The following is a 113,457-nucleotide window of genomic DNA, read 5'->3' on the forward strand; positions in this document are numbered from 1 at the left end:
GTTTGATGGTGCGCGGGCCTTCGTCGTCGGCGGCGTACAGTGAATTGCGCGGCTGGCGGAACAGGCAGACAACACCCCGGCCCTCCTCGGCGATCTTTTCCATCGCGCGCGGCAGTTCGCGCGAGGATTTCGGGCCAAGCCCCAGAATATCCGGTGCTTCGTGCAGGGCGTGGGTGCGGGTTAGAACGGGCTCGGGCGTGGTGATGTCGCCCTTGACCATGACAACGTGTTCGATGCCATGGGTCTGGTCGGTGAAAATCCGCATTTCCCACTCACCGCCATACTCGGAAGTGACGGTTTCACGCGAGGTCTCAACCACCAGATTATCGTTGCGCGAGCGGTAGCTGATCAGATCACTGATCGTGCCAATCTTCATGTCGTGCTCTTTGGCGAATTCCACCAGATCAGGCAGACGCGCCATGGTCCCGTCGGCTTTCATGATCTCGCAGATCACGCCCGACGGGTTCAGCCCCGCCAGACGCGAGATATCAACGGCGGCCTCAGTATGTCCCGCGCGCACCAACACCCCGCCCCGCTTTGCGCGCAACGGGAAGATATGGCCCGGGGTAGCGATATGCGCCATCGTGTTCTGTTCATTGATTGCAGTCGCCACGGTCAGCGCACGGTCAGCGGCAGAGATGCCGGTGCTGACACCTTCACGCGCCTCAATCGACACAGTGAACGCGGTCTCATGCCGGGACGAGTTGTTGACGGCCATCATCGGTAGACCCAAGGCATCCACCCGTTCCGCCGTCATCGGCAAACAGATCAGTCCGCGCCCATGGGTGGCCATGAAGTTGATCGCCTCGGCATCGGCAAACTCGGCGGCAATGACCAGATCGCCTTCATTCTCACGATCTTCGTGGTCGACCAGAATATACATCCGGCCTTTGCGGGCCTCTTCGATGATGTCTTCGATCGGGCTGATCGCGTCGCGCAACTCGGCCTCGACCGGGCCTGGGGTTTCAAAGCTCATGGGGCAGCCTTTCACATGGCATGTTTGCACGGCGGAATAGACCACTGAGGGCCCAAAGACCAGTCCACAAACGGCGATGGTGTTGTCCGACGCGACGTATCAGGACATCTCGGCCAGGCGGGCCACGTATCGGGCCAGCGTATCGATCTCAAGATTGACGCGATCACCAACGCCTATATCGCCCCAGGTTGTGACCTCTTTGGTGTGGGGAATGAAGTTGATGCCAAAATCGCAATCATTCACGTCATTCACCGTCAGCGATGTGCCGTTCAATGCAACCGAGCCCTTGGGGGCAATGAACCGCGCCAGTTCCTTTGGAGCGCGCAAGGTAACACGGGTGCTGTCACCTTCATCCTCAACCGCAACCACTTCGGCCACGCCATCCACGTGCCCCGAAACAATGTGGCCGCCGAGTTCGTCACCGACTTTCAGCGCACGCTCCAGATTAACGCGCTTGCCGACCGTCCAAGTATCGAGGTTGGTTTTCGAAACCGTCTCGGCGCTGATCTGAACGTCATACCAATCGTCGCCCAGCGCGATCACAGTCAGACACACGCCGTCACTGGCGATCGAGGCGCCGATATCGATACCTGCCGTGTCATAGGCTGTCTTGATCCGGGCCCGCAGATCCCCCTGCTGCTCCAGTTCGGTGACAGTGCCCATGTCGGTGACGATCCCTGTGAACATTCCGTTAACCCTCAGTTCCTAACCTGTGCCTGACTTGCACCGCCGAGGTAAGCGTAACCGGCCCTTCGGGCAAGCCCCACCTTGCCGTAGATCGCCCAAACGGGCATAGTTTAGGCAACAAAAGCAAAAAAGAGCAGTCGGGATGCCTTACACAACCTCAGGCTCTCATAACCGGGTCTTTCTGTTCCTACAGGGACCTCACGGACCGTTTTTCTCGGCCCTGGGGCGTATGTTGCGTGGCACGGGGGCGCAGGTCTGGCGGGTTGGCTTCAATGCCGGTGATCAGGCTTTTTGGTTCGACAAGGCAAGTTTTATTCCCTTTCAGGACCAGCCAGAGGACTGGCCGCTGGCGCTGAACAGGTTGATCACCGAAAAGAACGTGACAGATATCGTTCTCTATGGGGATACAAGACCGATTCACGCGCGCGCGATTGAGATCGCAAAGTCGCGCGGGGTGACTATCCACGTGTTCGAAGAAGGCTATCTGCGTCCCTGGTGGGTGACGTATGAGAGGGACGGATCGAATGGCAACTCTCGCCTCATGTCACTGGATGTCGACCAAATGCAATTGGCTTTGGCGCAGTCAGACAGCAAAACACCCCCGCCCCCATCGCATTGGGGGGATATGCGGCAACATATCTTCTACGGTGCCCTTTATCATTGGTTCGTGATGTTCCTGAACAAGCGATACCTTAATTTCCGACCCCATCGGGAATTGTCAGTATCGCAGGAATTCCGATTGTACTTCAAACGCCTGATGTTGATGCCGGTTCATCGCCTGCAGCGAAGCATCGCGACGGCACGCGTCAGGTGGGGTGGTTTCCCATATCACCTCGTTCTGCTGCAGCTTGGGCATGACAGCTCGGTTCAGGCCCATTCCGATTACTCCGGCATGTGCGACTTTCTGGAACAGGTTATCGCGGGTTTTGCACAGGGCGCCCCGGCTCATCACAGGCTGGTGGTGAAAGAGCACCCGTTGGAAAACCATCGTGAACCCTTGCATCGCCGCGCCATGGAGTTTGCTGAAAAACACGGTATCCAAGACCGGGTTCACTATGTCCCCGGTGGCAAACTTGCGCGATTGCTGGATGAGGCGAACTCAGCTGTCACCGTAAACTCCACAGCGGGGCAGCAGGTTTTGTGGCGCGGCATTCCGCTGCGCATTTTCGGACGCTCGGTTTATGACAAGCCCGAGTTTGTCTCGCGGCAGCCGATCGCGGATTTTTTCGCTGAACCCGATGCACCCGACAACAAAGCCTATCGCTGTTACAGGCGGTTTCTTTTGGAAACCAGCCAGGTGCCGGGCGGTTTTTACTCTCGCCGCGGCCGCAGGCAATTGTTGCGCCGCGCCGTCGACATGATGCTGAACACCAGCGATCCCTACCAGTCCATTCTGAACAAGAACGAGGCGCAGACGCCACAGTTGAAAATCGTCGAATAGTTCAAACGCTCTGTGACTGGAAGTTGAACGACTTACCGGGTAGTCTGCCTGCAACTATAAAAGACTGAGGATATCCGGCAGTGCAGTTCTCTCCTAAGCGATGGATGCGGGGGGTTTCCCTTGTGGCCGCAATCGGCTTGCTGGCAGCATGCCAATTGCCGAAATCCGGACCAAACAAATCCGAAATTCTGGCCGGTGCCGTCCAGAACGGAGGCAATGCATTTGTCGTGGAAGTCGATGACCGGGTGACACGCGCCACCTCTGCCGTACCTCAGTTTGGATTCTCCTCCTCTTTCAGCAGTGCCCAGACTTTGACGGCAGATACTGTCCGCCCCGGCGATGTTCTTGGCCTGACCATATGGGAAAATGTCGACGACGGTTTGCTCTCTGGCGAAACCGGCGCGGCGACTGCACTGGATGAAGTTCAGGTCGACAGCGAAGGGTTCATCTTTGTCCCCTATGCAGGCCGGATGCGGGCCGCTGGGAACACACCGGAACAGCTGCGCGTGCTGATCACTAACAAACTGCAGGAACAAACACCCGATCCACAGATCGAGGTTCGGCGGGTTGCCGGTGACGGGTCCACGGTCTCACTGACAGGAACGGTCGCAACACCGGGCATCTACCCGATCGAACGGCCAACCCGTTCATTGCTTGGCATGTTATCTCAGGCAGGCGGGGTTTCTGTGGCGTCTGATATCGCTCTGGTAACCCTGATCCGGGGGGACCAGAGGGGAACCGTCTGGTATGAAGACCTGTTCCGCAATCCCAAACTGGATGTGGCGCTGCGCGGTGGCGACCGTATTCTGGTGGAAGAAGACAGCAGATCGTATATCGCGCTTGGTGCCACGGGTGGCCAGTCGCGCGTGGCATTTGAAAGCCAGGACCTTTCCGCGCTGGAAGCCTTGGCGCAAGTCGGCGGATTGCTGACGCTGTCCTCGGATCCGACCGGCATTTTCATTCTGCGCAAGGAAAGCCAGGACGTCGCCCGCAACATCACCGGCCGCGCCGACCTGACGGGCGACCAGCGCATGATCTACCTGCTGAACCTGACGGCCCCAAACGGTCTGTTCATCGCGCGTGATTTCGTGATCCGGGATGACGACACGATTTACGTGACCGAAGCACCCTATGCCCAGTGGAGCAAATCAATCTCTCTTATCGCGGGCGGCCTGACGCCTATTGCAAACGTCGCCACGCTGACCGGCAACTGATGCATGACTCATGATCCGGACAACACAGCCGGGGCCAATCGCACCCGGCTGTTTGTCTATAATGGTGGTTTTCTGACGCAGAAACGCATCCGGCGCATTCTATCGCTGGCTGGGTATGACATTCGTCTAGGGCTGCCCAAAGATGGCGATTGTGTAGGCATCTGGGGCAACAGTCCAACGGCGCATCGGGGCCTTGGGGTCGCCGAAAAGCATGGCGCGCCGGTTCTGCGCGTCGAAGATGCCTTTCTCAGATCATTGCACCCGGGACGCGATGGCGAGCCGCCTTTGGGTCTGTTACTGGACCGCTCAGGCCTGCATTTCGACGCGTCCCAACCTTCGGATCTTGAGAAGCTGTTAAACTCTGAACCGCTGGATGACACCGCATTGCTGAACCGTGCGCGGGCGGCAATGGAGCGGATTAAGGAACTGCACCTCAGCAAGTATTCCGCCTTTGATTTAGATCTTGCCCCACCTGACCCGGGCTATGTTCTGATCATCGACCAAACGGTCGGCGATGCAGCGGTCACGGCAGGCGGCGCGGATCGTGCCCGGTTTCTGGAAATGCTTGTGATAGCGCAGGAAGAAAACCCCGGCGCGCGTATTCTGATCAAGACACATCCAGAAACGCAGGCAGGTCATCGTCAGGGGCATTTCACCGATCAGGACCTGTCGGACCGGATTATACGGTATAGTGATCCGATCAGCCCCTGGCCCCTGCTCGAAGGGGCCATAGCGGTATACACAGTGTCCTCGCAACTGGGGTATGAGGCGATCCTGGCTGGCCACAAGCCACGCGTCTTCGGCCAGCCCTTCTACGCCGGTTGGGGGCTTACACAAGACGAATTCCCTGTCTTGCGTCGTCAGCGCAATCTGACCCGTGCGCAACTTTTTGCGGCGGCGATGCTGCTCTATCCGACATGGTACGACCCCTATCGGGATCAACAGTGCGAACTGGAAACGGTGCTGGACACGTTGGAGGCGCAGACCCGCGCGTGGCGGCAAGACCGAAACGGGTGGACAGCTTCGGGAATGCGCTTGTGGAAACGCAAGCATCTGCAGCAAATTTTTGGGCAATACGGCAAAGTACGCTTTACCCCCACGCAACCCGACCCAGCAGATTGCCCCCATATGGTCTGGGCCAGCCAGGCGCGCGACAGCGAAGGGGCGGTTCGGGTCGAAGACGGTTTCTTGCGGTCGCGCGGATTGGGTGCAGCACTTGTACCCCCCTTATCTCTGGTGACCGACGAGATCGGCATCTACTACGATCCGACAAAACCCAGCCAGTTAGAGGATCTGATCGGCCAGCGCGAAACTCTGCGTCCGGATCAGGAATTGCGCGCTGAGCGGTTGGTCGAGCGGGTGTTGGCCGAGAGTTTAAGCAAATACAACACAGGCAGACCTGCTGCCCCCCTGCCCGAAGGGCATCGCATTCTGGTGCCGGGACAAGTTGAAGATGACGCCTCGATCCTGTTGGGCACCAGCGCGGTTCGCAGCAATCTGGAACTGCTGAAAGCCGCCCGCAATGCCAACCCAAATGCGATTCTGATCTACAAACCGCATCCCGATGTCGAAGCCGGATTGCGTGAAGGCCAGATAGACGCCGAGACAATCGCGGACATCGTCGTGACCGAAACAGACCCCGCCTCGCTGCTGCCGCAGGTGCAAGAGGTGTGGACGATGACCTCGCTTCTGGGGTTCGAAGCTTTGCTGCGCGGGGTGAAGGTTACCACTCTGGGCGCGCCTTTCTACGCCGGTTGGGGCCTGACCACCGATCTTGGGGCGGTACCCGTTCGGCGCGGCGCGCGGCCGTCGCTGATGGGATTGGTGCACGCCACCCTGATTGATTATCCCCGGTATTACGATCCGACTACTGGGCAACCCTGCCCCGTCGAAGTGGCCATGGAACGTCTGGCGCAAGGGTATGCTGTCTCTTCTGGCCCGATCAATCGTATCCTGTCAAAACTTCAGGGCGCGTTTGCGACGCACGCGCATTTGTGGCGCTGACGTTATTCCGAAGCTCTGCGCCAGCGGTGCAGGACATCGCCGCCTACCACTTGCGTTTCGATCAATTCGAACCTCGGCGCCGCCTCCAGCGTCTCCAGCCCTAATGTTCCAACTGCCGCCAGCCCTTCGGCCCCGATGGTCAACCCAGCTGTAAATCCAATCAATTCGTCCACCAGATCGTCGGCCAACAGCGAAGCTGCAAGGGCGGCGCCGCCTTCGCAGAAAACACTGGTCAAACCGGCCTGACCCAATTGCTGAAGCAGATCGGCTGCATCGATATGGTGGTCCTTCAGCGCGCAGGGGATCAGCTTGGCCCCCAGCCCCTCCCAGGCCTGCGCACGTTCGGCGTCCGGGTGATGCGCATGGCAAAGCCAGACAGGAATCTTTGACGCCGTGCGGGCCAATTGCCCCATCAGGGATATGTCCATATGACGCGATACCACAACGCGTACAGGCTGATGCTCCACACCAAGATCCCGCACCGTCAACGAAGGGTCGTCAGCACGAGCCGTCCCGGCGCCCACCATCACCGCGTCATGACGTGCGCGCATCGCATGAACCACGCGGCGCGCCTGCGGCCCGGTGATCCATTGGCTATGCCCGGTCGAGGTTGCGATCCGACCGTCAAAACTGCTGGCCATCTTGAGGGTTACAAACGGTCGGCCCTGTTCGGTCTTGAGGAAAAACCCTTCCAGATCCCGTTCCGCCTGATCGGCAAGAACGCCGGTTACGACCTCAATTCCAGCCTCACGCAACATGGCAAAGCCCTGCCCTGCCACGCGCGGATCGCTGTCTTCCACGGCGGCCACGACGCGGGTCACGCCGGCCGCAATCAAAGCCCCGGCACAAGGCGGCGTCTTTCCGTGATGAGAGCAGGGTTCCAACGTCACGTAGGCAGTCGCGCCACGCGCGGCCTGTCCGGCCTGCGCCAGTGCCTCGGTCTCGGCATGGGGGCGACCGCCGGGTTGGGTCCAGCCACGCCCGATGATCCGGTTGTTGCGCACGATAACACAGCCCACAGCGGGGTTCGGCCAGCACGTCCCTTGGCCGCGCCGTCCCAATGACAGGGCCAGCGCCATGAATCGCTTATCTGTTTCGCTCACTCGTCCGTCGAAGGCTGCGGCGGGCGCAGTTCGTGGACAAACTCCTCGAAGTCATCGGCCGCCTGGAAATTCTTGTACACACTCGCAAAGCGAACATAGGCGACGGTGTCGATCCGCGCCAGAGCTTCCATGACGATCTCACCGATCTTGTTGGACGGGATATCCGTATCCCCCATGCTTTCCAGCCGACGCACGATGCCCGAGATCATCTGATCGATCCGTTCGGGGTCAACAGGCCGTTTCTGCATCGAGATGCGGATCGAACGCTCCAACTTATCGCGGTCGAAATCCTCGCGTTTGCCGTTGGTTTTGATAACAACCAGATCGCGCAGTTGAACACGCTCGTAGGTCGTGAACCGTCCGCCACAGGCCGGACAGAACCGGCGTCGGCGGATTGCCACATGGTCCTCTGCCGGGCGTGAATCTTTCACCTGAGTGTCGATATTTCCGCAAAACGGGCAGCGCATCCGCCGTCTCCTCGTCCCATGTTCGGCTTCTTTTTGTAAGCGCTGCGGCTTACTTATCCACAACTATAGGCTAGCCGCTAGGGTTTGGGTAGTCGGAAATTTAAACCGCTAAATAAAGGGTCAAGCCAGATGCGCTGTCACCTGTCTTTGATGCGGCGCAGCGCGGTGTTCGAACAGATAAATCCCTTGCCATGTTCCCAGCAAAGGTTGCCCCCGAGACACGGGGATCGACAGCGATACCGGCATGAGAGCGGCCTTGATATGTGCGGGCATATCATCCGGCCCTTCATAGGTGTGCCGCAGGTACGACATGGCCGGGTGGTCAGATGGCGGCACTAGCCTTTCGAAAAACGCCCGCAGATCGGTTTGAACTTCAGGATCAGCGTTTTCCTGAATCAGCAGTGAACAGGATGTGTGGCGAACGAACAGGGTCAAAACCCCATCCTTCGCCACCTGACCAAGCCATTGTCGCACTTGGGGCGTGAATTCGTATAGCCCCGGCCCTTGGGTGCGTATAACGAATTCAGTCTGCATCTGGACTATCCTGTACGTTTTTCAGTCATTGAAGAACGGCCGATAATTACACCGAGCGTTCGCGCCTTGTACAGATTCACTGTTGCCGGGCTGAAAGCCGAACGAGACAAAACTGCTGGGTTGCACATCGACGGACTGAGGTGGTTTTATCGAAAACTGAACTGCTGTTCTGCGCCCGGTGGTGACACTGGGCCCATATCCTCGCAAAACATAGATACGATCTGTCCAGCCCAACCCCAATGTCCGGCGCGCATAATCCGCAGCCGCACACCAATAGCCTTCCGTGCGTTGATCGCCGCGCGGGATGACTTCAAAATCGGTGGCGTTGATGGGTTCGGTTCTGTACCCGTTCCGTGCAGCTTCAGCTATCATGGGAAAGCTGAACGCCACGGCAGTCAGCGCTGCAAATGTCCATATCTGTTTCATCGAAATTCTTCCCTGATTGTGTGTCTCCAATAGGTTAGTTTGCCTGTGTCGTTCGCAAAGGGAGGCTCACGATGAATTCAGGAGTTCCCGCATATCGCGTGAACCGGTGTGAGCCAGCCCTGATATCGGATCAACATTCCCAAACCCGGAGCGGTCGCTGACACGTCAAACCTGAAGCGCCCGTGCTCGTCCTGCCATTCCCGAGTTGTTGAACGCGGCAGAACAAAGGATGGCAACGGCAGTCCCAATACAGTCAGCCGAAGGATTTTGATGTGCAGCCCGCTGCCTTGCCAAACGGGCTGCAACCAGATCGAAATCGCCCCAAACGCTTCGCGAACACATTTCCTTTTCTCATCAAAATTCAAAGTTGATTTGGTTTTATGGCCACCAAAATCGCGGTCCCAACTCCAGATTTGGCCCTTTGTGCCAATCCGAACCGACACCGTGACATCTTTTCCATCGACAGGAAACCCGGCCAAACGCGTTGCGAGTGCAGCCAGAACGCCTTTTCCACGTTCAATATCGCAGCGACCCACATATTGGCCTTCGGCGCTGTGCAGGTTGCGGATCGACTCTGGCAAATCTTCAGGCCGCCCCAGCGTTTGCAAAAACGGGTCTGCCATCCTCAATACCCGTTAAGGGCAAAACGTGCCTTCACATCGGGCCCGGGAACCAGACATGTCCCGGATCTGCCAAACACCGCGTATCTGTTTCGCGCGATCAGGCGATACAGCGGGTACTTGAGAATATGAGGCAAGAACCGACATATCGAAAGCAGCGGCCACAAACCCGGCAATTGACGCATCGCGGCGGCAAATGCGTCCAGATGTTGATAGACTGCACCATCGACGATCACCAGATTTGTCTGATAGTCCCGCGTGGGCATACCAAGGTCGCGATACAGTTTCTGCCCCAGCGGGGACTGCGCCGTCGCAAACTGAAAGGTTTGGGACAAATCACGTTTGAGCATGAACCGAAAAAAGCCCGAACACAGCACGCACTCGCCATCGAAAACGATCAGGTTTCGGTAGGAAGAAATTTTATTTAAATCATTATCTTGCATGAACCCGACACGAATGATGCCCGCTGGATGCAGGGTCGCATATCCCGCATCGTGGTGCAATGCGACACGTTTGAAGGGAAAATGCGTGCCGGGGAGCCCTGACCAGAGACTGGTGTCTTCTCGGCGGCTCTGACCTCATCCCCTTTAAGGTCCCGACCCGGCAACACGTTAGATTTGGGTAGCTGCTTTCGCCAGCACATGTTCGTTCCGGTCAAAACCTTTTGAGAAATCGCCAACAAAGACAAACCCCGGCGCAAAACCTGTCTTGCCCTGACGTCCGGCCATGACACATGATTTCTGTGATAAGCTACGAATGCATTTGAGAAGTTAGGGTGTTGCTCTGCGATGGACGTAGATATTGGCCGACTGCAGTTTTTAATCCGGGCGTTAGACCGCCACACAGGCAGCAGCAACGCATCTGACCGGGTCCTGAAAATGTCCGGGCTGCGCCCTGAGGACATCGCGCCACCGGCCACGGTCTTCAGCGCCCATAAGGAGGCGCTGTTCATCCGTCACGCCTGCGACGCGATCAGCGACATTACGTTTGCGGCGCGTACAGGGCTCGAGGTCACCTCGGCCTCGACCGTGACCGGGTATATCAGCAAGTATTCTCGCGACTTGAAACAGGTGATGGAAAACCTCGCTCGCTTTCACGGGATCATCGATCCGGCCATCGCGCTGAGCTATCGTGTTGCTGGCAATTTCGTTGCGTTTGAGGCCGATTGGAAGGATGCCAGCTTTGCCCGGTATCACCGGCGTACCGAATTTCTGGTGTTTGCCGCCCTGGCCAGGATGAGGAACCTGACTCAGGTAAACCTCTACCCGATGGAGATGCGCTTTCAGCACAAGGTTGGTGATCACGCCAGAACCTTCGAAAAGCTGGCCGGGTTTCCGGTGGTTTTTGGAGCCGAACGAATTGAAATCATCCTGCCTCTTTCCGTGTTGGAGCTGCCGGTGCCGACCTATGATCCCAAGCTGCGGGAACATTTACTGGAATATGGTGAACGCCTGCTTGCCGAAAAACCATCGCCCAAACATATAACACGCGCGCGGGTCGAAGGGCTGATTACCCGGTCCCTGCCTGGTGCCATCATGCAGGCAGAAGATGTTGCAGCTGATCTGGGAATGAGCCTCAGAACCTTCAGTCGACGTCTGAAAGAAGAAGGCACCACCTATCGCGATATTGTGGACGATCTAAGGTGCGATCTGGCCCAGACCTTCATAACAAATGGCATGGCTTTGTCTGAAATCTCATACTCGCTGGGTTACGCAGATCAGGCCGCTTTCTCGACTGCTTTCAAACGATGGACAGGCCAGCCGCCCAGCGCCTTCAAAACCCGAGTGGCGCATCCCATCCGGACAGGAGACCGGGGGTCATCGGCCTAATAAACCTCGCCCCGGCCCCGTCCCATGAGTGGACATGGTCGATATAGATAGGGGTGCGGCCCAAGCCGTGTGATTTCCCGCCAATGTGATGAGAGAACAGGCCATCGTGAAGGCCAAAGAAAAAAGGCGCCTCGGGTGAGGCGCCTTGATACTTACTGGTCCAGGAAAGACCGGAGTTTTCGGGACCGGCTGGGGTGCTTGAGCTTCCGCAACGCCTTCGCTTCGATCTGACGGATACGTTCGCGAGTCACGCTGAACTGCTGTCCGACCTCTTCCAGTGTATGGTCGGTGTTCATGCCGATGCCAAAACGCATCCGCAGAACCCGCTCCTCACGCGGGGTAAGCGAGGCCAGAACCCGCGTGGTCGTTTCCTTGAGGTTTTCCTGAATGGCGCTGTCCAGCGGCAGTACAGCATTCTTGTCCTCGATGAAATCGCCCAGCTGGCTGTCTTCCTCGTCGCCAATCGGCGTCTCAAGGCTGATCGGCTCCTTGGCGATCTTCATCACCTTGCGAACCTTCTCAAGCGGCATCTGCAGCTTTTCGGCCAGTTCTTCCGGCGTCGGCTCGCGGCCGATTTCGTGCAGCATCTGGCGACCGGTCCGGACCAGCTTGTTGATCGTCTCGATCATGTGGACCGGAATACGGATGGTCCGCGCCTGATCCGCGATCGAACGTGTGATCGCCTGACGGATCCACCAGGTCGCATAGGTTGAGAACTTGTAGCCGCGGCGGTATTCGAACTTGTCCACCGCCTTCATCAAGCCGATGTTCCCTTCCTGAATAAGATCAAGGAATTGCAGGCCACGGTTCGTGTACTTTTTGGCGATCGAGATCACCAGACGCAGGTTGGCTTCGACCATTTCCTTCTTGGCCTGACGCGCCTCTTTCTCACCCTTCTGAACCTGCTGCACGATGCGACGGAATTCAGGGATGTCCAGACCGACGTATTGGCCGACCTGAGCCATATCGTTGCGCAGTTCCTCGACCTTGGCGGTCGAGCGTTCAATGAACATCTGCCAGCCCCGGCCCGGCTTTTCGGCCATCTCGGACAGCCAGTTCGGGTCCAGTTCGCGACCACGGTAAGCGTCGATGAATTCACGACGGTTGATCCGCGCCTGATCCGCCAGTTTCACCATCGAGCTGTCCAGAGACATAACGCGGCGGTTGATGCCATAAAGCTGGTCAATCAGCGCTTCGATCCGGTTGTTGTGCAGGTGAAGGCCATTCACCAGCTCGACAATCTCGGCCCGCAGCTTCTGATAGGTTTCTTCGTCTTTTTCGCTAAAGGTGCCGTCTTCATTCAGGGTGGCCGAAATCCGACTGTCCTGCATTTCCGACAGCATCGAGAAATCGGTCGAGATCCGCTCCAGCGTGGTCAGAACCTGATCTTTCAGCGCGGCTTCCATCGCGGCCAGCGACATGTTGGCCTGATCGTCGTCGTCATCATCATCGTCGCTGGCAATCGGGTTGCCGTCGGCATCCAGTTCCGGGCCTTCATCCTTGGCGGGCTTGGCCGACTGTACGTTCGACGTGTCGACCACCGGTTCCTCGACATCGCCATCTTCGTCCATCTGGTTGCCGAACGTGGCTTCCAGATCGATGACGTCACGCAGAAGAATGTCTTCGGACAAAAGTTCGTCATGCCAGATGGTGATCGCCTGAAAGGTCAGCGGGCTTTCGCACAGCCCCGCAATCATCGTGTTGCGGCCAGCTTCGATCCGCTTGGCGATGGCAATCTCGCCCTCACGGCTCAGCAGTTCGACCGAGCCCATCTCACGCAGATACATGCGGACAGGGTCATCGGTACGGTCCAGTTTTTCGGTGGCGGCCCCGGCCAATGCAACCTCGCGGTTGCTTTCGGTGGTGGTCAGTTCGGTCGAGCCTTTGTTCTCTTCCTCTTCGGCCTCTTCATCTTCGATGATGTTGATGCCCATCTCGGACAGCATCGACATAACGTCTTCGATCTGTTCCGAGCTGACCTGATCCGGCGGCAGAACCTGATTGAGCTGGTCGTAGGTGATGTAGCCTTTCTCGCGGGCCTCGGCGATCATCTTCTTGACCTGGGCCTGGCTCATGTCCAGCGAGATTTCCTGTTCCTGCTCGTCGGATTTGCGATCTTCGGTCGTGTCTTTGGCGGCCATTCAATGCTCCTGCAGGGATGGGTGATTCGTTTGAACCGAATCATTAGCGCGTAGAAGTGATTCGGCCACCCGTTTACCTGTTTTTCTTTTCCAGTGCCTTACGAAAACACCACTTTATCGGCGTTTTCGCTCGAAATTGATACCTGACATGATTGCCTCAAAAGCGTCTTTCTCGTCGCGGTTGATTCGCGCACCGTTGTCGGCGATGTCGAAAACGGCCCTGTCTTCGTTCTGGCTTCGGTTCGTTCGGTTGCGCTCTTCGGCGGCCTGAGCCAGCCGGTATGTCAGCGCCTCATCGGCCAGATCCGACAGTTCCTCTTCCGCTTCGGCAATCTCAGCATCCAACCCCCGGAGCGCTTTGATCTTTGCGAATTCCTCGGCCAGTGTCATCTCGGCCTTTTCGACGTCGCCCGGTTTGAACACACAGGGGATTACAGCGACATGGCGAAGGGCCAGCAGGTTTTCAAGGGGCTCAGGCCCCAAAGAATCTATGATATGATCTTTCAGGTTATCCGGATCATCTATCGCGTGGCGCAACACAGCGTCGCGCAGCGCCGCATGATCAGGATCGTGACAGTCCATCTCTTCCAACTGATGTTCGAACTGAACGACAACTTTGGGGTTGAGAACGGCAATTGCCAGAATTGCAGCTTCGCGCAGTTGGATATCAGCAGTCTCAGACGACGCAAGAAACGAAGCCCGCGCACCCGGCGTTGCCGTTTGCTGAGGCTGCCATTTGCCGCGTGGTTGCCATGGGCGGTTTTGTGACTGGCGTTGCGGGCGGAACAGTTGCCAGCGCAGGTCTTTGATTTCTTGCCCGTAATGCGAGCGGATAGAAGGGTCTCGGATAAGCTTGATCTTGTCCCGCAGCGACTTGTCTAAAGCTGCCTTGCGTTCCGGGCTGTCGAACACCTTGCCTTCGGTTTCGCGCTGCCACAGCAACTTGACCATCGGAATCGCGCTTTCCAGCACAGCCTGTACAGCCCCCGGGCCTTCGGCGCGCAAAAGGTCGTCCGGGTCTTTGCCCTCAGGCATCAACGCAAAGCGCAGAGATTTTCCAGCCTCCAGCAGCGGCAATGCCAGATCGACCGCCCGCATAGCTGCACGCAGGCCCGCCGTGTCGCCATCCAATGCGATGATCGGTTCGTCTGAAATGCGCCAAAGCAACTGAAGCTGGTTTTCCGTGATCGCTGTTCCCAGAGGCGCAACCGACGCACCAAAGCCCGCCTCCGCCAGCGCGATCACGTCCATATATCCTTCGGCCACGATCAGCGGTTGCCCCTTCCCCGCTGCCTGACGCGCAGGGCCATGATTGTAGAGGCTGCGTCCTTTGTCGAACAATTCCGTCTCGGGCGAGTTCAGGTATTTCGCGTTGTCATTGGGGTCCATCGCCCGCCCGCCAAACGCAATGCAGCGCCCGCGCGGATCGCGGATCGGGTACATGATCCGGTTGCGGAACGTGTCATAGGGCTTTTTGCCCTTGTTCGACGGCTTGGCCAGTCCCGCGCCAAGGATCAGATCCTCAGCCACGTTCTTGCCGCGCAGATGATCCCACAGCGCTTGCCACCCATCCGGCACAAAACCGATTTCCCACCGGTCCAGCGCCTGCGCGTCCAGCCCTCGGCGGGTCAGATAATCGCGGGCCGCCGCCCCTGCTCCGGTCTTGAGTTGCAGGCGGAAGAATTGTGTGGCCTGCTCCATCACGTCGGCCAGTTGCGAGCGGCGATCCTGCTTTTCCTGCGCTTTCGGATCGCGCGCGGGCATCGGCATTCCCGCCTCGCGGGCCAGAATTTCGACAGCTTCGATGAACGAGACATTCTCGGTCTCTTTCACAAAGCTGATGGCGTCGCCTTTCGCTTGGCAGCCGAAGCAATAATAAAACCCCTTCTGGTCATCAACGTGGAACGAGGCCGTTTTCTCATGATGGAACGGGCACGGGGCCCACATGTCGCCCTTGCCTTGATTGGACTTGCGCTGATCCCACATGACTTTGCGCCCGACAACCTGAGACAGGCTGAGGCGTGCGCGAAGTTCATCCAGAAATCCGGGGGGCAAAGACATGGGTCAAACCTGCCAGAAATGAAAACGCGCGCCAAGGGGATGGCACGCGATTGTCCACAAGGAAATTGTCAGGTTGTGGATTATTGCTGCAAGCACAGCTCCAGCCAAGCAGCACCCAGATCCTTTTTGCGCACGTCACGCATCTTTTGCTCATAAACCCAAGGTGTGATCAACGGAACCGCAGCGTTGTAGTTCTCGGGCCAGGTCGGGCCGCTCTCGGCCACGGCTTGTGCCACATCACGTTCTTTCACGCGATCCAGCCGCGCCTTTTGAATCGCTGCCACGACATCAGCCTGAAACTTGCAGCTTTCTTCCTTGGTTTCCTGAGCGGCCAAAGGGGTGGCCATCAAAGCCGCGACAATGGCGATACGCAACATAAAGTTCTCCGGGATTCGTTTCTTTGGAATTGTCTTAACCGTCAAACTAACGGGCTGCCATCGACATTCAAGCCGCAGCGCTTGCGGGCGAGGCAAAATACTCACCCCGCCCAACTGATTTAGAGACCTTTGGCGCGATAGCTTTTGGCAACGCGATCAATAGCCACGATGTAAGCGGCTGTGCGCAAGTCTTCGACATCATCGCGGCTGTGCCAGACCTCACGCATCGACTGGTACGCAATGCGCATTGTGTCGTCGAGGCCCGAGCGCACCAGCTCAAGCTCACCAGCCCCCCGAAGATACTTCGCCTTGAAGTCCGGAGACATCGACCAGGCGTCGCCAAGGTAACGGTCCAACCGCTCCAACTCGCTGACAATCAACTCGTGCCGCGCCTCTTCCTGTCGGCGTTGCATCCGGCCAAAGCGGATATGGCTGAGGTTTTTGACCCATTCGAAATACGAAACCGTGACACCGCCCGCGTTGGCATACATATCGGGGATGATCACGGTTCCTTTCTTGCGCAGTATTTCATCGGCGCCAGCTGTTACAGGGCCGTTCGCGGCTTCGATGATCAGTGGCGCCTTGATCCGATCAGCATTCGACAGGTTGATGACACCTTCCAGGGCCGCAGGGATCAGAATATCGCATTCGGCCTCCAACACGCTTGCGCCTTCGGCAGAATGCGTGGCGTCCGGATAATCCTTTACACCACCATGTTTGACGATCCATTGGCGCACGGCTTCGACGTCGATGCCATCGGGGTTATATAGCGCCCCGTCCCATTCGATGATCCCGACAATGCGCGAGCCATCTTCCTCGCTCAGGAACTTCGCGGCGTGGTAGCCCACGTTGCCCAGCCCCTGCACGACAACGCGCTTGCCGTCCAGTTTGCCGGACAAACCCGCTTTTTGGATGTCTTCGGGGTGACGGAAAAACTCGCGCAGAGCGTATTGGATGCCGCGCCCGGTCGCCTCGACCCGCCCTGCGATGCCGCCTGCGTTCAGCGGCTTGCCGGTCACACAGGCACGCGAGTTGATGTCGGTGGTGTTCATCCGCGCGTATTGGTCGGCAATCCACGCCATTTCGCGTTCGCCCGTCCCCATGTCCGGCGCCGGTACGTTTTGCGACGGGTTGATCAGGTCACGCTTGGCCAGCTCATAGGCAAAGCGACGCGTGATCTGTTCCAACTCATGCTCTTCGTATTGGCGCGGGTCGATGCAAAGTCCGCCCTTGGATCCGCCGAAGGGCGTTTCGACAAGAGCACACTTATACGTCATCAGCGCAGCGAGGGCCTCGACTTCGTCCTGGTTCACTGCGGTGGCGTAGCGAATACCGCCTTTAACCGGCTCCATATGTTCGGAATGCACGGATCTGTATCCGGTGAAAGTATGGATTTCGCCCCGCAGCCGCACACCAAATCGAACAGTGTAGGTCGCGTTGCAAACTCGGATTTTCTGTTCCAGCCCCGGTGGTAGTTCCATCAGAGCTGCTGCCCTGTTGAACATCAGATCTACACTTTCACGAAAACTTGGTTCTTGGATGCCGGTCATAAAGTCCTCCGTACCGCTGAATGACGAAACGTCATGACGTTTTGTCGCACCACTGATGGCTTGCTGCAATCAAACAATGCATTTTTTTTCATCATCCTCTTCACAACCGCTTGTCCGCTTGATGGTGAGTCGTCCAAACCGGTCAAACACTTAAGAGATTGTCTTCAATCCATCTACAGACTAGGGGAAAACGCGGGAATTATGCCCCTCAAGTGCGCAAAAAGGCCAAAACCAAGCCTTTTTCGCCCAATTCACGCCACGTTTGAAAATTAAATTTAACCCAAATTTCTTTTCTATGTCGCACGCATACTATGTGCGAAGCGGAGTGATCAAAATGATAAAATTCTCGCTTCACGAAGACGGCTCGATGCCGAAGCGCAAGGTTTCCGAGTTGCGGCGGTTTGCCAAAGAAGAAGACGGCACTTTTACTATTTTCGTGCTGTTTATGGTGGTCCTGATGCTCGCGATCACCGGCATGGCAATGGATGTCATGAGATATGAACGCGACCGTGCAAGCCTCCAGTCCACTCTGGACCGCGCGGTACTTGCGGCGGCAGACCTTGACCAGAAGCTTCCGCCCCTGCAGGTGGTCGAAGCGTACATGGATAAAGCCGGACTGGGTCATCTTGAGAAAAAGGTAACCGTCGTTGAGGGGTTCGGCTCTCGGAAAGTGTCCGCAACTGCCGACGCGGTTGTCCCGACGCGCTATCTGCGGTTCGGCAAGGTCACAGAACTGGGTATCGTGGCTGGCAGTGCAGCCGAAGAATCCATCGGGTCGGTCGAAATTTCGCTTGTTCTGGACATGTCAGGCTCGATGACCAGATCTTCGGCAACGCCCGGCAAAACAAAAATCGAGGTGCTCAGGGAAGCTGCCAAAGAATTTGTCACACTGATGCTTGAGAAGACCGGCGAAACAAAAATCTCGATGTCGATTATTCCCTACGCGACGCAGGTCAACGCGGGTCAGGACATCCTGGGCAAATTTACGAATGTCACGTCCGAGCATAACTATTCGCACTGCGTAGACTTCACCTCCGGACATTTTGGGAATGTGACGCTTGACCCGCAAGCGTTCTATCAGCGCACCGGTCATTTTGATCCGTGGCGGTACAACAGTGCGTATGTAAACGGCGTATACACCGATGGAGAACCGAACCCGGCATATTTCGTATGCCCAGTGCGCGCTGGCAGTGAAATCACACCAGTAACCGACAACGTAACTTACCTGCACCAACGCATTGATGCCCTGACCGCCAGCGGTAACACTTCTATTGACGTGGGCATGAAATGGGGTGTCGGCGTTCTGGACCCGACATTCCAGCCGGTTGTCGACAAGCTGGCTGAAGAAGGTAAAGTTCCTGCCAAATTCGCGGCACGCCCGGAATCCTTTAACTCGGACGTTCTGAAGGTCGTAATCGTTATGACCGACGGGCAAAACACGACCCAATACATGTTGGACCCGTCGGTTCGAAGTGGGCTAACAGAAGTCTGGTTCAACCCTGAATATGATCGGGGTAATGGGGAAAAAGGTGAATACAGCATTCGCTATTCCCGCAATCCGGATCGCTGGGTCTGGATGCAGCACACTGAAAATAATGGTGGAAGCTACGTCACAGCCGATCATCCGTTCGGCAACCCGGAAAACGAAAACCCGTCGAACGAAGAGGTCGGAACCGCTGTTCGCATGACCTATCCTGATTTGTTCAATCGGGCATCGCTGTGGTGGAACGCCAAAAACAACTTCTACTGGCAGAATAACCATGAAAATAACTGGTACTGGAATCTGCGGGATTCAGTGGGCTCGTCCACAAAGAACACGCGTACTGCCAACATCTGCGGCGCGGCCAAAATCAAAGGTGTGATCATCTACGGTATCGCCTTCGAAGCTCCGACCAGCGGCCTGAACACTATCAAGTCCTGCGCGAGCTCGGATAGCCATGTTTACAACGTAAGCGGCCTGCATTTGGAAACAGCGTTCGAGTCCATTGCATCGTCAATCCGCAAGCTGAGGTTGACCCAATGATCCGGAAATCCCTGTCAAAACTCCGCCGTTTAAAGCGCTCCGAGTCCGGAAACGCGACGATCGAATTTGTCATGCTGATACCGTGGTTTCTGGCGCTTCTTGTCGCTGGCGGCGAATTGTCCGTCATCACGATGCAGCACGCCGCGCTGGAACGTGGTGTTGACCTGGTTGTTCGGGACATTCGACTGGGTACAGGCACCAACTGGGACCATGACGATATCAAGAACCGGATCTGCAATGTTTCCGGCATTCAGAACTGTGAAAGCAACTTGCGCCTGCAAATGCTTAAACAGGATGCGTTTAAGGGCATCGTCCTCTCTCCCAAGCCCCCCTGCACTGACGCCTCTGAAGATCCCAAACCTGTGCTGGACTTCAAAAGTGGCCAGTCCAATGAACTGATGATCTTGCGGGCCTGCCTGCGTATCAAACCAATTCTCGAAACGTCGGTCATTGCAAAAGCTGTCCCAGACGAATCCGGCCATTATTCAGTGTCCGCAACAACAGCATTCGTACAGGAGCCGATTTAAGATCATGACTGTACTCAGGAATTTGAAAAACCGCATCAAGGCCTTCAGGAAAGACGAAAGCGGGATTCTGACCGTCGAAGCCATTATGATCTTCCCGCTGATGCTTTGGACCATCACGTTCACGTTTACCGCTTTTGAAGGTTTTCGGCAAAGTGCGTCAAATCTGAAGGCTGCCTATACGATCAGCGATCTGATCTCGCGCGAAACGCAAGCTGTGACCGATGTGTATTTCGACTCGCTGCACGACTTGGCCGGCAAGATGATCAACAACCGGTCTGAAGTGAAAATGCGGATATCGCTGCTCGAATACGATGAAGACGCGGATAAACACAAAGTGCGTTGGTCGACTGTACGTGGCTATAAAACTGCGTGGGACAACAACACCATTCACGAAATAAAAAATCGCTTGCCGCCGATGCCGAATACGGACACGGTTATTCTGGTCGAAACCTCGAATGAGTATATCCCGACGTTCAAACCGGGTTGGGATTTCGCGACGGGTATCAACTTTGACAACTTCGTTTTCACCCGCCCTCGCTTTACCAACAGAATATCCTGCAACCTAGCGAAGGCCCCGTTCGTCTGCGATAATACCGGATAAGATTTCGGACATGAATTTGGCCTCGGCGGCAGATGTCATGCCGCCCACGCCTACCCGGTGACCAATCCGCCACCACAGCCCCGGTGCCCATGTGTTCGCTGCTTTATGCCTTGTGCGAACCAGAAAGCCATTTGAAGGTTTGAAGGCGAACACGCCGCGATCTACCGCTTCAATATCGGCCACTTGGGAAATGATCTGACCCGACCCTGTGCGCAGTTCCGTGCGTGTCAGCTCAATATAGTCTTCTGTGGCGCGCCAGACGCTAAGCGCCAGCCAGAGAGAAGCACCGCCAACGACGAACAGAAACACTTGCCATACCGGCTCGGGCGGTGATGCCAGAGCGACGTAGGTAACCAGCGCACCGACCATTGTCAGCATCCCTACCCCGGCCCACCGTCTGGGGGATGATGCCTTAATCGTTGCCAGCACTTCGTCCTGCATGAATATCTCCTGTTTCGTCCCGTTCGATGTAGCCACTTTGAATCGGAAACAACAGAGGCTTGGTAGTATCGCAAATTTGCACAGGTTCGGTTACTTTGCGCAAATTGACTGCATTCACGCAGGGGTTACATGCTGGTCATACGAACCGGAGGCTCTCATGTCCCTTAGACCAACACTGGAAACACGCAAAGCCGTCCCGACAATGGAAGGGGCTGGCGTGAAACTTCACCGCGCGTTCGGGTTTCAGGACCCGTCCGAACTGGATCCCTTCCTGCTGTTCGATGATTTCAGAAACGAGCGACCGCAGGACTATCAGGCTGGGTTTCCCTGGCATCCGCATCGGGGGATTGAGACGATCACCTATGTGCTGGCCGGATCGGTCGAGCATTCGGATTCGCTGGGCAACACAGGCACTTTGGGGGCTGGCGACGTGCAATGGATGACTGCGGGGTCTGGTATCCTGCATCAGGAGATGCCGCACGGAAACACATCGGGTCAGATGCACGGGTTCCAGCTGTGGGGCAACCTGCCCTCGGACCAGAAGATGACTGCTCCGCGATATCAGGATGTTCAAAGCAAGGACATCCCCGAAGTCACCGACGACGACGGCACGACCGTGCGGGTGATTGTTGGAGAGTTCTGGGGCAAAACCGGACCTGTGGACGGCATCGCAGCAGACCCGCAATATCTGGACATCTCTGTCCCGGCGGGTGTGAAAAAGATTTTCCGTATAGACACTTACCGCCGCGCCTTTGCCTATGTGTTTCAAGGTCAGGCAGCTTTTGCGGACGCATCTCAACCGACCGGTGTGTTGCTTGAAAAAGAAGTCGCCGGGCAAGAGGTCAACATCCGGGATATGTCGGGCGACCGCACTCTTGTTCGTTTTGGCACAGGTGACGAGATCACTGTTCAGGCTGGCCCCGAAGGCGTGCGGTTTCTGCTGATCTCGGGTGCTCCGATCGATGAGCCCGTCGCGTGGCATGGTCCGATTGTGATGAACACGCGGGCGGAACTGGAACAAGCGTTTCGAGAGCTGCGCAACGGGACCTTCATTCGCCCTGCGCACTAACATTGTGACGGTCTGACCCTGTCAGGCCGTCACTGCCTTGTGCACCATGCTCCAATATATCTGTTCAACTTCGTCCAGAGACAATCGGCCACCAGACCGGTACCAGGTCATCACACCATTCAACATGGCAATCACCGCAAGTGTGGCGATCTTGGTGTCTGAAATCACAAACTGACCGGCCTGTTGCCCTTGGTGAAGGATGTCTTCCAACGCGTTTTCATACTGACGCCGCAAGTCTTCGATTTCGGCAAAGTTCTCGGGTGAGAGGTTGCGCAACTCCATATAGGCGATGAACACCTCATCCGGGCGCTGCAAATGGAAGCGAATGTGAAAGCCGACAAACTGGCGCAACGCCTCCCCGGCGTCATCGCCGCGCTCCAAAGCGCCCAGTGCTGAAAGCAGGTCCTGCATATGTTCGCGCATCAAACGATAAAGCAAACTCTGCTTGTCCGGCGTATAGTTGTACAACGCCCCTGCCTGTACGCCGACCTCTTTCGCGATCTGTCGCATCGAGACCGCCGCATAGCCATGGCGGGCAAACAGGTTCAGGGCCGCCTTGCGGATACGCGGACCTGTGATATCAGAATGGGAGCCTTGAGTTCGAGCCATGCCCCACAGTATCTGAACAAATGTTCATATAGAACCCCGCTTGATCGAAGTCGGTAAAAGGTGCATCACGATGGGACGTGTGACATAGAAAAGCCCGCTACATGAAACTGCTGCCTGTTCTGCCCCTTATTCTTCTATTTGCCGGATGTGCAGATTTTCCCGAGCTTGAAGGCAGTGAACCCGCCTCGGTAAAATCGGCCCCCTACCCGCGCCTTGTCCCGTTGCAGGAAACGTTGGGGCCTGCGATCGACCCCGTCAGCCAGGCCGCCGAGGTAGAAGAAGAACTGACACAGCGCAGCGAGGCGCTGGCGCAAAAGGCGGAAGCGCTGCAAAACGCGCAAACCAACTAAAGCGTCACGATTCACGGCCACAATCCCCGGTGACGGATTGCACCCTGTGCTTGAACCCGCTAAGGCAGCGCTGACCGGACAACCGTCCGAATTCAGATAAGTTTCGAGCGGAAAGGAACCCACGACATGACACAGGCGCTGCGGCTCGGAATTGCGGGCTTGGGAACTGTCGGCGTGGGTGTCGTCAAGATTGTCCGCCGACATGCAGAATTGTTGAAGGCGCGCATGGGCCGGTCGATTGAGATCGTGGCAGTCTCTGCGCGGGACCCCAACAAAGATCGTGGCGTGAACCTGTCGGACTATGCGTGGGAAACCGACCCGGTTGCGCTGGCGAAACGCGACGATATCGATGTCTATGTCGAACTGATGGGCGGCGAAAACGGCCCGGCCAAAGCCTCGGTCGAAGCTGCTTTGGCCAGCGGCAAGGATGTCGTAACCGCCAACAAAGCATTGCTGGCCATTCACGGACAGGAACTGGCAGAACAGGCCGAGGCCGCGGGGCGTGTTATCCGGTTTGAGGCCGCAGTCGCTGGCGGCATTCCGGTGATCAAATCCCTGACAGAAGGGCTGGCCGGTAACGAAATCACCCGCGTCATGGGGGTGATGAACGGCACCTGCAACTACATCCTGACCCGGATGCAATCACAGCGTCAGGGCTATAACGCCCTGTTCGATGAATGCGCCGAACTTGGCTATCTTGAGGCCGACCCGAATCTGGATGTGGGCGGCATCGATGCTGCACATAAACTGGCATTGCTGGCCTCGATTGCTTTTGGCACCAAGCCGAATTTCGACGGGATCGAGATTGAAGGCATTCAGCACATCAGTCTGGACGATATCGATCAGGCCGAGGATATGGGCTTCCGCATCAAACTGCTCGGCGTGGCGCAGCGCACTGCGCGCGGGCTGGAGCAGCGTATGCAGCCCTGCCTGGTGCCCAGCGACTCGCCACTGGGTCAGCTGGAAGGCGGCACCAACATGGTGGTGATTGAAGGCGACGCGGTTGAACAGGTTGTTCTGCGCGGCCCCGGAGCAGGCGAAGGCCCGACGGCCAGCGCGGTGATGGGCGACGTTTGCGATTTGGCGCGCGGGCTGCAAATCCCGACCTTTGGCCGACCTGCCACTTCGCTTGAAGCCGCCAAGCCCGCAGTCACCGGCCTGCCTGCGCCCTACTATTTGCGGCTTGGCCTGTTGGACAAACCCGGTGCTCTGGCAAAGGTTGCGGCCATTCTGGGTGACGCCGGAGTTTCGATCGATCGGATGCGCCAGTATGCGCATGCCGAAAGCACGGCGCCTGTGCTGATCGTCACCCACAAAGCCACCCGCGCTGCGTTGAACGTCGCGCTGGACGGTTTCCGTGAAACGGATGTGGTTGCGGGCACCCCCGTTGCGCTGCGGATTGAAGAGGTTTGATCTTGCGGCCTGTATGAAACGCAAGCTATGCCGGTAGAAACGACTTTACTGACCAGAGGATACTGAACGATGAGTGCTGCCAAGACCGATTTTAACGACCGCCTGCTGTCTCTGGGGCTGGCAAGGGTGGCAGAACAGGCTGCGCTGGCCTCGGCCTCGCTGGTGGGCCGCGGCGATGAGAAAGCGGCTGACCAGGCTGCCGTGAACGCGATGCGCGAACAGCTGAACCTGCTGGACATCGCAGGTGTCGTTGTTATCGGCGAGGGCGAGCGTGACGAGGCGCCGATGCTGTATATCGGCGAAGAGGTTGGTACCGGCACCGGACCCGGTGTCGACATTGCGCTGGACCCGCTGGAAGGCACCACGCTGACCGCCAAGGACATGCCCAACGCTCTGACTGTGATCGCCATGGGACCGCGCGGCTCGATGCTGCATGCGCCGGACGTTTACATGGACAAGCTGGCCGTTGGCCCAGGCCTGCCGGAAGGTGTGGTCAATCTGGACATGTCGCCGCGTGAGCGCGTCGAGGCATTGGCCAAGGCCAAGGATTGCAAGCCTGCCGACATTACCGTTTGTATTCTGGAACGCCCGCGCCACGAAGCGATGATCGCCGAAGTGCGCGAGACCGGTGCCTCGATCCGTCTGATCACCGATGGTGACGTGGCAGGTGTCATGCACTGCGCTGAAAGCGAAGTGACCGGCATCGATATGTATATGGGCCAAGGTGGCGCGCCCGAGGGTGTTCTGGCTGCTGCAGCGCTGAAATGCATGGGCGGTCAGATCTTTGGTCGCCTGTTGTTCCGCAATGATGACGAACGCGGCCGTGCCGCCAAAGCTGGAATCACCGACTTGGACCGTGTCTATGCGCGCGATGAGATGGTGACTGCTGACGTCATTTTTGCCGCAACCGGTGTTACGGGCGGTTCGCTGCTGCCGCGTATCAAGCGCGAGCCGGGCTGGGTTGAAACCACCACGCTGTTGATGCGGTCGAAAACCGGGTCGGTGCGCCGCATGTCCTATCGCACGCCAACCTGGCCGCACGACAAAGCGTAACGGCTTGCGCCGTTGCCTTCGGCGAGAGTATTTCTGAAAAGATGAAGAGGCCGGGTCCGCAAGGGTCCGGCCTTGGCGCATGAAAGGCGAGAGATGAGTTTTCTTGGGGTAGAGCAATCGTTGACAGGGCGGCGTTGGGTCGGCCCCGGTGCAGATGTCGAGCGAGCCGCCGAGATGATGGCACAACAGACCGACCTGCCGCGTGCGGTGTGTCAGGTTCTGGCCCGCCGTGGCGTGCCGGTTTTGGAGGCGCAAAGTTTCCTGGACCCCAAACTCAAAGAGTTGCTGCCCGATCCTCGCGCGTTGAAAGATATGGAAGTTGCGGCGGCGCGGTTTCTGGATGCAGTCCACAAACGCCAGAAGATCGCAGTGTTCGCGGATTACGACGTGGACGGAGGCAGCTCTGCCGCCTTGCTGCTCGTCTGGCTACGGCAGGCGGGCTTGCAGGCGACGCTCTATGTGCCTGACCGGATTGACGAAGGGTATGGCCCCAATGTTCCCGCCATGCAGGATTTGGCGGCCTCTCATGACCTGATCATTTGCGTCGATTGCGGCACCCTTAGCCACGAGCCGATTGCGGCAGCCAGGGGTGCGGATGTGATCGTGCTGGATCACCACCTTGGCGGAGAAACCCTGCCCGACTGCGTCGCTGTCGTGAATCCGAACCGGCAGGATGAAAGTGGCGACTTGGGTTACCTTTGCGCGGCAGGGGTTGTTTTCCTCATGTTGGTCGAAGCCGGGCGGCAGCTGCGTGCGGCGGGCACGAAAGGGCCCGATCTGATCGCCCTGCTGGATCTGGTGGCGCTGGCCACCGTGGCCGATGTGGCACCGTTGATCGAGGCCAACCGCGCCCTGGTTCGACAAGGCCTTAAAGTCATGGCGCAGCGGCAGCGCCCTGGTCTTGTCGCTTTGGCCGATGTCTCACGTATGGATACGGCGCCAAACAGCTATCACCTGGGTTTCCTGCTGGGCCCCCGTGTGAATGCGGGCGGTCGGATCGGTCAGGCCGATCTGGGCGCACGCCTGCTGAGCACCGACTCGCTGCACGAGGCGCAGGCCTTGTCCGAACGTCTGGATGCGTTGAATACAGAGCGCCGTGACATTGAAAACGCAGTTCGTGCGGCGGTGATGGAACAGGCCGAGGAACGCGGTCTGGAAGCCCCGTTGGTTTGGGCGGCAGGTGAAGGCTGGCATCCGGGTGTCGTGGGAATTGTGGCGTCCCGACTGAAAGAGACGGCCAACCGCCCGGCCATCGTGATCGGCTTTGACGGGGATGAGGGCAAAGGTTCAGGCCGTTCAGTCTCGGGCGTGGATTTGGGAGCTTCGATCCAGCGGTTGGCGTCCGAGGGTCTGCTGGTCAAAGGCGGTGGTCACAAGATGGCTGCCGGGTTGACCGTGATGCGCGATCAACTGGAACCCGCGATGGAGCGGCTTAGCGAATTGCTGGCGAAACAGGGCGCGGGCGACAGCGGCCCAGCGGATCTGAAACTGGATGGTGCCCTGATGCCCGGGGCAGCCACGGTTGACCTGATCGAACAGATCGAAAAAGCAGGCCCGTTCGGCGCCAGCGCCCCTGCCCCGCGATACGCATTGCCCGATCTACAGGTGCGCTTTGCCAAACGCGTCGGCGAATCCCACCTGAAGCTTTCACTCTCGGACGGCATGAGCGCCGGACTGGACGCCATTGCATTCGGTGCGTTCGACGGACCAATGGGGGAAAAACTGTCCAATCATGGCGGTGCTCGGTTCCATTTTGCCGGCCGGCTTGAGGTCAATACGTGGGGCGGACGTCAAAGCATACAATTGAGGCTGGAAGATGCGGCCGAGGCAGGCTGAAGCCTGTTCTGCTGCCTCCAAAAAACTTTCACATCTCTGCATTTTTCGGCTTGCGGGGGTCTGAGGTAAACCGTAAAAGGCCCTCCACAAGCCAGCGTGGCCCGTTCGTCTATCGGTTAGGACGCCAGGTTTTCAACCTGGAAAGAGGGGTTCGATTCCCCTACGGGCTGCCACTTGTGCTTGTTTGGACCAAATGGCCCGTTCGTCTATCGGTTAGGACGCCAGGTTTTCAACCTGGAAAGAGGGGTTCGATTCCCCTACGGGCTGCCATTTTCCGCCTTAAATCCCGAACTTCTCGCGACACAAATCCTGAATCTGCCCCCAGATCAATTTGAATTCCGGCGTGTTTTCCGCCGCGTAGTGGAAGTTTTTCATCAATCCGGTCAGCTGCGTAAAGATCTTCCGCACCTCGGCCTTGTCGGCGAACCCGGCTTTGGACTGCGTCACGTCATAGACAAGCTTGAAGGTCATCTTCTGCCGCTCAAGCGGAACGGTCGCGTCCACCTTATCGAACGCGTCCTGCTGCAGATAGACCATGTCTACAAACAGAGCTTTTTGCTGCGTGACGAAGTCTTCGATCGTCACGCCCTCTTCGCCCGTCACCTGCATCATCTGATCGACCTGTTCACCCTTTTCGATCAATTCAATCAGGTCGCGCACTTTGCCAGTCCAACCCGGCTCGGCGTTTTTGTCGTACCAATCCGACAGCTGATCGGTATAGCGCGACCAACTGAGCATGGGATCGACTGCCGGATAGAACCGCTTGTAGGCCCGTTCCGAAGACAGGCCGAGAAAGCACTTGACGGTCGACAAGGTTGATTGCGTGACCGGCTCGTCAAAGTTGCCGCCAGCGGGTGAAACGGTGCCGATCAGAGTCAGGCTGCCCAAATCCCCATCATTGGTTTTCATCGCACCTGCGCGTTCGTACAGCCCCTTGATCGAGCTTTCCAGATAAGCCGGGAAGCCCTCCTCTCCGGGAATTTCCTCAAGCTTGCCGGATGTTTCGCGCATCGCCTGCGCCCAGCGGCTGGTGCTGTCGGCGATCAACATAACGTCGTACCCCATCTGGCGGTAATACTCACCCAGAGTGATGCCGGTGAAGATGGATGCTTCGCGCGCCGCGACCGGCATCGACGAGGTGTTGCAGATGATGATCGTACGATCCATCAGGCTGCCGCCCGTTGTTGGATCGGTCATCTTGGGGAATTCATGGATCGTCTCAACCACTTCACCCGCACGCTCGCCGCAGGCGACGACGATCACGATATCCACCTTGGCATTCCGAGCGATCAGGTTTTGCAGCACGGTTTTACCCGCCCCAAACGGCCCCGGGATACACGCCGTTCCACCGCGCGCAATGGGAAAGAACGTGTCGATCAGGCGCTGAGACGTCAGCACGGGTTCGGTCGGATAAAGTCGCTCGGACAGCGCACGCTTCAGGACGCTTTCGGGCAAGGGTCGCCGCACCGGCCATTTCTGCGACAGGGTTAGCGTGTGTTCACCGCCCTGCGCATCCTCAAGCCGCGCGACGATGTCGTGGATCGTGGCAGCCCCTTTCTGAACCCAAACGACTTTGTAGTCGCCTACCCAATTGAACGGCAGCATGATCTTATGGTTGAAATGCCCCTCAGGGACGGTCCCGATACTGTCGCCTGCAGTGACCGTATCCCCCACTTTCACTGACGGCGTGAATGACCACTTGGCCTGCGTATCCAACGGCGCCACGTCAGCGCCACGTGGCAGGAAAGTGCCATACTCCGCGGCCACTTTGGGCAGGGGCGACTGCAAACCGTCAAACACCTGCCCCAACAAACCCGGGGCAAGTTCAACCGACAATAGTTGTCCCGATTGCTCGACCGGATCGCCCACGGCGACCCCATCGGTGCTTTCGTAAACCTGCACATCCGCCGTGTCGCCGCGCACGCGCAACACTTCGGCCTTCAGCCGCTCCTGCCGCCCGCCCGGGGCCGGTCGCGTGGGCAGGATGAAAACCACCTCGTTCTTGACCAACTGCCCGGGCTGACCCGAGGCGTCATGGTTGGCCTGAATCTGCACCAACCCCTCCTGCACCGAGACGACGCGGGCGGTGGCGGTCTGCGTGGCTTGGGTAGGGGCTGTCATGGGTGTGCTCCATCAAATTCGATCTCGGCGGCATCGGCCATGGCCTGCTGCGCCAGACGTTCAAATCTTGCGGCCGCTTCTTGCGCATTGCTTTGCGCCCAGCGATCGAAAATGTTCCAGATCAGGACGTAGATTGTCACCGCCTCGAAATCGAACAGATGGCGGGCCGCGTGCCGTTTCAATTGCGTATGGCTGACCGATAACAGCAACCGTTCCAGCCCCAGCGGATCTTCGGCCTCAAGCAATTGCTTGGCCTCTCTGATCCAGGGCATCGGGCCGTCCAGCTTGAAGGTCGGGTCGGCCCAGTTTGCCGGGATGTGCCGCGCCCAGCGCCCCATCCCAAACGACGCGGAAGGTGCACCACCCCCCTGCTTTCGCAGGCGCAGGGCGGCAACGGCTGTGCGCAGGTCTATTCGTTCAAGGAAAAGGTCGCGCAGGGTTGGCTGCTGAATGTCGCGCAGCACCTCTTTGCAGCGTTGAATCGCCTGCGCATCGGTGACATCCATATCATAGTCACCCCAATTCAGAGCGTGCTCCAACATCTTCAAAACACGCGCATCTTCGGGCGTCAGCACCTTAAGGCGGCGCTCCAGCCGCAGCCGCGACAGGGGCGGTTGTTTAGCAATGAACAGCCGCTCAGAACCCGGCAAGCTGCTGACCAGCGAGATATAGGCGTCAGGGTCCGGCATCTTAGCGGATCACGCCTTCCAATACGGCGCGGAAGCGGGGCTGAAGGTGCGCCATCAACAACGATGCCACGGCCTTGTCAGTCAGGTCCAGCACCACCCCCTGATCCTCGGCCCGGACACGGATACCGTCCTGCGCATCGTCCGCTGCGTGCAATTCAACCTGTTCGCGCAACATCTCGGCGGTCAGACCCAACACGTATTTCGTCAGCTTGCCGGTTTGAATGTCATCCGCGTTCTGCTTGATATCCTCCTGCGTGGCGACTTTGGCAGGTAGTATAACCTGAACCTTGCCGTCCAGATGTGCCTCGGCAGCGGCGCGCCCTACCACTTCGAGGATCATTTGTTTCAACAGGCTCGGGTCCGCCATTTCCTTTGTAACCAGCCGTTCGACATCTTCGCGAAACCGATCAGTGAGACCCGCCTTCATGGTCAGAACCGCGTCACGCATGGCAGTGTTCAAAGCTTCTTCACCCGCCGCGCGGTAGTTGTCAGAATCGCTGCGGGCCTTCTTCTGATACTCATCCGCCTCACGCCTTGCGTCGGCCAATATCTTTGCAGCCTCGGCCTTGGCGTCGGCACGCAGCTTTTCCGCGTCCGCCTGTCCAGCAGCGACCCCGTCGTTGCGCAGCTTATCGATAAGCGCGTCCACGCCGTGCGAAATCATGCCATCCTGTGCCATCAGCTGATCCCCGCGCTGATGACCAGGGCAAAGACAAAGGCAAAGACACCAAAACCTTCGATGATCGCGGCGGGCGCCAGCGACAGGCCGAAGATTTCAGGCTTTTCCTTGGTCGCGTTGATCGCAGCGGCGCAGGCCCGGCCCTGCCAGATCCCACAATACATCAGCGCGATGCCGGACAGGATACCGATCCCGAACAGCCCACCGGCGTTTTCAGGGGTCACATCGCGGTTCAGGGTGAACATGATGACGATACCATAAATCACCATGGTCGAGGGGAAGGCCGAGACACCGATAAACCGGCCATAGCCGCCTTCGGTTTCGGTCATCGCGCCGATACTGGCCATGCCCGCGATGGAACATCCAATGGCACTTGCCGCCGCGCCCAGCGCCATGGGCGCGTAAATGCCCAGCCAACCCAATGTCAGAACAAGCTCATTCATTCCTGAACCTCCTTGCGGGCGAACGGGCGAAAGACAATGCCTTCGCCCGGCAGACCCCATTTAAAGAATTCGATGTAATTGAGACGTAATCCGTGAACGACGCCGCTCATCATCGCGAGGGCGAAGTTCAGGATATGGCCAATGATCAGGATCAGCAGGCCGAACAGAATGCCCGGCCCTTTAAGTGCGTGGATCACAGACATGGCCAAATCGTTGAAGGTGATCGCCAGTGAGGCCGAGGCCAATCCTAGGGCAAACAGGCGCATGTAACTAAGTACATCACCGAAAGCGCCCATCGCACCGGCCAGCGCCTGGATGCCGTCAATCAAGCGCCATAGCCAGTCTAGCGGCTTTTTGATCAGCCGTTCGCTTGAGAAGAACAGGATCGCCAGAACACCGACAATCAGGATCACTGCACCCGGCGTCGGGGAATTTCCCTTCATATAGCTGAGCCACAGGACAAACCCACCGATCAACGCTGCAATCCACCCCAGATTGGCAATCGCCTTGCGTTGCCCCCAAGCCGCACGGGCCGCCAGCGCGTTGGCCAGAACCAAGTGTAGGACACCCACAACAATCGACACCATCATCATGGCGCCGAAATTGTTCAGATCGAGCAGTTTGAGTTTGCCAAAGATCGACCCTTCAGCCGGAGACACCCCGAAATAGCTGCCGACCAGAACGCCGTACACGACGGTCGCGCCCGAGACGATCAGCCCGTAACGGCGCCACGATCGTTGCTCGACCGAGCCTGCCATCCTCTTCCAGAACAGCAGCAGGCCCAACAGGATCACGGCACCGTATCCTGCGTCCGCCACGATCATCGCGAAGAAGAACGCAAACGAGGCCGAGACTATGACACTCGGGTCCCAATCCTGATAACCGGGCACTTGATAAAACAGCGCCAAATCCACAGCAGCGCTGCGTTTTTCCGGTTGCTCCAACAAAGTCGGCGGCGTGTCATCCGGGGCAGGTTCTTCGATCAGAACAGCGGCATCTTTGGCACTGGCCAGCTTGAGCACGGCATCGACTCGATCCTCGGGCACCCAGCCTTGCAGGGCAAACATCGCCTCTTCATCCCGGACCTTCTGCGTTGCATGAGCCAGCTCAGCTGCGCTTTCGGCAACCGACAGGTTCCGGCGCATCAATGTCAGGTAACGGGTCTGCGCCACCCGTTCTGCCTCAAGCGCTTCGATGGCGATCTCGGCCTCTTCCAATTGGGCCTCAAGCTCGTGGATGGGCAAGGACCCGGTGTGGGTACGCGGAACCGGCAGGATGTCATCAGCGGGTTCGTCCGAGGCAATCAGGACCGCATAGATAAAGCGATGGTTCTGCTCCAGAATTGCCCAAGGCAGTACCAAATCAGAGAGTGCGTCGCGGTGTTTCAGCGGCAGTTGATAAAACCACAACCGGTTGCCCGCCAAAACGTCATCGGGGGGAAAATCCAAATCTCCCCAAGGCCGCACCTGCGAAATCCGATTGGCCAGAAAGTCCCGCCGGTCCGACATGTCGCGCGTGCGCTGCATGAGGTCCAGCACGTTTTCGACGAACCGGTCCATGTCAAAGTCTGGATAACGCTGAATCTGGCGGCGCGGTTCAGGCACATCTGCGAGGAAACGCAATGCCTTATAGGCATCTCTTGCACCACGTTCGCTGATTTTTTCGGGCTCCGCTGGGGGCGGCGCCAGCGGCAGGACGTGCATACATCCCAATTCCTGCAACGCCTCAAGCGTCGGCCTCTTTGAAACCGCAGGACCGACCAGCGACATCTTCTTGAGGCGCGCAACACTCATGACGCCGCCTCCTGCGCATGTTTGCGCTTGGATATCTTCGAGCGCACCACGGCCTGCATTTGTTCATCGCTCAGATAGATGCGGATTTTCTTGATATTGGTCTTGGCACGCGGGATCAGGACCTTTTCGAACAGGTTCACCCGTTGCGTTATGGTAGCGACAGCCTTGTCGAAAATCTTAACCCGTTCTTTGGCCACTTTGACGCGCAAGCGCGCCTCGATCATGTCGTGTAGTAACCGCGCCGCCGCATCGACCCAGTGGGGTTTGGCCAACATGGAGTACGGGCGCACAGCGACTTCGATCCGGTCCAGTGCGGGCATCTTGACGCCCACGACATTAACCTCTTTGATCTTGTAGTCCTTGAGTTCGACCAACCCATCCAGATCGACGCCCTGTTGCGCCAACATCGGCAGCTTTGCCCCCACCTGTTGCGCCAGTTCCTTGACCTCTTCTTCCAAGCGACGCACGTCTTCGCGGGCTTTGACGCGTTCGGCCATCAATTGCTGGCGTTTCAGGTCCAGCGACGGCAGGAACCGCTCATAGCTTTTCAGCTGTATCTGCTGGCGGGCCAGCGACGATTTATTCAGCTGCAACCGCGCCATCACCATCCTTTGGAAAGTATTTGTCGATCAAGGTCTGCTTCATCAGCAACTGTTCCGACCGGAAACACTCGGCCAGTGTTTTCCAGCCCAGATCCAACGCCTCTTCCAGCGGGATCGAGACGTTGATATCCATGAAGCGCTTGCGGAACAGCGCGCCGAATTTCAGCAACTGGTGATCGTAATCCGACAGATCAAAGGCCATCGCCTGTTTCTGCGCGGCATCGCGGCTTTCGGAATAGAACCGGATCATCGTGTTCATGATCTGACCGTGATCTTCGCGCGTGGTCTTGCCGATCACGTTCTGCTTAAGGCGCGACAGGCTGCCGAACGGGTCAATTACCCCGGAATGCAGATAGAACTGCCCTTCTGTAATATAGCCCGTGTTGTCCGGCACAGGATGGGTCACATCATTGCCCGGCATCGTCGTCACGGTCAGCACCGTGACCGACCCCCCTTTGGCATAGTCACAGGCTTTCTCATAACGTCGCGCCAGTTGCGAATAGAGATCACCCATATAGCCGCGTTGCGAGGGAACACGTTCTTGGCTGATGCCGACCTCCTTCATCGCGTCGGCAAAGGCGGTCATGTCGGTCAGCAGGACCAGCACGCGCTTGCCTTCCTCCACCGCGAATTTCTCGGCCACGGCCAGTGCCATGTCAGGCACCAATAGACGCTCAACCAGCGGGTCCATCGCCTGATTGACAAACATCACTGTGCGCGAGAACACCCCTGCATCCTCGAATGAGGTGCGGAACGTGTGGTAATCGTCAAAGATCAGCCCCAGCCCCCCGAACACCACGATATCGGCATCTGCCTGAATGCCGATTCGGCTGAGGAATGCGTTAAACGGCTCGCCCGAGACCGAGAAGATCGGGATTTTCTGGCTTTCAACCAATGTGTTGAACACGTCGATCATCGGCACATCGGTTCGGATCATCTTGTTGGGCACCGCGCGCTCAGCCGGATTGACCGTCGGCCCGCCAATATCGATTCGGGGTTCTGCTGTCAGGTCTGGTCCGCCATCGATCACCACCCCCGCCCCGTCGAACACACGGCCCAGAATATTGGCTGAATAAGGTGTCTGCATCGGATGTCCGAGGAAAGTCGCCGTGGCTTCGGTCGATATACCCTTGGTCCCCGAAAACACCTGCAGCGTCACCACGTCCCGGTCGATGAAGATCGCCTGCGCCAGGGTTTTATGCCCATCAACCGTCTCGATCACGGCAAGATCGTTGAACCGGACCGTCGCGTCCGAGGCCCCCTCAAACGGCACTCGAACTTTGATCGTATCCCCCACGATTTCGAGTACTCGCGTGTATTTCAATAGACTCTGGGACATTGCATATCCTCATTCGTCCAAGCGGTATTCGACGGTCGAAACCGCGTTAATCTGTAGAATTTTTTGTAATTACCAGTGCAGCTTACAACGAATTCACAAATTGGCAACCAAGGATGTTTTCCGGCCTTATCCGCTACGAATCTTCCAATTACTAAAAATTTAGTTTGACACTTGTGCGGAAAATCGCTGATGCTGAGCGCCATCCGGTTCCCACCGGAAAACCATAATCTTTGGGAGGAAACAGATGCGGAGACATCTACTTTCCGCAGTGGCGGCGGCTGCCGTCATTGCGGGGCACGGTTCTGCTTGGGCCGACGAAGCCGCAGCACAACGTTGGATCGACGACGAATTCCAGCCATCCAGCTTGTCGAAAGACGAACAGATGGCGGAAATGCAGTGGTTCATCAAAGCTGCCGAACCCTATGCCGGAATGGAACTCAACGTTCTTTCAGAAAGCATCCCCACGCATTCGTACGAGTCCGAGGTCCTGACCAAGGCTTTCGAAGAGATCACCGGCATCAAGGTCAACCACCAGATTCTCGGCGAAGGCGAAGTGGTTCAGGCAGTTCAGACCCAGATGCAGACCGGTCGGAACCTTTATGACGGCTACGTCAATGACAGTGACCTGATCGGTACACATTCACGTCTGCAACTGGCCTACAACCTGACTGAACAGATGGGCGGTGACTGGGCGGCGACTACCTCGCCGACACTGGATCTGGATGACTTCATGGGCATTCAGTTCACCACCGGTCCGGATGGCAACCTCTATCAGTTGCCAGACCAGCAATTTGCGAACCTCTATTGGTTCCGCAAGGACTGGTTTGATGATGAGGCCAACAAAGCCGCGTTCAAGGAAAAGTATGGCTATGACCTGGGTGTTCCAGTCAACTGGTCCGCTTACGAAGACATCGCCGAGTTTTTCACCAATGATGTGAAGGAAGTCGACGGCGTGGCGATCTACGGCCACATGGACTACGGCAAGCGCGCGCCTGACCTTGGCTGGCGTATGACCGATGCCTGGCTGTCGATGGCCGGTGCCGGTGACGTGGGTGAGCCGAACGGTGTTCCGGTCGACGAATGGGGCATCCGCATGGAAGCGGGCACCTGTAACCCTGTCGGTGCGTCTGTTTCGCGCGGTGGTGCGGCTAACGGTCCGGCTGCGGTCTATGCGATCCGCAAGTGGGATGAGTGGCTGCGGGCCTATGCGCCTCCGGGTGCGGCGTCCTATGACTTCTACCAGTCGCTGCCGGCGCTCAGCCAGGGCAACGTGGCTCAGCAGATCTTCTGGTACACCGCCTTTACCGCCGACATGGTCAAGCCGAAGTCCGAAGGTAACAACACCGTGGATGACGAAGGCACGCCGCTGTGGCGTATGGCGCCCAGCCCGCATGGCCCCTACTGGGAAGAAGGCCAGAAGGTTGGGTATCAGGACGTGGGGTCCTGGACGTTCCTGAAATCGACCCCCTCGGATCGTGCTCAGGCGGCCTGGCTCTACGCTCAGTTCGTGACGTCCAAGACTGTTGACGTGAAGAAGTCCCATGTTGGACTGACCTTCACCCGCGACAGTTCGGTCAACCACGAGAGCTTCACCGAACGCGCGTCCAAGCTGGGTGGTCTGGTCGAGTTCTACCGCTCGCCTGACCGTGTGGCATGGTCGCCGACCGGCATCAACGTTCCGGATTATCCGAAGCTGGCTCAGATCTGGTGGCAGCAGATCGGTGACGTGAACTCGGGCGCGTTTACCCCGCAAGAGGCGATGGATCGTTTGGCCGAAGAGATGGACATCACCATGGCCCGCATGCAGGCCGCAGATGAAAGCGCCGGTGTCTACGGTGGCTGTGGTCCGCGCCTGAACGAGCCGCAGGATCCGTCCTTCTGGCTGGAAAAAGCGGGTTCGCCAAAGGCCAAGCTTGAGAACGAAAAGCCGCAGGGCCAGACCGTCAACTATGACGAACTGGTTCAGCGCTGGCAGTCTCAGTAAGCCGGAAAGAACCGGGGGGTGCCGTTTTCGGCATCCCCACTCCAAAGACCAGTGCGACGCACTGCGGGATCGGAACCCACGAACATGATCGAATTACAAGACGCGGCCAAAAGGGTCGGTAACGTCATCCATATCAAACCCACAAACCTGACCCTTCAAACAGGCCACTTCAACGTGCTGCTGGGTGCGACAGGTTCAGGCAAGACCTCTCTGATCAAGATGATGGCCGGGCTGGACCCGATTGCTTCGGGCAAGGTCTTTATGGACGGCCAGGACGTCACAAAGCTGAACACGCAGAAGCGGCAGATCAGCCTGGTGCACCAGTTCTTCGTGAACTATCCGCACATGACTGTTTTCGACAACATCGCGTCACCCCTTCGCGTGGCGGGTATGGCGAAGTCCGAAATCGAAGGCCGCGTGGAAGAGGCCGCCGATCTGCTCCAGCTGCGCCCGATGTTGCACCGTCGCCCGCATGAGTTGTCGGGTGGACAACAACAACGAACGGCATTGGCCCGCGCCATCGCCAAGGAAAGCCGAGCGGTGTTTCTGGACGAGCCGCTCGCCAACCTCGACTACAAACTGCGCGAAGAGCTTCGCGAGCAATTGCCTGATCTTTTTGCGGGACGTGGTGCAGTGGTTGTCTACGCCACCTCGGAACCAGAAGAGGCCCTGCTGTTAGGCGGATACACCGCCCTGATGGCCGACGGCCGCGTCACCCAGTTTGGCCCGACTGCCGATATCTATCGAAACCCGGAAAACATCGCCGCCGCACGGGTGTTTTCCGATCCGCCGATCAACGTCGGCCAAATCACGGTGTCCAGCGCTCAGGCGCAATTACTGGGTGGAGGGAGCTGGCCGGTGACCGACATGGCCGACGGGGATTACACTGTCGCCATTCGCCCCCATCGCGTGACCCCGTTCCGCACCTCGGACGATGATGTGGAACTGACGGGCCGGGTGATCGTGACGGAATTGTCGGGCTCGGATTCCAGCGCGCATTTCCAGCATGGTGAGGATGCATGGGTGTCGCTGGCTGCCGGTGTGCACCCCTATCAGGTGGGCGAGGATCACAGTTTCTACATGAACCCGGCCCATTGCCGGTATTTCGGCCAAGACGGCCAAAGGGTCGCGTAACATGGCACAGATCAAGCTTTCGAACCTGCGCCATAGCTATATGCCTGCGCCGAGAGGCCCCGAGGATTATGCGCTCAAGGAAATCGACGTCACTTGGCGCGACGGCGGGGCCTATGCGCTGCTTGGGCCGTCGGGCTGCGGCAAATCCACGTTGCTGAACATCATCTCGGGTCTGCTGACCCCGTCCGAGGGGCAAATCCTCTTCGATGATCGGGACGTAACCGCTCTGCCCCCCGATCAGCGCAACATCGCGCAGGTTTTCCAATTCCCGGTGATCTACGACACGATGACCGTAGGCGAAAACCTTGCTTTCCCACTGAAAAACCGGGGTGTTGACCCGGCGACAATCAAGCGTCGAGTCGATGAGATTGCCGAGATGCTGGACGTCACAGATATGCTGGGCACACGCGCCTCTGGTCTTAGCCCGGATAACAAACAGAAGATCTCGATGGGGCGCGGCCTGGTCCGTGATGACGTGAACGCGGTGATGTTTGATGAACCCCTGACCGTGATCGACCCACACCTGAAATGGAAACTGCGGTCCAAGCTGAAAGAACTGCATCAGCGCGTCAAAGCCACGATGATCTACGTGACCCACGACCAGACTGAGGCGCTGACTTTCGCCGACGAAGTGGTCGTGATGCAGGAAGGCGAAGTGGTGCAGATCGGCACCCCGGTCGAATTGTTCGAGCGGCCTCAGCACACATTCGTCGGCCATTTCATCGGCTCGCCCGGTATGAACGTTCTGCCCTGCGAGGCCAAAGGCGACCGCGCCGTGTTCGAAGGCCACGAGGTTATGTTGGAAGGTCCCACCCATGGAGACGGAGGCCGCACCGATCTGGGCATCCGACCCGAATATGTGGGTTTTGGCGACACCGGTATCCCGGCGCATGTGACCAAAGTGTCAGACATTGGTCGCCACTATGTGGTCAGCGCGATGGTCGGCAACACAGCCCTCAAGGCTGTTACAGAACATGAGGTCCCCGAGCCTGGCTCGCAGGTATTCCTGCAATTCAAACCAGAACAATCCCGCGTCTACCGCGACGGCTGGATCGCAACCGAGGAGCGGGCGCAATGAGAACGGAAAACCAAAAAGCCTGGTTCTTTGTCCTGCCAGTTCTGGCGCTGGTCGCGTTCAACGCACTGGTGCCGATGATGACGGTGGTGAATTACTCGGTTCAGGAAACCTTCGGCAACAACCAGTTCTTCTGGGAAGGCCTGGGCTGGTTCGAGCAAATCCTGCGTTCCGACCGGTTTCAGGCGGCACTAGGGCGGCAGTTCCTGTTCACCTTCCTGATCCTGCTGATCGAGGTGCCGCTGGGCATCATCGTCGCCCTCTCGATGCCCCGCAAAGGGTTTTGGGTGCCTGTCTGTCTGGTGCTGATGGCCCTGCCGATGTTGATCCCGTGGAACGTGGTCGGTTCGATGTGGAACATCTTCACCCTGCCCAAGATCGGCCTGCTGGGATATTTCCTGAACGACGTTCTGGGCATCAACTATGACATGACGCAACAGCCGATCTCGGCTTGGATCACGGTCATTGTGATGGATGTCTGGCACTGGACCTCACTGGTTGTTCTGCTGTGTTATGCGGGCCTCGTGTCGATCCCGGATGCCTATTATCAAGCCGCCAAGATCGATGGCGCCAGCCCATGGTCGGTGTTCCGCTATATCCAACTGCCCAAGATGAAAACCGTCCTGACCATCGCCGTTCTGCTGCGATTCATGGACAGTTTCAACATCTATACCGAGCCTTTCGTTCTGACCGGCGGCGGCCCCGGCAACTCAACCACCTTGCTGTCGATCGACCTTGTGAAAATCGCGCTGGGACAGTTCGACCTTGGCCCTGCGGCCGCGATGAGCCTGATCTATTTCGCCATCACGCTGCTGGTCTCTTGGGTCTTCTACACTCTGATGACAAAGGATGACGCGCAATGAAGAAGCGGTCCCTTATCCCGATCCTCTATATCGCGTTCCTGATGCTGCCGATCTATTGGCTGGTGGCGATGTCCTTCAAAACCACGAACGAGATCCTGTCGGGCTTTTCCCTGTTCCCCCAGACCTTCACGCTGGAGAACTACATCACCATCTTCACCGACCCGACGTGGTACTGGGGTTACATCAACTCGATCATCTACGTGACGATCAACACGGTGCTGTCGGTTTGTGTGGCGCTACCTGCGGCCTATGCATTCTCGCGCTATCGGTTTCTGGGCGACAAACAGTTGTTCTTCTGGCTGCTGACCAACCGGATGGCCCCTGCGGCCGTGTTCGCGCTGCCATTCTTTCAGCTGTATTCGTCGATCCACTTGTTCGACACCTATCTGGCCGTGGCGTTGGCACATACGCTGTTCAACGTGCCGTTGGCGGTCTGGATTCTGGAAGGCTTCATGCGTGGCATTCCGAAGGAGCTGGACGAGACGGCCTATGTCGACGGCTATTCCTTCCCGCGTTTCTTCGTGACGATCTTCCTGCCCAACATCAAAGCGGGTGTCGGCGTCGCTGCCTTTTTCTGCTTCATGTTCTCTTGGGTGGAGATGCTGCTGGCCAAGACTCTGACAGCGGTCGAGGCCAAACCCATCGCCGCCGTGATGACCCGCACCGCTTCCAGCGCGGGGTATGAACTGGGCTTGTTGGCGGCTGCCGGAACCCTGACCATCATCCCCGGCGCCATCGTCATCTGGTTTGTCCGCAACTACATCGCGCGCGGTTTCGCGATGGGACGTGTGTGAGGTTCGATATGCGTAAACTTCTTCTCACCCTCACCTTCTTTCCTTCCGTGGCCTTCGCCCAGCAGGCCGGATGGGGCAATGTCGGCAAGCAAGAGGAAAAAGGGTTCTCTTGGACAGATCCCCTATGGCCCGATTTCTGGATGGCATGGACGCCGGCAACGTTGGCCCTGTTCGTTGGCATCTTCTCAGCCATCGCCCTGATCGGGGTGCTCGAAGGTTTCAAGTACCGCGACGGGATCGAGCGGCGCGGTGTCCTCGGCCTGACCACCACGCTGGGTGACAGGTTGTTCATCACCTTGTTGGGCTCGGCCTACATCTTCCTGGCCTGGCTTGGACTGGTCGGGCAACCGGTCTGGACGCCGCTTTTCTTGTCCATCGGCTGGGGAATTTTCGTCTTCTGGAAAGTTTGAGCTTTGCGTAGCAGCCAAAGGATGTTTGTCTGTCAGGCATACTAAACATGACGACACCGAGATCGATGCGAAAGAAAAAGACAACAAATCTGCTGACCGAGGTCGAACTGGAGTTCATGAACGAGCTCTGGGCCCTCGGGCAAGGCTCGGTGCGCGATGTCCTGGACCGCCTGCCCTCAGAACGCAATCTGGCCTACACATCCGGTGCCACGATCCTGCGCATTCTGGACGAAAAGGGCTTTGTGGAAAGCCGCAAGTCAGGAAAGACCCTGATCTATACGCCGCTTCTGGAAAAGGACAGATATCAGGCCCGTTCGCTGCAAAACCTGTCCCGCACTCTGTTCGACGATACCCCTGCCACTTTGGTTGCTCGGCTTGTCGATGATGCGGGGCTGAGCGAAGCCGACCTAGAGGAAATTCGAGCGCTGGTAGAGAGGAGACTGCAAAATGACAGCGGTTAGACCGGTTCTCGACGTATTTATCGAACTCAACATCGTGCTGGCCTTGTCGGCCGTCATCTGGCTGGTGGCGCGTGCTGCTTTGACCCGCACAGCCTTGCGCCATAGCTATGTCGTGCAGCTGCATGCACTCAAAGCTTTGTGCGTTTGCGTTCTGATCAGCCCGTTTCTTGCGTTCGGTGTATCATCTCTGGCCACTTTTGTTCGACCGGGAAGTGCTGTGGCCCTTGGTGACATCGCAGTTGCGGCTTACCTGCGCGGCGATATCGCCATGCCCGCCACGCAGTTCGAGGCCCTGCTGAACACCCGCGAAAGGTGGATTGATCTTGTCCTGTCAGGTCAGAAACCAGTGATCATCGCGCTCGCCGTAATGCTTGCCGTTGTCGCGGCTGTGTTCGCCGCCCGCGCCCTGCGCGATGCTGTGATGATCCGTCAAACCGTCAAATCCAGTTTTCTTTGGAGGCAATCAGCCAAGGTGGATATCCGCCTTTCCGACCGCATCACCGTTCCATTTGCAGTACGCGGGCTGCGCCGCCGCCATGTCGTTCTGCCCAGCCATCTGTTGGATACCCCACGCGAACTGCGCTTCGCGTTGGCGCACGAGTTTCAGCATGTTCGGGCTGGCGATGTGGAATGGGAGCTGGGCTTTGAACTGCTGCGCCCGCTCTTGTATTGGAATCCCGCCTATCTGATGCTCAAATATCAGTTCGGCCGTTTGCGCGAACTGGCCTGCGACCAGTCAGTGGTTGCCCGCAAACGGATTGATGCGCGCGAATACACTGCGTGCCTCCTCGATTACTGCGCACGCACAATCTCGGCTAACAATCCACGTGTTCTGAATGTTGCCTTCGTGACGGGTGGCAAGGCCAAGCGCGTGTTGCGCCAGCGCGTGCTTGCTCTGACTGATGCTCAGCCGACGGTGCCCACCCTGCCTGCTTTGTTTCTGGGGATGGCATTGACCTTTGCTACCCTACTTGCGCTCGGGTCAGCTTCGATCCAGCAGACGCAGGATTGGAGCCATGATCGCCTGATGCTGTCGACGGTTGTGAATCTAGAGCGTCTGGAAGCGCGCAATCAGGGGAACTGATCGCCACTTGTCACCAGCCACGACGCCCAAACAGCGAGTGAAGCCGACCCTGATCGGTAAAAGGCTCGAGCGTTTGTGTGCGCTCCAGCCGTGCCACCACGCGCTCGACCAGAACCCACCCTATGACAGCAAAGATGATGCCTCCAAAGGCCTGGCCCAAAAGAACGCCGGGCGCTCCGGCGATCTGTGAGCCAAGCGTAGCAAAAACCCAGGTTCCAACGGTGTGGCGGCCCCAATTTATCCACGTCGAGTAAACCGGATGACCCAGATTGTTGAAGCTGGCATTCGTCACGAAGATCACACCGTTGAAGAACGAAGCCAAGGCCAGTGGGCCGCAGAACAGATAAATCAGAATCCTGGTTTCACCCTCGGCGGCGAACAGATCCGCAATCGGTGCGCGCAGTAAAAACAGGATGGCCGACATGCAAAGGACATAGATCGCCGTAAACTTGATCCCAGCCAAAAACGCAGCACGCACCCGGTCGAATTTTTCGGCCCCAAAATTCTGCCCGATGATTGGCCCAATCGCGCCAGACAGAGCGAAGATGACCGAGAACGCCACCGGCAGCAGCCGACCGATCACCGCCATACCTGCAACCGCATCTGTTCCGTATTGCGCAATTTCCCGCACCACGATGGCATTCCCGATCGGCGTGGCAACATTCGTCAATACGGCAGGGATCGCGATAGCCCTCACAGGGCGCAAATCCTGGGCCACCTGGTTCAGCGAAGGGCGCGCAAATCCCTGATGTACCCGCAACGCTGGTAACAAGGCCGTCGCCAACATGCACAGCCGCGCCAGAACCGATGCAATGGCGGCCCCGTCCAGCCCTAGCCCGACGGCAAAAATCAAAATCGGGTCCAGAACCGCATTTACCACGCCGCCGTAAATCGTCGCCATCATGGATCTCCGCGCATCCCCATGGGCACGCAACACGGCCATCGCCGCCATCGCGATCGACATCACACACATGGTTGGCAGGATGATCGACACATAGCGCGTGGCCAGCCGCAAGACCTCGCCTTCGGCACCCAGCAACGACAACAGGTAGTTCACGTTCAGCAGTACCAGAGCCGAGGTGATCAACCCAACAATCAGCCCGAGAACGGCCACACTGGACGCATATTGCCGTGCCTGTTCAGCCCGCCCTGCCCCAAGCTCACGGGCAACCAGCGCCCCGGCAGAAATCGACAGGCCGATATTGATCGCGTTGGTGAAAAACAGCAGCGTTCCGGCATAGCCGACAGCCGCCGCCAGCGCATCGTTACCCAGCATCGAGATGAAAACCATGTCCACAAAGTCGACCGCAAAGATGGCCATCAGCCCGATGCTCGTCGTCAGCGACATGCGGGCGACATGCCGCATCAGGCTGCCGCTTAGGAAAACGGCTTCGGTTTGGGATTGGCTGGACATTCTAACCCGTCATATTCCGTGTTCTACCGAGCCAGCATCACAGATCACAACCGAGCGTCAATGGTTTCGTTCCGAGCTTTCCAACTGAAGCCGGAGCCCAACGTTGCCTGCCCTTCTGTTTTGGCATCCACAGCCCCACGAGGACGTGTTAGAACGTCCGAAACACTGATGGTTCAAAGCGAAAGCAGAGCATGAAACTGGAATTCCACCACATCAACTTCGTGGCTGATGATGTTGATCGTATGCATGATTTTTACACAAATGTGCTGGGTCTGGATGATATCCCACAAGACAATTTCCCGCGCACCGAAGCCGACAACGACAGCGGCTATGACGGCAAAATCCGCTTTGCAACCGAGGGCCACATGCAGATGCATTTAGCCGAACGCGCCTTTGATGTGGCCTTCAAGAACGGGCGGGTTATCAACCCGGTCGAGCGTGGCCACATCGCCTTTCGCACCGACGATCTGCCCGCCTTCCTCAAGCTGTTGGACGAACGTGGCATACCCTATTCCGACTACGGCACCACCTTTGCGAAAGAGTGGCATCAGGTGTTCTTTCACGACCCAGAAGGCAACGTGATCGAAGTTCATCAGCAGGTCGTTCAGGACGCTTGATCAGCAAAGGGGCGGAACCAACCGCCCCGACCGGGTTTCCGTCCCTCAGACAAATCTGTTGACGTAGTTTTCCAGAACTTCCTGGCGCCCTGATCGCGGTTGTGGATTGAGGTCGTCCGCCACCACCCGCGCCGAAATCTCGTCCAACCCGGAATTCAGCATCGCCTGCGCCTCGGGCGTTTTCCAGCCCGCGTACCTGTCCGCCAGAGCTTGCTCCAAACCACCATCTTCAAGCATCGCTGCCGCTGCTTTCAGGCCCCGGGCGCAGACATCCATCCCGCCCACATGCGCGGCGATCAGATCTTCGGCGTCGATGGACTGCCTGCGCAGCTTGGCGTCGAAATTGGTGCCACCGGTGGTAAACCCGCCCGCCTTCAGGATGTGGTAATAGGCCAGCGCGACTTCGGGTGTACTATTGGGAAACTGATCCGTATCCCACCCCGATTGATAATCGTTCCGGTTCATGTCGATCGACCCCAACATCCCTTCTGCTGCGGCCACTGCGATCTCGTGCTCAAAACTATGCCCGGCAAGGATCGCGTGCCCCTGTTCGAGGTTCAGTTTGACCTCATCCTCCAGCCCATACTTGCGCAGGAAGCCAATGCAGGTGGCGGCGTCGAAGTCATACTGATGCTTTGACGGCTCCTGCGGCTTGGGCTCGACAAGGATTGCGCCCTTGAACCCGATCTTGTGCTTGTACTCGACCACCATGTTCAGGAATCGGCCCATATGATCCAGTTCGGTCTTCATGTCGGTATTGAGAAGCGTCTCATACCCTTCGCGCCCGCCCCACAGCACATAATTCTCACCGCCCAGCTTGTGGGTGGCATCTATGCAAGACTTCACTGTTGCAGCGGCAAAGGCAAAGACGTCCGGGTCAGGGTTGGTACTGGCACCGCCCATCCAGCGGCGATGGCTGAACATATTGGCCGTGCCCCACAGCAGCTTGGTGCCCGATACCTGCATCTTGTCACCGATATAATCGGTAATCTCATTCAACGTGCGTAGGTTGTCTGCAAAGTTACCCTGTTCAGGACGAATGTCTGCGTCATGCCAGCAGAAGTAAGGTTGCCCAAGGATCTGGAACATTTCAAAGGCAACATCGGCCTTCATCTTGGCCCGTCCCATATCGTCTTGCGGATGCCAGGGGCGCTCGAAGGTGGGACCTCCAAACGGATCTCCACCCTCCCACGCGAAGGAATGCCACCACGCTACGGCAAAACGCAGGTGATCCTCCATGCGTTTGCCCATAACGATCCCGTCCGGGTTGTAGTGACGGAATGCGAGCGGGTTCTTGCTGTCCTCGCCCTCGAACCGGACCTTCTCGATCCCCTGAAAGAAACCGCTCGTCATCTCGCTTACCTCATTCCGTCTTTTCGCCGGGCTTCTTGCCCAGAATGATCATCGACAACAGGTCGTCATCCGTGACATCGGCAATGTCCACTGTGCCAACCAATTGCCCATTCTTCATGACCGAGGCCCGGTCACACAGCTCCATCACCGCGTGCACATCGTGGTCGATCAGGAAAATCCCAATCCCCTGCGCTTTGAGCTGCTGGATCAGGTCTGCCACCATCTGAGTCTCGTGCGGGCCAAGTGCGGCCGTGGGCTCGTCCATGATCAGGATACGCGCGTTGAAATACACCGCGCGGGCAATGGCCACCGATTGCCGCTGACCGCCTGACAGGGCCGAGACCGGGTCATTGAACTTCTGAAAGTTCGGGTTCAGCTGCGCCATGATCTTGCGGCACTCTGCCTCCATCGCGGCATCGTTGACCAGACCGAAAGGGGTGACCATTTCCCGACCCAAAAACAGGTTCGAGCTTGCATCCAGATTATCTGCCAGCGCCAGCGTCTGATAGATCGTCTCGATGTTGTTCGCCCGCGCATCCCGTGGGTTGTTGATTTCAACCTTGTTGCCGTCGATCAGAATCTCGCCATGGTCTTTCTGATAGGCGCCCGAAAGCACCTTGATCAAGGTGGACTTACCGGCCCCGTTGTGGCCCAGAAGGCCCACAACTTCGCCCGGGTAAAGATCGACCGAAACATGGTCCACCGCCTTGATCCCCCCGAAAGAAATCGAGATATCGCGCATTTCCACCAAAGGAGGCTGGCCGGACCCACGGCCCGAAGCTTGGTTCTGTGTTTCTTGAGCTTGCATCATTTCGCCCCCAGACGTTTGCGATAGACGATGTCGATATAGACGGCGAGGACCAGTACGGTACCGACGACGATGTTCTGGAACGGCGCGTCAACGCCAACCATGGCCATGCCCGATTGCAGCGCCTGCATGATCAGCGCGCCAAGGATCGCGCCATAGATCGTACCGATACCGCCCGACAGCGCCGTTCCACCGATAACGGCAGCGGCAATCACGCGCAGCTCATCCAGCGTGCCGATATCGTTCGAGTGGTTGGCCAGACGGGCCGAGGCCACAACCGCCGACAGTGCGCACAGGAACCCCATCAGGGCAAAGATTTTGACGGTCATCATGCGGGTGTTGATACCCGACAGCTCTGCCGCGTCCGGGTTGCCGCCGGTGGCAAAGATATAGCGGCCAAAGCGGGTTTTGCGGGCCACAACGGTCAATGTCACCGCCACAAGGATCAGGATGAGGACCGAGATCGGAATGCCGTAGCCGACGATCAAACCTTCGGGCATTGTTTCACCGCGCGCTTCAAACATACGTTCCAGACGGCGTGTCGGAATTGCATAGCTGTTGACGATCAGGACATAGCCCATGATGGCGATGCCAATGATCCCGGCCAATGTTGATTCAGCCCAGATCGGTTTCACTGGGAACCCGTGGGCCGCTTTGGACCGACGACCGCTCCAAAGCGCCCAGATCGCGATGGCCGTGGCCGCAAGGCCGAACAGAAGGCTGACCGTTGTTCCCAACGTCCCGTTGGTGCCCCCGAACATCAGAAAAGTGCTGTCCAGCGGGCCGATCGTCTGACCATCGGTCATGTACCAGGCGACGTTACGCCAGACCAGAAATCCACCAAGTGTGACGATGAACGCAGGGATCGTCAGATAGCCCACCATCCAACCATGGAAAGCGCCGATCAGTGTTCCGACCAAAAGACCCACCACCAAAGTGATTGCCCAGGTTGCCGGGTGGTTCAGACCCATTCCCAGTACGTTCGGCAACAGCTCGGTCTGTGTCATTGCCATGACGGCAGATGTGGTTGCCAGCAGTGCGCCAACAGACAGGTCGATGTGGCGCATGACGATGATGAACACCATGCCACAGGCCATGATCGCGACCGAGACGGTCTGGATCGACAGGTTGAACAGGTTTCTGGGTGTCAGAAAGCGGCCATCCGTCACGATGTTGAAGCCGATGCACAGGATGATGAAGGCGCCGATCATGCCCAATAGCCGCATATCCAGTTCCAGCTGCTGGAACAGGTTGGCCTTTGCTTTTTGGGGTACCGGCTGAGACGAAGTTTCGGTCATAATCCGATCTTTCATGTTCAGCTATGGTCTCTGGCCCAGCCTTGCGGGCCAGAGACGTGATGATTTGGAACTTGGTTTAGTTACAGGGTGCAGGGCCGTTTTCGACGCCCTGGCACAGGTCTTCCAGTGGGATCCAGCCAGCATCGACCACAACCGACAGATTGTCCTTGGTGATCGGCACAGGTGCCAGGAAAACCGAATTCATCTCGGTCCCACCGGGCGAAGTCCAGCTGACCGCGCCGTCGACGTCCGCAGGGCTGGTCCCCCCGCTCAACGCAACCGCGATTTCACCGGCCGCTTTGCCCAGTTCACGTGCGTCTTTCCAGACGGATACGGTTTGCGTGCCTTTGGCAACCCGGTTCAGTGCCGCGTGGTCGCCATCCTGACCCGAGACAGGAATGCCATCCATGCCCTGTGCGGTCAGCGCGGCAACAGCCCCGCCCGCGGTACCGTCATTCGAGGCGACCACGGCATCAACGTTGTTTTCGTTCGCGGTCAGGATCTGTTCCATGTTGCGCTGTGCGTTCGCAGGCAGCCAGCCGTCAGTATAAGCCTCACCCACAATCACGATGTCGCCACTGTCAACGGCGGCCTGAATGATCTCTTGCTGACCACCGCGCAGGAAATCCGCGTTCGGGTCGGTGGGCGAACCCTTGATCATCACGTAGTTGCCTTTGGGCATTGCCTCGAACACCGCGCGCGCCTGCATCCGGCCAACTTCGACGTTGTCGAAGGTCAGATAAAACGCACGGTCATCTTCGATCAGACGGTCATACGCGATGACCGGAATGCCTTCGTCCGCCGCAGCCTGAACTGCCGGACCGATGGCCTGAGAATCCTGCGCCAGAATGATCAGCGCATCAACGCCTTGGGCGATCAGGCTTTCAATATCCGACAATTGCTTGGCCGACGATGATTGCGCATCCGACGAAATGTATTCGGCACCGCCGGCTTCAAGTGCAGCCTTGATCGCCGCTTCGTCGGTCTTCCAGCGCTCTTCCTGGAAATTCGACCAGCTGACACCGACCGTGGGCTCTGCGAATGCAACTGTCCCCATCAGGACCGCCACAGCAGAAGCGCTGAGAATTCGTTTCATGATTTCCTCCCGGTTTCATTGAGCCATCGCTTCATGATTCGTGGCCCCGATAATTCTGAGTAGCATATTTATTTCAGTCGGTAAAATATTTATGCTATCGGTAACAGAAAAAACCTCCTAGGTTGAAACGGGAATTTGATTCGCGAGGGCAAGATGCTGAAAAGCAAAGCTTCTTCAAACGCCACGGACCAAAGAAACGTCACCCGCTTGCGTGTGCTGGAACAGATTCGTGCAACCGGGGCCATCTCGCGGATCGATATTGCAGCGATGCTTGAGACCAGCCCCGCAACCATCACAACCGCTACAGCAGACTTGCTAACGGCCGGATTGATTCAGGAAATTGAGGGCGAAGCGAATTCGAATTCCGCGCGTCGCGGCAGACCGCGTGTGCTGCTCAAACTGCACGGCGGAAGCCATATGATCGCTGGTGTGAAAGTGGCGCGGCATCAGATTTCGGTCATTCTGGTGGATTTCGAAGGCACTGAAATAGCCGCCTACACGCATCCGCTGGACGAGGCGCGCATGGCGCCCACATCTTTCGCACAGACTATCCGCGCGGCTCTGGACCTTGCATGCGCGGCGGTAGACCGGTCCTTGTCAGACCTGTCCGGTGTTTGCATCGGAATTGCTGGATTGATCGACGCAGAGCAGAATTTCGTGCATTGGTCATCTTCTCTGACAGAACGAAACGTGGATCTGAGCCCGCTTCTGTCCGAGGCGCTCCCCTGCCCAGCCTTCATCGAGAACGACGCCAATCTGGTCGCAAAGGCGGAACAACTGTTCGGACTGGGCAAGGGTCTGAAGAACTTCCTAGTTGTGACGATCGAACATGGTATCGGTCTGGGTATCGTTCTGGATGGCAAGCTCTATCGTGGCGAGCGCGGGTGCGGTGCGGAATTCGGACACCTTAAAGTTCAGTTGGATGGCGCATTGTGCCAGTGCGGCCAACGCGGATGCCTAGAGGCTTATGTGGGCGAATACGCCCTGATCCGCGAAGCGACCATCGCCAACCAGACCACGGACCCGCGCACTCTTGTTGACATCCTCGCTGCAGCGAAAGCTGGAGACGCCCGATCCAATTCCGTTCTGGCCCGCGCCGGTCAGATGTTTGGCATGGGGATTTCAAACCTGATCAATTTATTTGATCCCGAGTGCATCATCCTGTCCGGTGCCAGAGGCAGTTTTGATTACCTGCATTCAGACGAGGTGATGGCACGTATCCAAAACGGTGTCGTCAGCGTCGACGCGCCTTTGCCGGAGATCAAAGTAAACCATTGGGGTGACTCTATGTGGGCCAAGGGTGCGGCGGCTTATGGGATTGAACAGGTCTCGATCCTGAAGGTCAGGGAATTGGCGACTCATGCAAACTAAGATCCTGGTCCTGATTTCAACGGCATCAACTGCCGTTGCCGATACCCCTGCCCCACGCTTTCAAAGCGTCGAAATGCCCAGCCATGTGTACGATGGCGGCTGGGAACATTTCGTCGGCGGAGGTGTCGCCGTCTTCGATTGTAACGGTGACGATCACCCGGAACTGTTTGTCGCGGGCGGATCGAACCCAGCGCAGCTTTTTATCAACACATCCGACGCAAGGGTCAGTTTTCGCGCGGACACGCCAAGCCAGTTGTCACTGACCGGTGTGACCGGTGCCTACCCGTTGGACATTGATGGCGACGGGCTTCTGGATCTGGCGGTTTTGCGTGTAGGCAAAGACCTCTTGCTGCGCGGCAAAGCGGACTGCGCGTTTGAACCATTCGCAGCACTTAATTTTCAGTCTCAGGATCATTGGACCACCGGGTTTTCCGCGACCTGGGAAACCGGAGAAACTTTGCCGACGCTGGCCTTTGGTACCTATGTCGACCGCAGCAACCCGGACGGGCCCTTTGAAGCCTGCGGACCAACGCTGCTGTATCGACCGGAAGGGGCTGCCTATGGCGATCCTGTCCACTTGGAGCCCGGTCATTGTTCCTTGTCCATTCTGTTTTCCGACTGGGCGCGAACAGGTCGTGCCGATCTGCGCATCAGTAACGATCGTCATTACTATGTGCGTGGCGGGCAAGAGCAGTTATGGGCCATGGAAGACACCCCGCGCCTGTATGGGCCGGAAGACGGGTGGCTGCCCTATTCGATCTGGGGCATGGGGATCGCCTCTCGGGATTTGACCGGTGACGGTTTCCCCGATGTGTACCTGACGTCGATGGGGGACCAGAAATTCCAGATTTTTGATCCCGCGGCGGACGGGCCGACTTGGCGGGATGCGACCTATGATCGGGGCACGACAGCGCACAGGCCGCATGTCGGTGAGGATGGCCGCCCCTCGACCGGTTGGCACGCTCAGTTCGGGGACGTCAACAACGACGGGCTGGACGACATATTCGTCGCCAAGGGCAATGTTGAACAGATGCCCGATGCGGCCCAAACCGATCCCAACAACCTGTTGATGCAGACCGCCGACGGTCAATTTGTCGAAACGGCTTCAGAAGCTGGTGTTGCTTCGATGGAGAAATCTCGCGGTGGTGCTTTGGCCGATCTCAATGGCGATGGATGGCTGGATTTGGTGGTGGTCAATCGGGGTTCGGACCTTGAGGTTTTTCAAAATCAACCACAGGCCGGTAATTGGCTTACAGTGGACCTCAGCCAAAGCCACACCAATCGCGCGGCTGTTGGCAGTTTTATCGAAGTGAAAACGACTGCAGGCGTTCAAACCCGCGAAGTGACCGTCGGGGGAGGGCACGCAAGTGGAATTGCCGGACTTCAACACTTTGGTCTAGGAGATGCCGAAGCTGCTGAGATCAGGGTGATCTGGCCGGATGGCGAACCCGGAGAATGGCAAACTTTCGGTGCCAATCAGGCGATCCACCTCAGCCGTTGATCACTGATCCACAGGCAATCCGCTGGGAACCGTTTCAGGCACGCCCAGTCGTACTGCCGGGTCTTCCAGTGTGCTCAGGAAACTCAGGATGGCGTTGACCTCTTCATCGCTCAGGCTGATTGGGGCCAGATCGTTTGACGCAGCAATCGCCTCGACATGCTGAGGGTCCAGCAGAGCCTTTTGGTCCTTTGCCCCTGAAAACTTTGGCAAATCAGCTTTTTCGATCGAATAATCGCGTAATGCGGCAACCGGGTCCAGATGATGACGCACGACATCTTCAAGCTGCGCGTAAGCTCCGCTGTGGCCATACGGCGCTGTCAGGGTTACGTTGCGCAGCGAAGGCGTGCGAAACGCAAAGGCGTCCTTGGCGTCCCCCGTGACGCGCAGCCGTCCGTCGTCCCGAACATGGTTTTCGAACCGCGCTGCTTTTCCGGGGCCGATCTGAGGCATTGCGATGGAATGGAAGCTATGGTCGGTCTGGAACCACCCGGAATGACAGGTGCTGCACCCGGCCTCTCCATAAAACAGCTCCATCCCTAATTGCGCTTGTTCGGGCAGCGTTTCTTCGCCCCGCATCGCACGGTCAAAAAGGCTGTTATCCGCCCGCCACTCGAAAGCAATGAAATCAGCGATGACATTGGCGATTGCGATAAAGGTGATGTCCTCTCCGGGCGCGATCTCGTCAAACCGCTTTTTGTATTCCGGTATCTCGTTCACGCGTGCGGCGATCAGGTCCCAGGCTCCACCCTCCTGAGTCAACAGGCCGAGACGTACGGCCTTGCTCACGTCGTTTTCCGAATAATGCCCCGCCATTTCGTCAGGTGACAGCACCGGGAACATCGCCTGAGCCGCCAAAGCCGACCGGAACCCCGGCCTCATATGCGTCCCCAATGGGGTTCTGATACCGTTGGGCTGAGACGGATCGGCCTCTAGGCGTCCGTCATGAAAAAACGTGGTGAATTCCACCGCTCCGAGGTTCCACATCGCGGGCGAGTTCCGGGGAATGCGCTGCTCAGGCATATTGTCCTGAGCAAGCCTGCGCTCGGCCCCCAACCCCGCGCCGCCTTCTCCGATCCCCAACGAGAGCCCGTCAGACGTTCCCAGTTTCGGATGATGGCAGGTTCCGCAACTGATGTTCCTGTTCCCTGACAGGATCGGGTCGTAAAACAGCAGTTGCCCCAGTTCCACGTTTGAAAGGTCGGGCTCGGCAAATTCGGATTGCGGGCCGAGGTCTTGTGCCTGAGCCGTTGAAAGCATCAGCCAAATGCCCACCGCACTAGCAGTGATCAGAACTCTCATGATCGACCCTCAGAAATTTCCAGTGTAAGTGTTTGTTTATACGCGTTGTCGGGCGTGTGGATGACAGACGGGAACGAAGGGATGTTCACGGCGTTCGGATATCCTGATGGCTCAATGCAAAGCCCCGCCCCCGGCTGAAATGGGTCAGACAGATGAGCCGCAGTATAAACCTGTGCGCCGGGTTGATCCGAGTAGACGTTCATTCTCAGCCCTGCAGGCGTTTCAACCTCGGCAACAGGGTGGTCTAGGTTCGCCGCCCCTTCAAACACAAAATAGTGGTCCAGTTCACGTCCATCCTCCGCGATAACGCGGGTCGACGCGTAACCCAGTGATGTATTTCCGACATTGTTCACCATCCCGGATGGAACAGATAGTTCGTCCAGCGCCAAAACCCGGTTTGAACTCAGCTTCAGACGGCAATCTTGAATGCCCTGCGAACAGCCCAAAGTATAATAATTGTGCTGTGCAATGCTGATCGGTGTGGATCGATCCGGTCGAGCCGTAATCGAATAGGTCAGGCGTGGATAGGCCAGTTCAACTCGCAGCTCGAACGTGACTTCTCCGGGAAATCCGCCTTCTCCGTCCGGTGAAGTCAACGACAGAACAGCTCTGTTTGGGGCGACTTTCTCCACGTTCCAATGTTTGTTGAAAAGCCCGTCCAAACCGCCGTGCAATGTGGTTGGCCCTTCATTTGCTGTCAGGTGATGGACACGTCCCTGCATTGCAAATTGCGCCCCACCGATACGGTTGGCCACGCGCCCTACAATCGCACCAAGGTAAAACGGGTCCGTCAGATAATCCTGCGGGTTTTCGTACCCCAAAATCAAAGGCGTTTCGCCAAGCCACCATCCCTGCGTGACTGCACCATAGCTCAACAGGGAAACGGACATGTCGCCGTCTTCAAGAAAGACCCTCTCGATGGGCGTGGAATTGAGATCACCCTTCATCGCGCAGCAAACGGGGACAGCGCGGCATAGTACTGGCGATACCGCTGGTATTCCGCATCATAAGCGTCGAACAACTCAGCACGCGGTTGAATGACTTCAGCGACGTCAGGGGGTAGCATGACGTTCTTTGGGTTAGAACCTTGTACCGCGCAGGCCGCAAGACGTGCCGCCCCGATGGCAGCGCCGAACTCACTCCCCTTGGGCAGAGCAAGCGGCGTGTTCAGAACGGTTGCGAGCGTCTCCAGCCAAAAGCGCGACCGCGCGCCGCCGCCGACAACCAACAGACTTTCCGGCTTGGTGCCTGTACGCTTGAGCGCCTCAAGACAATCGCGCATGGCAAAGGAAACACCCTCCATCACGGATTGCGTCAGGCTGGCGGTTTCCGATGCGATATCCAGCCCAAGGAATGCCCCTCGGATTGCGCTGTCATTATGAGGCGTTCGCTCACCGGACAGATAGGGCAGGAATGTGACCCCTGATGGTCCCTCCACCCTGTCCGGCAAGACCGAAGCCAATGCGCTGACCGGCTGACCCAGATTGCGGGACAACCAGTTGAGACTGTTTGTGGCCGACAGGATGACGCCCATTTGAATCCAGCGCTCCGGCACCGCATGACAGAAACAATGAACCGCAGTTTCCGGAGCAGGCGCGTAGCTTTCCTTGGCGACCAGCAGCACACCCGACGTCCCCAATGAGAGAAATCCGCTGCCCTCACCGATACTACCGATGCCGCACGCTGCTGCTGCATTGTCCCCTGCCCCACCCGCCACCACGACGGACCCGGTCAGGCCCCATTGCTGCAATATTTCTGGCCGCAGTTCACCGCCAGCAGCACTGCCCTCAACCAGCTCGGGCATCTGGTCCCGGCGCATGTGGCTTAGATCAAGCGCAGTGTCCGACCATTCGCGTTTTCCAACGTCCATCCATGCCGTACCGGCACTGTCGGACATGTCGCTGACATAGGAACCGGTCAGCCAGAAGCGCAGATAATCCTTCGGAAGCAGTACTTTGGATATCTTCGCAAACACGTCAGGCTCATGCCCCCGCACCCATTCCAGCTTGGGCGCGGTAAAGCCCGGGAAAACGATGTTCCCGGTGATCGTGCGCATTGACGAGAGCCCATCCAACTCGGCCGCTTCTATGGCAGACCTCGTGTCGTTCCAAAGAATACAGGGCCGCAGCACCTTGCCGTCCTTATCCAGCAACGTAGCCCCATGCATATGTCCGCTCAGGCCGATCCCGCGCACCGTCGAATATGCGACGCGGTTCAATTCGCGCAATTGCAAGACGACCTTTTGACAGGCTTCTACCCAATCGGACGGATCCTGTTCCGACCAGCCGGGATGCAATGTCGAAGTCTCGACACCGGCTTCGGCCTCTGCCACGACACTGCCATCTTCACCAACTATTATTCCCCGAAGACCTGACGTCCCCAAATCCAGACCGAGATACACGTGCTTCTCCCCATATGCAGCACAGATTGTCGACGCCCTACGCCCGCGTCGAACCGATGCCTGATCTTATCAGCATAGTTTGCGCTAACATAGCAATCCTAACAGACCATTGCACATAAATTTATGAGTGCCTTCCATGAATTTGCCAAAGAAATTGGCCCAAGACCGTAGCCGGAAAATCAGAGATTACCTGAGCTAAGTCAGAACAGAAAATTTTTCCGATTGCCTGACATTGTTTTCCCGTAAAGAGTTCCGGAAGTTCTCGATTAACTGATTTCAAAATGACTGCCCGTCTGAACACGAAATCAGTCGCAACAAGGAATTCGGCGAATGAAATCACATGCCAAAGTTGTCGTCGTTGGCGGCGGATGTGTTGGGGCATCAATCCTTTACGGATTGACGCAGCATGGGTGTTCAGATGCGGTCATGTTGGAACGGACTACACTGACCTCGGGCTCGACCTGGCATGCTGCGGGCCTGCTGGTCACTTTTGTGCGGTCTCACAACGTATCGAAGATGACGATGGAAACCATCCGCATCTATTCCGAGGTCGAGGAAAAGATGGGCGCTTCGGTTGGCCTTCGCAAAGTGGGTCAGCTGCGCGTTGCCAATTCGCAGGATCGTTGGGACGAGTTTCAGTCCTACATCTCGATTGCCGAAGCTGCTGGTGTGCCTTGCAAGCTGCTGACCCCGGAAGAGATTGCCGAGGTTCACCCGCTGCTGAACCAGTCCGAGAACATCCGGGGCGGTATCCTGCATACCGAAGACGGCTATGTGAATCCGGCCGATATCACCATGGCGCTGGCGAAACTGGCGCGTGACGCAGGCGCGACAGTCTATCAGAACACCGAGGCGCAATCCTACGAAAAGCTGGACAACGGCCATTGGAAGGTCACAACCAACCAGGGTGAGATCACTTGTGAGCATCTGGTCTTCGCCACCGGCAACTATGCCCGCGAAAACGCGCGCAGGGTCGGTCTGGACTTGCCCTGTATCCCTATTGTTCACCAGTATTGGACCACCGAAACCGTGCCGCTGCTGAAAGAGCGCCGCGCGCAGGGCTTACCTGAATTTCCGATCCTGCGGGATGAGGATTACGGTGCCTATCTGCGCGAGGACGTTGGCGGTATCCAGTTCGGCCCCTATGAATTCACCAAGGACCTCAAACTGTTTGCCGAAGATCGCGTGCCGCCCGAATTCGGCGCCGATCTGCTGCCCGAGGATTTCGACGCGGTGGAAACCCAGTGGGAGCGCGCTATCGAGCGCGTGCCGACGCTGGGCGAGGTTGGCATCAAGGCCAACACTCGCGGGCCGTTCCAGATGACCCCGGACGAGCTGCCTCTGGCCGGTCCTGCCCCGGGTCACGAGAACCTGTGGCTGGCCGAAGGCATGCCGGGCGGTATCCTGTGGGGCGGGACCGTGGGCAACCGTCTGGCCAAGTGGATCGTCAACGGCAATCCGGACATGGACATGTCGGAACTCGACCCGCGCCGGTTCTCGGACTATGCATCCAAACGCTGGACCATGGACAAGGTGCGTGAGACCTGGGGCACCCACATGAACGCGCATGTGCCCGGTGAAGATTTCCCCGATGCACGCCCAATGAAAACTGTGGGGTCCTATGACCTGCTGACAGCGCACGGCGCCGTCTGGGCCAGCTTCAACGGTTACGAATTCCCGCGCTGGTTCGCCAAATCGCCCAGCGAAGCGATCCCCGAACACTCCTTCCGCCGCACCAACCACATGGAACTGGTGCAGGAAGAGGTGCGCCGCACCCGCGAAGAGGCCGGTTTCATCGAAATGTCGCCGATGACCAAGTTCACGGTGCGCGGACCGGGGGCTGCCAAATGGCTGGACGGTCTGATGGCCAACAAGCTGCCCAAGGTGGGCCGCATGACCCTGTCGCTGATGCTGAACGACAAGGGTGGCATGGATGCGGAATACACGGTGGTGCGCTATGCCGAGAATGATTTCTATCTGATCTCAACCCCAAACTGGCGGGCCTATAACTGGGATCAGATGCAGCGTCTGTTGCCCAAGGACGGCTCGGTCATCATGGAGGACATCTCGGAACAACTGGGCGTGATTGCACTGGCCGGACCCAGGGTGCGCGAGATTCTGCAACCGCTGACCGACAACGACCTGTCGAACGAGACCTTCCCGTGGCTGTCGGCGCAGATGGGCGAAGTGGGATATGCCAAAGGCGTTCACCTGCTGCGCGTGTCCTATACCGGCGAGCTGGGCTGGGAACTGCACCACCCGGTCGGCTATAATCGCCATCTTGTCGATCTGCTGCTGAAAGCGGGCGTGAAGCCTTTTGGGCTTGAGGCGCTGGAATCCATGCGGCTCGAGAAATCTTATCGCGCCATCAATCGTGAGATCTGCAAGGACATGACCCCGTATGAGGCCGATCTGGGCCGCTTCGTGGCCATGACAGAAAAGGTTGGCGGGCAAGTGTGCGAACGTGACTTCATCGGCAAGGCTGCGCTGCTGGAACAGCAGGAAGAGGGTGGATACAACACTCTGGTCACGCTGAAACTGCCGCTCTGCGACACCTCGGTCATGTTTGACGAGGGCGTCTATGCCGATGGCAAGTTAATAGGGCGCGTCACGTCGGGCGGGTTCTCGTACTACTGTAACCACGATATCGCGATGGCACTGGTGCCGCAGGACATGACCGCACCGGGCACCACGATGCAGGTACTGGTCCACAATGAGATGCGCGACGCCGAGGTGATCGACGTCTGTGCAGTCGACCCCACCAGCGCCCGCGCGCGTGCCTGAGCGCACAGAGATAAAGATTGGAACTGAACAGATGACTGAACAATCAACCAAAACGCTGTCCCTTGCCGAAGTTCGAGAGCTGGCAAAGTCGGTTCTGGTGTCTGCAGGGATGGACGCGCATGGCAGCGATATCCTTGCGGATATCGTCACCCGGTCCGAACGGGACGGTCCCCGCAGCCACGGATTGCGCATGTTGCCGGTCTATGTCCAAAGCTTTGCCTCGGGATATGCCAACGGCCATGCGACGCCCAGGATCAAACAAACTGCCCCGGGCGTTCTGCGCGGCGATGCGGACAACGGTTATTATCAGATCGCAGCAGCAGAGGCCCGCGGCCAATTGATCGCGCTGGCCCGGGAAAACGGCATAGCTGCTTTCACCTGCGCAAACTGTCACCATCTGGCTGCCCTGCGATTTGATACCGAACCCTTGGCCGAGGCCGGTCTGGTGGCTTTCGCCGTTATCAACTCATTGTCCATGGTGGTTCCGCAAGGTGGGGTGCGTCCGGTCTTTGGCACCAACCCGATGTCATTTGCCTGCCCGCGTGAAGGCGGCGCACCTGTGGTTTGGGATCAGGCGTCTTCCATGGTGGCGCTCATGGATATCCGTATGGCCGCAGCCGAGGGGCACGACCTGCCCCGCCCTGCCGGTCTTGATCCTCAAGGCAACCCCAGTATGGACCCCAATGCCATCCTTGAAACCCGCAGCCTTTTGCCTTTTGGCGAACACAAGGGGGCCGCGATCGCCTTCATGGTTGAAGTGTTAGGGGCCGCGTTGGCAGGCGGAACCCTGTCCGTAAACAACGAGGAGCGCGAGGCCTTCGGAGCACTGAACATCAAAGGCGGCGCGACGCTGATTGCGATTGACCCCACCCGGTTCGGCAACGCGGCGTTCAACGAGTATGTCGCGCGCATTTGCGCGGAAATTTCTGACAACGGCAACGCCCGCGTTCCGGGTGACGGACGTCTGGCAAAACGCGCAGCGGCCGAGGCCGATGGCATCGAGGTGAGTATCGAGGTTCTGGCCGCGCTCACGTAAGAACGGCGAACATTGGCCATTGAATTTTGCGCGGCACCGGCTCGGCTTTTCCGCGGTCTGGGCTCAATGGCCACCAATACGGGCCTTGACGAAGCGCAGGTCTTTCTTTTTCAAAAGAGACGACCTGAGGCATCGCAATCGGAGGTCGCGTTCACAGCTCATGGCCGTTCGGGACGTATCGACTGACCGCATACCCAGCAAGGGCCGAAAGTGATTTGGCCACGCCACCACGCGGCAAGGGGTCAAGCGCCTCTTTTGCCTGATCGCTGTATGTTTCAGGCAACTCCCGCCGTTTGATATGGCCTGTGGCCTCGGAAATCTCCGACATGAACCTTGCCGGGTCCCGGTGCGTGATGAAAGCACGGGCCGCCGCCCCACCCCCGTGTTCCTGAGCCGCGATCAGAAGGGGTACCCCGAGCAGACCGCTCGAAAGGTCCGATGCAAAGGGCGTACTGCCCGGCGGGCGGTCAAGGGCAAGTTCCTCTTCGGTCAAAAGATACGCAAGGCCCAGGTTTTCCCCATAGCCACGAAGGGCCTGCAAAAGATCGTTTCTGCCTGCGAGTATCGCGCCGAGTTCGCAGGGCAAACGGAAAAATGCCGCCATGCACTTCCGCAATTGCGCGATACGGGTTTCAACGGCCAGATCGGGTTGCCATGCGGTCTGAAGCTCGGACACCCGCCCTTCACATGCCGAAGCCATGGTGCCCAGAATTGAAGAAACAAGGTCCGGACAGTCGCGGGCGCCAACTTCGTGGGCTTTTGCCAACAGGTAATCACCGGTGAGTATGCCCAGCTTGTCACCCCAATTGGCTTTGGTATCGGCTTCAACTCCGGTCGCCTGGATACCCCGGACGCCGCTTTGGGCAAGAAACCCCAAATAGGCCAGTTCCAGGGCCGTTGCTGCGGCGCGCCGTCTCTTTGGGTCGACGTCACCCAGATAGGACGTCAGCAAAAGCAACAGCGAAGGGCGAAACGCGATCATGTCAGCCCGTTTTCCCGCGAAAGACATGCGGGTCAGAAACGGCCAATCGGTTCGAACAATGCGATTGAGGCGCGCACCTACATCGCGCAGGTCGTCACCCAGTGGCATCTCGGGCACGCGGACAAGTGGCGAGACATCGTCCAGCATGGCGCTTTCTACATCTTCGCCCGTGCCTTCAGGCACCAAGACAGCACGGCGCAGCATGTTATGAACGGGTTTTTCGCTTTCAAACGTATCGTCTAACACGCGCCAGATGAACTCGTAACGGCGGCTTGCGCGGTTCCCGAGCGTGAAGTACCCCGCAAATCGATCGCCCAGCAAAAGCGCATAGTCATCCGCCGCCACCCAGGGGCCTGCACCGGTGCGAAGACATCGATCCGTGGTTTCTGCGGCAAGGGCACCGGATTCCAACGCAAAGCTGATCCCTTCCCCGGTAAACGGACTGATAAGACCGGCAGCGTCCCCAACCAGCAACAGGCCGGGGGTCGCGGCGCGTTCAGGTGCGAAATCAAACCTCAAGGGCGCGCCCAGCGTCGAGTCCGTCAACTGAATGCCCGAATACTCTGGATAGTCTTTGCGAAGCGTATCGAGAAACTGATCAAAAAGGTCCCGGACATTGGTGTCAAACGCCCGACAGAACAGTCCGACACCGACATTCGCCGTACCCTTTCCCGTTGGGAACACCCAGCCGTAGGACGGCAGCAAATAGCGGTCCGTAACATCGGTCAGCGGCAACATGATTTCCAGAAGCGGCGGGGTATCGCTGCACCCTTCGACATAGCCGCGAAGCGCGGTGCCATAGCCTTGCTCGGGCATTTCCCGCAACCCTGCAACTTTCGCCAATCGCGATGCAGCCCCGTCGGCAGCGATGACCATGTACCCGGTCAGTGCCAGGGCCGTGCCATCAAGCATCTGGGCACTGACGCCCGTGACTGTCCTGCTTTCATCCCGTATCAGATCCTCGGCCCGACACTTCGGCAGGAATGCCGCACCTTCTGCTCTGGCCTGACGCAAAAGGCAGTCGTCCAGCACCAGACGTGGAACAACCAACCCGTAATCGTCCGCGCCTTCATATCGAAAATCGCGATGACCCTTGTTGCGCATGTGAACGCGTACGCCCTCGACCATTTGCTGGTCGGTAAGCGCGGACAGAACGCCGAGGCGATTCAGCTGAGTAATGCCCGAGCGCGTGATACCGTCGCCACAGCTTTTGTCCCGTGGAAAATCTTCGCGATCGATCAGAATTACCTTTCGTCCGCACCGCGCCAGTTCGATGGCCGCGGCGCTGCCACCGGGACCTGCGCCAACAATAATTGCATCCCATTTTTCAGCCGCCGCTTCCGTGGGGGTCACAAGCGGCAGATCATCGGCAAGAGGCCCCGTTCCATCCATGTCAGGCCATCCTTTCGACCGATAGATGGGCGAGATTTGTAAGAGAGTCGCGCAAGACATGATCGCCAAATCCGGCGATGACCTCTGCCGCTGCCACTGATTTGTCGCGCGCCAGTTTTTCGGTGGCCTCAACAGCACCCGAGGTGCGAACAATGTCCACGGCGCGTACGATTTCCGCGTCCTGCATTTCGGCCAACCTCAAAAGCGCGCGCAATTCGTCGGCCCCCTTCCTGTTCTGACCGAGGCAGATCAGCACCGGCATGGTATAGGCACCTTCGCGCAAGTCTGAGGCAGAGCCCTTCCCCAATTCCGAGCTGCTTGCAATGTAGTCCAGAACATCGTCGCGCAATTGAAACGCAAGGCCCAGATGCTTGGAATACGCGATCAGCGCATCACGGTCCTGATCGCTCACACCGCCGATCATGGCCCCCAAGGATGCAGCGAGGACAAACAGTTCGGCTGTCTTGCCCTCGAGCATTTCCAGATGTTCTTCGATGGACCAGTCGGCGTTATAGGCGTTTTCCGCTTCGCGCAGCTGCCCGAGACACAGCGCGGCGCAGTGTTCGCCCGCCAGCTCGGCGGCTTTGGGGCTGATTGCGTCCAGCAAAGTTATTGCGCGGGCCAAAATGAAAGTTCCGGAAAAGCTGGCGATGGGCGAAGACCAGCGGTGGTTCACGCTTTCCGCGCCGCGCCGAAGCTCAGCCCGGTCCATCACGTCGTCATGGTATAGCGAGGCAACATGGATCATTTCGACTGCCGCTGCCGCCTGAATGGCCTGTTGCCGGGTTGCTTCGTCGACAACGCTCCGCGCCGTAAGCAACAGAAGAATGGGCCGCAGCCGCTTCCCGCCAGCGCCAATAAGCCAGCGGGATATTTCCTGGAATCTGGGCTGGTCCGAGGCGACCGCCTCCAACATGGACGCTTCGACATGGGGTATCGTTGCCCGGACCTGTTGGTCTTTCAACCAGTCAGACATCCGCAATCTTGCGGAATTGCGTCAGTGTCTTCTGCAAACGCTTCGACTTGAGGGCAGCTTCGGAGTTCTTGATGAAGCTGTCATAGCCTTCGTGTAATGCCTCGGAATCAGCGCGAACGACGATCTCGCCTCGATGGAAAGCATCAAGAACAGTCATTTTACCTTCCGAGATTGCCACCAGAGCTTCGGGAGAGATCGCGCCGACGCCACGGCCCTTTCCTTTTTGCTTGGCGTTCGGGTTGATGTGAACCTCGCCACTCATGACCGAAATTTCGACCGAGCCCATGCCAAAGACACCGACCGTAGCGCTGGCGCCGTCATACTGCTTGACCAGTTCGGCATACTCCTTCTTGGCATCGGCCTTGAACCCCGCCAGAGCGTCTTCGGCCAGCTTTTCGACCGCCTTGGCACCTTCTTCCGGCTGCATCCGCTGTTTATAGTCTGCCACGTTCGTATCCTCCGTTCTAAAATTTCCAAGTCAGACCGAGCCGACAGCCGCGCGGGCATCCACCCGTCCGGCGCCTTGTTGCGTGACCGGTGCGCCAATATCGACGGCGGTCGCCATAAGCACCGCTTTGATGTCGGCCGGCAGCAGCGTGGAATTTTGTTGCAACATCAGCGCTGCAACCCCGGCGACATGGGGGCAGGCCATCGAGGTGCCGCTCGCTTCAAGATGAAGCGGATCGATCACAGTTGCGCCGCCGTTCATGTCATTGCCAGTGGACGAGCGAGACGCAATGATATCCACCCCGGGGGCTGTGACGTCCGGCTTGTCGCGCCCATCGGGCGTCGGACCGGGGCTGGAGAATCCGGCCATGTTGTCGCTGTCGTCGCTTGCGCCAACGGTGATCACGGTCCGTGCAATGCCCGGGCAGCGAATGCGCGTGTCATAGGTACCGCAACTGTCATTGCCCTCGTTTCCGGCGGCCACAACAAAGGTCACCCCGGCAGCCGACGCCGCGTCGGCGGCAACACACAGAACACATGTTCCGTCCGGGTCGACCCAATTGCCGTTTCGATGCGAGAAGCCCCAGGAGTTTGACAGCACATCCATCCCGTCCGCGACAGCCTGCTGGATTGCCGACACGCAGTTGGGGGCGTTGCCACTGCCGAATTGATTCAGGAGTTTGTAATCGTGGATGATTGCACCTGTGGCGACGCCTCGAAAAGTCCCGCCGTTGCTGGCAACGACACCCGCGCAATGCGTCCCGTGCCCGTTCAGATCACCCAGTCCCTCTCCGGTAAAGTCCTGTTGGGTGCCGAAATTCCCAGCAAGTTCAGGGTGCGTCTGGTCCACGCCCGTGTCCAGAACCGCGACATCCACTTCGGCACCGGTGATCCCGCCGGCCTCAACCGCGTCGGCATTTATCAGCGGGCGGCTGTTATCCAGATCAACCAGAATTTGTTCCTTGCAATGCGCCATCTTCAGGACATCTGCGCGCCCTGCGATATCCGTCAGGCACTGGTCATCGGCCCATACAACAAGGCTGTGGTTCAACCAAAACGTCTGCTCGACCTCGATGTTTCGCTCTTCCAAACTCTTGGCAATCTTACCCACCACATCCTCGCCATAGCGGCGATGCCGCATGATCATACGGCGGCGCTGACGCCGGTCGAACGCGCTTGGCGCACGATCAGGTGAAGTCCTGCCGCTGCGCAGCAAGACCAGCACACGATGCCGGGGAAGCTGGGCGGTTTCTGTATGGCCAAGCAGGTCATTCAAGCGTGCCTCCTTTCGGTTTGCCATGAGGTCGCGCAAGAGAATGCTGTCCATTTTGGAGATGGACTCGCTGCCAAACTCGCTGCGAAGCTCTTCGATTTCACGACGCTCCGCACGTTCGAAGCGATCAACGTGATCCCGGCTTAACTCGGACATTTTGTGCTCCTTTGGATCATGGTTTTACTGGGTTTTCAGGAATGGCCTGACGCTCGGTCGAATGGGTGATCATCACCACCGAGGCGTCATTGGCGATCGTCGCAATGGCTCCGGGCGAAAGTTCAACCGCGATGCTGTCGATCAGCCAGAGTTCGGAAACACCCGTGCCGCCCAGGTTTTCAAGCGTGTCGACCAGAGATCGCGTACGTCGACGGAAGTGGTCCTCCCGCGCTTTCGTTTCGGCACGCCGGAACGCAGGTGCGTTGCCGCCCGTTTCCGGGGCCAGGCGCAAAATAACTTGCAATGACTCCTGATCATCGCTTTCTCTTACGGCCTTGGCCAATTCGGATTGAAGCTGCCTATCCAGCTTGCCCCACGCCGTCTCGGACAGGCCGAAAGGATGGGGGCTGTTGGTTCCTGTCACGGTTCGGTCCTCCTCGGTGGTTGCCGCAGAGAACATAGCCGGTGCAACGGCAACGTCGAAACGCGGGTTCACGACAATACCGGGCCCGGGCACAGGTTCAGCCGAAGGCGTGCTGTGCGGCTGTTCCGGCCGGAAACAAAATTCGATCAGCGCACCTTCCTGTGCCTGCATGACAAGGGTCACTATGCCGCTCGCCTGAACCTCAATGACCTGCACGCCCTGCTGCTGGGTTCCAGACTGCGAGGCTAAAACATTGCCGGCCGCATCCAGCGCGACAACCGTGATGGGTTTGCCGCCGCCGAAGCTCACCGTGAGGCGCACCCAATTGGCTGCAACCGGCAGATGAGCAAAGACACCGGCAATCGGAAGCATCAGTTTGGGCATGCCATGCGGCTGGAAACTGCCAAAAATCTGCAGCAGGCTGCCTTTGGCCGGCAGGAACCGGACACCGCCGACATTCAACACCGGGTGCCGAGATGGCACTTTCTGGCCTTCAAAATCGATGCAGCGTTCGCGAGGAGGAATTTCCGGATCAGATTCCGGCTCTTCCGGGCAATGCGGCTGAATGGCGATGAACGCGCAATCATCAATGTAGCCAGTCACATCGTTGCGTGGATCGTCACCGGCAAACTCCAGAAACACCGTCACGACCTCGGCTTCCGCCGTCACACGGCCGCGTAGTTGTCGCCAAGCGCCATCCAGATCGCCAGTCCACCACTCGACCCAAGGTGCGCGCGGGTCATCACCGCCGCGCGGGTCCAGCCCGAGCGCATAACCTCCGGCACTGATGGCTTCTTTTGCGAACCAACATGAAAACTCATAATCCCATCCCGGGTTTGCGCCCAGCGATTGCCAGATGCCGACGCGCAGGCCGCGTTGCGCGATGACCCGTTGTGACCGATCACCGGTGCGCACAACGCAACCTTCGCAATCAAAGGCATTCGCAGGGATTGGTGCCAATTGCGGGACAGGGTTGCCTTTACCTGTGTGAAAGGCAGCAAGGTCTGTCAGCCAGGCATATGGCGTCCAGAAACGGCCGACATTCCCCGCTGGCAGCGAACGGAAACCATCTTCGAACCCTGGGTTCAGCAAATGTACGACGCGGACAGTCAGGTCGTCCTGACCAAAGTCGCCGTCGTCATCCATGACCGTACAGATGGCCCGGAAGTCTCCGCATTTGTCATAGGTATGAGAGGCGGTCGCCGTGCCCTCGGCCTCTGGCGGTTCATTTGTTTGTTCGATCAGCGCTGTCTGGGGCTCGCTGCAATCGCCAAAGTCCCACTTGGCTGTATGTGTGTCGCACCAGCCGGGATCCCGGAAATCAGCGACCAGCGTGATCGGTGTGCACATATAGGCATACAGATCCGGGCCTGCTTCGACTTCGGGTGGAACGTTGGTGACGGTCACCTGCAAGGTATCGACAGCCTCGCCCCCATTGACGTCACGAATCCGCACGGTGACGGTGTATTCGCCATTGTCGCACCAGGCGTGGGTCACGGTCGACGTGCCCGTCGCCGCGGGAGGCGTGTTCGTTTCTGAAATCACCCCCGGTTTCGGCGCGTGGTGATCACCGAAATACCACATGGATTCGTGCGTGTCGGGGTATTCGACGTCGCGGAACCGCGCAACCAGAGTAACCTCTTCCCCCTCTTGCACCGTAAGATCGGGTCCGGCGTCCACAGTCGGCGGCACGTTTTCGACCGTTACGAGCGAGAAGCTGCGACTGCGTGCGCCCCCCGGCTGGTTGATCGTCAGCGCGTGTTTGGCAGTGTAAACACCACTGGCCGCATAGATATGCTGGATCGAAGGCAAGACGGCGGCTGGGGTTCCGTCACCCGGCAGCCATTCGTAACCCGCGTCAGGATGTTCGTTCACGGCCGAAAGCGCCATTGACGATGCCGCAGCACCCGACCGCGCACCACCCGAGTCTGCTGGAACCACGGCAGTGTCTTCACAACTGCTGATGACCGTGAAATCCCCGGCGATTTCAAGACCGTCCGTATCGATGATGATCGGATCAAAGAAAACCGCTTCGACCCGTCCGATCCGGGCCAGATTCTCGGGCCAGCCGGTGATACCCGTAACCGTATTCGTCACCTCATCAGACAGGATTTCGCTGCCCATATTCTCGGCAATGCCACGCACGACAAGCGCCACGATCACAACAACCAATGCGCCCAAAATCCCGAAAGCGCCGAAGGACAGCACAGCCGCGATGGCTGTCAGCACCCAGAGCAGAACGGATTCTTCCGGATCAACATCGCTGTCGATTTCAAAATGATCCATGTTTTGCCCACCGGTTGAGTTCAGCGCGCCATTCGGTTGCCAACGCAGACCGACATCGTTGAAAAAGTCGGCGTCCACATCGATACTGCCCAGAATCGCGTCCACCACGGTCACTTTGCCCGATATTCGGATCGCCCCTGCCCTCAGGCCGACATCCAGATCGGTCAGCCGGACTTCGCGTCCGTCAGGGGTAAACGTCACCGGAAGGTCCTCATCCGACAACCCGGCCTCATCGCGCGCGTCTTCGATGGATGCGTCGACCTGGGCCGCGCTGATGGCAATTGCAAAGTCGCGGTCGGCCGGGATGAAATTGGCCAGCGCCCCTACATCGCCAGCGCCATTGTCGTTCAAGGCAATCGCAAGGAACTCATTTGTGACGCCAATGGTGATGCTGTCGACCTGAAACTCTTCGTCGGTTGCCTCCGGCCCCCAGATGTACACAAAATCGCGGGCTTCGAGATCTTCGTGGAAAAAGTCACCAATGAAGGCTTCAATCTCTGCCACTGTCGGGGCGGCGATCGCAATCTCACCCAGGCCACTGGCCAAATCCTGACCACGCGACTGCAGCTCATTGGAAATCTGTGCATCCAGGTCAATGGGGATGAAAGGGATCGCCGCAAGCTGATCGCGATTGTTGACGTAATTGGCACCCTCGGGCCCATATTCCGGACCGGCGGGATTGATTGCGTCCACGGAAACGGTCGCCGCATTCAGGTCCGCGCGAAACTCTGACCCAACCCGGCTGAAAGGTGTGGTGATGTTGATCCGGGTTTCAATCCCCATCGGGTCCTGAGGGTCAAAGAACAGCTGAACCGTCGAGCCAACAATAATGTTGAACATCCGCAGATAGATCGGCAGCGATATCGTTATGTCACCGCCGGAAATGGTCGTTACAATATCGTGCGTCGGGTCGGAGTCATCGTTGAAAATCTCAACGTGAACATCGGTGGTCAATGCCCCCAGGGCAAAGGATAAATCGGTCTCGTCGATGACATGGGGAATGGAGGGATAGGCCGGATCAATCGGCCCGCCGGGACCACCGTTTTCATACGCCTTGTCCACGAATTCGCCCGCGAACAGTTCGATATTGCTGGCAATCGGGTCGCCGCTTGTCAGCGTGGCGGTAACCTGATTGCGCGGCAGGCCGTCCAACAGCCAGCCAACATCCTGACGCCCCGGGATCAGACCAATCGGCGCAGCGGCACTCAGGTCGGCTGTCATCGTCAGCATTTGCGCAGAAGGAACGGGCGGGTTCTCAATCTCGATCTGGATCAGGACACCCAGCTGTATTTCGGCTCCGGTGATGTCCGGGCGCAAGCTGGCGTCCAACTGGTCCTCGGGGATCTGAACCGATCCGTCGGCGACAACGTACCCGCCAAAACTCTCGCCTGCGGGAATGTCCATGAATTCCGGAATACGCCCCTCATCACCGGGGTCGTCGTCGCACTCTGCGGATTTCCAAGCACCCCGAATGACTTTGCGCAGGACCTCTTCCGAGGCTTCGACGACAACTTCAAATCCTCTGGTATTTGCCATCCTGACGTCCTCGGTCTATCGGCGCGGGTGGAACAGCGCCCGGGTGTCTTCAAGCAGCGCCGGAGACAACGGCGCGGGGGGTGATATTTGCAAGCCTCCGTTTTCCGGATCGCACGGCGTGATAGAGCGCCTCGGGCGCGAAACGCGGCACCGTGGCATCCAGTTGCCTATAGGCAAGCAACGGAGAAATGATCTTGTGGGTCGAGCCCAACACTTCCAGCGGGTCTTTTATTTTTTCTGTGCCAATCAGACCTGGATCCATCTTCACGAGGGCTTTGCCCTTGGTCTTCACGCGAGTTTGACGGGCAATTTTCGAAGCCGACACCCGCGTCATTTTAATTTTGGAAGTGGAAACGCGTGCTGCACGAATGGGTATCGACAAGGGCGACAGATCGGGGCGTTTTGAAATGCCCTCGTCCAGTTTCAGCTCGTCGAAAAGCACCACCGAAAGGTCATGTTGTTGTCCGGGATCAAACTCATGCCCCGCCGCCGCGAAGATCTTTTTTCGCAAGCCTTGGCGTTCAACGATTTGCTTCTTTGAAAACCGCGCCCGATCCTCCAACTCAAGCCGACCTGCAAGGTCCAGGTCAAAGCCGAGTTCCTCAAGCGCCAATATCGGATTTATCAGCGCAGCACGAGCAAGCTCTGGTGTGACGTTCAAACGCGCAGCAATATCATGCACTGCTGCCTGAACGTCCTGAAACGTAGCCATAGCAGCCTTCCGTTTACGACTAATACGTAACTCAGAACCGTCTGGATACTAACAAAAAGAGTATTTGGGAGTCTTGCTTCATACTATGGTTGCTAGGCGATTCAGTCAATGAGCCGAGCGTGTCGACAAGCCAATTCGAGCCGATATCGATAGGCCAGAAAACCTGTCCTTTACGCATTGCCAATATCTCTTCCAACACTTCAATTTCATGCCAAAGGTCGCCGCGATTACTGGCAAAACTCTTTCAGTGAACCAGACGCGCAGGATCAAACAAGGCCAAAAACAAATGTCTGCTGAGGCAGCGACCCAGTGAATTCCGAGTTGAAAATAATCCCGGAAAACGCACAGATCAGCCTGGTCGGAGCGTAACCTGTGGTCGAAATCGTCTTCTCAGGCTGGTGGCGGGGAGACAGGGATTCGAACCCTGGGGACGCTCTCACGCCCAACGGTTTTCAAGACCGCCGCATTCGACCACTCTGCCACCTCCCCGTCGAAGGCAGGGTCTAAGGCCAAGTTCAGGCAGAGGCAAGTCGAAATCGGGAAATCTTGCCGAAGCCTGTGCAGCGGTCTTTCCATGACACTTCAGCCACGTTATGATCTGCAGGAAAGACCGTAACAGGCTGGCATACAGAACCAGCAAACCGGCAGCGGGGTTTGTGAAAGAAACCCCTTCAGGCAAGGGATAAGCAGATGAAGCGAGCGATCGAGACACGCCCGGGGCCGAAACGGCTGGCGTATCTGGCGTTGACTTTAACGATATTGGCTGGATGCGAAGAAGCTTTCTTGACGTCCGAGACGGCTGAGAAGCCTGACGACAATTCGGGGAAAACGGAACTCTTGCCCGAAGTGTCCAGCGGCTCGCAACGCGACGTCGAATCTCCTGATGTCTTTCAGGTCACCGAAGCCGGATTGTGGGATGGTCGGCCATCCCTTGGCGGGATCTGGGTTGCGCACCCGGATGTGTCCCAGCCCGAGCGGGTCGTTATCCGGAACACGTCCAACAACAAATCCGTGACGGGTGCCTTGTTCCGTCGCCAGCGCGACCTGCCCGGCCCTGCGCTTCAGGTCTCGTCCGCTGCGGCACAAGAGCTTGGGTTGCTCGCAGGTGCCCCGACCAAGATCAGTGTTGTCGCTTTACGGCGCGAAAAGATCGAGGAAGCGCCGCAAGAGGAGACCACTGAGGTCGAAGAAGCCGCAGAGGAAACCGCCGTCGCCGCGGCTGATGGCACTGCTGATGTTCAGGCTGCAAGTGATCCCGAGAAGCCTGCCAAACGGAAGTGGTGGCAGAAGAAAGAGCCTGCCGCAGCGGCGGCTGGCACGGCTACGGTTGCCACAGCGGCCGCAAGTTCTGACGACGATGCGGTCGAAAGCGCAGAAACCGCCAGTGATACTGCCGAGGCCACAGCGTCAGAGGATGAACAGGCCGAAGCCCCTGCTGAAAAACCGGCCAAGCGGAAGTGGTGGCAAAAGAAAGAACCCGCTGCCGCCGCTGCCGCCGCAGGAACTGCGGTGGCTGTAGCCGACACAGCGACAGACAGTGCCGAGCTAGCCGCCGAAGCTGCGGCGGCTGTGGCCTCTCCGGGTCTGTCGGATGCTCCGGTCGAAGCACCTGCGGAAAAGCCTGCCAAACGGAAATGGTGGCAAAAGAAAGATCCCGCAGAGATCACCGAAACGCCGCTGGACCCGATCGAAGGTGCCGCTGCCGCAATCGATGCGACCGAGGCCACACCCGCAGCCGCAGCGGCGACCACAACAGCAGCGACCTCTCTGAGCAAACCATTTGTTCAGATCGGAACCTTCAGCGTCGAGGCAAATGCCAACTCTGCCGCGCAAAAAGTACGCCGCAATGGTATGCCGACAGTTGTTCGGGAACTGAAAACCGCGAATAATACCGTCTGGCGGGTGCTGGTTGGCCCTGCCGCAACCCGGGCCGAACGCAAAGCCATTCAGAGGGACGTGAAAGACCTTGGCTTCAAAGACGCGTTCACCGTATCCGACTGATTCAGGGAGGCGCAGAATGCTATCCTCATTGCGAACATCCGTGCTGGCCATCGGAATTGCCGTGATGGCAATTCCGGCCTACGCCTTTGATACATCCGCCCGCGCGGCCTATGTGATCGATCAGACTACTGGCACTGTGCTGCTTTCCAAAGAGCCCGACCAACCCCTGCCCCCGGCGTCGATGTCCAAGCTCATGACGCTGTACGTCGCGTTCGAAGCGCTGCGGGACGGGCGTTTGACACTGAACGAAACCCTGCCCGTGTCGGAACATGCGATGAGCTATGGCGGTTCCACCATGTTCCTGAACACCCAGGACCGGGTCAGTGTCGAAGACTTGCTGCGCGGTATAATCGTCCTGTCCGGCAATGACGCCTGCGTTGTCATCGCCGAGGCGCTCAGCCCCGACGGGACAGAAGCTGGGTTTGCGCGTTACATGACCCAGCGCGCCAAGCAGATGGGCATGAACAACTCAAACTTCGCGAACTCAAATGGCTGGCCTGCAGCCGGGCATATGATGTCGGTGCATGACCTGGCCGTACTTGCGGATCGGTTGATCACCGACTTCCCGGAATACTACCCCCTCTTTGCCGAGGAGGTGTTTGAATTCGATGGTCGCGCGCCATCGAACGCCCGCAACCGCAACCCGCTGCTGCGGCTGGATATCGGCGCGGATGGCTTGAAAACCGGCCACACGCAAGAGGCAGGCTATGGCCTCGTCGGCTCTGCCAAACAGGGTGACCGGCGTGTGATCTTTGTTTTGACGGGACTGGACAGCACCGGTCAGCGAGCAGAGGAGGCTGAGGCCGTGGTTAACTGGTCGTTTCGAAATTTTGTCGAGAGGACAGTTGCCAACTCGGAAACGCCGATAGCCGAAGCCCAACTTTGGATGGGCGAGAAAAAGACCGTGGGCCTTGTGCCCGAAGGCGATCTGAACGTCCTGTTCCCAGTCTTGGGTACGCAGAATGTCGAGGCAGAGGTGGTCTATGAAGGCCCCATCAACGCTCCGGTCAAGAAAGGTCAGCAACTGGCCGAACTGGTGATCAAACCCGAAGGGCTACCGGAAATCCGACGTCCGCTGGTGGCGGCCGAAGATGTGCCGATTGGTGGATTTGTCGTGCGTATGCTGACTGTAGGCGGCATTGTTCTGAAAGACGTGATCAACAACCCACTGGAATCGATGTGACGAAAGCGGGGTTATTTCTGACCTTCGAAGGCATTGACGGATCAGGCAAGTCTACACAAGCGCGAATGCTGGCGGATCACCTGCGCGCGCAAGGTCATGAGGTCGTGCTGACGCGCGAACCCGGCGGCTCTCGGGGGGCTGAGGAAATTCGCAGCCTCGTTCTGGAGGGCGACCCGGACCGCTGGTCAGCCGAAACCGAGATCCTGTTGTTCACTGCAGCCCGCCGTGACCATTTGGAGCGCACCATCGAACCTGCGCTGGCGGCGGGGAATGTGGTGATCTGCGACCGTTTCGCCGACAGCACGCGCATGTATCAGGGCCTGTCGCGCGGCGATCTGCGCAGCCTCGTGGATCAATTGCACAGCCTGATGATCGGTCGCGAACCGGACATGACGCTGCTGATCGATATGGACCCCGAAACGGGTCTTTCGCGCGCCAAAGGACGGCAAGGCACGGAAGAGCGGTTCGAAGATTTCGGCCCCGATTTGCAAAAGAAAATGCGCGCGGGCTTTCTGGCGCTGGCCGATGAGTTCACAGACCGGTTTCGCATCGTCGATGGCAACAGAGACATGGACAGCGTTGCGCAGGATGTGACAGAAATCGTTCAGGCAGTTTTGCGGTAAACGATGAGCGACGATATCCCCTCTCCGGATCAGGTGCCGGGTGCACCGCATCCGCGTGAGACCGCGCGGCTTTTTGGTCAGGATGCAGCCGAACAAGCATTCTTGACAGCCTACAATTCGGACAGGCTGCATCACGGCTGGCTGCTGACCGGGCCGCGCGGCGTTGGCAAGGCGACACTGGCTTGGCGGATTGCGCGATTTCTGCTGGCAACGCCTCCTGCAGACGACGGCGGGTTGTTCGGCGCACCACCTCCGCCTGAGACGCTCGAGATTGATCCCGAGCATCCGGTATCACACCGCATTCAGGCCGGGGCAGAACCGGGTTTGGCGGCGATAACCCGGTCGCTGAATGATCAAGGTCGGCTGCGGGGCGAGATTGTCGTGGACGATATCCGCAAGCTCGGGAAGTTCTTTGGTCTGTCTTCTGCTGACGGCGGTCGCCGCGTTGTGATTGTGGATTCGGCGGATGAAATGAATGTCAGCGCCGCCAACGCCCTGTTGAAAATGCTCGAGGAGCCTCCGGCACGCACCACACTGCTGTTGGTGTCTCATCAACCCTCGCGCTTGCTGCCCACGATCCGCTCTCGATGCCGAACACTGCGGCTTGGCCCACTGGGTCCTGAAGACATGCAAGCCGCACTGTCGCAAACCGGCACAGACACCCCTGCCCAGACCGAAAATCTCGCCGCATTGGCTGCGGGCTCGGTGGGTGATGCCGTGCGCCTAATCAATCTGGGCGGGCTTGAAATCTATGCTGAACTGATTGCCATTCTGGGCACCCTGCCCCGTATGGACCGGCAACGCGCGCTGGCACTGGCCGAGGCCGCAGCCCAGCGCGGTGCCGCCGAGCGGTTCGAGCTGTTGCTGACACTGATCGACGTCGCTTTGTCTCGGCTGGCCCTGACCGGGGCAACCGGTGCACCGCTGGTTCCGGAAGCAGCACCAAACGAAGGTGAAACGCTGTCGCGCCTCTCCGCTTCTCCGGATCAAGCCCGTCGCTGGGCCGAGGTTGCCGCGACAATCACCGCCCGCGCACGACATGGTCAGGCGGTGAACCTTGACCCTGCCGCTCTGGTCCTAGATACGGTGTTCAAGATACAGGAAACCGCCGGTCAGAACAGATGAGCGACACCCCCCAGATTACTGACAGCCATTGCCATCTGGACTTCCCGGATTTTGACGGCCAGTTGGACGAGATTGTTGCGCGCGCCGCCGAGGCTGGCGTGACCCGAATGGTGACGATTTGCACCAAACTGCGCAACGAACCCGGCATTCGCGCAATCGCCGAAGCTCATGCGCCGATCTTCTATGCAGCCGGCACGCATCCGATGAGTGCAGCGGACGAGCCGATGGCCTCGGTCGATGAGTTGGTCGCCCTGACGCAGCACCCGAAATTCGTGGGTATAGGAGAAACGGGCCTCGACTATCACTATACAGCCGACAGTGCGGAGGTGCAGAAACAGTCTCTGCGCATCCATATCGAAGCGGCCCAGCGCACCGGGTTGCCCTTGATCATTCACGCCCGTGCGGCGGATGATGATATGGCCCGCATTCTGGCGGAAGAATACAGCAACGCGCCGTATTCCTGCGTGATGCACTGTTTCTCATCCTCTGCGGAATTGGCCAAAGCCGCGCTGGACCTGGGGTTCTACCTGTCCATGTCCGGCATCGCGGCCTTCCCCAAAAGTCAGGAGCTGCGCGATATCTTCGCAAGCGCCCCAGTGGATCGGATTCTGGTGGAAACCGACGCACCTTATCTGGCGCCGCCGCCCTATCGAGGCAAACGCAACGAACCGGCCTATACCGCACATACAGCGCGCAAAGGGGCCGAAGTCTTCGGTATGGAATACGCCGCTTTTGCCGCTCAGACTCAGGCAAATTTCGACCGCCTGTTCACAAAGGCAGCCCTGTACAAGGCCGCTGCATGACTGAGTTGCGATTTACAATTCTGGGCTGCGGTTCCTCGGGCGGCGTGCCGCGGTTGGGCGGTCACTGGGGTGATTGCGATCCTACCAATCCAAAGAACATCCGCCGACGCTGTTCGATGTTGGTTGAACGCGACGGGCCGGATGGAACGACCTCGGTTCTGATCGACACCACGCCGGATATGCGCAGCCAATTGCTGGACACGGGCACCGGGCGGCTGGACGGGGTGGTTTATACGCATTCCCACGCAGATCACGTGCACGGAATTGACGATCTGCGTATGATTGTGTTCAACATGAAAACCCGAGTGCCTATCTGGGCTGATGGCGACACACAGAACGCCCTGCTGGCACGTTTTGGATATGCGTTCGTTCAGCCCGAGGGCTCTCCCTATCCGCCGATCCTCGAACTGAAATCCATCGACGGCCCCTTTGAAATCGACGGTCCGGGTGGCCCCATCCCGTTTCGACCGTTCAAAGTAAATCACGGTTCGATCGATTCCCTCGGATTCCGCATGGGGCAGCTCGCCTATCTGCCGGATGTCGCCGAGATTTACGACGATGCCTGGCCCGAGATGGAGGGGCTGGACTGTCTGGTCATCGACGCCCTGCGCCGCAAACCGCATCCAACGCACGCGCATCTGGAAAGGACGCTGGGCTGGATCGAACAGCTGCAACCAAAGCGCGCGGTTCTGACCAACATGCATATCGATCTCGACTATGCGACCGTTGATGCAGAAACACCCGATCACATCACCCCCGCCTTTGACGGGATGGTGATCCATCAGGCGCACTAGGCCCCTGCTCCGCGCCCCTCAGATATCGCGGCAAACCTGCCGCACGGGGGCCACATGCTGCAAAGCCTGATCGATGTCATTCTTCCGGTCTTTCTTGTGATCGGTGCCGGGTACGCGGCAACCCGTACAGGGTATTTCAAAGAAGTGCATGTCGATGGGCTGATGAAGTTCACCCAAGGGTTTGCTATTCCCTGCCTGTTGTTTCTGGCCATCGCGCATCTGGACCTCAGCGCCAGTTTCGACCCCCGGCTTCTGGCAAGCTTCTATTCTGCTGCTGCGTTGTGTTTCAGCGCAGGTCTGTTCGGAGCTCGCATAATATTCGGTCGCGATTGGGAAGACTGCGTCGCCATCGGGTTCTGCTGCCTGTTCTCAAACACAGTTCTTTTGGGGCTGCCCATCACCGAGCGCGCCTATGGGCCTGAGAACTTGACGGGCAATTTCGCGATCATCGCCTTCCATTCTCCGTTTTGTTACGGCGTTGGAATTACGGTGATGGAGATTATTCGAAATCGCGGTCATGGCGGCGTGCGCATGGTGCGGTCTGTCTTGTCTGCGATGTTCAAAAACGCACTGATCCTTGGGATCGCACTTGGGTTTCTGGTCAACCTGACTGGCTTCTCTATTCCGGCCGTGGTCGACGAGGCCCTGGGGCTGATCACCCGCGCAGCCCTTCCTGGTGCACTGTTTGCCTTGGGCGGTGTGTTGGTCAAATACAAACCCGAAGGCGACCTGCGCGCCATTGCTTTTGTCTGCTGTATCTCGTTGCTGCTGCACCCTAGCCTTGTGTGGATGTTCGGTAAGTCCACCGGCCTGCCGCAGGATCTGTTCCGTTCGGGTGTTCTGAATGCCGCCATGGCCCCGGGTTTCAACGCCTATATTTTCGCCAATCTTTACGATCGCGCCAAACGGGTTGCGGCCTCGTCCGTCCTGATCGGAACTGCGGCATCCATCCTGACCGTCTGGCTTTGGCTAACCCTTCTGGGCTAACAGTAATGTTGACTTCAGGTCGAGGCGAAACACCTATCGCACAACGCAGCAGGAGATCCGCATGCCACATGCCATTATCGTCGCTCATGGCCAGCCGTCCGATCCTGAACCGGCCGAGGCTGCACTGGCTGCATTTGCCGCCAAGGTCGACGCACTGGCCGAACATGTGACGGTGCAATCGGCAACTCTGGCGGCGCCCGGCGCGTTGGAGACAAAACTGGACAGCCTGCCCGAAAACTCGGTGATCTATCCGCTATTCATGGCAAATGGCTGGTTCGTTACAAGCGCTTTACCCAAGCGCGTTGGCGACCGCGCGGTGCAGATTCTGGATCCGTTAGGCATTGATCCCGACCTGCCCGTTTTGGCGGCGCGCGCGCTGGAAGAGAAATTGGCAGAACTGCATTGGACCGCAGAGTCGACCGATCTTGTGATCGCCGCGCATGGGTCAGGTCGCAGCCGGAACCCCTCGGCTGTAACGATGGAATTTGCCGAACAGCTTGGCGAAAAGATCGCATTCCGATCCATCCGCGTTGGCTTTGTCGAAGAGCCGCCGTCTATTGCCGAAGCCGCGCAAGGTGCCGAGAGCCAGGCACTTTGCCTGCCGTTCTTTGCCTGTACAGGCGGCCATGTTCTGGAAGATGTGCCCGAGGAACTGACGCGCGCCAATTTCACCGGGATTGTGATGCCGGTCGTCGGAGAACTCGCGCCGATCCGACAACAGATCGCAAAGAAGGTGGCTGAAGCCTTCGAATCCGCCTGAGGCCCCGGGTTCCGACGCCTAGGACTGCACGTTGCTCAGCGTCGAATACAAACGATGGCAAGACCGTCCATCCCGTTTTGCCTGATACAACGCCAAATCTGCCGCGTGCAAAATGTCGGCGGCCTTGAGCGTTTGAAACTGAGTAGACAGAGCCGTACCGATACTGGCCGAAACACTGCATTGCTGTTTCTGGAATATCATCGGTTCGGTCAAACGCGCGATCAGACGTCCAGCAATGGACGCCAGAGTGCCTTCCCGCGTCAGGTCCTTGAACACAATCACGAACTCATCCCCGCCGACGCGGGCAACTGTATCGTGGCTGCGTGTCTCCTCTAGCATGACACGCGCTGCCTGCTGCAAGACGTGGTCTCCGGCGGCGTGCCCCAGCCTGTCATTCACGGATTTGAAGAAATCCAAATCCAGATGCATCAGGGCAAAAGTGGAATTGGTCGAGATCAGGTGCCCCAGCAAATGGTCCAACGCTCTGCGGTTCTTCAACCCGGTCAGCGTATCAGTATAAGCCTGTTCTTCCGCAGCAAGCATAGCACCCTGAAGCCTGAGGTTCAGAGAGCGAGACGCCTCCATCGCGGCTGATTTGGCTTCGACCAGATACAAGAGCTCGATCGCCAGATCAGTGCCCGAAAAATCCGCGCTCGTCAGCGCATAATCCCGAACCGCATCCAGAATCGATATACCGAAGGACAAGTTGATGACTGCACCGCCGGAATGCGGCAAGGGGGCGACCAACCCCTTGAGGGTTGTGCGCGGCTCATCTTTGAATTTCAGATGCAGCTTCGCCCCCGCCATCGACATCAGTGCAGGAACGGTCGTGACCGTTCTGGGGCGGATCAATTCGAACACATCCAGAAACCCCTGCCCCACCAGCGGCAGTTCCGGCCGCAGTTTCTGCAGGGTCGGGCCTGCTTGCTGAATGCAGCCACTTGGGTTCACCAAAAGGAACATTGGGCACAGCGTGTCCAAAAGACCGGCCAGTTCTTGAGTGTCTGTCATCCGCTCCGAGCCCCCAGATCAAAATGGCGGCCTTCCGCAAAGGCGCTTTCAATTAAGATGATGGAAATGACGTCGCTATCTTGTGTCTGGCCCTCATGTGACAACATCACCAAGGCGCCATAGTCGTCTGCCATTGCGCGCAAAACACCAACCATGACGCTGGAATAGCCCGGCAGACCGTGATCGCAGTAGAGTTGATATTCCGTAGCTGTAAGCTCTCTCAACTCCAGGGTCGGCAGGTTCAAATCAGACACGGCCAGCCGCACACGATCCGCCAGATCATCCAGAGAATGCAGAAACTCCACATAGCTGACACCACCAAACCTGAGCAGGCGGCGCAAGCCTTCCATATTGGGATGGGACACGAGGTATGTACCCAGGTCCTCAAAAATCTCGGCTTGCGGCCGATTGAGATCAGTACTCAACGCGTCCATAACCCGGACGGTCATGTCATTGTCATAGACAAGCATCGCCTCAAATTCGACAAACCCCAGCCGTGCGGCTTCGGTCACGCGCAACCAGCAGGATTGCCCGTAGGTCGCGCAGACAAAAGACTGTATCGCCCGATTGATCAGACCATGCATCGGATGCCCCAGATTGGTGTCCTTTGCACTGTGGCCTGAAAATCCTTAACAAATAGCCAAAATCCACCCTGAGTTGTAGCGAATGCAACCGAGTATCACTTTGGTATTCGGTTGAAATCAGAAATCCGTAGGCGCGCCACCTTCGGCTTTACGACGCTCGACAAACTCTGCCAGTTCCTCGCGAATACCCTCATCCATCGCGGGTGCCTCAAAGCTCGAGATGATCTCTTTGAACATGTGATGAGCGCGCTCGGCTGTCCAGATGCCACCGGCAACTTCCCACCCTTCGTAATTCTTCCAGTCGCTCAGGAACGGTTGATAGAAAGCCGTGGTGTAGCGGTCCTGCGTGTGCTGAATGCCAAAGAAATGACCGTCATTCCCGACCGCCCGGATTGCGTCCAGCGCGATCTCATCCGGCCCGGTTGCGGTGATTTCCGGATCCATATAGCGTTGAATTTGTTGCAGGATTTCGCAATCCATGATGAACTTTTCCGGGCTGGCTATCAGCCCGCCTTCCAGCCAACCGGCCGCGTGATAGACCATGTTGGTACCCGATTGCACAGACGCCCAGAGCGAGTTCGACGTTTCCCAAATCGACTGCCCGTCCGGCACGTTTGCGGCGCAAACACCCGAAGACCGCATCGGCAAACCGTAGAACCGCGCCATCTGGCCGGTCATCTGGGTCGAGCGCATATACTCCGGCGTCCCAAAGGCAGGCGCACCTGATTTCATGTCCACATTCGAGGTGAATGTGCCAATCACGCAAGGAATACCGGGACGCACATACTGGAAAAGCGCGATTGCGCACAGCGCCTCGGCCAGCGATTGTGCCACGGCCCCTGCCATCGTCACGGGTGCCATCGCCCCTGCCAGTGTAAAGGGCGTGACCACGATCGCCTGCCCCCGCCGCGCCAGCCGCAGACATCCATCGATCATCGGGTGGTCATGTTTCAGAGGTGAAGTCGAATTGATGTTGGTGTACATGCGCGGTGTCGCCTCGAACTCCTCGTGGCTCAAACCGCCCGCGATACGCACCATCTCCATAACATCTTCGACGCGTTCCTTACCAAGCGAGTAGGCATGCATCGCTTTGTCGGTCAGGGTCAGCTTGTCATAGAGCACATCCAAATGGCGGATACTGGCGTGGATATCGACCGGCTCAACCGGATAACCGCCCGCGAAATGGATACAGTTGAAATACTGCGTCAGTTTCAGAAGGTTCCGGCACATCTCACGATTGCCGGGTACCTTTTTTCCGATCTCCATGTCCCAGTAATTCGGCGGGGACGAGACGTTGCCGAACAGAATGTTCTTGCCCCCGATCTCAATCGTACGATCCGGGTTGCGTGGGGTGATGGTAAACTGGCTGGGGGCCTTGGCGATCATCTCCATGACAAAATCGCGGCCCATTCGGACAGTGTCGCCTTCGATGGTACAGCCCGCTTCGCGCAGGATACCAATCGCCTCTTCGTTGTAGAATTCGATCCCGATCTCTTCGAGGATTCGCATGGCCCCGTCATGAATCGCCTCAATCCCGGCCTGATCCAACGGTTCCGTGGGGCGGTCGATATTGACGGGTGGGTTCCAGGGCATCTGATCAATCGCCGCGCTGCCTCTGCGTGCAGCTGCCCCTGCACGCCCTCCGCCACGGCGCTTGCGTGTTGTGGTCTCGGCCATCGGTACCTCCGTTCTTGCTTATACAAGCAAGCCCCGAAGACACGGTTCTGGCCGCTCCGTCTGCGACAGAAAATGTCGGTTTCTTATTTCAAGCCGTCGATTGCCGGCCTAAGCCAATCAGTTTTTCGCCAACCATTCGGGAATATGCCCAATATCCGGCAAGACCACATCCGCCATTGGGGCCAGCGCGTCCGCTTCGGCCAGACCTGTCAGAACACCGATTGTGGTCATCCCGGCAGCCCGCCCCGCCTGCAGGTCATGAAGACTGTCGCCCACCATGGCGATACGCGACGGCTCGACCCCGACATGCGCGGCGAAGGCCAGCAATTGACCCGGCCCCGGCTTGAACCCGTGACCACTGTCATACCCGGCCACAAAGTCGAAATGTCCCCGTATCCCGACGGATTCCAGATGCTGAAGCGCGGGATGCTCGCTGTCATTGGTTGCAACGCCCAGCTTGATCCCGGACTTCTGTAGACCTTCCAAAAACGGAACCAGAGGAACAGCTGGTGACTGCGGAGCTGCAGCAGCCTCGGCATTCATCAGCTCGACGATCTCCTGCAAGGTCAGGGCGTCGACATGCGCGACCAGAACTTCTGCGATCTCTTCGACGGTCGCTGCGATCACAATGCTGTCTTCGAAGTATTTTCCGTTCTCGAAATCATACCCGATCACCTGGCCCAGCTCGGCCGCGCGGGTTTCGTCCCCGTTCGACAGGCGCATCAGTAACGAACGCCCAAAGGCCCCCCACGTGTTTGCAAAATCGAACAGAGTGCCATCTTTATCGAAGACGATTGCATCTATCGGCATCAGGTTCTCCTGCGGATTAGGACGTTCAGGTCCAATGTACGTCGGCGCCGCCGGACAATACCGCCCTTGCCTGGGCGGGAAGATCATAGGCAAGCGAATTGGCGTCACAAAACGCCATGACCCACGAATCGTCAAGCACCAGAAAATCCAGCACCGAGGCCAGAAAATCCGGATCCACTGCCCGGTCGCGCACATCCTCTATCGATGCGCCTGTCGAGCCCAGGAAAACAGGCAAAAGCTCGTCATTGCCCACCAACCAACCCAGGGCTGTCAGAGCAAGGGTTTCGGCGGAATCGGATGAAATCGGCATAAAATGGGCTCATTTCCGGTCTTGGAAAGGGTTTGTTAACCAGACTCATAAACACTTTGTTCACGCATGCAATCAACGGTGAGCAACTATGTCTGTGCAAGGCACTATCCTTGTCCTCGACGGGGTATCAACCAATCGCATCATGCTGAAGGTTCAGCTGACGGCGGCCTGGTATCACGTGGTGCAGGGCGAAAAGCTTGAGGGGTTACCGGCCCTTGTTCGTCGTACGCAACCTGATCTTGTTCTGACAGCACAGACATTGCCGGATGGAACGGCCGCGGACGTGAAGAAGACGATTGCGAAGGAACCCGGCCTTGATGACGTGCCGGTTGTTGCCCTTGCCGCGCAAAATGACCGGGATGCCCGATTGCGGGCGTTGAAGGACGGGCTTGACGATGTGCTGACGCACCCGTTTAAGGACACGTTGCTGCTTGCGCGCATCCGCAGTCTGTTGCGTGCGCGCGCAGCTACTCAGGACCTGCAGGTCAGCAACGGCACGCAACCCATTGGGTTTGCGGAACCGGCACCGGCCTTGCTCAGACCACCCCCAAAGGCACGGGTCGGCCTTCTGACCCATTTCGCCCGAACCGGTACCTTGTGGCACAAGGCCCTGGTTGATCAACGCCAGTTCAATTTGTCCTGGCATCTTCAATCGAACCTTAAGGGCGTTTTGTCCGGTCCCATTCCGGACGCAATTGTGGTCGAGCTGGGCACGCACCCCTCAGGCCTGAACATTCTTGCCGATCTCAGGTCACGCAGCGTGACACGACACACTGTGTTGATTGGGGTGCTGACAGATGAGGACGCCGGGCAAGCATCTGAGGCTCTGGACAAAGGAGCGGATGCTGTTTGCCTGGGCGGTTTTTGTGCGCAGGAGGTTCGGTTGAGGCTGGACAACCAGATCGCCCGCAAGGCGCGGCTTGATCAAATGCGGGTCTCGCTCAGGAAAGGTATTGCAGAATCCTGGATCGACCCTCTGACCGGATTGCACAATCGCCGATACGCCATGCGGGCCCTGGATCAGATCGCGCGGCAATCCGCCAGAACTGGGCGCAGTTTTGCCGTCATGTTGGCCGATTTAGACCATTTCAAAGCGATCAATGACGGCCATGGCCATGCCAGCGGTGATCATGTTCTAACGCAAGCGGCGGAGCGGATGCGAAAGGCCCTGGGGTCCCATGGATTCGTCGCCCGCATCGGGGGCGAAGAATTCATGATTGGCCTGCCGGATGTGTCACCCAAACAGGCGTTGAAACTGGCCGAGACTGTCTGTGACAGCATCTGCCAGTCTCCGTTCCCCCTGCCGGATCAGGGGGCGCAGGTTGATGTAACAGTCAGTATAGGGCTGAAAACGTCTCAGGCAGTGTTTACACCCCAGGACCGTGCCGCCGAACAAGTCGAGAGCTTGATAAAGTCCGCAGACAAAGCGCTTTACGAGGCGAAGAAAGCGGGGCGCAATCAGGTGAGCATCAGGCAAAGCGCGGCCTGAGGGGGTCAATCCCGTTTCTTGTGCCCATGCGGCCCGCGTTTAACGACCTCTTGCAATCTGTCTGCATACGCCTGCCGTTCCTCATCACTCATGGCACTCACGCGTGCCAGCCATTGCGTTTGCAGGGCTTGTTGTAGGTTGGCGGTGGCCTGCGCCTGTTGTTGCAACAGATCCTGAACGGCAACCGGATCAAAGGGAACCGCGCGCAAAGCCTGGCTCAACGCGTCGAAGTCCTGGGTGCGGCCCTTTAACCCTTTTTTGTGCAGGCCCGACAATTCACCCCGCATCGCCCTGCGGTCATCTTTGGGCAGGGCGCGGTACAATGCGGGGCCAAAGCCCGGCGGTGCTTTGGCGTGATCGCCACCTTTGAGGCGCAGCGCCGTTCCAACGGCGATACCGACGATCAGTAGGTTCAAAGCCAATGACACGGCCAGGACAACAGGGATCCACCTGCGTTTTGGCTTGGGATCAGCGTTCATTCCGTGCTCTCCAGAAAACTCGAGTCAAATCCTAGGTCCGCCACAAGAAAGGTCGTCTCTTGCGACGTCAGCAATGTGGCCGGGTCAGGTAGAAATGTTGGTGCAGAAAACCCAATCCAGACACCGGCTGCACTTGCGGCGACAAGCCCGCCGAAGCCCTGCCATCCCCCGACACCGCTGACCATACGATTCCAAATAGAAGGTGTCGGTTGCGGTTCCGATGCAAGGCGAGTGAGGCGGACTGCTTCAGCATCCGTCTGGATACGTACGGCCAGATCATCGGGCAGAGCCGATCGCTGCTGCCGCGCCTGAGCAAACAAATGATCCAGTTCCAGGTCTTCATCCGCCATTGTCATACCCCAGTTCTTCACGTCGTCCGGCCAGAATCGCGGTCAGGCTTCGCTTGCCCCGCGCGGTCAGGCTTTCAACTGCTTCTACCGAAATGCCCATGATCCCGGCAATCTCGGGGTTGGGCAGTTCTTCTATATGGCGCAGCACGACCGCCTGTCGCTGCCGCTCGGGCAATTCCGCCAAAGCCGACTGCAAAGCATCCTTGCGCGCTTCATCCTGCATCCGGTCAACCACGCTGGCCTTACCGTCTTCAGGTTCGGGCACATCCGATAACCTGTCGGGCGTCTTCTTACGCCGAATGTCCACACACAGGTTCAGCGTCACCCGATATAGCCAGGTTGAGACCTTGGCCTGCCCCGGCACCCAATCGGGCGCCATCTGCCATAGCCGCATCATCGCATCCTGCGTCACGTCTTCCGCCTCGGCACGATTGCCCAACATGCGCAGCGCAACCGAATAGCAACGAGGCCCAAGCCGATCCGTCAACACCCGCGCCGCCGCAGCTTCGCCATCAGCAAACCGCCCCAGCAACGCATCGTCGCTGAGCGTGTTCGCGGCGCTATTAGCACCGCGAACTTCTTGTGGGTGGGAGGTCAGGTCCTCCATCCTGCATCAGTTATCGTCAGCGTCCGACTTTTGATGCTTTTTCTTATGGTGCCGTCCCATCCGATCCTTGGCATCGGCAAATTCCTGTTCCGAGATTCCACCACTGTTATCCGCGTCCATCCGGTCAAACATCTTGTCAGCCCGGCGCGGTTTCGGCAACTCATCCTGGCTAAGGAAGCCATCTTTGTTTGCGTCGTTGTTTTCAAACAGCTTGGCAACCCGGTCGCTTGCTTTCTTCTGGGCAGCGGCCTGCATTTCCTCAAGGCTCAGCTGACCGTCCCCATCAGTGTCCGCTTTGGAGAAGCGTGCGTTGCGATGCGCCTCCATCTCCTGTTGCGTCACTTGGCCGTCGCCATCAGCGTCCAGTTCCTGAAACGACACGGGCTCGCGCCCACCTGGACCAGCAGCCAAAACAGAAGTGCCAGTGACTGCAACCGCCGACAGAACGATGGCCGAGATGAATTTCGCGTTTTTCATTTCTGTTTTCCTTTTGTTGATGCGGCCCGAGTGCCGCTGCTCATACCCATTCAAACGGGCCGTGCCGGGTTTTCCGTCGCAGAACCGGAAAATTTTTTTCTGAGGGTTTTCAGGTTGTCGCAATCCGGTTCAATCGGCAGGCGTTGCAAAGCGACGCACCCCCCTTTTAAATTCACCCGATCAGGCCCATTATCCCGCAAAGATTAACGCGCGAGTTATATTATGACGGATCAGACGATCGAGACGACCACCGAAGATGAGCGTGAAACATGGCCTGCCCTGGTCAAGGGGTTTCGGTGCAAATGCCCCAATTGCGGGGAAGGCAAGCTGTTGCACAGCTATCTCAAGGTCAACGATTCCTGCTCGAACTGCGGTCAGGAACTGTTTCATCATCGCGCTGATGACGGGCCAGCTTACCTGACGATTCTGCTGGTCGGCCATTTGCTGGCACCGGCTCTGCACGTGTCCTATGTACACTGGCGGCCGGATCCGTGGACTATGGCCATTGGCTTTTCCATCGGCTGCGTTGCGTTGTCCCTGTACCTTCTGCCACGCCTGAAAGGCGCCGTTGTCGCGTATCAGTGGGCGCGTCGCATGCATGGTTTTGACAAACCTGCGTGACCCGAGCCAGCTGATCGAATTGGACATGACACCCGACAAGACCGCCATCAGAGACGCCGCAACGGTTATTGTGCTGAGGGACAGATGGACCAAGCCGTCGATCCTTATGGGTCAGCGGGGTTCCAAAGCTGCCTTCATGCCCAACAAGTTCGTGTTTCCCGGTGGCGCGGTCGACCCGGCTGATGCAGATGTTCCTTTGGCAACAGCTTTGCCCGATCTGTGCTTTGATCGCTTGTCGGAAAAGGCCGAACCGGGCATGCAACGCGCCCTCGCCGCCGCTGCCATACGCGAGCTATGGGAAGAAACCGGTCTGATCCTGGGCCAACCGGGGACATGGCCGGGTGCAATTCCGGATGATTGGCAGAGTTTTTCCGAATTGGGTTACTTGCCGGCAGCAGCCGCACTACAGTTCGTCTTTCGCGCGGTAACGCCGCCGGGTCGTCCCCGCCGGTTCGATGCCCGGTTTTTTCTGGTCGATGCTGACGCGCTGCAGGGTGATCCGGATGATTTCAGTCACGCCTCGGATGAGCTGTCGCACCTTCAATGGGTGCAGTTGGATCGGGCGCGCGATCTGGATCTGCCATTCATAACCGAGGTGGTTCTGGCAGAAATCGCGGCCCGGGTGACCTCGCCCGAGCCGCCATCATCGGTTCCATTCTACAAGAACGACGAAGAAGCCAATCTGTTCCTGCGTCTCAGGGGCTATCCGATGCCCGAACACGACTGACAGATCGGTTTCACCGCATCCGGCTGACCACCACCGTCACTTCGGGCTTTTTGCCGATTTCCGCTTTGGCCGTCTGCCGAACGATCCGGCGCATTTCGTCTTCCAGCTTGTCGTCATCGCGCAGAGTCTTCGCCGCAGCCCGCATCAGGAACTGGTTCAGATCCTCTTCCAACACTTCGACCAACGCGGCACGAGACGTTCCGGTCTCGGGCAGGCCCATAGTATCGCACCACGGCTCGCCCAGCGGTTCATCCTCTTCGTCCAGAACCACCGTCACGGTGACATGCCCGTTCAAGGCCATGCGGATACGATCCCGCACCACACCGTCCAAAGCGCCGATTTTCACCGAACCGTCCAGATAGGTTCGACCGGTTTCGACGTAATCGACGACCGCAGGAGCATTGCCGCTCAGGTCCAGCATGGTTCCGTTCACCGCCAGCGCTCCGGTTCTGCCGCCCTGTTCCGCCAGTTTTACGTGTTCACGCAGATGCCTGTGCTCACCATGCATAGGGATCACAAACTGCGGATCGATCAGCGCGTGGACCTTCTCAAGGTCGGGCCGGTTCGCATGGCCGGACACGTGATAAAGCCCCGAGCTGTCATCAACCACATCCACGCCCTTCTCGCTGAGCTGGTTCATGATGAAGATCACGCCCCGCTCGTTCCCGGGAATGGTTTTCGAGGAAAACAGGAACAGATCGCCCTCGGCCAGTTCCAGACCGCGGTATTTGCCGCGTGCGAGCTGCGCGCTGGCGGCACGGCGTTCCCCCTGGCTGCCGGTCACGATCAGCATCAGGTTCTGACGTGGCAGGTCCAGCGCTTCTTCCGCGCTGATCACTTTGGGAAAATCCGCAAGAATGCCGGTCTCGGTCGCAGCTTCGATCATCCGGCGCATGGCCCGCCCCAACAGAACGACCGAGCGCCCGGCCCGCTCACCGGCCTCGGCCAGTGTTTTGACCCGCGCGACGTTTGACGCAAAAGTCGTTGCCACAACCATGCCTTCGGCGCTTTCCACCAGCTTGACGATCTCGGGGCCGACTTCGGATTCCGAACGGCCAGGATGGCTGGAAAACACATTTGTACTGTCGCAGACCAACGCCTTGACGCCGGGCTTGGCGACCTCGGCCCACAGATCAGGATCAAACGCCTCGCCCACGACCGGAGCTGCATCCAGCTTGAAATCGCCCGAATGCACAACCCGTCCAGCGGGCGTATCGATGACCAGCGCAGCACTTTCCGGAATCGAGTGCGAAACCGGCAGGAAACCAACCGTGAACGGGCCGACAGAGACCTGCTCGGGCCAGGCGGAAACGGTCGTCACCGCCTCAGCCGGGTGGGCGTGTTCGTCCATCTTGCGGCGCGCAATATTGGCCGTAAAGGCGCGCGCATAGACCGGAGCGCCCAAAGCTTCATAGCAATGCGCCACTGCACCGATATGATCTTCATGCGCATGGGTGATGAAAACACCGTCCAGCCGATCGGCGCGCTCTTTCAGCCACGAAATATCCGCGTAGATCAGGTCAACGCCCGGCGTGGTATCCATATCGGGAAAGGTGACGCCCAAATCCACAAGAATCAGACGTTCCTGCCCCGGTTTACCATAGCCGTACACATAGGCATTCATGCCAATTTCACCCGCGCCACCCAGCGGCAGGTAGATCAATCTTTCACTGCTCATGCGGAGCCACTATCCTTGTTATAGCGATGGATCACAGTCAGACCGTGCATCGTCAGATCATCTTCGATTGCGTCGAACCCCACGTCGGCCTGATCGAACAAGGGGGCCAGCCCTCCGGTTCCAACGACTTTCATCGGCATTCCGTATTCGGCCTTGATCCGGGCGATAAGCCCCTCAATCAGGCCGGAATATCCCCAATACACACCCGATTGGATACAACCAACCGTATTCGTACCGATCACCTTGTCTGGTCGGGTGATATCAATATGCGGCAGCGCCGCAGCCCCCTGATGCAGGGCCTCGAGGCTCAGGTTCACACCCGGAGCGATAATGCCGCCCACATAGGCACCATCGGCCGCGACGACATCGAAATTCGTCGCGGTGCCAAAATCCACCACAACCACATTGCCGCCGTGGCGGTCAAACGCACCGACCGCATTGGCCAATCGATCCGGACCGGGCACTGTCCCTTCATCCACACGCGGCGGGACGGGCAACAGGCAATCGGGTTTGCCCACGACCAGTGGGCGACACCCAAAGAAACGGTCTGCAAAGATACGCAGATTGAACACCACCCGAGGCACGGTCGAAGCTATGATCACATCGGTGATATCCGCCTCAATGCCGTAGTGTTTCACCAGCGTCGAATACCAGGTGAAATATGCGTCAGCCGTACGTGCGTGGTGGGTCGAGGTGCGCAGGGTGCACAGGAACGCCTCACCGTCCCAGATCGAGAAAACGGTATTGGTATTGCCGCAATCAATGGCCAGAAGCATCTGCGCCCCTCTCAGAAATAGACATCTGCCGCAGGAATGCTAACGCGGCCTTTGGCGGTGTTTAAGACAAGGTTACCGCTTGCGTCCACCGTTTCGAAGGTCCCAACCGTCTCTGACGTGCCGGTACGTGCCGTAATGACCTCGCCCAGACGGGCCGCGCGGGACAGCCAGGCGGTGCGGATCGGCTCGAATCCATATGTGACGAATTGGGTTTCATAGGTGGCGTAGGCCGCCGCCAGTTCAGTCAGAAAATCCTCGGGCGAAACATGCGCCCCGGTTTCCGACAGCAATGAGACAGGCCGGAGCGCACCGGGCTCCACAGCACCAGCGTCCGGGGCATTGGCCAGATTCACGCCGATACCAATGGACAAATGCGCCACACCTCTCCCCTGCCCCGTGCTTTCCAGCAGGATACCGGCCAGCTTGCCCCCGTTCAGCAGCACATCATTGGGCCATTTCAGCGACAGTCCGGCAGTCCGTCCGGTCACGGCAACACAGGCATCAAACAGCGCCAGCGCTGCCACGAAACTGCGCAACGCCGCCTGCTCCGGTGCGCCTTGCGGGCGCATCAGCAATGTCACGGCCAGATTGCCCATGGGGTTGGCCCAGGTCCGCCCACGCCGCCCACGCGCTGCGGTTTGGTGGTGCGCCATAATCCAGACCGGACCACGGGCATTGGGGGCGATCCGCGCCGCCTCGTTCAGTGTGCTATCGACTTCCTGCACCTCGTGCAGGCCGTACCCCTGGGGCCACTTGGTCATATCAAAAAGGCCCGGTCACACGACCGAGCCCCTCCTGCCAGTTGTTCAAAACGTTCAGTTGACAAGTGTAGCCGCCGCAGCTGCCGCCGCGCCCTCAACACCGAATTGATAGAAGATACCGACCAGCATCAAAGCGGCTGAACCCATCAATGCAACCCAAAGCACAGGCGTCGACCGGGTTTCGATCGGGTCTTCGTTTTCCTCTCCGAAATACATGTAGAACACGATCCGCAGGTAATAGAATGCGCCGATGACTGAGGCGATGGCCGAGACGATAACCAGACCGGTCAAGCCTGCGCTGACACCGGCTTGCCAGACACCGAACTTCGCAAAAAAGCCCAACATCGGTGGTACACCGGCCAGTGAGAACATCAGGATCAGAACGGCCAGCGCCTTGCCCGGATCACGTTTGGAATACTGGCGCAGCGCGTCAATGTCGGTGATCGGCTTACCATCGCGCTCCATCATCAGAATGAAGGCGAAAGTACCGATATTCATGGTCACATAAATCGCCAGATACATCAGCATCGCTTTGATACCCAGTTCGGTCCCTGCCGCCAGACCGATCAGCGCATAGCCCATATGGGCAATCGACGAAAACGCCATCAGTCGTTTGATGTCGCGCTGCCCAATCGCAGCCACGGCACCCAGCAGCATCGACAGCACCGAAAGCAGCACGATCACCTGCTGCCAGTCTTTGACAACGCCGCCGAACGCGTCATGCAGCAGACGCGCGAACAGCGCCATCGCCGCAACCTTGGGCGCGGTGGCAAAGAAGGCGGTGATCGGCGTGGGCGAGCCTTCGTAAACGTCCGGCGTCCACATGTGAAACGGAACCGCCGAAACCTTGAAGGCAAGGCCCGAGATCAGGAAGATCAGGCCAAACAGCAGACCAACCGAGACGTCTCCGTGATGGACAGTCTGGATAATGCCCGAGAACAGTGTGGTGCCGGTGAAGCCGTAAACCAGCGACGCACCATACAGCAGCAGACCCGAACTGAGCGCGCCCAGCACAAAGTACTTCAGACCCGCTTCGGTCGATTTCGCGCTGTCCCGACGCAATGCCGCCACAACGTAGAGCGAGAGCGATTGCAGTTCGAGCCCCATGTAAAGCGACATCAGATCGCCTGCGCTGACCATCATCATCATACCCACGGCGGCAAGCGCTACCAGCAGCGGGTATTCAAAGCGCAGTAGGTCCCGGCGCGCCATGTATTCCTGGCTCATGACCAAAACAGCGCCTGCGGACAGCAGGATGGCGACCTTGGAAAAGCGGGCAAAGCCGTCATCCACGAACATCCCGTTGAACGCGACATTGGTGCCATCGCCCTGGGTGGCAATCCAAATCGCCAGAAGAGCCATCAGACCGGCCGTGGTCCAGACCAGCAACGACGCCAGCCCGTCTTTCGACGTGTAGACAGCCCCGATCAGAGCCGCCATCGCATACACGGCCAGAACGATTTCCGGCAGGATTATTGTCAGATCAGCCTGGATCATGTCTCCAAAGCCTCCTTAATGCGAAGCGGCCGTCTGGGTCGCAGCCTCGGCTGCGGCCAGAGCCGTGTCATAGTTCGAGATCAGCGCGGCGGTCGAGTTGCCGATCACATCGGTCACCAGCGACGGGTAAACCCCCAGCAAGATGGTCATCACGATCAGCGGTGCAAAGATCAGCCGCTCGCGCGAGCTCATGTCGGTCATCGCCTTCAGGCTTTCCTTGATCAGATCGCCAAAGACCACCCGGCGATACAGCCACAGCGCATAGGCCGCCGAGAAAATCACGCCCGTCGCCGCCACGGCCGTCACCCAAGTGTTGACCTGGAAGGCTCCCATCAGGGTCAGGAATTCTCCGATGAACCCCGAGGTTCCCGGCAGGCCGACATTGGCCATGGTGAACAGCATGAAGACCAGCGCGTATGCGGGCATCCGGATGACCAGACCGCCATAGGCCTCAATGTCGCGGGTGTGCATCCGGTCGTAGATCACGCCGACACAAAGGAAGAGCGCCGCCGAGATGAACCCGTGACTGAGCATCTGGAAAATCGCGCCGTCGATGCCCTGCTGGTTCGCCGCAAAGATACCCATGGTCACAAAGCCCATATGCGCGACCGAGGAATAGGCGATCAGCTTTTTCATGTCCTCCTGCACCAGCGCCACCAGCGAGGTATAGACGACCGCAATCGCAGACATCCACAGCACCAGATCGGTCATCACCGCCGAGCCCACAGGGAACATAGGCAGGCTGAACCGCAGGAAGCCATAGCCGCCCATCTTCAGCAAGATTGCCGCCAGAACAACCGAACCGGCGGTCGGCGCCTGAACGTGGGCATCCGGCAACCAGGTGTGAACCGGCCACATCGGCATTTTCACCGCAAACGAGGCAAAGAACGCCAAGAACATCAGCGTCTGCATGCCGCCGACGATATAGACGCCCAGCACGCTGAACCCTTCGGACGAGAACTGATGGTGCATCAGTGCCTCGATATCCGTGGTGCCCGCATCGGCATACATCGCCACCATCGCCACCAACATCAGCACCGAGCCGAGGAAGGTGTAGAGGAAGAACTTGAAGCTCGCGTAGATACGATCCTTGCCGCCCCAGATACCGATGATCAGGAACATTGGGATCAGTCCCGCTTCGAAGAACAGGTAGAACAACACCAGATCCAGCGCCATGAATACGCCCAGCATCAGCGTTTCCAGCAGCAGGAACGCCACCATGTATTCCTTGACGCGGTCAGTTACATGCCAGCTGGCCAGAATGGTCAGCGGCATGATGAAGGTGGTGAGCAGCACGAACAGAACGCTGATGCCGTCGACACCCATCTTGTATTTCAGACCCAGCAGCCACTCGCCTTCTTCCACCATCTGGAAGCCGGTGTTGGACGGATCGAAGCCGGTATAGATACCAATCGAGACCAAAAAAGTAACGGTCGTGGCCAGCAGCGCGATCCACTTGGCATTCCGCTGAGCCGCCGCGTCGTCCCCTTGCAGGAACAACGCCAGGATACCCGCTGCGATGGCCGGGATGAAGGTAACGATCGAGAGGATGTTGTCCATTACTGCGCTCCTCCGCCAATCGACATCCAGGTGACAAGGGCTGCGATGCCCAGCACCATCCAGAACGCGTAAGTAAAGATGTAACCCGTCTGCGCCTTGCCTGCGAGGCGGGTGAAGAAGGGAACAACGCCCATTGCAACTCCGTTCAGGAAGCCATCGATCGTGTTACCGTCCCCGCGTTTCCACAGGAACCGGCCGAGTGCCACGGTAGGTTTGACGAAGACCGCATCGTAAATCTCGTCAAAGTACCACTTGTTCAACAGGAACAGGTAAAGAGGACGCTGGTTCGCTGCCAAACGGGCAGGCAGCGACGTGTTCACGATGTAGAACCAGTACGCCACAACAAAGCCCAGCAGCATCGCGACAAACGGCGAGACCTTGACCCATTTCGGAGCGGCATGCGCATCGTCGAGGACATGGTTATCCGGCGCGATATAGATCGCCCCTTCACCCGGCTCGCCCGCAAACGCATAGTGGTGGTCGCCACCCTTCGCGGGTTTGTCATCGTGCGCGGCGTCATCGGCGTGGCCATCGTCGGAGTGGCCGTCATCTGCGTGCGTATCTTCCGTTCCATGATCGCCCGCCTCAGCATGTTCCGACGCCTCGGCCACAGGGATTCCATAGAACTTGCCCACCTTGTCCGTATGGCCAAAGAAATTACCGTACCAGATCATGCCCGCAAACACCGCGCCCAGAGACAGAACGCCCAGCGGCACCAACATGGTCATCGGGCTTTCGTGCGCATGATCATGCGTATGCTGATCACCGCGTGGTGTGCCGTAGAAGGTCAGGAAGATAAGACGCCAGCTGTAGAAAGAGGTAAACATGGCCGCGATGACCAGCATCCAGAACGCATAGCCGGTACCGCCCGCAAAGGCGCTTTCGATAATCGCGTCTTTTGACAGGAACCCGGCGAACCCGATCTGGGTCAGCGGAATGCCCACACCAGTGATAGCCAGCGTCCCGATCATCATCGCCCAGAACGTATAGGGGATTTTCTTCCGCAGGCCGCCGTATTCGGTCATCTCCTGCTCGTGATGCATCGCATGGATCACCGAACCGGCACCAAGGAACAACAGCGCCTTGAAGAACGCGTGCGTGAACAGGTGGAACATCGCCGCCGAGTACATGCCGACGCCAGCAGCCACGAACATATAGCCCAGTTGCGAACAGGTCGAATAGGCGATGACGCGCTTGATGTCGGTCTGCACCAGACCCACGGTCGCGGCAAAGAACGCGGTCGAGGCCCCGAGGAAAGTGATGAACCCGGTCGCCCCCGGCGCGAATTCCATCAGCGGTGACATGCGGCAAACGAGGAACACACCAGCAGTCACCATGGTCGCGGCGTGGATCAGAGCCGACACGGGCGTCGGACCTTCCATCGCATCCGGCAACCAGGTGTGCAGGATCAACTGCGCCGATTTACCCATCGCTCCGATGAACAGCAGAACACAGATCACTTCGACCGCATTCCACTCTCCCCAGAGAAAGTTCAGCTGCGTTTCCGAAAGTGTCGAGGCCGACGCAAAAATGTCCGAGAAGTTGATGCTGTCAGTCAGGAAGAACAGCGCAAAGATACCCAGCGCAAAGCCAAAATCGCCCACCCGGTTGACAACGAAAGCCTTGATCGCAGCAGCGTTGGCCGACGGTTTGCGATAATAGAACCCGATCAGCAGATAGGACGCGACGCCAACGCCTTCCCAGCCAAAGAACATCTGCACCAGATTATCCGCCGTCACCAGCATCAGCATCGCGAAAGTAAAGAAGGACAGATAGGCGAAGAAACGCGGCTTATAGCTCTCGCCCTCGCGCCACTGTGGATCGTGATCCATGTAGCCGAAGGAATAGAGGTGTACGAGCGCCGAAACGGTCGTCACCACAATCAGCATGATTGCGGTCAGACGGTCCAGACGGATGGCCCAGCTTGTCGACAGCGATCCGCTCTCGATCCAGCGCATGATCTCGATCTGCTGGGTCACCCCGTCAAACGTGAAGAACACGATCCACGACAGAAGACAGGCCAGAAACAGCAGGCCGGTGGCGGTCCACATGGCGGCTTTTTCACCAATGAACTTCCAGCCGAACCCGCAGAGCAGCGCGCCCACCAGCGGGGCAAAGAGGATGGTGGTTTCCATGTTCCCTTACCCCTTCATCATATTGACGTCTTCAACCGCGATGGTGCCGCGGTTGCGGAAGAAGCAGACCAGAATGGCCAGCCCAATCGCCGCCTCGGCCGCCGCCACGGTCAGAACGAACAGCGTAAACACCTGCCCGACCAGATCGCCGAGAAAACTGGAGAACGCCACGAGGTTGATATTCACCGCCAGCAGCATCAGTTCGATGCTCATCAGCAGGATGATGACGTTCTTGCGGTTCAGGAAGAGACCGAAGATGCCGATGACGAACAGCGTCGCTGCCACAGTCAGGTAATGTTCAAGTCCGATCATTTTCTTTCGGTCCCATTCGTTTCCTGTTCTTCGCTGCCCTATACCCGACCCAAGCAAGTATGAAAGGCACCGCAACTAGTAGTTTCAGCAGCCAGTAATCCACAGAAAGTACCAGCGGCAATGTCAAAGTCCCTGCCCCGGTTTCACATCCTTCAGCTCCATCGCCTTGGCCGGGTCGCGCATCATTTGGCCGACGATGTCCTGACGCTTGATGTCCTGACGGTGGCGCAGGGTCAGCACAATGGCGCCGATCATGGCGACCAGCAGGATCAGGCCCGCAAGCTGGAACAGAAGGAAGTATTGATCATAAAGGATGACGCCGAGCGCCTCGGTGTTGTGGCGGTCTGTTGGGACCGGCTGGGCCAGATTGGCCTCAATGCCCTGCGCGCTGTCCCATGCGCCAAAGGCCATGACGAACTGCATCAGGATGACCAGACCGATCAACAGGGCCAGCGGCATATAGCGCGCCATCTCGGCCTTGAACTCGGCAAAGTCCACGTCCAGCATCATCACCACAAACAGGAACAGCACCGCGACCGCGCCCACGTAGACGATGATCAGCAGCATCGCCACGAACTCGGCCCCCAGCAGCACGAATAGCCCCGCCGCGGACAGGAAGGACAGGATCAGCCACAGCACCGAGTGCACAGGTTGGCGGCTGATCACCGTGAACAGCCCGCCGGTGATGGCGCTGATAGCAAACAGGTAGAAGGCAAAGACGGTCATTGATCCTCATCCTCGTTGTCGCCCATGGCCTCTTGCGCCAGATCCAGCGCGCGGGTCATGGCCGGGATGCCGGCAAAGACCGACATCTGACCGATCGTTTCCACGATCTCTTGTTTCTTGGCGCCGGCCTCCAACGCGTGGCGCACGGTCTGGCGTACCGCCGCGTCCGCCTGTGCGCCCTGACAGGTCAGCCCGGCCAGCGTCAGCAAAAGCCGGGTCTTGGCATCCAGCCCGTCCTTGTTGACGGTGTTGCCGAACATCATCTCCATGACCTCTTTGGGCATGGTCGGCCACAGCGCCTCGAACCCTTTAGGCGAGAAGCTTTCCATCGCCGGGTTCATCGCCTTGGCCATGTCCTGAGCTTGGCGCATCATCAGCTCGAACGGATTTGTCGGATTATCAGTCATTGGGGGCGCAACCAGTAAGCCGTCGATGCGACAAAAATGAGAATATACAGATAGACGTCTAATCCCGGTTTCTTGTACTTCGACAAAAATAGATCAGTCGCAAATAACGACGCGCACAATACGAGCCCAAAAAGAACTGCTTCAACGGCTCCATCGAAACCCATTTGCCACCTAATTAAGGCAAGTATCGAGAAACCCGTGAGCAAGACGAGATAAAACTTCCACTGCGATAAGAACACTTTCGTCATCTGTACGGCGCGTCCATTTCCAGGTTGCGGGCGATCTCGGCTTCCCAACGTTCGCCATTATCCAGCAGCTTTTCCTTGTCGTAGAACAGCTCTTCCCGGGTTTCGGTGGCAAACTCAAAATTTGGGCCTTCGACGATGGCATCGACCGGGCAAGCTTCTTGGCAGAAACCGCAATAGATGCATTTGGTCATGTCGATGTCATAGCGCGTGGTGCGGCGGCTGCCGTCTTCTCTTGGCTCGGCATCAATTGTGATGGCTTGCGCCGGGCAGATCGCCTCGCACAGTTTGCAGGCGATGCAGCGTTCCTCGCCATTCGGGTAACGACGCAGAGCGTGCTCCCCCCTGAACCGCGGTGACAGAGGGCCCTTTTCGTGCGGATAATTCACGGTGGCCTTGGGCGCGAAGAAGTATTTTAGCCCAAGCTTCATGCCGACCCAGAAGTCCTGCAACAGGAAGTACTTGGCAGCGCGGGTATAGTCGATTTGGGTCATATCAGCCTCCTACGCTCCAACGGGCAAACGCGCCCCAGAACCAGTCGAATTTCGCCGCAAAGGCCACGAAGACCACCCAGGCCAGCGAGAACGGCAGGAACACTTTCCAGCCCAGACGCATCAGCTGGTCATAGCGGTAGCGGGGCGTGATCGCCTTGACCATCGCGAAGATGAAGAAGAAGAACGCCATCTTGGCGACCATCCACAGCACGCCATCGGGCAGGCCGGGGATCGGCGACAGCCAGCCGCCGAAAAACAGCAGCGTGGTCAGCGCACACATCAGGAAGATGGCGATGTATTCACCCGCCATGAACAGCAGGAACGGCGTGGCTGAGTATTCGACCTGATAACCGGCGACCAGTTCCGATTCCGCCTCGGGCAGGTCGAACGGGGGCCGGTTGGTCTCGGCCAGTGCCGAGATGAAGAACAGGAAGACCATCGGGAAATGCGGCAGCCAGTACCAGCTGAAGAAGCCAAACGAGCCATCCTGCGCCCGCACGATGTCGCCGAAATTCATCGAACCGGTCGAGATGATGATGCCGATGATGATCAGACCGATCGAGACTTCATAGGAAATCATCTGCGCGGCCGAGCGTAGCGAGCCAAGGAACGGGTACTTTGAGTTCGACGCCCAACCGCCCATAATCACGCCATAAACCTCCAGCGAGGACACGGCGAAAACATAGAGGATGGCGACGTTGATATCTGACAGCACCCAACCATCGTTGAACGGGATCACCGCCCAGGCGATCATGGCCAGAACAAACGAGGTCAGCGGTGCGAGGATAAAGACGGTCCGATCAGCCCCTGCCGGGATCACCACCTCTTTGACCACATATTTCAGCGCGTCCGCCACCGATTGCAGCAGGCCATAGACGCCCACCACGTTGGGTCCGCGACGCATCTGTACCGCCGCCCATATCTTGCGGTCGCCATAAACGAGGAACAACAGCGAGATCATCACAAAGGCAACAACGGCAAGCACTTGCGCCAAGATGATGATGGCTATTCCGCCTGGGGTGTTAAAGAAATCAGCCATTGGTCCTCACACCGTGGGTATTCCGTTTTCCGCGCGCGATGCAAAGGCCAGATGCCTGCGCAAATTGCGGCTGGGTCGGCGCGTTGGTGTAAACAGCATCTGCTGCCATTGCGCCACCCTTTTTGTTGCGTTTCTTGCGCAATTCTCCGGCCACCATAGCGCCGATGTCAAAAAGCGATATGAAACGGGTCTGGATCATTCCGCCGCAATCTTCTCGGCTTTGCGCGCCTGCGCCTGCGCGGAAAGCTCGGCCATCAGCTGCGACGCGCGCGCGATCGGGTTCGTCAGGTAGAATTCCTTGACCGCATTGCGGAATGTCGCCGCGCCCAGAGATCCAGCCTCGAGCGCCTGAACTTCATTCTCGATCACTTCGTCAATGCGCGACAGGTGCGGCACCGCTTCGATCAGTGCGGTACGCAGTTGCGCCAGCGAGTCAAAGGGCAGCGTCGCGCCCAGATCTGCCGAAAGCGCCCGCAGGATGGCCCAGTTTTCCTTCGCCTCTCCCGGCGCGAACCCGGCGCGCATCGCCAATTGCGGGCGGCCTTCGGTGTTCACGAACAGACCGTTTTCCTCAGTGTACGCCGCACCCGGCAGGATCACGTCGGCGCGGTGCGCGCCCCGGTCTCCGTGGCTGCCCTGATAGATGACAAATGCCCCATCGCCGATTTCGACTTCATCCGCACCGAGGTTGTAGATCACGTCTGCGGCGTTGATTGCATCCATGCCGCCTTCGTTGGTGGCATCCACATCCATCGCACCGACGCGAGACGCAGCCGTGTGCAGCACGATCAGGCCACTTTCGGTATTGCCAGCAATGGCTTGCGCGGCGGCCAGTACGGCGGCGCCATCCGCCTCTTGCAGCGCGCCCTGCCCGACGATGACCAGCGAGCGTTTGCCCTTGATCTCATCATCGCCGCCCATGTCGACAACTTTCTGCAACGCCGCGCGGTCATCGCCCATGTGGTGGTACGCATATGTCAGATCGACCGCCGACCCAACCAGAGCCACCTCGGCCCCATGCGCCCAAGCCTTGCGGATGCGCGCGTTCAGAACCGGAGCCTCATCCCGCGGGTTGGTGCCGATCAGCAGAATGCGCTCGGCCGTATCGATATCTTCAATCGCGGCGGTTCCGGCATAAGCGGCACGATTGCCCGCAGGCAGCTTGGCACCATCAGTGCGACACTCAACGACACCGCCCCGCCCCTCGATCATCTGTTTCAGCGCGAATGCGGCCTCGACCGGCACCAGGTCACCCACGATCCCGGCGGGTTTCTCAGCGCCTTTCAGCGCTTCTGCGGCCTTGGTCAGCGCCTCGGGCCATGAGGCCGGTCGCAGCTTGCCATTCTCGCGCACATAGGGCTTGTCCAGACGCTGACGGCGCAGCCCGTCCCAGACAAAGCGGGTCTTGTCGCTGATCCACTCTTCGTTCACGCCATCATGGTTGCGCGGCAGGAAGCGCATCACTTCGCGCCCTTTGGTATCGACTCGGATGTTCGAGCCCAAGGCGTCCATCACGTCGATGGACTCGGTCTTTGTCAGCTCCCACGGGCGCGCTGTGAAGGCATAAGGCTTGGAGGTCAGTGCCCCGACTGGGCACAGGTCGATGATATTGCCCTGCAAGTTCGAATTCAGCGTCTCGTTCAGATACGAGGTAATCTCGGCATCCTCACCGCGCCCGGTCTGGCCCATCTGGGTGATCCCGGCAACCTCAGTCGTGAACCGCACACAGCGGGTGCAACTGATACAACGCGTCATCGCGGTGCCAACCAGCGGACCCAGATCCAGATCATCCACCGCGCGCTTGGCTTCCTTGAAACGCGTGCCCGAGAGGCCGTAGGCCATCGCCTGATCCTGCAGGTCACACTCGCCACCCTGATCGCAGATCGGGCAATCCAGCGGATGGTTGATCAGCAGGAACTCCATCACCCCTTCGCGGGCCTTCTTGACCATGGGCGAGTTGGTCTTGACCACCGGCGGCTGGCCTTCCGGCCCCGGACGCAGATCACGGACCTGCATCGCGCAGGACGCCGCGGGTTTCGGCGGACCACCGACAACCTCGACCAGACACATCCGGCAGTTCCCGGCGATCGACAGGCGCTCGTGATAACAGAAACGCGGCACCTCGACCCCGGCCTGTTCGCAAGCCTGGATCAGTGTCATAGCGCCATCGACTTCGATTTCCTGCCCGTCGATATTGATCTTGCGGAGGTCAGACATGGTCTAGTTCGCCCTCAAATACACGCCGATGGCGCTGTTTCTTTGAATTTCCTTCTGCCCCAGCGTGCAGAATGTGTTGGGGTTGTCATAGGTCACACCGTTCGAGGCCAGATACGCCTCGCCCTTGGTGCGCATCCGGTCTTTCTCGGCATCCGACTCGACATACGAGCGGATTTCAGTGTCCGAATACCCCAGTTTGTTTGCTTTGGACCGCAGCCCCCACATCACGCTGATCGCTTTCAATCGCCGCCCGCTGATCGACGGGCAGTATTCCGAAATCTCATTTGCGATGGCGATGTAATAGAGTTCGTTGTCGATCTCTTTGACATCCCTCAAGGGGGGCTTTGCTTCTGCAACAGCAGGGAAAGCCATCAGAGCAGCCAGAGCGGCCATTTTTGCATAAGACATGAGGTTTCCTTTCGTTTTGGAAGTTCCAAAACGAATTGGTCTGGTCTTGCTAGGCAATAACACCCTGCAACCCATGTCGTGATATGCAAATGCGCGTGTCATGGACGCTGGCATTTACCTGCAAATGTCAGTTGGTCATCACTGATACGAAGGTTTTGCGGCTCGGTATCCGGCCCCACCTTCCAATCGATTCGAGACGATCCGAAATTCTGAATACAGAATTTGGTGCCTTCATGACGACCGGCCTCGCGCGCGCCGTCCAGGGACGCGGAAACGCCCTTCACAACAACGGTAAAGTCGGTCGGCGACACTTTCTTGTCGACCACCTTCGCCTTTGCCCTGAAAGATTTTCCGTCGAACAGAAGACGATCTTCTGAGGGGGTGATCAGACCGCAAGCTGACAGACTTGCCACAGCCAGCACGACAATAAGGGTTTTTTTGGGCTTCATTCTATCCCTCTTTGGGTTCTTATCCGCCGTGTCCCTATCAAAACGCCGCCACCAATGCCATCAATCCCATCACGACCATGCAGGCCCAGGCCACGACATACAGCACGGACCGCAAACCGCTGTGTGGCTTGCCTATGCCTTTGATATGCACCACCAACATTACCAATCGAGCGACCAAAGCAATGGACGCCAGCAGATTGACCCAAAACGGGCTGGCACCCAGCAGCACTGCCGCCGTCACAACGGTCAGAAACGCCGGAATCGTTTCCGTTCCATTCAGGTAAGCCCGGTTCAGACGATAAGCTTGATCAGCATAGTCTTGATCCGGGGTCGCTCCGGGTGCGAGGCCCTTGCCCTGCTTGGCCAGTGCCGAAAAAGGGGCCAGGAACAGTACGACCAGTGTAAAAAGCACCACCGACGCAATCGCGTGGCCATATTCTGCAAATACGTCCATTCCGTTTACTCCGCTGCCATCGCACCCATACGGCCCGATTTCTGAGCCTTGATGCGATCTTCGATTTCTTCCCGGAAGTTGCGGATCAGGCCCTGGATCGGCCAGGCCGCCGCGTCGCCAAGGGCGCAGATCGTGTGGCCTTCGACCTGTTTGGTCACGTCGAACAGCATATCGATCTCTTCCAACTCGGCCTCACCGCGCACCAGGCGATCCATCACGCGCATCATCCAACCGGTGCCTTCACGGCACGGCGTGCACTGGCCGCAGCTTTCGTGCTTGTAGAACTTCGACAAACGCCAGATCGCCTTGATGATGTCAGTGGACTTGTCCATCACGATCACCGCTGCCGTGCCAAGGCCCGAGCCAAGATCGTTGCGCAGATAGTCAAAATCCATGATCGCGTCGCGCATGTTTTCGCCGCGCACGCATGGCACCGACGAACCGCCGGGGATCACCGCCAGCAGATTGTCCCAGCCGCCACGAATACCGCCACAATGGGTTTCGATCAGTTCCTCGAAGGATATCGACATCGCCTCTTCGACGACGCAGGGGTTGTTCACGTGGCCCGAGATCGCAAACAGCTTGGTGCCCGCGTTGTTCTGACGGCCAAAGCCCGCGAACCAGTCGGCACCGCGGCGCAGAATAGTCGGCACAACGGCGATGGATTCTACGTTGTTCACGGTGGTAGGGCAGCCATAAAGACCCGCGCCTGCCGGGAACGGAGGTTTCATCCGCGGCATGCCCTTCTTGCCCTCAAGGCTTTCGATCAGGGCGGTTTCCTCGCCACAGATATAGGCCCCGGCCCCGTGATGCAGGAACAGATCGAAATCCCACCCCGAACCGGCAGCATTCTTGCCCAGCAGTCCGGCGTCATAAGCCTCATCAATCGCGGCCTGTAGCGCCTCACGCTCGCGGATGTACTCGCCGCGCAGATAAATATAGCAGGTATGCGCGTTCATCGCGAAAGACGCGATCAGGCAACCTTCGATCAACGTATGCGGATCATGGCGCATGATCTCGCGGTCTTTACAGGTGCCGGGCTCGGATTCGTCCGCGTTCACAACCAGATAGGCCGGGCGCCCGTCGCTTTCCTTGGGCATGAACGACCATTTCAGACCGGTGGGGAAGCCTGCGCCGCCGCGCCCGCGCAGGCCTGAATCCTTCATCGTCTGAATGATCCAGTCGCGGCCCTTTTCGATCATGCCAGCGGTGCCGTCCCAATGCCCCCGGGCCTGCGCGCCTTTCAGCGTGCGCTCATGCATCCCGTAGATGTTGGTAAAGATCCTGTCCTGATCCTTCAGCATCGTGTCTAACCTTCAGCTGTCCTGGCGCATGCGCCAGAGTTGAAAAATGTTCACGCCCGCATAGATGAACCCCGCCAAGGCGGCGAAATCAAACAGCAGCGCGTGGCGCGTTGTCAGTCCCAACGCGGGGCCGATGAACATGTTCATGGCAAGCCAAAGCACCATAGTCACAGCGATGACTATGCCGATATGTCGGCCCTTTCGGGCTATGGCCTGTTCCTTGTCCTTGTCCATCTCACCTGGGATGCCCCGGACGGGCACCGTCATTTAGTCTTTGTAAGTGCCGTCTTCCTTGGCACGTTTGGCAAATTCGGTTTCTTCGCCCTGCGCCAGTTGGGCGGCCTGTTCGATCCACCCATCCCGTTCGATCCGACCCTTGAACTTCAGCCGGGCATCCACCCAGGCCACTTGTTCCGGCGTCCACGCGGCGATCTGGTCGTAGTGGTAGAAACCCAACCCGTTCAGAGTTTCCTCCAGCTTCGGCCCGACGCCTTTCAGCATCTTGAGGTCATCCGGCTTACCGTCTCGCGCACCCGTCAGCGTCTCGGGCTGGTCTTCCTTGACCTCCGCCGGCGCGGCTTTGGCTTTCGCCTCCGCAGCCTGCTTCACTGCCGGTTTCGGAGCCTCAGGCGCTTTCGGGGGTTTCGCAGCCCCCGACGCACCGGCCTGTTTGCCATCCTTGCCCAGCCAACGGGTCAGGATCGGAACCTCGGTCCCGTCGATGCGTTTGACCGTGTCGCTCAGGTCCGTGGCGAGTTCGACACTGGCGTTGTACTGAGGCTTCCCCGCCTCATGTTCGTTGAGACTAGTCAGACCACTGAGCGGTTCGGCCGCATAGCGACCGTTCTGTGGGCCCGGAGTCGGAACCTTGCCCGCTGCCAGATCGTCGATGATCTTGCCAAAGCTCTCGGCGGTCAGGTCCTCATAGTAATCCTTGCCGATCTGCGCCATCGGAGCGTTGGTGCAGGACCCGAGGCATTCCACCTCTTCCCAGCTCAGCTTGCCATCGGTGGACAGTTCATGCGGCTTGGCGGCAATCTTGTCCTTGCAGACCGCGATCAGGTCCTCGGCCCCGCAGATCATGCAGGAAGTCGTGCCGCAGACCTGAATATGCGCCACAGATCCAACCGGTTGCAGCTGGAACATGAAGTAGAACGAGGCCACCTCAAGCACACGGATATAGGCCATACCCAGCATGTCGGCCACGGATTCAATCGCCGGACGGGACAGCCAGCCCTCCTGCTCCTGCGCGCGCCACAGCAGCGGGATAACCGCGCTGGCCTGACGGCCCTCGGGGTATTTGGTGATCTGTGCTTTGGCCCACTGCTGATTGGCAGCCGTAAAGGCAAAGCTATCGGGTTGTTCGGGGTGCAGACGGCGCAGCATTAGCAGGCATCTCCAATCACGATTATATAAGGGTCTTCCTGCCGGGCGCGGCCATCGGCAATCAGGCGTTCAATCAGCTCCGGGGTTTCGGTCCTGGAAAAACCGGCGGGCCGCAACTTGATCTCGGTCTCTTCTTCGCCCATTCGGCATCCGTTCAGACGAACGAAATCATACAGCGCATCTGCCCGCCCCTCGGTATCCTCGGCAGCCAGACCATGAGCGCCGCAAATTGCCGGAGCGATCTCAAAGATCGGCCCATCCAGCCCGGCCAGTCCTTGTTCGGCCCAGCCGTTGATCACTGAACTGACATCCTCTGGGGTCAACCCGCGCGTCGAAAATGCGCTTTCGGCGTCCGCTGTGTTCAGGCGACACCCGTTTTCCCGCATCACGTCCAACACCTGAGCCGTCGGGTGCGGAGTGGCGGCTGCGCCTGTTGCGCAGGCGGCCGCAACGATACTCAGGATCAGCGCTGCCCTGGTCACCGGTCAATCTCCCCGAACACGACGTCCATGGTGCCGATAATGGCCGCAACATCAGCCAGTTGGTGTCCACCGGCCACATGGTCCATCGCCTGCAAATGCAGGAACCCCGGCGCACGCAGCTTGGCGCGGTAGGGTTTGTTGCTGCCGTCAGCAACCAGGTAGACGCCGAACTCACCCTTCGGGGCTTCGACGGCGGCATAGACCTCGCCGGCAGGCACGTGGAAGCCTTCGGTATACAACTTGAAGTGATGGATCAGGCTTTCCATCGAGGTCTTCATGTCCGAGCGTTTCGGCGGGGTGATCTTGCCTCGGGCCAGAACGTCACCGGGGCAGTCGCGGATTTTGGCGATGGCCTGACGGATAATCAGAAGCGACTGGCGCATCTCTTCCATCCGCACCAGATAACGGTCATAGCAATCGCCGTTCTTGCCGACGGGGATCTGGAACTCGAACTCGTCATAGCATTCATAGGGCTGCGCGCGGCGCAGGTCCCAGGCCAGACCCGACCCGCGCACCATCACGCCCGAGAAGCCATACTTCTGGATGTCATCCTCGGTCACGACACCAATATCGGCGTTACGCTGTTTGAAGATGCGGTTTTCGGTCAGCAGACCGTCGATGTCGTCCAGAACAGCAGGGAATTCGTGGCTCCATGCCTCGATATCGTCCAGCAATTCCGGCGGCAGGTCCTGGTGCACACCGCCGGGGCGGAAATAGGCGGCGTGCAGGCGTGCTCCACAGGCACGCTCATAGAACACCATCAGCTTTTCGCGTTCCTCGAACCCCCACAGCGGTGGGGTCAGCGCCCCGACATCCATCGCCTGCGTCGTCACGTTCAACAGGTGATTCAGGATGCGCCCGATCTCGGAATACAACACCCGGATCAGCGAGCCACGACGCGGCACCTCAACCCCGGTCAGCTTTTCGATGGCCAGACACCAGGCATGTTCCTGATTCATCGGCGCCACGTAATCCAGACGATCGAAATACGGCAGGTTCTGCAGGTAGGTGCGGCTTTCCATCAGCTTTTCGGTGCCACGGTGCAGCAGGCCGATATGCGGGTCGCAACGTTCGACGATCTCACCGTCCAGCTCAAGCACAAGACGCAGAACCCCGTGCGCCGCAGGGTGTTGCGGGCCGAAGTTGATGTTGAAGTTGCGGATCTTCTGTTCTCCGCTCAGCGCATCCGTGCTGCCATCATCGTATCTTGAGCCGTCCATCAACGCCCTCGTTTCTTCTTTTTCGCCTCGGCCCGCACCCGGACCTTTTCGGCTTCGGCCGCTTTGGCAGCGACGCCTGCAAGCAAGACGCCCAAAGCGCCCAAAATGATCAGCTCACCCATCATGTCAGCGCCGCTCCATCTCTTGCAGTTTCATCGCCATCATCCAAAGCAGGACGATCACGACCGGAGAGATGACGCAAGCAAACGCCCAGTTCTTGTTGATCCCGAAATGCGGCAGCAGCTTGATCATCGGAACGACCGTTGCCACCACCAGAACAATCCAGATCAGGAACTCGAACATGATTAGGTCTCCTGTTTCTCATCCCCTGGCAGAATATAGTTCGCACCTTCCCAAGGGGACATGAAATCGAACTGGCGGTATTCCTGCACCAGACTGACCGGTTCATAGACCACGCGCTTTTGTGCCTCGTCGTACCGCACTTCAGTATAACCGGTGGTCGGGAAATCCTTACGCAGCGGATAGCCGCGGAAGCCATAGTCGGTCAGGATGCGCCGCAAATCCGGATGGCCCGAGAACAGGATGCCGAACATGTCGAACACCTCACGCTCGAACCAGTTGGCCGAGGGGTGAACATCAACGATTGAGGGCACCATGTCTTCTTCGCGGATCGAGACCCGCAGGCGAATGCGCTGGTTCTGGTACATCGACAGGAAGTGGTAGACCACGTCGAACCGCTTGGCCCGTTCGGGGTAGTCGACACCGGTGATGTCCACCAGGGTCGAGAATTTGCAACTTTGATCAGTCTTCAGGAACTCGATGAATTCCACCAGGTTCGACGGGGCGACGTCCACGTTCAACTCGCCATGGGTAAAATCCCAGGACAAGACACAATCAGATCGTTTCAGTTCCAGCTGCGCGCCGAGTTCCTTGAGTGCTTCGCTCATCTGCTCTCTCCTCAGCGTACGATGGTGCCGGTGCGGCGGATTTTGCGTTGCAGCTGCATCAGACCATACAACAACGCCTCAGCCGTCGGAGGGCAGCCGGGGACGTAGATATCCACCGGCACAACGCGGTCACAACCGCGCACAACCGAATAGGAATAGTGGTAATAACCACCTCCATTGGCGCAGGACCCCATCGAGATCACATAGCGTGGCTCGGGCATCTGATCGTAAACCTTGCGCAGCGCGGGCGCCATCTTGTTGGTCAGCGTTCCAGCCACAATCATCACATCGGACTGACGCGGGGAGGCGCGTGGCGCGATGCCAAACCGTTCCGCATCGTAACGCGGCATGGAGGTATGCATCATCTCAACCGCGCAGCATGCCAGACCGAATGTCATCCAGTGCAGCGACCCGGTGCGGGCCCAGTTGATGATGTCCTCGGTCGAGGTCAGCAGGAACCCTTTGTCCTGCAACTCGGCATTCAGGGCCTGGGTGGCGACTTCCTTGTCGACGCCGGCGGTGTTTGCGCCCGTCATCACTCCCATTCCAAGGCCCCCTTCTTCCATTCATAGGCAAAGCCGATGGTCAGCACCGCCAGGAACACCATCATGGACCAGAACCCGACGTCGCTGATGTCCTTGAACCCGACGGCCCACGGGAACAGGAAGGCGATTTCCAGATCGAAGATGATGAACAGGATCGACACCAGATAGAATCGGACGTCGAATTTCATCCGCGCATCGTCGAACGCATTGAAACCACATTCATATGCGCTGACCTTTTCAGGGTCGGGATTGCGGACAGCCAGCACCACGGCGGCAAGAATCAGGACGATTCCAAGGCCTACGGCAACGGCCAGAAACACCAGAATCGGGAGGTACTCCCGCAGCAGGTCTTCCACGAATAGCTCCTTTCCTGCGCATGCCCCGATCCGGGTGCGCCGTCAATTGGCGTGTTGACTGGACATTCTCTATCCCCGCGGGGTCAGAGGGTCAACCGAACTCAACCCCCTTCGCGATCAAACCTGCGCTTGACAGCGCGTCATAGAATCGCAGTGGGGATTCTCGCCAAGGTCCAATGGAGCCTTGTAAAACCTACATATTCCATGTGGGTTTTCGTTTGTCGAAAAACGCCGCAATCCCTTCGCGCGCCTCGTCGGTTTCCCAGCGCTCGACCAGTTCGCCTATGGTCTGGTCGATCACGTGGTCGTCAATGCGCGGCCCCAAGGACTGAACCAGCGCCTTGGCAGAGGCGACCGCCCCCGGCGCACATGACAGATAGGGCTGAATTTCGTCCTCTACCGCTTTTGAAAGCTGATCTGCCGGAACTGTTTTCGCCAGCAATCCCAGATCAACAGCCTCAGCAGCATCGAACAATCGGGCTGACATGAAGACCCGCCGCGCGCGCGCTTCACCCATTCGGGCAATGACATAAGGGCCTATTGTTGCCGGGATCAGCCCCAACCGCGTCTCGGTCAACCCCATCTTCAGATTGTCGACTCCAATCGCGACGTCGCAAACGGCAGCCATTCCCACGCCACCGCCAAAGGCATTGCCTTGCAGCGCCCCGATCAAAGGCTTGGGCATCATGTTCAGCGCCTGCAACATTTCGGCCAGCTTGCGCGCCTCGACGAAACGTGTGGCTTTGTCAGCGGCCATCTGGTCCTGCATCCACCCCAGATCACCACCGGCACAAAAGCTCTTTCCAGCAGCTGCCAGAACAACCACGCGTACCCCATCGTCCTGCCCCAACTGCGACGCAGCCTCGGTCAATTCTGTGATCATTTGGCCCGACATTGCGTTGTGCTTTTCCGACCGGTTCAGGGTCAGTGTCGCAACACCCCGCGCATCTGTCGAAACCGTAATTGTTTCAAACATGTCAGCCCCTTAGCGCCCTTGCCACCTGCGCGGCCTCTTCCACCACATCGATGTCCAGACCCGTTTCATACCCCAATCGCTGCAAGTGGGCGACAACGGCCTCGGTCGCGACATTGCCCGCAGCACCCGGCGCATAGGGGCAACCGCCCAATCCGCCCACGGCGGCGTCGAACACGCGCACGCCCAGCGCAAGGGCCGCATCGATATTGTCGATTGCACGCCCGTTGGTGTCATGGAAATGCCCCGCCAGCCGCGTCACCGGCACCCGTTCGCGCACCGCCAGAAGCATATGCGCAACTTTGTCAGGCGTACCTTGCCCGATCGTGTCACCCAGCGAGACTTCGTAACAGCCCAGCGCAAACAGCTTGTCCGCGACCTCTGCCACTTTCTCGGGCGGGGTCGGCCCGTCATACGGGCAATCCGTCACGCATGAGACATAGCCACGAACCGGCAAGTCGATATGGCGCGCGGCTTCAAGGATTGGAGTGAAGCGTTCAATCGACTCTTCGATCGAGGCGTTGATATTGGCCTTGGAAAAACCCTCTGAGGCCGAGGCAAACACCGCAATCTCATCCGCTTTGGCCGCCAGCGCATCTCCGTATCCGTGCATATTCGGCGTAAGAGCAGCATAACGCACCCCATTCGCGCGCGTAATCCCACCCAGAACCTGTCCCGAACCCGCCATCTGAGGCACCCATTTCGGAGAGACAAAGCTTGCGACTTCGATCCGGCGGAACCCGGCCTGACTAAGGCGGTCGATCAGTGCAATCTTGTCGGCAACTGGTATCTCTCTCTTTTCGTTCTGCAGCCCATCGCGCGGTCCAACTTCGTAGATTTCGACCAGATCACCCATGCAAGAGCCCCTCCCGGCTTTTTTTCGTTCCAAATACTGTTAGCCCAACCGTGCCACGTCGTGCGGCACGGGTACAGGTCACTCTTCTTCCAACCTCACCAGCGCTGCACCGGCTTCAACCTGTGAGCCGTCTGCCACCAGCACCTCGGCTACCACGCCGTCGCGCGCCGCCAGCAGAGAATGCTCCATTTTCATCGCCTCAAGAATGGCCAATCGGTCGCCCTCCTGCACGGCCTGCCCTGCGGATGCAAAGACCGCTTTGACCAGACCCGGCATTGGCGCCTCGATCACGTTGGTGTCGCCGGTGGCGCTGGTATCCCGGTCCAACGGGTCGATCAGATCGAAACTGCGGCCATAATCCAAGAACACCGTCAGTGTCGCACCGCTGACCGCGACCCGTGGCATCGGCGCGCCGTTCAGCGACCAGCGCCCCGAGACCCGTTCGGCCACGAAGCGATCCTCACCAATTTGCCAAATCTGGCGGTTCGCCCCGTCGACCTGCACATCCAGATCCAAAACCTCGCCCTGATCCAACAGCTGCACCGCCCGGTGCAATGGGGCCCATAGCGAAAACCCCGTTTCAGGCGCGATATCAACAAGGTTCAGCGCGGTCATCGCAGCGGCGACAGCGGCTGTGGCTGAAGGCCCGGGCTGGTACACCAATGCCTCAAGATCACGCCCGATCAGGCCTGTATCCACATCGCCTGAGGCAAAGCCCTGATGTCGGGTCAACGCCCCAAGAAACGCCAAATTCGTCACGGTACCCGCCACTTCAGTCTGCTGTAGCACCCGGTTCAACGTCTCAAGCGCGACGGCGCGGGTCGATCCATGCACCACCACCTTGGCAATCATCGGATCATACCACGGGCTGATCGTATCCCCGGCCCGCACGCCACTGTCGGCGCGGCAATTGGCCGAGAAAGCCAGATGAGTCAGCGTTCCCGTCGCGGGCAAGAACCCTTTCGGCACGTCTTCCGCATAAAGCCGTGCCTCAAACGCATGCCCGTTGATCGACAAATCACTTTGTTGTTTCGGAAGGCTCTCGCCCGCTGCCACACGCAGCTGCCATTCGACCAGATCAACACTGGTGATGGCCTCTGTTACCGGGTGTTCGACCTGCAGGCGCGTGTTCATCTCCATGAACCAGAACCTGTCCGGGCGCAGTCCGTCCGACGCATCGACGATGAATTCAACCGTCCCCGCGCCTTTATAGCCGATCGCCTCAGCGGCGCGCACGCCCGCCTGCCCCATCGCCTCGCGCATTTCCAGCGTCATGCCAGGGGCTGGTGCTTCTTCAATGACCTTCTGGTGCCGGCGCTGCAGTGAACAATCGCGTTCGAACAGATGCACCGCATGGGTGCCATCACCGAACACCTGAACCTCGATATGCCGGGGCTTGGCGACGAATTTCTCGACCAGTACAGCGTCATTGCCGAACGCGGTCTTCGCCTCACCGCGCGCGCTGTCCAAAGCCGCTCCGAAATCCTCCGCGCGTTGGACAAGACGCATCCCCTTGCCGCCGCCACCCGCAACCGCCTTGATCAAAACGGGATAACCGATGGTGTCTGCGGCCCCCGCCAGATGCTCGGGGTCCTGATTGTCACCGTGATAGCCGGGCACCACTGGCACGCCAGCCTGCTCCATCAGCACCTTGGCCGCATCCTTGAGGCCCATCTTGCGGATCGCATCCGCCGACGGCCCTATAAAGGTCAGCCCTGCAGCCTGAATCGCATCCACGAAATCCGGATTCTCAGACAGAAACCCATAGCCCGGATGGATCGCCTGCGCGCCCGCGTCCAGCGCAGCCTGAATGATCACGTCGCCCTTCAGGTAACTTTCCGCTGGGGCAGCACCGCCGATATGCACCGCCTCATCCGCCATCTGCACATGCTTGGCCGCGGCATCAGCATCTGAATACACCGCAACACAAGACACACCCATCTTCTGAGCGGTTTCCATGACACGGCAGGCGATTTCGCCCCGGTTGGCAATCAGGATTTTGTTGAACAATTAGTTGCCTCCCCTCAGAAATTCGGCATGTAGTCCTTCCCAACCAGCCCATAAATCATGACAAAACAGGATCAAGAAGACTGCTCCCAGCAAAACAGGAACAAAATTCGCTAGCGTTGCTGCACTGGTATTGAATTTGGGCTTCGGAATAGGTGGCTTACCATTCACTGAATTATAGTAAGCGCCTGAATAGTCGGCTAACCGAGCTACAAGATGTAAATAAAAGAACATCGCCAGAACACCGATTAAGAGAACACCAAGAGATGGGATCAGCGCGCCGGATTGACGAAGCGTGTACCAGCCTACCAATATTGTTGCGCTAAAGATTGGAGTGGACAGTACAACTCGCCACCTCAGTTCGTTGTGACTGAGCCAAATGTCGACGGCTTTGTCATTGGTCAACGAACCTTGCAAAGCAGTTATCTCGGCTGATTGCGTCTCTTCAGGTTTCATTTGTCACATCCTGAACACGCCAAAGCGTGTCTCTTCAATCGGCGCATTCAGCGCGGCGCTCAGCGACAAGGCCAGAACATCGCGGCTTTTGCGCGGGTCGATGATGCCATCATCCCATAACCGGGCCGAAGCATAGAGAGGGTGCGATTGTTCCTCGAACATTTCCAGCGTCGGGCGTTTGAATTCTGCCTCTTCCTCGGCCGACCACGTGCCGCCCTGCCGCTCGATCCCGTCGCGTTTGACGGTGGCCAGAACGCCCGCCGCCTGCTCTCCGCCCATCACGGAAATGCGTGAATTCGGCCAAGTCCACAGGAAGCGCGGCTGATAGGCGCGACCGGCCATGCCATAGTTCCCGGCCCCGAAGGACCCGCCCACCAGCATGGTGATCTTGGGCACCGAGGTC

Annotated in this window: 111 protein-coding genes and 3 tRNA genes (2 of these 114 running past the window's edge); 38 read left to right on the forward strand and 76 right to left on the reverse strand. The window is 58.3% G+C overall.

What is annotated here, in order from left to right:
- Both ribB and ACR0LF_RS04750 read right to left on the reverse strand, forming a co-directional pair.
- Positions 1-976, reverse strand: the 5' portion of a protein-coding gene (ribB, locus tag ACR0LF_RS04745) for a 3,4-dihydroxy-2-butanone-4-phosphate synthase (protein WP_480575718.1). The gene continues 146 nt to the left of window position 1, outside the view; 976 of the gene's 1,122 nt are visible here — the first part of the coding sequence; the start codon lies at positions 974-976; its stop codon lies beyond the left edge, outside the window.
- A 99-nt stretch (positions 977-1,075) separates the two neighbouring features.
- The gene (locus ACR0LF_RS04750) at positions 1,076-1,663 is read right to left on the reverse strand and encodes a riboflavin synthase (RefSeq protein WP_480575721.1); all 588 of its coding nucleotides are present in this window, start codon (positions 1,661-1,663) and stop codon (positions 1,076-1,078) included.
- Positions 1,664-1,805: 142 nt separating this feature from the next.
- Here ACR0LF_RS04750 and ACR0LF_RS04755 point away from each other — a divergent pair, with 142 nt between their 5' ends.
- From ACR0LF_RS04755 to ACR0LF_RS04765, 3 genes are all read left to right on the forward strand, one after another.
- Positions 1,806-3,104, forward strand: a complete 1,299-nt coding sequence (locus ACR0LF_RS04755; protein ID WP_480575724.1) for a capsule biosynthesis protein — start codon at positions 1,806-1,808, stop codon at positions 3,102-3,104.
- Positions 3,105-3,184: 80 nt separating this feature from the next.
- Positions 3,185-4,318: a polysaccharide biosynthesis/export family protein gene (locus tag ACR0LF_RS04760; RefSeq protein WP_480575727.1), complete on the forward strand. Its 1,134-nt coding sequence runs from the start codon at positions 3,185-3,187 to the stop codon at positions 4,316-4,318.
- Between the two features lie 3 nt (positions 4,319-4,321).
- Entirely contained in the window at positions 4,322-6,322 is a 2,001-nt protein-coding gene (locus ACR0LF_RS04765; protein WP_480575730.1) for a capsular polysaccharide biosynthesis protein, read from the forward strand.
- 2 nt (positions 6,323-6,324) lie between these two features.
- Here the strand turns inward: ACR0LF_RS04765 and ribD are convergent, their stop codons facing one another.
- The 6 genes from ribD to ACR0LF_RS04795 all read right to left on the reverse strand — a co-directional run bounded on the left by ribD (position 6,325) and on the right by ACR0LF_RS04795 (position 9,915).
- A complete protein-coding gene (ribD, locus tag ACR0LF_RS04770) occupies positions 6,325-7,425 on the reverse strand; it encodes a bifunctional diaminohydroxyphosphoribosylaminopyrimidine deaminase/5-amino-6-(5-phosphoribosylamino)uracil reductase RibD (RefSeq protein ID WP_480575733.1) in 1,101 nt (366 codons plus the stop codon).
- A complete protein-coding gene (nrdR, locus tag ACR0LF_RS04775; protein ID WP_117869416.1) occupies positions 7,422-7,892 on the reverse strand; it encodes a transcriptional regulator NrdR in 471 nt (156 codons plus the stop codon). Before nrdR ends, ribD begins: the two co-directional genes overlap by 4 nt.
- Positions 7,893-8,012: 120 nt before the next feature.
- Entirely contained in the window at positions 8,013-8,426 is a 414-nt protein-coding gene (locus ACR0LF_RS04780) for a secondary thiamine-phosphate synthase enzyme YjbQ (RefSeq protein ID WP_480575736.1), read from the reverse strand.
- A 21-nt stretch (positions 8,427-8,447) separates the two neighbouring features.
- Complete coding sequence (locus ACR0LF_RS04785; protein WP_480575739.1) at positions 8,448-8,852, reverse strand: hypothetical protein; 405 nt, start codon at positions 8,850-8,852, stop codon at positions 8,448-8,450.
- A gap of 77 nt (positions 8,853-8,929) precedes the next feature.
- Complete coding sequence (locus ACR0LF_RS04790; RefSeq protein WP_480575741.1) at positions 8,930-9,475, reverse strand: DUF4166 domain-containing protein; 546 nt, start codon at positions 9,473-9,475, stop codon at positions 8,930-8,932.
- Between the two features lie 2 nt (positions 9,476-9,477).
- Positions 9,478-9,915 carry a thiol-disulfide oxidoreductase DCC family protein gene (locus tag ACR0LF_RS04795; RefSeq protein ID WP_480575744.1) on the reverse strand — a complete coding sequence of 146 codons (438 nt, stop codon included), beginning with the start codon at positions 9,913-9,915 and terminating at the stop codon, positions 9,478-9,480.
- Positions 9,916-10,260: 345 nt separating this feature from the next.
- On the opposite strand from ACR0LF_RS04795, the gene ACR0LF_RS04800 reads away from it, so the two are divergent.
- Positions 10,261-11,301, forward strand: coding sequence for a helix-turn-helix domain-containing protein (locus ACR0LF_RS04800; RefSeq protein ID WP_480575747.1), 1,041 nt, complete (start codon positions 10,261-10,263; stop codon positions 11,299-11,301).
- A gap of 152 nt (positions 11,302-11,453) precedes the next feature.
- Here ACR0LF_RS04800 and rpoD read toward each other — a convergent pair whose 3' ends face one another.
- The 4 genes from rpoD to ACR0LF_RS04820 all read right to left on the reverse strand — a co-directional run bounded on the left by rpoD (position 11,454) and on the right by ACR0LF_RS04820 (position 17,430).
- Positions 11,454-13,442, reverse strand: a complete 1,989-nt coding sequence (gene rpoD / locus ACR0LF_RS04805) for an RNA polymerase sigma factor RpoD (RefSeq protein WP_480575750.1) — start codon at positions 13,440-13,442, stop codon at positions 11,454-11,456.
- A gap of 114 nt (positions 13,443-13,556) precedes the next feature.
- Positions 13,557-15,503, reverse strand: coding sequence for a DNA primase (dnaG, locus tag ACR0LF_RS04810; RefSeq protein ID WP_480575753.1), 1,947 nt, complete (start codon positions 15,501-15,503; stop codon positions 13,557-13,559).
- 80 nt (positions 15,504-15,583) lie between these two features.
- Positions 15,584-15,880 (reverse strand): hypothetical protein, encoded by a 297-nt coding sequence (locus ACR0LF_RS04815; RefSeq protein WP_480575756.1) that lies wholly within the window; start codon positions 15,878-15,880, stop codon positions 15,584-15,586.
- A 119-nt stretch (positions 15,881-15,999) separates the two neighbouring features.
- Positions 16,000-17,430, reverse strand: a complete 1,431-nt coding sequence (locus tag ACR0LF_RS04820; protein WP_480575759.1) for a Glu/Leu/Phe/Val family dehydrogenase — start codon at positions 17,428-17,430, stop codon at positions 16,000-16,002.
- 334 nt (positions 17,431-17,764) lie between these two features.
- Here ACR0LF_RS04820 and ACR0LF_RS04825 point away from each other — a divergent pair, with 334 nt between their 5' ends.
- The 3 genes from ACR0LF_RS04825 to ACR0LF_RS04835 are packed head-to-tail and all read left to right on the forward strand — an operon-like array spanning position 17,765 to position 20,581.
- Positions 17,765-19,453, forward strand: a complete 1,689-nt coding sequence (locus ACR0LF_RS04825; RefSeq protein WP_480575761.1) for a Tad domain-containing protein — start codon at positions 17,765-17,767, stop codon at positions 19,451-19,453.
- Positions 19,450-19,980 (forward strand): TadE/TadG family type IV pilus assembly protein, encoded by a 531-nt coding sequence (locus ACR0LF_RS04830; RefSeq protein WP_480856061.1) that lies wholly within the window; start codon positions 19,450-19,452, stop codon positions 19,978-19,980. The genes ACR0LF_RS04825 and ACR0LF_RS04830 overlap by 4 nt, the downstream gene beginning before the upstream one ends.
- A gap of 4 nt (positions 19,981-19,984) precedes the next feature.
- On the forward strand, positions 19,985-20,581 hold the full coding sequence (locus ACR0LF_RS04835; protein ID WP_480575767.1) for a TadE/TadG family type IV pilus assembly protein: 597 nt from the start codon (positions 19,985-19,987) through the stop codon (positions 20,579-20,581).
- Here ACR0LF_RS04835 and ACR0LF_RS04840 read toward each other — a convergent pair.
- Positions 20,543-21,022: a hypothetical protein gene (locus ACR0LF_RS04840; protein ID WP_480575770.1), complete on the reverse strand. Its 480-nt coding sequence runs from the start codon at positions 21,020-21,022 to the stop codon at positions 20,543-20,545. The two genes, ACR0LF_RS04835 and ACR0LF_RS04840, sit on opposite strands and share 39 nt — an antisense overlap.
- 157 nt (positions 21,023-21,179) lie before the next feature.
- Between ACR0LF_RS04840 and ACR0LF_RS04845 the strand changes: the two genes are divergently transcribed.
- The gene (locus ACR0LF_RS04845; protein ID WP_480575773.1) at positions 21,180-22,091 is read left to right on the forward strand and encodes a pirin family protein; all 912 of its coding nucleotides are present in this window, start codon (positions 21,180-21,182) and stop codon (positions 22,089-22,091) included.
- Between the two features lie 21 nt (positions 22,092-22,112).
- Here the strand turns inward: ACR0LF_RS04845 and ACR0LF_RS04850 are convergent, their stop codons facing one another.
- Positions 22,113-22,700, reverse strand: a complete 588-nt coding sequence (locus ACR0LF_RS04850) for a TetR/AcrR family transcriptional regulator (protein WP_480575776.1) — start codon at positions 22,698-22,700, stop codon at positions 22,113-22,115.
- 101 nt (positions 22,701-22,801) lie between these two features.
- On the opposite strand from ACR0LF_RS04850, the gene ACR0LF_RS04855 reads away from it, so the two are divergent.
- The 6 genes from ACR0LF_RS04855 (at position 22,802) to ACR0LF_RS04880 (ending at position 27,622) form a co-directional block, all read left to right on the forward strand.
- Positions 22,802-23,050 (forward strand): hypothetical protein, encoded by a 249-nt coding sequence (locus tag ACR0LF_RS04855; RefSeq protein WP_480575779.1) that lies wholly within the window; start codon positions 22,802-22,804, stop codon positions 23,048-23,050.
- A 126-nt stretch (positions 23,051-23,176) separates the two neighbouring features.
- Positions 23,177-24,463 (forward strand): homoserine dehydrogenase, encoded by a 1,287-nt coding sequence (locus ACR0LF_RS04860; RefSeq protein ID WP_480575782.1) that lies wholly within the window; start codon positions 23,177-23,179, stop codon positions 24,461-24,463.
- 69 nt (positions 24,464-24,532) lie between these two features.
- The gene (glpX, locus tag ACR0LF_RS04865; RefSeq protein ID WP_480575785.1) at positions 24,533-25,516 is read left to right on the forward strand and encodes a class II fructose-bisphosphatase; all 984 of its coding nucleotides are present in this window, start codon (positions 24,533-24,535) and stop codon (positions 25,514-25,516) included.
- A 93-nt stretch (positions 25,517-25,609) separates the two neighbouring features.
- Positions 25,610-27,352 carry a single-stranded-DNA-specific exonuclease RecJ gene (gene recJ / locus ACR0LF_RS04870; protein ID WP_480575788.1) on the forward strand — a complete coding sequence of 581 codons (1,743 nt, stop codon included), beginning with the start codon at positions 25,610-25,612 and terminating at the stop codon, positions 27,350-27,352.
- Positions 27,353-27,450: 98 nt separating this feature from the next.
- Positions 27,451-27,525: transfer RNA gene (locus tag ACR0LF_RS04875), tRNA-Glu, on the forward strand.
- A gap of 22 nt (positions 27,526-27,547) precedes the next feature.
- Positions 27,548-27,622, forward strand: a tRNA-Glu gene (locus ACR0LF_RS04880).
- 9 nt (positions 27,623-27,631) lie between these two features.
- Here the strand turns inward: ACR0LF_RS04880 and ACR0LF_RS04885 are convergent.
- From ACR0LF_RS04885 to ACR0LF_RS04915, 7 genes are read right to left on the reverse strand one after another with little or no spacing between them, the layout of a single operon-like run.
- Positions 27,632-29,473, reverse strand: coding sequence for a V-type ATP synthase subunit A (locus tag ACR0LF_RS04885; RefSeq protein WP_480575792.1), 1,842 nt, complete (start codon positions 29,471-29,473; stop codon positions 27,632-27,634).
- The gene (locus tag ACR0LF_RS04890) at positions 29,470-30,162 is read right to left on the reverse strand and encodes a hypothetical protein (protein ID WP_480575795.1); all 693 of its coding nucleotides are present in this window, start codon (positions 30,160-30,162) and stop codon (positions 29,470-29,472) included. The genes ACR0LF_RS04885 and ACR0LF_RS04890 overlap by 4 nt, the downstream gene beginning before the upstream one ends.
- Before the next feature lies 1 nt (position 30,163).
- Entirely contained in the window at positions 30,164-30,841 is a 678-nt protein-coding gene (locus ACR0LF_RS04895) for a hypothetical protein (protein WP_480575798.1), read from the reverse strand.
- The gene (locus ACR0LF_RS04900; protein WP_480575801.1) at positions 30,841-31,284 is read right to left on the reverse strand and encodes an ATP synthase subunit C; all 444 of its coding nucleotides are present in this window, start codon (positions 31,282-31,284) and stop codon (positions 30,841-30,843) included. Before ACR0LF_RS04900 ends, ACR0LF_RS04895 begins: the two co-directional genes overlap by 1 nt.
- A complete protein-coding gene (locus ACR0LF_RS04905; RefSeq protein ID WP_480575804.1) occupies positions 31,281-33,077 on the reverse strand; it encodes a V-type ATP synthase subunit I in 1,797 nt (598 codons plus the stop codon). Before ACR0LF_RS04905 ends, ACR0LF_RS04900 begins: the two co-directional genes overlap by 4 nt.
- Positions 33,074-33,670, reverse strand: a complete 597-nt coding sequence (locus ACR0LF_RS04910) for a V-type ATP synthase subunit D (RefSeq protein ID WP_480856063.1) — start codon at positions 33,668-33,670, stop codon at positions 33,074-33,076. The genes ACR0LF_RS04905 and ACR0LF_RS04910 overlap by 4 nt, the downstream gene beginning before the upstream one ends.
- Positions 33,657-35,018, reverse strand: a complete 1,362-nt coding sequence (locus tag ACR0LF_RS04915; protein WP_480575810.1) for a V-type ATP synthase subunit B — start codon at positions 35,016-35,018, stop codon at positions 33,657-33,659. Before ACR0LF_RS04915 ends, ACR0LF_RS04910 begins: the two co-directional genes overlap by 14 nt.
- A 244-nt stretch (positions 35,019-35,262) precedes the next feature.
- On the opposite strand from ACR0LF_RS04915, the gene ACR0LF_RS04920 reads away from it, so the two are divergent.
- The 8 genes from ACR0LF_RS04920 to ACR0LF_RS04955 all read left to right on the forward strand — a co-directional run bounded on the left by ACR0LF_RS04920 (position 35,263) and on the right by ACR0LF_RS04955 (position 42,823).
- Positions 35,263-37,002: an ABC transporter substrate-binding protein gene (locus ACR0LF_RS04920; RefSeq protein ID WP_480575813.1), complete on the forward strand. Its 1,740-nt coding sequence runs from the start codon at positions 35,263-35,265 to the stop codon at positions 37,000-37,002.
- 84 nt (positions 37,003-37,086) lie between these two features.
- A complete protein-coding gene (locus ACR0LF_RS04925) occupies positions 37,087-38,136 on the forward strand; it encodes an ABC transporter ATP-binding protein (protein WP_480575816.1) in 1,050 nt (349 codons plus the stop codon).
- A gap of 1 nt (position 38,137) precedes the next feature.
- Positions 38,138-39,214 (forward strand): ABC transporter ATP-binding protein, encoded by a 1,077-nt coding sequence (locus ACR0LF_RS04930; RefSeq protein ID WP_480575819.1) that lies wholly within the window; start codon positions 38,138-38,140, stop codon positions 39,212-39,214.
- Positions 39,211-40,074 (forward strand): carbohydrate ABC transporter permease, encoded by an 864-nt coding sequence (locus ACR0LF_RS04935; protein ID WP_058280832.1) that lies wholly within the window; start codon positions 39,211-39,213, stop codon positions 40,072-40,074. The genes ACR0LF_RS04930 and ACR0LF_RS04935 overlap by 4 nt, the downstream gene beginning before the upstream one ends.
- Positions 40,071-40,868, forward strand: a complete 798-nt coding sequence (locus ACR0LF_RS04940; RefSeq protein WP_058280831.1) for a carbohydrate ABC transporter permease — start codon at positions 40,071-40,073, stop codon at positions 40,866-40,868. Before ACR0LF_RS04935 ends, ACR0LF_RS04940 begins: the two co-directional genes overlap by 4 nt.
- An 8-nt stretch (positions 40,869-40,876) precedes the next feature.
- The gene (locus ACR0LF_RS04945) at positions 40,877-41,278 is read left to right on the forward strand and encodes a DUF2160 domain-containing protein (RefSeq protein ID WP_480575823.1); all 402 of its coding nucleotides are present in this window, start codon (positions 40,877-40,879) and stop codon (positions 41,276-41,278) included.
- A 65-nt stretch (positions 41,279-41,343) separates the two neighbouring features.
- Complete coding sequence (locus ACR0LF_RS04950; RefSeq protein ID WP_480575826.1) at positions 41,344-41,739, forward strand: BlaI/MecI/CopY family transcriptional regulator; 396 nt, start codon at positions 41,344-41,346, stop codon at positions 41,737-41,739.
- Entirely contained in the window at positions 41,726-42,823 is a 1,098-nt protein-coding gene (locus ACR0LF_RS04955) for a M56 family metallopeptidase (protein ID WP_480575829.1), read from the forward strand. The genes ACR0LF_RS04950 and ACR0LF_RS04955 overlap by 14 nt, the downstream gene beginning before the upstream one ends.
- A 10-nt stretch (positions 42,824-42,833) precedes the next feature.
- On the opposite strand, the gene ACR0LF_RS04960 is transcribed toward ACR0LF_RS04955, so the two are convergent.
- On the reverse strand, positions 42,834-44,237 hold the full coding sequence (locus ACR0LF_RS04960) for an MATE family efflux transporter (protein ID WP_480575831.1): 1,404 nt from the start codon (positions 44,235-44,237) through the stop codon (positions 42,834-42,836).
- Between the two features lie 191 nt (positions 44,238-44,428).
- On the opposite strand from ACR0LF_RS04960, the gene ACR0LF_RS04965 reads away from it, so the two are divergent.
- Entirely contained in the window at positions 44,429-44,854 is a 426-nt protein-coding gene (locus ACR0LF_RS04965) for a VOC family protein (protein WP_480575834.1), read from the forward strand.
- Positions 44,855-44,899: 45 nt separating this feature from the next.
- On the opposite strand, the gene xylA is transcribed toward ACR0LF_RS04965, so the two are convergent.
- The 4 genes from xylA to xylF form a co-directional block, all read right to left on the reverse strand.
- A complete protein-coding gene (gene xylA / locus ACR0LF_RS04970) occupies positions 44,900-46,207 on the reverse strand; it encodes a xylose isomerase (protein ID WP_480575837.1) in 1,308 nt (435 codons plus the stop codon).
- 10 nt (positions 46,208-46,217) lie between these two features.
- On the reverse strand, positions 46,218-47,015 hold the full coding sequence (locus ACR0LF_RS04975; protein WP_480575839.1) for an ATP-binding cassette domain-containing protein: 798 nt from the start codon (positions 47,013-47,015) through the stop codon (positions 46,218-46,220).
- Entirely contained in the window at positions 47,015-48,313 is a 1,299-nt protein-coding gene (locus ACR0LF_RS04980; protein ID WP_480576188.1) for a sugar ABC transporter permease, read from the reverse strand. The genes ACR0LF_RS04975 and ACR0LF_RS04980 overlap by 1 nt, the downstream gene beginning before the upstream one ends.
- A gap of 76 nt (positions 48,314-48,389) precedes the next feature.
- Entirely contained in the window at positions 48,390-49,409 is a 1,020-nt protein-coding gene (gene xylF, locus ACR0LF_RS04985; RefSeq protein ID WP_480575841.1) for a D-xylose ABC transporter substrate-binding protein, read from the reverse strand.
- Positions 49,410-49,562: 153 nt separating this feature from the next.
- Here xylF and ACR0LF_RS04990 point away from each other — a divergent pair, with 153 nt between their 5' ends.
- Both ACR0LF_RS04990 and ACR0LF_RS04995 read left to right on the forward strand, forming a co-directional pair.
- The gene (locus tag ACR0LF_RS04990; RefSeq protein WP_480575844.1) at positions 49,563-50,780 is read left to right on the forward strand and encodes an ROK family transcriptional regulator; all 1,218 of its coding nucleotides are present in this window, start codon (positions 49,563-49,565) and stop codon (positions 50,778-50,780) included.
- Entirely contained in the window at positions 50,770-52,281 is a 1,512-nt protein-coding gene (locus ACR0LF_RS04995) for a CRTAC1 family protein (RefSeq protein WP_480575848.1), read from the forward strand. Before ACR0LF_RS04990 ends, ACR0LF_RS04995 begins: the two co-directional genes overlap by 11 nt.
- Here the strand turns inward: ACR0LF_RS04995 and ACR0LF_RS05000 are convergent, their stop codons facing one another.
- Genes ACR0LF_RS05000 through xylB form a run of 3 tightly spaced genes read right to left on the reverse strand, consistent with a single transcriptional unit; the run spans position 52,282 to position 55,981 of the window.
- A complete protein-coding gene (locus ACR0LF_RS05000; protein ID WP_480575851.1) occupies positions 52,282-53,580 on the reverse strand; it encodes a cytochrome-c peroxidase in 1,299 nt (432 codons plus the stop codon).
- A complete protein-coding gene (locus tag ACR0LF_RS05005; RefSeq protein ID WP_480575854.1) occupies positions 53,577-54,527 on the reverse strand; it encodes an aldose epimerase family protein in 951 nt (316 codons plus the stop codon). The genes ACR0LF_RS05000 and ACR0LF_RS05005 overlap by 4 nt, the downstream gene beginning before the upstream one ends.
- Positions 54,524-55,981 carry a xylulokinase gene (xylB, locus tag ACR0LF_RS05010; RefSeq protein ID WP_480575857.1) on the reverse strand — a complete coding sequence of 486 codons (1,458 nt, stop codon included), beginning with the start codon at positions 55,979-55,981 and terminating at the stop codon, positions 54,524-54,526. The genes ACR0LF_RS05005 and xylB overlap by 4 nt, the downstream gene beginning before the upstream one ends.
- A gap of 330 nt (positions 55,982-56,311) precedes the next feature.
- On the opposite strand from xylB, the gene ACR0LF_RS05015 reads away from it, so the two are divergent.
- The gene (locus ACR0LF_RS05015) at positions 56,312-58,765 is read left to right on the forward strand and encodes a GcvT family protein (protein ID WP_480575860.1); all 2,454 of its coding nucleotides are present in this window, start codon (positions 56,312-56,314) and stop codon (positions 58,763-58,765) included.
- Between the two features lie 31 nt (positions 58,766-58,796).
- Positions 58,797-59,801: an Ldh family oxidoreductase gene (locus ACR0LF_RS05020; RefSeq protein ID WP_480575862.1), complete on the forward strand. Its 1,005-nt coding sequence runs from the start codon at positions 58,797-58,799 to the stop codon at positions 59,799-59,801.
- A gap of 151 nt (positions 59,802-59,952) precedes the next feature.
- Here ACR0LF_RS05020 and ACR0LF_RS05025 read toward each other — a convergent pair whose 3' ends face one another.
- From ACR0LF_RS05025 to ACR0LF_RS05055, 7 genes are all read right to left on the reverse strand, one after another.
- A complete protein-coding gene (locus tag ACR0LF_RS05025) occupies positions 59,953-62,175 on the reverse strand; it encodes a geranylgeranyl reductase family protein (protein ID WP_480575865.1) in 2,223 nt (740 codons plus the stop codon).
- Position 62,176: 1 nt separating this feature from the next.
- Positions 62,177-63,151 (reverse strand): polyprenyl synthetase family protein, encoded by a 975-nt coding sequence (locus ACR0LF_RS05030; RefSeq protein WP_480575868.1) that lies wholly within the window; start codon positions 63,149-63,151, stop codon positions 62,177-62,179.
- On the reverse strand, positions 63,144-63,599 hold the full coding sequence (locus tag ACR0LF_RS05035; RefSeq protein ID WP_480575871.1) for a hypothetical protein: 456 nt from the start codon (positions 63,597-63,599) through the stop codon (positions 63,144-63,146). Before ACR0LF_RS05035 ends, ACR0LF_RS05030 begins: the two co-directional genes overlap by 8 nt.
- 30 nt (positions 63,600-63,629) lie before the next feature.
- Positions 63,630-65,027, reverse strand: coding sequence for a S8 family peptidase (locus ACR0LF_RS05040; RefSeq protein WP_480575876.1), 1,398 nt, complete (start codon positions 65,025-65,027; stop codon positions 63,630-63,632).
- A gap of 16 nt (positions 65,028-65,043) precedes the next feature.
- Positions 65,044-69,273, reverse strand: coding sequence for a PKD domain-containing protein (locus tag ACR0LF_RS05045; protein WP_480575879.1), 4,230 nt, complete (start codon positions 69,271-69,273; stop codon positions 65,044-65,046).
- A 49-nt stretch (positions 69,274-69,322) separates the two neighbouring features.
- Entirely contained in the window at positions 69,323-69,886 is a 564-nt protein-coding gene (locus ACR0LF_RS05050) for a hypothetical protein (protein ID WP_480575881.1), read from the reverse strand.
- A gap of 498 nt (positions 69,887-70,384) precedes the next feature.
- Positions 70,385-70,474: transfer RNA gene (locus ACR0LF_RS05055), tRNA-Ser, on the reverse strand.
- 201 nt (positions 70,475-70,675) lie between these two features.
- Between ACR0LF_RS05055 and ACR0LF_RS05060 the strand changes: the two genes are divergently transcribed.
- The 8 genes from ACR0LF_RS05060 to ACR0LF_RS05095 all read left to right on the forward strand — a co-directional run bounded on the left by ACR0LF_RS05060 (position 70,676) and on the right by ACR0LF_RS05095 (position 78,261).
- On the forward strand, positions 70,676-71,986 hold the full coding sequence (locus ACR0LF_RS05060; RefSeq protein ID WP_480575884.1) for an SPOR domain-containing protein: 1,311 nt from the start codon (positions 70,676-70,678) through the stop codon (positions 71,984-71,986).
- A 16-nt stretch (positions 71,987-72,002) separates the two neighbouring features.
- Complete coding sequence (locus ACR0LF_RS05065; protein WP_480575887.1) at positions 72,003-73,169, forward strand: D-alanyl-D-alanine carboxypeptidase family protein; 1,167 nt, start codon at positions 72,003-72,005, stop codon at positions 73,167-73,169.
- Complete coding sequence (tmk, locus tag ACR0LF_RS05070) at positions 73,166-73,792, forward strand: dTMP kinase (protein ID WP_480575890.1); 627 nt, start codon at positions 73,166-73,168, stop codon at positions 73,790-73,792. Before ACR0LF_RS05065 ends, tmk begins: the two co-directional genes overlap by 4 nt.
- A gap of 3 nt (positions 73,793-73,795) precedes the next feature.
- A complete protein-coding gene (locus tag ACR0LF_RS05075; RefSeq protein WP_480575893.1) occupies positions 73,796-74,917 on the forward strand; it encodes a DNA polymerase III subunit delta' in 1,122 nt (373 codons plus the stop codon).
- Positions 74,914-75,720: a TatD family hydrolase gene (locus tag ACR0LF_RS05080; RefSeq protein WP_480575896.1), complete on the forward strand. Its 807-nt coding sequence runs from the start codon at positions 74,914-74,916 to the stop codon at positions 75,718-75,720. Before ACR0LF_RS05075 ends, ACR0LF_RS05080 begins: the two co-directional genes overlap by 4 nt.
- Entirely contained in the window at positions 75,717-76,514 is a 798-nt protein-coding gene (locus ACR0LF_RS05085) for an MBL fold metallo-hydrolase (RefSeq protein WP_480575899.1), read from the forward strand. The genes ACR0LF_RS05080 and ACR0LF_RS05085 overlap by 4 nt, the downstream gene beginning before the upstream one ends.
- Before the next feature lie 54 nt (positions 76,515-76,568).
- A complete protein-coding gene (locus tag ACR0LF_RS05090) occupies positions 76,569-77,501 on the forward strand; it encodes an AEC family transporter (RefSeq protein WP_480575902.1) in 933 nt (310 codons plus the stop codon).
- 61 nt (positions 77,502-77,562) lie between these two features.
- Positions 77,563-78,261: a CbiX/SirB N-terminal domain-containing protein gene (locus ACR0LF_RS05095; RefSeq protein WP_480575905.1), complete on the forward strand. Its 699-nt coding sequence runs from the start codon at positions 77,563-77,565 to the stop codon at positions 78,259-78,261.
- Positions 78,262-78,279: 18 nt separating this feature from the next.
- Here ACR0LF_RS05095 and ACR0LF_RS05100 read toward each other — a convergent pair whose 3' ends face one another.
- From ACR0LF_RS05100 to ACR0LF_RS05120, 5 genes are all read right to left on the reverse strand, one after another.
- The gene (locus ACR0LF_RS05100; RefSeq protein WP_480575908.1) at positions 78,280-79,272 is read right to left on the reverse strand and encodes a diguanylate cyclase domain-containing protein; all 993 of its coding nucleotides are present in this window, start codon (positions 79,270-79,272) and stop codon (positions 78,280-78,282) included.
- Positions 79,269-79,856, reverse strand: a complete 588-nt coding sequence (locus ACR0LF_RS05105) for a heme NO-binding domain-containing protein (RefSeq protein WP_480575911.1) — start codon at positions 79,854-79,856, stop codon at positions 79,269-79,271. Before ACR0LF_RS05105 ends, ACR0LF_RS05100 begins: the two co-directional genes overlap by 4 nt.
- A gap of 117 nt (positions 79,857-79,973) precedes the next feature.
- Entirely contained in the window at positions 79,974-81,533 is a 1,560-nt protein-coding gene (locus ACR0LF_RS05110; RefSeq protein WP_480575914.1) for a trimethylamine methyltransferase family protein, read from the reverse strand.
- A 117-nt stretch (positions 81,534-81,650) separates the two neighbouring features.
- The gene (locus tag ACR0LF_RS05115; protein ID WP_480575917.1) at positions 81,651-82,343 is read right to left on the reverse strand and encodes an HAD family hydrolase; all 693 of its coding nucleotides are present in this window, start codon (positions 82,341-82,343) and stop codon (positions 81,651-81,653) included.
- 25 nt (positions 82,344-82,368) lie between these two features.
- Positions 82,369-82,653, reverse strand: a complete 285-nt coding sequence (locus ACR0LF_RS05120; protein WP_480575920.1) for a DUF3572 domain-containing protein — start codon at positions 82,651-82,653, stop codon at positions 82,369-82,371.
- 88 nt (positions 82,654-82,741) lie between these two features.
- Between ACR0LF_RS05120 and ACR0LF_RS05125 the strand changes: the two genes are divergently transcribed.
- Positions 82,742-84,142, forward strand: coding sequence for a diguanylate cyclase (locus ACR0LF_RS05125; RefSeq protein WP_480575924.1), 1,401 nt, complete (start codon positions 82,742-82,744; stop codon positions 84,140-84,142).
- Between the two features lie 5 nt (positions 84,143-84,147).
- On the opposite strand, the gene ACR0LF_RS05130 is transcribed toward ACR0LF_RS05125, so the two are convergent.
- Genes ACR0LF_RS05130 through ACR0LF_RS05145 form a run of 4 tightly spaced genes read right to left on the reverse strand, consistent with a single transcriptional unit; the run spans position 84,148 to position 86,055 of the window.
- Entirely contained in the window at positions 84,148-84,621 is a 474-nt protein-coding gene (locus ACR0LF_RS05130; protein ID WP_480575927.1) for a periplasmic heavy metal sensor, read from the reverse strand.
- Positions 84,618-84,971 carry a hypothetical protein gene (locus tag ACR0LF_RS05135; protein WP_480575930.1) on the reverse strand — a complete coding sequence of 118 codons (354 nt, stop codon included), beginning with the start codon at positions 84,969-84,971 and terminating at the stop codon, positions 84,618-84,620. The genes ACR0LF_RS05130 and ACR0LF_RS05135 overlap by 4 nt, the downstream gene beginning before the upstream one ends.
- On the reverse strand, positions 84,961-85,578 hold the full coding sequence (locus ACR0LF_RS05140) for an RNA polymerase sigma factor (RefSeq protein WP_480575933.1): 618 nt from the start codon (positions 85,576-85,578) through the stop codon (positions 84,961-84,963). Before ACR0LF_RS05140 ends, ACR0LF_RS05135 begins: the two co-directional genes overlap by 11 nt.
- Positions 85,579-85,584: 6 nt before the next feature.
- Positions 85,585-86,055: an EF-hand domain-containing protein gene (locus tag ACR0LF_RS05145; protein WP_480575935.1), complete on the reverse strand. Its 471-nt coding sequence runs from the start codon at positions 86,053-86,055 to the stop codon at positions 85,585-85,587.
- A gap of 222 nt (positions 86,056-86,277) precedes the next feature.
- Between ACR0LF_RS05145 and ACR0LF_RS05150 the strand changes: the two genes are divergently transcribed.
- Both ACR0LF_RS05150 and ACR0LF_RS05155 read left to right on the forward strand, forming a co-directional pair.
- Positions 86,278-86,676: a DUF983 domain-containing protein gene (locus ACR0LF_RS05150; RefSeq protein ID WP_480575938.1), complete on the forward strand. Its 399-nt coding sequence runs from the start codon at positions 86,278-86,280 to the stop codon at positions 86,674-86,676.
- A gap of 25 nt (positions 86,677-86,701) precedes the next feature.
- Entirely contained in the window at positions 86,702-87,403 is a 702-nt protein-coding gene (locus ACR0LF_RS05155) for an NUDIX hydrolase (RefSeq protein WP_480576191.1), read from the forward strand.
- Between the two features lie 10 nt (positions 87,404-87,413).
- Here ACR0LF_RS05155 and ACR0LF_RS05160 read toward each other — a convergent pair whose 3' ends face one another.
- The 31 genes from ACR0LF_RS05160 to ACR0LF_RS05310 form a co-directional block, all read right to left on the reverse strand.
- Complete coding sequence (locus ACR0LF_RS05160; protein ID WP_480575941.1) at positions 87,414-89,081, reverse strand: ribonuclease J; 1,668 nt, start codon at positions 89,079-89,081, stop codon at positions 87,414-87,416.
- Positions 89,078-89,857 carry a type III pantothenate kinase gene (locus tag ACR0LF_RS05165; RefSeq protein ID WP_480575944.1) on the reverse strand — a complete coding sequence of 260 codons (780 nt, stop codon included), beginning with the start codon at positions 89,855-89,857 and terminating at the stop codon, positions 89,078-89,080. The genes ACR0LF_RS05160 and ACR0LF_RS05165 overlap by 4 nt, the downstream gene beginning before the upstream one ends.
- 11 nt (positions 89,858-89,868) lie before the next feature.
- Positions 89,869-90,618, reverse strand: a complete 750-nt coding sequence (locus ACR0LF_RS05170) for a biotin--[acetyl-CoA-carboxylase] ligase (RefSeq protein WP_480575947.1) — start codon at positions 90,616-90,618, stop codon at positions 89,869-89,871.
- A 54-nt stretch (positions 90,619-90,672) separates the two neighbouring features.
- Positions 90,673-92,115 (reverse strand): NADH-quinone oxidoreductase subunit NuoN, encoded by a 1,443-nt coding sequence (gene nuoN / locus ACR0LF_RS05175; protein ID WP_480575950.1) that lies wholly within the window; start codon positions 92,113-92,115, stop codon positions 90,673-90,675.
- A gap of 15 nt (positions 92,116-92,130) precedes the next feature.
- Positions 92,131-93,675, reverse strand: a complete 1,545-nt coding sequence (locus ACR0LF_RS05180) for an NADH-quinone oxidoreductase subunit M (protein WP_480575953.1) — start codon at positions 93,673-93,675, stop codon at positions 92,131-92,133.
- On the reverse strand, positions 93,675-95,810 hold the full coding sequence (nuoL, locus tag ACR0LF_RS05185; protein ID WP_480575957.1) for an NADH-quinone oxidoreductase subunit L: 2,136 nt from the start codon (positions 95,808-95,810) through the stop codon (positions 93,675-93,677). The genes ACR0LF_RS05180 and nuoL overlap by 1 nt, the downstream gene beginning before the upstream one ends.
- A 6-nt stretch (positions 95,811-95,816) precedes the next feature.
- Positions 95,817-96,122, reverse strand: a complete 306-nt coding sequence (gene nuoK, locus ACR0LF_RS05190) for an NADH-quinone oxidoreductase subunit NuoK (protein ID WP_005984024.1) — start codon at positions 96,120-96,122, stop codon at positions 95,817-95,819.
- Positions 96,123-96,245: 123 nt separating this feature from the next.
- Positions 96,246-96,848, reverse strand: a complete 603-nt coding sequence (locus ACR0LF_RS05195) for an NADH-quinone oxidoreductase subunit J (RefSeq protein ID WP_480575961.1) — start codon at positions 96,846-96,848, stop codon at positions 96,246-96,248.
- Entirely contained in the window at positions 96,845-97,255 is a 411-nt protein-coding gene (locus tag ACR0LF_RS05200) for a carboxymuconolactone decarboxylase family protein (protein WP_480575964.1), read from the reverse strand. Before ACR0LF_RS05200 ends, ACR0LF_RS05195 begins: the two co-directional genes overlap by 4 nt.
- Before the next feature lie 244 nt (positions 97,256-97,499).
- Complete coding sequence (gene nuoI, locus ACR0LF_RS05205; RefSeq protein ID WP_039524264.1) at positions 97,500-97,994, reverse strand: NADH-quinone oxidoreductase subunit NuoI; 495 nt, start codon at positions 97,992-97,994, stop codon at positions 97,500-97,502.
- A gap of 1 nt (position 97,995) precedes the next feature.
- Positions 97,996-99,033, reverse strand: coding sequence for an NADH-quinone oxidoreductase subunit NuoH (nuoH, locus tag ACR0LF_RS05210; RefSeq protein ID WP_480575967.1), 1,038 nt, complete (start codon positions 99,031-99,033; stop codon positions 97,996-97,998).
- Entirely contained in the window at positions 99,026-99,232 is a 207-nt protein-coding gene (locus ACR0LF_RS05215; RefSeq protein WP_480575971.1) for a hypothetical protein, read from the reverse strand. The genes nuoH and ACR0LF_RS05215 overlap by 8 nt, the downstream gene beginning before the upstream one ends.
- Positions 99,229-101,250 (reverse strand): NADH-quinone oxidoreductase subunit NuoG, encoded by a 2,022-nt coding sequence (gene nuoG, locus ACR0LF_RS05220; protein ID WP_480575974.1) that lies wholly within the window; start codon positions 101,248-101,250, stop codon positions 99,229-99,231. The genes ACR0LF_RS05215 and nuoG overlap by 4 nt, the downstream gene beginning before the upstream one ends.
- Positions 101,251-101,253: 3 nt before the next feature.
- Positions 101,254-101,658: a DUF5333 domain-containing protein gene (locus tag ACR0LF_RS05225; protein ID WP_480575977.1), complete on the reverse strand. Its 405-nt coding sequence runs from the start codon at positions 101,656-101,658 to the stop codon at positions 101,254-101,256.
- Positions 101,659-101,756: 98 nt separating this feature from the next.
- A complete protein-coding gene (locus tag ACR0LF_RS05230; RefSeq protein WP_480575981.1) occupies positions 101,757-102,107 on the reverse strand; it encodes a hypothetical protein in 351 nt (116 codons plus the stop codon).
- Positions 102,108-102,144: 37 nt separating this feature from the next.
- Complete coding sequence (locus ACR0LF_RS05235) at positions 102,145-102,561, reverse strand: MAPEG family protein (protein WP_480575984.1); 417 nt, start codon at positions 102,559-102,561, stop codon at positions 102,145-102,147.
- Positions 102,562-102,566: 5 nt separating this feature from the next.
- The gene (gene nuoF / locus ACR0LF_RS05240; RefSeq protein ID WP_480575987.1) at positions 102,567-103,865 is read right to left on the reverse strand and encodes an NADH-quinone oxidoreductase subunit NuoF; all 1,299 of its coding nucleotides are present in this window, start codon (positions 103,863-103,865) and stop codon (positions 102,567-102,569) included.
- Positions 103,866-103,877: 12 nt separating this feature from the next.
- Positions 103,878-104,099 (reverse strand): DUF5337 domain-containing protein, encoded by a 222-nt coding sequence (locus tag ACR0LF_RS05245; protein WP_480576194.1) that lies wholly within the window; start codon positions 104,097-104,099, stop codon positions 103,878-103,880.
- A 33-nt stretch (positions 104,100-104,132) separates the two neighbouring features.
- Positions 104,133-105,251 carry an NADH-quinone oxidoreductase subunit NuoE gene (gene nuoE / locus ACR0LF_RS05250; RefSeq protein WP_480575990.1) on the reverse strand — a complete coding sequence of 373 codons (1,119 nt, stop codon included), beginning with the start codon at positions 105,249-105,251 and terminating at the stop codon, positions 104,133-104,135.
- The gene (locus ACR0LF_RS05255) at positions 105,251-105,733 is read right to left on the reverse strand and encodes a hypothetical protein (RefSeq protein WP_480575993.1); all 483 of its coding nucleotides are present in this window, start codon (positions 105,731-105,733) and stop codon (positions 105,251-105,253) included. Before ACR0LF_RS05255 ends, nuoE begins: the two co-directional genes overlap by 1 nt.
- Positions 105,730-106,953 carry an NADH-quinone oxidoreductase subunit D gene (locus ACR0LF_RS05260; protein ID WP_480575996.1) on the reverse strand — a complete coding sequence of 408 codons (1,224 nt, stop codon included), beginning with the start codon at positions 106,951-106,953 and terminating at the stop codon, positions 105,730-105,732. Before ACR0LF_RS05260 ends, ACR0LF_RS05255 begins: the two co-directional genes overlap by 4 nt.
- Positions 106,953-107,078, reverse strand: a complete 126-nt coding sequence (locus tag ACR0LF_RS05265; protein ID WP_480856071.1) for a hypothetical protein — start codon at positions 107,076-107,078, stop codon at positions 106,953-106,955. Before ACR0LF_RS05265 ends, ACR0LF_RS05260 begins: the two co-directional genes overlap by 1 nt.
- A gap of 1 nt (position 107,079) precedes the next feature.
- A complete protein-coding gene (locus ACR0LF_RS05270; RefSeq protein ID WP_480576002.1) occupies positions 107,080-107,256 on the reverse strand; it encodes a hypothetical protein in 177 nt (58 codons plus the stop codon).
- A 2-nt stretch (positions 107,257-107,258) separates the two neighbouring features.
- Entirely contained in the window at positions 107,259-107,861 is a 603-nt protein-coding gene (locus ACR0LF_RS05275; RefSeq protein ID WP_480576005.1) for an NADH-quinone oxidoreductase subunit C, read from the reverse strand.
- An 11-nt stretch (positions 107,862-107,872) separates the two neighbouring features.
- Positions 107,873-108,406, reverse strand: a complete 534-nt coding sequence (locus ACR0LF_RS05280; protein WP_010442777.1) for a NuoB/complex I 20 kDa subunit family protein — start codon at positions 108,404-108,406, stop codon at positions 107,873-107,875.
- On the reverse strand, positions 108,397-108,762 hold the full coding sequence (locus ACR0LF_RS05285; protein WP_170325678.1) for an NADH-quinone oxidoreductase subunit A: 366 nt from the start codon (positions 108,760-108,762) through the stop codon (positions 108,397-108,399). Before ACR0LF_RS05285 ends, ACR0LF_RS05280 begins: the two co-directional genes overlap by 10 nt.
- 193 nt (positions 108,763-108,955) lie before the next feature.
- Positions 108,956-109,738: a crotonase/enoyl-CoA hydratase family protein gene (locus tag ACR0LF_RS05290; protein WP_480576008.1), complete on the reverse strand. Its 783-nt coding sequence runs from the start codon at positions 109,736-109,738 to the stop codon at positions 108,956-108,958.
- A gap of 1 nt (position 109,739) precedes the next feature.
- Positions 109,740-110,591, reverse strand: coding sequence for a hydroxymethylglutaryl-CoA lyase (locus tag ACR0LF_RS05295; protein WP_480576011.1), 852 nt, complete (start codon positions 110,589-110,591; stop codon positions 109,740-109,742).
- 78 nt (positions 110,592-110,669) lie between these two features.
- Entirely contained in the window at positions 110,670-112,601 is a 1,932-nt protein-coding gene (locus tag ACR0LF_RS05300) for an acetyl/propionyl/methylcrotonyl-CoA carboxylase subunit alpha (protein ID WP_480576014.1), read from the reverse strand.
- A complete protein-coding gene (locus tag ACR0LF_RS05305) occupies positions 112,602-113,054 on the reverse strand; it encodes a hypothetical protein (protein WP_480576017.1) in 453 nt (150 codons plus the stop codon). It lies immediately after the preceding gene.
- A 3-nt stretch (positions 113,055-113,057) separates the two neighbouring features.
- Positions 113,058-113,457, reverse strand: the 3' portion of a protein-coding gene (locus ACR0LF_RS05310) for a carboxyl transferase domain-containing protein (protein WP_480576020.1). It continues 1,208 nt past the right edge of the window; 400 of the gene's 1,608 nt are visible here — the last part of the coding sequence; its start codon lies off the right edge, out of view; its stop codon occupies positions 113,058-113,060.

Source organism: Ruegeria sp. E8, assembly GCF_056533985.1.

Excerpts from the sequence above, each read along its gene's own strand:
- ACR0LF_RS04750 (WP_480575721.1), bottom strand. The coding sequence starts at position 1,663 with ATGTTCACAGGGATCGTCACCGACATGGGCACTGTCACCGAACTGGAG.
- ACR0LF_RS04755 (WP_480575724.1), top strand. The coding sequence starts at position 1,806 with ATGCCTTACACAACCTCAGGCTCTCATAACCGGGTCTTTCTGTTCCTA.
- ACR0LF_RS04765 (WP_480575730.1), top strand. The coding sequence starts at position 4,322 with ATGACTCATGATCCGGACAACACAGCCGGGGCCAATCGCACCCGGCTG.
- nrdR (WP_117869416.1), bottom strand. The coding sequence starts at position 7,892 with ATGCGCTGCCCGTTTTGCGGAAATATCGACACTCAGGTGAAAGATTCA.
- ACR0LF_RS04780 (WP_480575736.1), bottom strand. The coding sequence starts at position 8,426 with ATGCAGACTGAATTCGTTATACGCACCCAAGGGCCGGGGCTATACGAA.
- ACR0LF_RS04785 (WP_480575739.1), bottom strand. The coding sequence starts at position 8,852 with ATGAAACAGATATGGACATTTGCAGCGCTGACTGCCGTGGCGTTCAGC.
- ACR0LF_RS04790 (WP_480575741.1), bottom strand. The coding sequence starts at position 9,475 with ATGGCAGACCCGTTTTTGCAAACGCTGGGGCGGCCTGAAGATTTGCCA.
- ACR0LF_RS04795 (WP_480575744.1), bottom strand. The coding sequence starts at position 9,915 with ATGCAAGATAATGATTTAAATAAAATTTCTTCCTACCGAAACCTGATC.
- ACR0LF_RS04800 (WP_480575747.1), top strand. The coding sequence starts at position 10,261 with ATGGACGTAGATATTGGCCGACTGCAGTTTTTAATCCGGGCGTTAGAC.
- rpoD (WP_480575750.1), bottom strand. The coding sequence starts at position 13,442 with ATGGCCGCCAAAGACACGACCGAAGATCGCAAATCCGACGAGCAGGAA.
- dnaG (WP_480575753.1), bottom strand. The coding sequence starts at position 15,503 with ATGTCTTTGCCCCCCGGATTTCTGGATGAACTTCGCGCACGCCTCAGC.
- ACR0LF_RS04815 (WP_480575756.1), bottom strand. The coding sequence starts at position 15,880 with ATGTTGCGTATCGCCATTGTCGCGGCTTTGATGGCCACCCCTTTGGCC.
- ACR0LF_RS04820 (WP_480575759.1), bottom strand. The coding sequence starts at position 17,430 with ATGACCGGCATCCAAGAACCAAGTTTTCGTGAAAGTGTAGATCTGATG.
- ACR0LF_RS04825 (WP_480575761.1), top strand. The coding sequence starts at position 17,765 with ATGATAAAATTCTCGCTTCACGAAGACGGCTCGATGCCGAAGCGCAAG.
- ACR0LF_RS04830 (WP_480856061.1), top strand. The coding sequence starts at position 19,450 with ATGATCCGGAAATCCCTGTCAAAACTCCGCCGTTTAAAGCGCTCCGAG.
- ACR0LF_RS04835 (WP_480575767.1), top strand. The coding sequence starts at position 19,985 with ATGACTGTACTCAGGAATTTGAAAAACCGCATCAAGGCCTTCAGGAAA.
- ACR0LF_RS04840 (WP_480575770.1), bottom strand. The coding sequence starts at position 21,022 with ATGCAGGACGAAGTGCTGGCAACGATTAAGGCATCATCCCCCAGACGG.
- ACR0LF_RS04845 (WP_480575773.1), top strand. The coding sequence starts at position 21,180 with ATGTCCCTTAGACCAACACTGGAAACACGCAAAGCCGTCCCGACAATG.
- ACR0LF_RS04850 (WP_480575776.1), bottom strand. The coding sequence starts at position 22,700 with ATGGCTCGAACTCAAGGCTCCCATTCTGATATCACAGGTCCGCGTATC.
- ACR0LF_RS04855 (WP_480575779.1), top strand. The coding sequence starts at position 22,802 with ATGAAACTGCTGCCTGTTCTGCCCCTTATTCTTCTATTTGCCGGATGT.
- ACR0LF_RS04860 (WP_480575782.1), top strand. The coding sequence starts at position 23,177 with ATGACACAGGCGCTGCGGCTCGGAATTGCGGGCTTGGGAACTGTCGGC.
- glpX (WP_480575785.1), top strand. The coding sequence starts at position 24,533 with ATGAGTGCTGCCAAGACCGATTTTAACGACCGCCTGCTGTCTCTGGGG.
- recJ (WP_480575788.1), top strand. The coding sequence starts at position 25,610 with ATGAGTTTTCTTGGGGTAGAGCAATCGTTGACAGGGCGGCGTTGGGTC.
- ACR0LF_RS04885 (WP_480575792.1), bottom strand. The coding sequence starts at position 29,473 with ATGACAGCCCCTACCCAAGCCACGCAGACCGCCACCGCCCGCGTCGTC.
- ACR0LF_RS04890 (WP_480575795.1), bottom strand. The coding sequence starts at position 30,162 with ATGCCGGACCCTGACGCCTATATCTCGCTGGTCAGCAGCTTGCCGGGT.
- ACR0LF_RS04895 (WP_480575798.1), bottom strand. The coding sequence starts at position 30,841 with ATGGCACAGGATGGCATGATTTCGCACGGCGTGGACGCGCTTATCGAT.
- ACR0LF_RS04900 (WP_480575801.1), bottom strand. The coding sequence starts at position 31,284 with ATGAATGAGCTTGTTCTGACATTGGGTTGGCTGGGCATTTACGCGCCC.
- ACR0LF_RS04905 (WP_480575804.1), bottom strand. The coding sequence starts at position 33,077 with ATGAGTGTTGCGCGCCTCAAGAAGATGTCGCTGGTCGGTCCTGCGGTT.
- ACR0LF_RS04915 (WP_480575810.1), bottom strand. The coding sequence starts at position 35,018 with ATGTCCCAGAGTCTATTGAAATACACGCGAGTACTCGAAATCGTGGGG.
- ACR0LF_RS04920 (WP_480575813.1), top strand. The coding sequence starts at position 35,263 with ATGCGGAGACATCTACTTTCCGCAGTGGCGGCGGCTGCCGTCATTGCG.
- ACR0LF_RS04925 (WP_480575816.1), top strand. The coding sequence starts at position 37,087 with ATGATCGAATTACAAGACGCGGCCAAAAGGGTCGGTAACGTCATCCAT.
- ACR0LF_RS04930 (WP_480575819.1), top strand. The coding sequence starts at position 38,138 with ATGGCACAGATCAAGCTTTCGAACCTGCGCCATAGCTATATGCCTGCG.
- ACR0LF_RS04935 (WP_058280832.1), top strand. The coding sequence starts at position 39,211 with ATGAGAACGGAAAACCAAAAAGCCTGGTTCTTTGTCCTGCCAGTTCTG.
- ACR0LF_RS04940 (WP_058280831.1), top strand. The coding sequence starts at position 40,071 with ATGAAGAAGCGGTCCCTTATCCCGATCCTCTATATCGCGTTCCTGATG.
- ACR0LF_RS04945 (WP_480575823.1), top strand. The coding sequence starts at position 40,877 with ATGCGTAAACTTCTTCTCACCCTCACCTTCTTTCCTTCCGTGGCCTTC.
- ACR0LF_RS04950 (WP_480575826.1), top strand. The coding sequence starts at position 41,344 with ATGCGAAAGAAAAAGACAACAAATCTGCTGACCGAGGTCGAACTGGAG.
- ACR0LF_RS04955 (WP_480575829.1), top strand. The coding sequence starts at position 41,726 with ATGACAGCGGTTAGACCGGTTCTCGACGTATTTATCGAACTCAACATC.
- ACR0LF_RS04960 (WP_480575831.1), bottom strand. The coding sequence starts at position 44,237 with ATGTCCAGCCAATCCCAAACCGAAGCCGTTTTCCTAAGCGGCAGCCTG.
- ACR0LF_RS04965 (WP_480575834.1), top strand. The coding sequence starts at position 44,429 with ATGAAACTGGAATTCCACCACATCAACTTCGTGGCTGATGATGTTGAT.
- xylA (WP_480575837.1), bottom strand. The coding sequence starts at position 46,207 with ATGACGAGCGGTTTCTTTCAGGGGATCGAGAAGGTCCGGTTCGAGGGC.
- ACR0LF_RS04975 (WP_480575839.1), bottom strand. The coding sequence starts at position 47,015 with ATGCAAGCTCAAGAAACACAGAACCAAGCTTCGGGCCGTGGGTCCGGC.
- ACR0LF_RS04980 (WP_480576188.1), bottom strand. The coding sequence starts at position 48,313 with ATGACCGAAACTTCGTCTCAGCCGGTACCCCAAAAAGCAAAGGCCAAC.
- xylF (WP_480575841.1), bottom strand. The coding sequence starts at position 49,409 with ATGAAACGAATTCTCAGCGCTTCTGCTGTGGCGGTCCTGATGGGGACA.
- ACR0LF_RS04990 (WP_480575844.1), top strand. The coding sequence starts at position 49,563 with ATGCTGAAAAGCAAAGCTTCTTCAAACGCCACGGACCAAAGAAACGTC.
- ACR0LF_RS04995 (WP_480575848.1), top strand. The coding sequence starts at position 50,770 with ATGCAAACTAAGATCCTGGTCCTGATTTCAACGGCATCAACTGCCGTT.
- ACR0LF_RS05000 (WP_480575851.1), bottom strand. The coding sequence starts at position 53,580 with ATGAGAGTTCTGATCACTGCTAGTGCGGTGGGCATTTGGCTGATGCTT.
- ACR0LF_RS05005 (WP_480575854.1), bottom strand. The coding sequence starts at position 54,527 with ATGAAGGGTGATCTCAATTCCACGCCCATCGAGAGGGTCTTTCTTGAA.
- ACR0LF_RS05015 (WP_480575860.1), top strand. The coding sequence starts at position 56,312 with ATGAAATCACATGCCAAAGTTGTCGTCGTTGGCGGCGGATGTGTTGGG.
- ACR0LF_RS05020 (WP_480575862.1), top strand. The coding sequence starts at position 58,797 with ATGACTGAACAATCAACCAAAACGCTGTCCCTTGCCGAAGTTCGAGAG.
- ACR0LF_RS05025 (WP_480575865.1), bottom strand. The coding sequence starts at position 62,175 with ATGGATGGAACGGGGCCTCTTGCCGATGATCTGCCGCTTGTGACCCCC.
- ACR0LF_RS05030 (WP_480575868.1), bottom strand. The coding sequence starts at position 63,151 with ATGTCTGACTGGTTGAAAGACCAACAGGTCCGGGCAACGATACCCCAT.
- ACR0LF_RS05040 (WP_480575876.1), bottom strand. The coding sequence starts at position 65,027 with ATGTCCGAGTTAAGCCGGGATCACGTTGATCGCTTCGAACGTGCGGAG.
- ACR0LF_RS05045 (WP_480575879.1), bottom strand. The coding sequence starts at position 69,273 with ATGGCAAATACCAGAGGATTTGAAGTTGTCGTCGAAGCCTCGGAAGAG.
- ACR0LF_RS05060 (WP_480575884.1), top strand. The coding sequence starts at position 70,676 with ATGAAGCGAGCGATCGAGACACGCCCGGGGCCGAAACGGCTGGCGTAT.
- ACR0LF_RS05065 (WP_480575887.1), top strand. The coding sequence starts at position 72,003 with ATGCTATCCTCATTGCGAACATCCGTGCTGGCCATCGGAATTGCCGTG.
- ACR0LF_RS05075 (WP_480575893.1), top strand. The coding sequence starts at position 73,796 with ATGAGCGACGATATCCCCTCTCCGGATCAGGTGCCGGGTGCACCGCAT.
- ACR0LF_RS05080 (WP_480575896.1), top strand. The coding sequence starts at position 74,914 with ATGAGCGACACCCCCCAGATTACTGACAGCCATTGCCATCTGGACTTC.
- ACR0LF_RS05085 (WP_480575899.1), top strand. The coding sequence starts at position 75,717 with ATGACTGAGTTGCGATTTACAATTCTGGGCTGCGGTTCCTCGGGCGGC.
- ACR0LF_RS05090 (WP_480575902.1), top strand. The coding sequence starts at position 76,569 with ATGCTGCAAAGCCTGATCGATGTCATTCTTCCGGTCTTTCTTGTGATC.
- ACR0LF_RS05095 (WP_480575905.1), top strand. The coding sequence starts at position 77,563 with ATGCCACATGCCATTATCGTCGCTCATGGCCAGCCGTCCGATCCTGAA.
- ACR0LF_RS05100 (WP_480575908.1), bottom strand. The coding sequence starts at position 79,272 with ATGACAGACACTCAAGAACTGGCCGGTCTTTTGGACACGCTGTGCCCA.
- ACR0LF_RS05105 (WP_480575911.1), bottom strand. The coding sequence starts at position 79,856 with ATGCATGGTCTGATCAATCGGGCGATACAGTCTTTTGTCTGCGCGACC.
- ACR0LF_RS05110 (WP_480575914.1), bottom strand. The coding sequence starts at position 81,533 with ATGGCCGAGACCACAACACGCAAGCGCCGTGGCGGAGGGCGTGCAGGG.
- ACR0LF_RS05115 (WP_480575917.1), bottom strand. The coding sequence starts at position 82,343 with ATGCCGATAGATGCAATCGTCTTCGATAAAGATGGCACTCTGTTCGAT.
- ACR0LF_RS05120 (WP_480575920.1), bottom strand. The coding sequence starts at position 82,653 with ATGCCGATTTCATCCGATTCCGCCGAAACCCTTGCTCTGACAGCCCTG.
- ACR0LF_RS05125 (WP_480575924.1), top strand. The coding sequence starts at position 82,742 with ATGTCTGTGCAAGGCACTATCCTTGTCCTCGACGGGGTATCAACCAAT.
- ACR0LF_RS05130 (WP_480575927.1), bottom strand. The coding sequence starts at position 84,621 with ATGAACGCTGATCCCAAGCCAAAACGCAGGTGGATCCCTGTTGTCCTG.
- ACR0LF_RS05135 (WP_480575930.1), bottom strand. The coding sequence starts at position 84,971 with ATGGCGGATGAAGACCTGGAACTGGATCATTTGTTTGCTCAGGCGCGG.
- ACR0LF_RS05140 (WP_480575933.1), bottom strand. The coding sequence starts at position 85,578 with ATGGAGGACCTGACCTCCCACCCACAAGAAGTTCGCGGTGCTAATAGC.
- ACR0LF_RS05145 (WP_480575935.1), bottom strand. The coding sequence starts at position 86,055 with ATGAAAAACGCGAAATTCATCTCGGCCATCGTTCTGTCGGCGGTTGCA.
- ACR0LF_RS05150 (WP_480575938.1), top strand. The coding sequence starts at position 86,278 with ATGACGGATCAGACGATCGAGACGACCACCGAAGATGAGCGTGAAACA.
- ACR0LF_RS05155 (WP_480576191.1), top strand. The coding sequence starts at position 86,702 with ATGACACCCGACAAGACCGCCATCAGAGACGCCGCAACGGTTATTGTG.
- ACR0LF_RS05160 (WP_480575941.1), bottom strand. The coding sequence starts at position 89,081 with ATGAGCAGTGAAAGATTGATCTACCTGCCGCTGGGTGGCGCGGGTGAA.
- ACR0LF_RS05165 (WP_480575944.1), bottom strand. The coding sequence starts at position 89,857 with ATGCTTCTGGCCATTGATTGCGGCAATACCAATACCGTTTTCTCGATC.
- ACR0LF_RS05170 (WP_480575947.1), bottom strand. The coding sequence starts at position 90,618 with ATGACCAAGTGGCCCCAGGGGTACGGCCTGCACGAGGTGCAGGAAGTC.
- nuoN (WP_480575950.1), bottom strand. The coding sequence starts at position 92,115 with ATGATCCAGGCTGATCTGACAATAATCCTGCCGGAAATCGTTCTGGCC.
- ACR0LF_RS05180 (WP_480575953.1), bottom strand. The coding sequence starts at position 93,675 with ATGGACAACATCCTCTCGATCGTTACCTTCATCCCGGCCATCGCAGCG.
- nuoL (WP_480575957.1), bottom strand. The coding sequence starts at position 95,810 with ATGGAAACCACCATCCTCTTTGCCCCGCTGGTGGGCGCGCTGCTCTGC.
- nuoK (WP_005984024.1), bottom strand. The coding sequence starts at position 96,122 with ATGATCGGACTTGAACATTACCTGACTGTGGCAGCGACGCTGTTCGTC.
- ACR0LF_RS05195 (WP_480575961.1), bottom strand. The coding sequence starts at position 96,848 with ATGACCGTCTTTGCCTTCTACCTGTTTGCTATCAGCGCCATCACCGGC.
- ACR0LF_RS05200 (WP_480575964.1), bottom strand. The coding sequence starts at position 97,255 with ATGACTGATAATCCGACAAATCCGTTCGAGCTGATGATGCGCCAAGCT.
- nuoI (WP_039524264.1), bottom strand. The coding sequence starts at position 97,994 with ATGACCCAAATCGACTATACCCGCGCTGCCAAGTACTTCCTGTTGCAG.
- nuoH (WP_480575967.1), bottom strand. The coding sequence starts at position 99,033 with ATGGCTGATTTCTTTAACACCCCAGGCGGAATAGCCATCATCATCTTG.
- ACR0LF_RS05215 (WP_480575971.1), bottom strand. The coding sequence starts at position 99,232 with ATGATCCAGACCCGTTTCATATCGCTTTTTGACATCGGCGCTATGGTG.
- nuoG (WP_480575974.1), bottom strand. The coding sequence starts at position 101,250 with ATGTCTGACCTCCGCAAGATCAATATCGACGGGCAGGAAATCGAAGTC.
- ACR0LF_RS05225 (WP_480575977.1), bottom strand. The coding sequence starts at position 101,658 with ATGTCTTATGCAAAAATGGCCGCTCTGGCTGCTCTGATGGCTTTCCCT.
- ACR0LF_RS05230 (WP_480575981.1), bottom strand. The coding sequence starts at position 102,107 with ATGAAGCCCAAAAAAACCCTTATTGTCGTGCTGGCTGTGGCAAGTCTG.
- ACR0LF_RS05235 (WP_480575984.1), bottom strand. The coding sequence starts at position 102,561 with ATGGACGTATTTGCAGAATATGGCCACGCGATTGCGTCGGTGGTGCTT.
- nuoF (WP_480575987.1), bottom strand. The coding sequence starts at position 103,865 with ATGCTGAAGGATCAGGACAGGATCTTTACCAACATCTACGGGATGCAT.
- ACR0LF_RS05245 (WP_480576194.1), bottom strand. The coding sequence starts at position 104,099 with ATGGACAAGGACAAGGAACAGGCCATAGCCCGAAAGGGCCGACATATC.
- nuoE (WP_480575990.1), bottom strand. The coding sequence starts at position 105,251 with ATGCTGCGCCGTCTGCACCCCGAACAACCCGATAGCTTTGCCTTTACG.
- ACR0LF_RS05260 (WP_480575996.1), bottom strand. The coding sequence starts at position 106,953 with ATGGACGGCTCAAGATACGATGATGGCAGCACGGATGCGCTGAGCGGA.
- ACR0LF_RS05265 (WP_480856071.1), bottom strand. The coding sequence starts at position 107,078 with ATGATGGGTGAGCTGATCATTTTGGGCGCTTTGGGCGTCTTGCTTGCA.
- ACR0LF_RS05270 (WP_480576002.1), bottom strand. The coding sequence starts at position 107,256 with ATGTTCGAGTTCCTGATCTGGATTGTTCTGGTGGTGGCAACGGTCGTT.
- ACR0LF_RS05275 (WP_480576005.1), bottom strand. The coding sequence starts at position 107,861 with ATGAGCGAAGCACTCAAGGAACTCGGCGCGCAGCTGGAACTGAAACGA.
- ACR0LF_RS05280 (WP_010442777.1), bottom strand. The coding sequence starts at position 108,406 with ATGGGAGTGATGACGGGCGCAAACACCGCCGGCGTCGACAAGGAAGTC.
- ACR0LF_RS05290 (WP_480576008.1), bottom strand. The coding sequence starts at position 109,738 with ATGTTTGAAACAATTACGGTTTCGACAGATGCGCGGGGTGTTGCGACA.
- ACR0LF_RS05295 (WP_480576011.1), bottom strand. The coding sequence starts at position 110,591 with ATGGGTGATCTGGTCGAAATCTACGAAGTTGGACCGCGCGATGGGCTG.
- ACR0LF_RS05305 (WP_480576017.1), bottom strand. The coding sequence starts at position 113,054 with ATGAAACCTGAAGAGACGCAATCAGCCGAGATAACTGCTTTGCAAGGT.